The sequence below is a fragment of the Campylobacter sp. US50a genome (assembly GCF_004379015.1).
Lineage (GTDB): Bacteria > Campylobacterota > Campylobacteria > Campylobacterales > Campylobacteraceae > Campylobacter_D > Campylobacter_D jejuni.
The window spans coordinates 57,672-151,062 of sequence record NZ_RYYJ01000004.1; the positions used below are offsets into that span (position 1 = coordinate 57,672).

At 30.1% G+C, this 93,391-nt stretch carries 99 protein-coding genes and 3 pseudogenes (1 of these 102 running past the window's edge); 63 read left to right on the forward strand and 39 right to left on the reverse strand.

Annotation, left to right across the window (positions count from 1 at the left end; translation table 11 throughout):
• The 5 genes in view from ilvC to ELQ11_RS03765 are tightly spaced (at most 28 nt apart) and all read left to right on the forward strand, a layout consistent with a single transcriptional unit that may run on beyond the window.
• Window positions 1-447 carry the 3' end of a ketol-acid reductoisomerase gene (gene ilvC / locus ELQ11_RS03745; protein ID WP_134225149.1) on the forward strand. The gene continues 576 nt to the left of window position 1, outside the view, so the window shows 447 of its 1,023 coding nt (coding positions 577-1,023); the start codon falls outside the window, past its left edge; its stop codon occupies window positions 445-447.
• A gap of 3 nt (window positions 448-450) precedes the next feature.
• Window positions 451-1,533 carry a divergent polysaccharide deacetylase family protein gene (locus ELQ11_RS03750; RefSeq protein WP_134225150.1) on the forward strand — a complete coding sequence of 361 codons (1,083 nt, stop codon included), beginning with the start codon at window positions 451-453 and terminating at the stop codon, window positions 1,531-1,533.
• On the forward strand, window positions 1,523-2,296 hold the full coding sequence (locus ELQ11_RS03755) for a DNA-processing protein DprA (protein ID WP_134225151.1): 774 nt from the start codon (window positions 1,523-1,525) through the stop codon (window positions 2,294-2,296). The genes ELQ11_RS03750 and ELQ11_RS03755 overlap by 11 nt, the downstream gene beginning before the upstream one ends.
• Window positions 2,293-2,676, forward strand: coding sequence for a Holliday junction resolvase RuvX (gene ruvX / locus ELQ11_RS03760; protein WP_002852281.1), 384 nt, complete (start codon window positions 2,293-2,295; stop codon window positions 2,674-2,676). Before ELQ11_RS03755 ends, ruvX begins: the two co-directional genes overlap by 4 nt.
• A gap of 28 nt (window positions 2,677-2,704) precedes the next feature.
• Entirely contained in the window at window positions 2,705-3,544 is an 840-nt protein-coding gene (locus tag ELQ11_RS03765) for an RsmB/NOP family class I SAM-dependent RNA methyltransferase (RefSeq protein ID WP_079861682.1), read from the forward strand.
• A gap of 175 nt (window positions 3,545-3,719) precedes the next feature.
• On the opposite strand, the gene msrA is transcribed toward ELQ11_RS03765, so the two are convergent.
• From msrA to aspS, 4 genes are read right to left on the reverse strand one after another with little or no spacing between them, the layout of a single operon-like run.
• Window positions 3,720-4,217 (reverse strand): peptide-methionine (S)-S-oxide reductase MsrA, encoded by a 498-nt coding sequence (gene msrA, locus ELQ11_RS03770; RefSeq protein WP_002871350.1) that lies wholly within the window; start codon window positions 4,215-4,217, stop codon window positions 3,720-3,722.
• Between the two features lie 40 nt (window positions 4,218-4,257).
• Entirely contained in the window at window positions 4,258-4,776 is a 519-nt protein-coding gene (gene ppa / locus ELQ11_RS03775; protein ID WP_134225152.1) for an inorganic diphosphatase, read from the reverse strand.
• Window positions 4,777-4,785: 9 nt separating this feature from the next.
• Window positions 4,786-5,364, reverse strand: a complete 579-nt coding sequence (locus tag ELQ11_RS03780) for an adenylate kinase (RefSeq protein WP_002855137.1) — start codon at window positions 5,362-5,364, stop codon at window positions 4,786-4,788.
• On the reverse strand, window positions 5,361-7,112 hold the full coding sequence (gene aspS, locus ELQ11_RS03785; protein WP_134225153.1) for an aspartate--tRNA ligase: 1,752 nt from the start codon (window positions 7,110-7,112) through the stop codon (window positions 5,361-5,363). Before aspS ends, ELQ11_RS03780 begins: the two co-directional genes overlap by 4 nt.
• A gap of 90 nt (window positions 7,113-7,202) precedes the next feature.
• Here aspS and ELQ11_RS03790 point away from each other — a divergent pair, with 90 nt between their 5' ends.
• The 12 genes from ELQ11_RS03790 (at window position 7,203) to mrdA (ending at window position 17,980) form a co-directional block, all read left to right on the forward strand.
• On the forward strand, window positions 7,203-8,063 hold the full coding sequence (locus ELQ11_RS03790) for an NAD(+) kinase (protein ID WP_002871347.1): 861 nt from the start codon (window positions 7,203-7,205) through the stop codon (window positions 8,061-8,063).
• Window positions 8,063-9,586 carry an AAA family ATPase gene (locus ELQ11_RS03795; protein WP_070285350.1) on the forward strand — a complete coding sequence of 508 codons (1,524 nt, stop codon included), beginning with the start codon at window positions 8,063-8,065 and terminating at the stop codon, window positions 9,584-9,586. The genes ELQ11_RS03790 and ELQ11_RS03795 overlap by 1 nt, the downstream gene beginning before the upstream one ends.
• A 105-nt stretch (window positions 9,587-9,691) precedes the next feature.
• Window positions 9,692-10,936, forward strand: a complete 1,245-nt coding sequence (gene cbrR / locus ELQ11_RS03800; RefSeq protein WP_134225154.1) for a bile resistance response regulator CbrR — start codon at window positions 9,692-9,694, stop codon at window positions 10,934-10,936.
• Window positions 10,927-11,742, forward strand: a complete 816-nt coding sequence (locus ELQ11_RS03805; RefSeq protein WP_126235162.1) for a TatD family hydrolase — start codon at window positions 10,927-10,929, stop codon at window positions 11,740-11,742. The genes cbrR and ELQ11_RS03805 overlap by 10 nt, the downstream gene beginning before the upstream one ends.
• The gene (locus tag ELQ11_RS03810; RefSeq protein ID WP_058000809.1) at window positions 11,742-12,860 is read left to right on the forward strand and encodes a lytic transglycosylase domain-containing protein; all 1,119 of its coding nucleotides are present in this window, start codon (window positions 11,742-11,744) and stop codon (window positions 12,858-12,860) included. The genes ELQ11_RS03805 and ELQ11_RS03810 overlap by 1 nt, the downstream gene beginning before the upstream one ends.
• Complete coding sequence (locus tag ELQ11_RS03815) at window positions 12,820-13,647, forward strand: septal ring lytic transglycosylase RlpA family protein (RefSeq protein ID WP_002852227.1); 828 nt, start codon at window positions 12,820-12,822, stop codon at window positions 13,645-13,647. The genes ELQ11_RS03810 and ELQ11_RS03815 overlap by 41 nt, the downstream gene beginning before the upstream one ends.
• 5 nt (window positions 13,648-13,652) lie before the next feature.
• Window positions 13,653-14,141, forward strand: a complete 489-nt coding sequence (locus tag ELQ11_RS03820) for an HAD-IIIA family hydrolase (RefSeq protein ID WP_134225155.1) — start codon at window positions 13,653-13,655, stop codon at window positions 14,139-14,141.
• The gene (locus tag ELQ11_RS03825; RefSeq protein WP_070243504.1) at window positions 14,132-14,647 is read left to right on the forward strand and encodes a hypothetical protein; all 516 of its coding nucleotides are present in this window, start codon (window positions 14,132-14,134) and stop codon (window positions 14,645-14,647) included. Before ELQ11_RS03820 ends, ELQ11_RS03825 begins: the two co-directional genes overlap by 10 nt.
• Entirely contained in the window at window positions 14,629-15,090 is a 462-nt protein-coding gene (locus ELQ11_RS03830) for an LptA/OstA family protein (protein WP_002871339.1), read from the forward strand. The genes ELQ11_RS03825 and ELQ11_RS03830 overlap by 19 nt, the downstream gene beginning before the upstream one ends.
• Complete coding sequence (gene yihA / locus ELQ11_RS03835) at window positions 15,087-15,683, forward strand: ribosome biogenesis GTP-binding protein YihA/YsxC (protein ID WP_070243505.1); 597 nt, start codon at window positions 15,087-15,089, stop codon at window positions 15,681-15,683. Before ELQ11_RS03830 ends, yihA begins: the two co-directional genes overlap by 4 nt.
• Window positions 15,680-16,174 (forward strand): membrane protein, encoded by a 495-nt coding sequence (locus ELQ11_RS03840; RefSeq protein WP_002855248.1) that lies wholly within the window; start codon window positions 15,680-15,682, stop codon window positions 16,172-16,174. The genes yihA and ELQ11_RS03840 overlap by 4 nt, the downstream gene beginning before the upstream one ends.
• A complete protein-coding gene (gene mrdA, locus ELQ11_RS03845) occupies window positions 16,175-17,980 on the forward strand; it encodes a penicillin-binding protein 2 (RefSeq protein WP_126231700.1) in 1,806 nt (601 codons plus the stop codon). It begins immediately after the preceding gene.
• Window positions 17,981-18,099: 119 nt separating this feature from the next.
• On the opposite strand, the gene ELQ11_RS03850 is transcribed toward mrdA, so the two are convergent.
• The 11 genes from ELQ11_RS03850 to ELQ11_RS03915 form a co-directional block, all read right to left on the reverse strand.
• Window positions 18,100-19,890, reverse strand: a complete 1,791-nt coding sequence (locus ELQ11_RS03850; protein WP_002871335.1) for an aminopeptidase P family protein — start codon at window positions 19,888-19,890, stop codon at window positions 18,100-18,102.
• 15 nt (window positions 19,891-19,905) lie between these two features.
• Window positions 19,906-21,459, reverse strand: coding sequence for a peptide MFS transporter (locus ELQ11_RS03855; RefSeq protein ID WP_053872603.1), 1,554 nt, complete (start codon window positions 21,457-21,459; stop codon window positions 19,906-19,908).
• A 594-nt stretch (window positions 21,460-22,053) separates the two neighbouring features.
• Window positions 22,054-22,236 (reverse strand): hypothetical protein, encoded by a 183-nt coding sequence (locus ELQ11_RS03865; RefSeq protein WP_171824244.1) that lies wholly within the window; start codon window positions 22,234-22,236, stop codon window positions 22,054-22,056.
• Window positions 22,237-22,698: 462 nt separating this feature from the next.
• Entirely contained in the window at window positions 22,699-22,974 is a 276-nt protein-coding gene (locus ELQ11_RS10055; protein WP_243833534.1) for an amino acid transporter, read from the reverse strand.
• A 218-nt stretch (window positions 22,975-23,192) separates the two neighbouring features.
• A complete protein-coding gene (locus tag ELQ11_RS03885; RefSeq protein WP_126211050.1) occupies window positions 23,193-23,741 on the reverse strand; it encodes a hypothetical protein in 549 nt (182 codons plus the stop codon).
• Entirely contained in the window at window positions 23,734-24,840 is a 1,107-nt protein-coding gene (locus ELQ11_RS03890) for a hypothetical protein (RefSeq protein WP_126236820.1), read from the reverse strand. Before ELQ11_RS03890 ends, ELQ11_RS03885 begins: the two co-directional genes overlap by 8 nt.
• Window positions 24,827-25,702: a GTPase Era gene (gene era, locus ELQ11_RS03895; protein WP_070243509.1), complete on the reverse strand. Its 876-nt coding sequence runs from the start codon at window positions 25,700-25,702 to the stop codon at window positions 24,827-24,829. The genes ELQ11_RS03890 and era overlap by 14 nt, the downstream gene beginning before the upstream one ends.
• Window positions 25,699-27,018: an ATP-dependent protease ATPase subunit HslU gene (gene hslU / locus ELQ11_RS03900; protein ID WP_052949649.1), complete on the reverse strand. Its 1,320-nt coding sequence runs from the start codon at window positions 27,016-27,018 to the stop codon at window positions 25,699-25,701. Before hslU ends, era begins: the two co-directional genes overlap by 4 nt.
• The gene (gene hslV / locus ELQ11_RS03905) at window positions 27,015-27,557 is read right to left on the reverse strand and encodes an ATP-dependent protease subunit HslV (protein ID WP_002776411.1); all 543 of its coding nucleotides are present in this window, start codon (window positions 27,555-27,557) and stop codon (window positions 27,015-27,017) included. Before hslV ends, hslU begins: the two co-directional genes overlap by 4 nt.
• A complete protein-coding gene (gene rplI, locus ELQ11_RS03910) occupies window positions 27,557-28,000 on the reverse strand; it encodes a 50S ribosomal protein L9 (RefSeq protein WP_002871329.1) in 444 nt (147 codons plus the stop codon). The genes hslV and rplI overlap by 1 nt, the downstream gene beginning before the upstream one ends.
• A 12-nt stretch (window positions 28,001-28,012) precedes the next feature.
• Window positions 28,013-29,233, reverse strand: coding sequence for an argininosuccinate synthase (locus ELQ11_RS03915; RefSeq protein ID WP_002871328.1), 1,221 nt, complete (start codon window positions 29,231-29,233; stop codon window positions 28,013-28,015).
• 155 nt (window positions 29,234-29,388) lie between these two features.
• On the opposite strand from ELQ11_RS03915, the gene ELQ11_RS03920 reads away from it, so the two are divergent.
• From ELQ11_RS03920 to ELQ11_RS03965, 10 genes and pseudogenes are all read left to right on the forward strand, one after another.
• Window positions 29,389-29,634: an RNA-binding S4 domain-containing protein gene (locus tag ELQ11_RS03920; RefSeq protein WP_002864726.1), complete on the forward strand. Its 246-nt coding sequence runs from the start codon at window positions 29,389-29,391 to the stop codon at window positions 29,632-29,634.
• Window positions 29,631-30,038, forward strand: coding sequence for a tRNA (adenosine(37)-N6)-threonylcarbamoyltransferase complex ATPase subunit type 1 TsaE (gene tsaE / locus ELQ11_RS03925; protein ID WP_002854905.1), 408 nt, complete (start codon window positions 29,631-29,633; stop codon window positions 30,036-30,038). The genes ELQ11_RS03920 and tsaE overlap by 4 nt, the downstream gene beginning before the upstream one ends.
• Window positions 30,031-30,759 carry an LPS export ABC transporter ATP-binding protein gene (lptB, locus tag ELQ11_RS03930; protein ID WP_002855252.1) on the forward strand — a complete coding sequence of 243 codons (729 nt, stop codon included), beginning with the start codon at window positions 30,031-30,033 and terminating at the stop codon, window positions 30,757-30,759. The genes tsaE and lptB overlap by 8 nt, the downstream gene beginning before the upstream one ends.
• On the forward strand, window positions 30,759-32,009 hold the full coding sequence (locus ELQ11_RS03935) for an RNA polymerase factor sigma-54 (RefSeq protein WP_126211043.1): 1,251 nt from the start codon (window positions 30,759-30,761) through the stop codon (window positions 32,007-32,009). Before lptB ends, ELQ11_RS03935 begins: the two co-directional genes overlap by 1 nt.
• A gap of 164 nt (window positions 32,010-32,173) precedes the next feature.
• On the forward strand, window positions 32,174-33,598 hold the full coding sequence (locus ELQ11_RS03940) for an anaerobic C4-dicarboxylate transporter (protein WP_002871326.1): 1,425 nt from the start codon (window positions 32,174-32,176) through the stop codon (window positions 33,596-33,598).
• Window positions 33,599-33,739: 141 nt separating this feature from the next.
• Window positions 33,740-33,927 (forward strand): annotated as a pseudogene (gene kdpF, locus ELQ11_RS03945) (K(+)-transporting ATPase subunit F).
• A gap of 9 nt (window positions 33,928-33,936) precedes the next feature.
• Window positions 33,937-35,628: a potassium-transporting ATPase subunit KdpA gene (kdpA, locus tag ELQ11_RS03950; RefSeq protein WP_070210739.1), complete on the forward strand. Its 1,692-nt coding sequence runs from the start codon at window positions 33,937-33,939 to the stop codon at window positions 35,626-35,628.
• Window positions 35,629-35,637: 9 nt separating this feature from the next.
• On the forward strand, window positions 35,638-37,683 hold the full coding sequence (kdpB, locus tag ELQ11_RS03955; protein WP_053872371.1) for a potassium-transporting ATPase subunit KdpB: 2,046 nt from the start codon (window positions 35,638-35,640) through the stop codon (window positions 37,681-37,683).
• Window position 37,684: 1 nt separating this feature from the next.
• Window positions 37,685-38,293, forward strand: a complete 609-nt coding sequence (gene kdpC / locus ELQ11_RS03960) for a potassium-transporting ATPase subunit KdpC (protein ID WP_002871323.1) — start codon at window positions 37,685-37,687, stop codon at window positions 38,291-38,293.
• 2 nt (window positions 38,294-38,295) lie between these two features.
• Entirely contained in the window at window positions 38,296-40,227 is a 1,932-nt protein-coding gene (locus ELQ11_RS03965) for a sensor histidine kinase KdpD (RefSeq protein ID WP_070282744.1), read from the forward strand.
• On the opposite strand, the gene uvrB is transcribed toward ELQ11_RS03965, so the two are convergent.
• A complete protein-coding gene (gene uvrB / locus ELQ11_RS03970; RefSeq protein WP_126253875.1) occupies window positions 40,222-42,195 on the reverse strand; it encodes an excinuclease ABC subunit UvrB in 1,974 nt (657 codons plus the stop codon). The two genes, ELQ11_RS03965 and uvrB, sit on opposite strands and share 6 nt — an antisense overlap.
• A 153-nt stretch (window positions 42,196-42,348) precedes the next feature.
• Here uvrB and ELQ11_RS03975 point away from each other — a divergent pair, with 153 nt between their 5' ends.
• The 4 genes from ELQ11_RS03975 to ELQ11_RS03990 are packed head-to-tail and all read left to right on the forward strand — an operon-like array spanning window position 42,349 to window position 45,080.
• A complete protein-coding gene (locus ELQ11_RS03975; protein ID WP_002852327.1) occupies window positions 42,349-42,579 on the forward strand; it encodes a hypothetical protein in 231 nt (76 codons plus the stop codon).
• The gene (locus tag ELQ11_RS03980) at window positions 42,569-42,811 is read left to right on the forward strand and encodes a hypothetical protein (RefSeq protein ID WP_002854947.1); all 243 of its coding nucleotides are present in this window, start codon (window positions 42,569-42,571) and stop codon (window positions 42,809-42,811) included. The genes ELQ11_RS03975 and ELQ11_RS03980 overlap by 11 nt, the downstream gene beginning before the upstream one ends.
• Entirely contained in the window at window positions 42,808-43,245 is a 438-nt protein-coding gene (locus tag ELQ11_RS03985) for a prepilin-type N-terminal cleavage/methylation domain-containing protein (protein ID WP_002852324.1), read from the forward strand. Before ELQ11_RS03980 ends, ELQ11_RS03985 begins: the two co-directional genes overlap by 4 nt.
• Complete coding sequence (locus ELQ11_RS03990) at window positions 43,227-45,080, forward strand: primosomal protein N' (RefSeq protein WP_079463284.1); 1,854 nt, start codon at window positions 43,227-43,229, stop codon at window positions 45,078-45,080. Before ELQ11_RS03985 ends, ELQ11_RS03990 begins: the two co-directional genes overlap by 19 nt.
• On the opposite strand, the gene ELQ11_RS03995 is transcribed toward ELQ11_RS03990, so the two are convergent.
• The 8 genes from ELQ11_RS03995 to ELQ11_RS04030 form a co-directional block, all read right to left on the reverse strand.
• A complete protein-coding gene (locus ELQ11_RS03995; protein WP_134225156.1) occupies window positions 45,073-45,831 on the reverse strand; it encodes a CTP:phosphoglutamine cytidylyltransferase in 759 nt (252 codons plus the stop codon). The two genes, ELQ11_RS03990 and ELQ11_RS03995, sit on opposite strands and share 8 nt — an antisense overlap.
• Window position 45,832: 1 nt before the next feature.
• Window positions 45,833-46,435 (reverse strand): gamma-glutamyl-CDP-amidate hydrolase, encoded by a 603-nt coding sequence (locus tag ELQ11_RS04000; RefSeq protein WP_052804305.1) that lies wholly within the window; start codon window positions 46,433-46,435, stop codon window positions 45,833-45,835.
• On the reverse strand, window positions 46,426-48,765 hold the full coding sequence (locus ELQ11_RS04005; protein ID WP_070282748.1) for a PEP-utilizing enzyme: 2,340 nt from the start codon (window positions 48,763-48,765) through the stop codon (window positions 46,426-46,428). Before ELQ11_RS04005 ends, ELQ11_RS04000 begins: the two co-directional genes overlap by 10 nt.
• Window positions 48,766-48,779: 14 nt before the next feature.
• Window positions 48,780-49,541, reverse strand: coding sequence for a class I SAM-dependent methyltransferase (locus ELQ11_RS04010; protein WP_072223823.1), 762 nt, complete (start codon window positions 49,539-49,541; stop codon window positions 48,780-48,782).
• Between the two features lie 52 nt (window positions 49,542-49,593).
• Window positions 49,594-50,367, reverse strand: a complete 774-nt coding sequence (locus ELQ11_RS04015) for a class I SAM-dependent methyltransferase (RefSeq protein WP_052794818.1) — start codon at window positions 50,365-50,367, stop codon at window positions 49,594-49,596.
• Window positions 50,368-50,649: 282 nt separating this feature from the next.
• Window positions 50,650-50,817, reverse strand: a complete 168-nt coding sequence (locus ELQ11_RS10060; RefSeq protein WP_002877668.1) for a hypothetical protein — start codon at window positions 50,815-50,817, stop codon at window positions 50,650-50,652.
• A 195-nt stretch (window positions 50,818-51,012) separates the two neighbouring features.
• Window positions 51,013-51,357, reverse strand: a complete 345-nt coding sequence (locus tag ELQ11_RS10065) for a hypothetical protein (protein ID WP_171824254.1) — start codon at window positions 51,355-51,357, stop codon at window positions 51,013-51,015.
• 161 nt (window positions 51,358-51,518) lie between these two features.
• On the reverse strand, window positions 51,519-51,839 hold the full coding sequence (locus ELQ11_RS04030; protein WP_072223822.1) for a S24 family peptidase: 321 nt from the start codon (window positions 51,837-51,839) through the stop codon (window positions 51,519-51,521).
• A 106-nt stretch (window positions 51,840-51,945) separates the two neighbouring features.
• On the opposite strand from ELQ11_RS04030, the pseudogene ELQ11_RS04035 reads away from it, so the two are divergent.
• From ELQ11_RS04035 to ELQ11_RS04040, 3 genes and pseudogenes are all read left to right on the forward strand, one after another.
• Window positions 51,946-52,110 (forward strand): annotated as a pseudogene (locus tag ELQ11_RS04035) (DNA adenine methylase); the annotation flags it as partial.
• A gap of 207 nt (window positions 52,111-52,317) precedes the next feature.
• A complete protein-coding gene (locus ELQ11_RS09915) occupies window positions 52,318-52,485 on the forward strand; it encodes a hypothetical protein (protein WP_162298020.1) in 168 nt (55 codons plus the stop codon).
• Between the two features lie 60 nt (window positions 52,486-52,545).
• Window positions 52,546-52,824, forward strand: a complete 279-nt coding sequence (locus ELQ11_RS04040; protein WP_180371133.1) for an ImmA/IrrE family metallo-endopeptidase — start codon at window positions 52,546-52,548, stop codon at window positions 52,822-52,824.
• On the opposite strand, the gene ELQ11_RS04045 is transcribed toward ELQ11_RS04040, so the two are convergent.
• From ELQ11_RS04045 to ELQ11_RS04060, 3 genes and pseudogenes are all read right to left on the reverse strand, one after another.
• The gene (locus tag ELQ11_RS04045) at window positions 52,821-53,105 is read right to left on the reverse strand and encodes a hypothetical protein (RefSeq protein WP_070261443.1); all 285 of its coding nucleotides are present in this window, start codon (window positions 53,103-53,105) and stop codon (window positions 52,821-52,823) included. The genes ELQ11_RS04040 and ELQ11_RS04045 overlap by 4 nt on opposite strands.
• Before the next feature lie 59 nt (window positions 53,106-53,164).
• A pseudogene (locus ELQ11_RS04050) lies at window positions 53,165-53,636 on the reverse strand (S24 family peptidase).
• A gap of 601 nt (window positions 53,637-54,237) precedes the next feature.
• Window positions 54,238-55,629, reverse strand: coding sequence for a DUF2972 domain-containing protein (locus tag ELQ11_RS04060; protein ID WP_126230230.1), 1,392 nt, complete (start codon window positions 55,627-55,629; stop codon window positions 54,238-54,240).
• Window positions 55,630-55,774: 145 nt separating this feature from the next.
• On the opposite strand from ELQ11_RS04060, the gene ispG reads away from it, so the two are divergent.
• Complete coding sequence (ispG, locus tag ELQ11_RS04065; protein ID WP_134225157.1) at window positions 55,775-56,848, forward strand: flavodoxin-dependent (E)-4-hydroxy-3-methylbut-2-enyl-diphosphate synthase; 1,074 nt, start codon at window positions 55,775-55,777, stop codon at window positions 56,846-56,848.
• Window positions 56,849-56,877: 29 nt separating this feature from the next.
• Here the strand turns inward: ispG and flgH are convergent, their stop codons facing one another.
• Window positions 56,878-57,576 (reverse strand): flagellar basal body L-ring protein FlgH, encoded by a 699-nt coding sequence (gene flgH, locus ELQ11_RS04070; protein ID WP_002864738.1) that lies wholly within the window; start codon window positions 57,574-57,576, stop codon window positions 56,878-56,880.
• 91 nt (window positions 57,577-57,667) lie between these two features.
• Between flgH and pta the strand changes: the two genes are divergently transcribed.
• The 3 genes from pta (at window position 57,668) to ELQ11_RS04085 (ending at window position 60,936) form a co-directional block, all read left to right on the forward strand.
• Window positions 57,668-59,173: a phosphate acetyltransferase gene (gene pta, locus ELQ11_RS04075; RefSeq protein ID WP_074487064.1), complete on the forward strand. Its 1,506-nt coding sequence runs from the start codon at window positions 57,668-57,670 to the stop codon at window positions 59,171-59,173.
• A 13-nt stretch (window positions 59,174-59,186) separates the two neighbouring features.
• On the forward strand, window positions 59,187-60,374 hold the full coding sequence (locus ELQ11_RS04080) for an acetate kinase (RefSeq protein WP_126264584.1): 1,188 nt from the start codon (window positions 59,187-59,189) through the stop codon (window positions 60,372-60,374).
• 70 nt (window positions 60,375-60,444) lie between these two features.
• Entirely contained in the window at window positions 60,445-60,936 is a 492-nt protein-coding gene (locus tag ELQ11_RS04085) for a hypothetical protein (protein ID WP_002855147.1), read from the forward strand.
• On the opposite strand, the gene ELQ11_RS04090 is transcribed toward ELQ11_RS04085, so the two are convergent.
• Both ELQ11_RS04090 and rsmH read right to left on the reverse strand, forming a co-directional pair.
• Window positions 60,924-61,844 (reverse strand): hypothetical protein, encoded by a 921-nt coding sequence (locus ELQ11_RS04090; RefSeq protein WP_070243515.1) that lies wholly within the window; start codon window positions 61,842-61,844, stop codon window positions 60,924-60,926. The two genes, ELQ11_RS04085 and ELQ11_RS04090, sit on opposite strands and share 13 nt — an antisense overlap.
• The gene (rsmH, locus tag ELQ11_RS04095) at window positions 61,844-62,782 is read right to left on the reverse strand and encodes a 16S rRNA (cytosine(1402)-N(4))-methyltransferase RsmH (protein WP_126264583.1); all 939 of its coding nucleotides are present in this window, start codon (window positions 62,780-62,782) and stop codon (window positions 61,844-61,846) included. Before rsmH ends, ELQ11_RS04090 begins: the two co-directional genes overlap by 1 nt.
• A 158-nt stretch (window positions 62,783-62,940) precedes the next feature.
• Between rsmH and ELQ11_RS04100 the strand changes: the two genes are divergently transcribed.
• The 5 genes from ELQ11_RS04100 (at window position 62,941) to flgG (ending at window position 68,733) form a co-directional block, all read left to right on the forward strand.
• A complete protein-coding gene (locus tag ELQ11_RS04100; protein ID WP_002871314.1) occupies window positions 62,941-64,431 on the forward strand; it encodes a peptidylprolyl isomerase in 1,491 nt (496 codons plus the stop codon).
• A complete protein-coding gene (gene ftsA / locus ELQ11_RS04105) occupies window positions 64,428-65,816 on the forward strand; it encodes a cell division protein FtsA (protein WP_074487068.1) in 1,389 nt (462 codons plus the stop codon). Before ELQ11_RS04100 ends, ftsA begins: the two co-directional genes overlap by 4 nt.
• A gap of 15 nt (window positions 65,817-65,831) precedes the next feature.
• Window positions 65,832-66,944 carry a cell division protein FtsZ gene (gene ftsZ / locus ELQ11_RS04110; RefSeq protein WP_002921956.1) on the forward strand — a complete coding sequence of 371 codons (1,113 nt, stop codon included), beginning with the start codon at window positions 65,832-65,834 and terminating at the stop codon, window positions 66,942-66,944.
• Window positions 66,945-67,099: 155 nt separating this feature from the next.
• Window positions 67,100-67,912 (forward strand): flagellar hook-basal body protein, encoded by an 813-nt coding sequence (locus tag ELQ11_RS04115; protein WP_002854829.1) that lies wholly within the window; start codon window positions 67,100-67,102, stop codon window positions 67,910-67,912.
• Window positions 67,913-67,941: 29 nt separating this feature from the next.
• Window positions 67,942-68,733: a flagellar basal-body rod protein FlgG gene (gene flgG / locus ELQ11_RS04120; protein WP_002852142.1), complete on the forward strand. Its 792-nt coding sequence runs from the start codon at window positions 67,942-67,944 to the stop codon at window positions 68,731-68,733.
• Window positions 68,734-68,798: 65 nt separating this feature from the next.
• Here the strand turns inward: flgG and glnA are convergent, their stop codons facing one another.
• Window positions 68,799-70,229, reverse strand: coding sequence for a type I glutamate--ammonia ligase (gene glnA / locus ELQ11_RS04125; protein WP_002854995.1), 1,431 nt, complete (start codon window positions 70,227-70,229; stop codon window positions 68,799-68,801).
• Window positions 70,230-70,431: 202 nt separating this feature from the next.
• Here glnA and ELQ11_RS04130 point away from each other — a divergent pair, with 202 nt between their 5' ends.
• The 18 genes from ELQ11_RS04130 to ELQ11_RS04215 all read left to right on the forward strand — a co-directional run bounded on the left by ELQ11_RS04130 (window position 70,432) and on the right by ELQ11_RS04215 (window position 83,386).
• Window positions 70,432-71,127, forward strand: a complete 696-nt coding sequence (locus ELQ11_RS04130) for a hypothetical protein (protein WP_002871312.1) — start codon at window positions 70,432-70,434, stop codon at window positions 71,125-71,127.
• A complete protein-coding gene (locus ELQ11_RS04135) occupies window positions 71,124-72,377 on the forward strand; it encodes a peptidase U32 family protein (protein WP_002871311.1) in 1,254 nt (417 codons plus the stop codon). The genes ELQ11_RS04130 and ELQ11_RS04135 overlap by 4 nt, the downstream gene beginning before the upstream one ends.
• A complete protein-coding gene (gene purE, locus ELQ11_RS04140) occupies window positions 72,378-72,872 on the forward strand; it encodes a 5-(carboxyamino)imidazole ribonucleotide mutase (protein WP_002871310.1) in 495 nt (164 codons plus the stop codon).
• 9 nt (window positions 72,873-72,881) lie between these two features.
• Window positions 72,882-73,418, forward strand: coding sequence for a DUF3972 domain-containing protein (locus ELQ11_RS04145; RefSeq protein WP_002861385.1), 537 nt, complete (start codon window positions 72,882-72,884; stop codon window positions 73,416-73,418).
• Window positions 73,419-73,429: 11 nt separating this feature from the next.
• Window positions 73,430-74,293 carry a glycine--tRNA ligase subunit alpha gene (glyQ, locus tag ELQ11_RS04150; protein WP_002852069.1) on the forward strand — a complete coding sequence of 288 codons (864 nt, stop codon included), beginning with the start codon at window positions 73,430-73,432 and terminating at the stop codon, window positions 74,291-74,293.
• The gene (locus ELQ11_RS04155) at window positions 74,280-75,005 is read left to right on the forward strand and encodes a Nif3-like dinuclear metal center hexameric protein (RefSeq protein WP_002860024.1); all 726 of its coding nucleotides are present in this window, start codon (window positions 74,280-74,282) and stop codon (window positions 75,003-75,005) included. Before glyQ ends, ELQ11_RS04155 begins: the two co-directional genes overlap by 14 nt.
• Window positions 75,006-75,014: 9 nt before the next feature.
• Window positions 75,015-75,731: a zinc ribbon domain-containing protein gene (locus tag ELQ11_RS04160; RefSeq protein WP_002871309.1), complete on the forward strand. Its 717-nt coding sequence runs from the start codon at window positions 75,015-75,017 to the stop codon at window positions 75,729-75,731.
• A complete protein-coding gene (gene waaA / locus ELQ11_RS04165) occupies window positions 75,728-76,885 on the forward strand; it encodes a lipid IV(A) 3-deoxy-D-manno-octulosonic acid transferase (RefSeq protein WP_126211031.1) in 1,158 nt (385 codons plus the stop codon). Before ELQ11_RS04160 ends, waaA begins: the two co-directional genes overlap by 4 nt.
• Entirely contained in the window at window positions 76,866-77,618 is a 753-nt protein-coding gene (locus tag ELQ11_RS04170) for an RluA family pseudouridine synthase (protein ID WP_126211030.1), read from the forward strand. Before waaA ends, ELQ11_RS04170 begins: the two co-directional genes overlap by 20 nt.
• Before the next feature lie 67 nt (window positions 77,619-77,685).
• Window positions 77,686-79,023: a signal recognition particle protein gene (gene ffh, locus ELQ11_RS04175; RefSeq protein ID WP_134225158.1), complete on the forward strand. Its 1,338-nt coding sequence runs from the start codon at window positions 77,686-77,688 to the stop codon at window positions 79,021-79,023.
• Window positions 79,024-79,088: 65 nt separating this feature from the next.
• Window positions 79,089-79,316 (forward strand): 30S ribosomal protein S16, encoded by a 228-nt coding sequence (gene rpsP, locus ELQ11_RS04180; protein WP_002852274.1) that lies wholly within the window; start codon window positions 79,089-79,091, stop codon window positions 79,314-79,316.
• Window positions 79,317-79,318: 2 nt separating this feature from the next.
• Window positions 79,319-79,561 carry a KH domain-containing protein gene (locus ELQ11_RS04185; RefSeq protein ID WP_002852144.1) on the forward strand — a complete coding sequence of 81 codons (243 nt, stop codon included), beginning with the start codon at window positions 79,319-79,321 and terminating at the stop codon, window positions 79,559-79,561.
• Window positions 79,554-80,093, forward strand: coding sequence for a ribosome maturation factor RimM (gene rimM, locus ELQ11_RS04190; protein ID WP_002855099.1), 540 nt, complete (start codon window positions 79,554-79,556; stop codon window positions 80,091-80,093). Before ELQ11_RS04185 ends, rimM begins: the two co-directional genes overlap by 8 nt.
• Complete coding sequence (trmD, locus tag ELQ11_RS04195; protein ID WP_052949682.1) at window positions 80,090-80,794, forward strand: tRNA (guanosine(37)-N1)-methyltransferase TrmD; 705 nt, start codon at window positions 80,090-80,092, stop codon at window positions 80,792-80,794. Before rimM ends, trmD begins: the two co-directional genes overlap by 4 nt.
• A gap of 9 nt (window positions 80,795-80,803) precedes the next feature.
• On the forward strand, window positions 80,804-81,160 hold the full coding sequence (gene rplS, locus ELQ11_RS04200) for a 50S ribosomal protein L19 (protein WP_002854824.1): 357 nt from the start codon (window positions 80,804-80,806) through the stop codon (window positions 81,158-81,160).
• 122 nt (window positions 81,161-81,282) lie between these two features.
• Entirely contained in the window at window positions 81,283-81,696 is a 414-nt protein-coding gene (gene uraH, locus ELQ11_RS04205) for a hydroxyisourate hydrolase (RefSeq protein ID WP_002852246.1), read from the forward strand.
• Window positions 81,697-81,719: 23 nt separating this feature from the next.
• On the forward strand, window positions 81,720-83,060 hold the full coding sequence (locus ELQ11_RS04210; RefSeq protein WP_070295614.1) for a 3-deoxy-7-phosphoheptulonate synthase class II: 1,341 nt from the start codon (window positions 81,720-81,722) through the stop codon (window positions 83,058-83,060).
• Complete coding sequence (locus ELQ11_RS04215; protein WP_002861397.1) at window positions 83,057-83,386, forward strand: ArsC/Spx/MgsR family protein; 330 nt, start codon at window positions 83,057-83,059, stop codon at window positions 83,384-83,386. Before ELQ11_RS04210 ends, ELQ11_RS04215 begins: the two co-directional genes overlap by 4 nt.
• A gap of 12 nt (window positions 83,387-83,398) precedes the next feature.
• On the opposite strand, the gene ELQ11_RS10450 is transcribed toward ELQ11_RS04215, so the two are convergent.
• Window positions 83,399-83,641, reverse strand: a complete 243-nt coding sequence (locus tag ELQ11_RS10450; protein WP_268258782.1) for a SelT/SelW/SelH family (seleno)protein — start codon at window positions 83,639-83,641, stop codon at window positions 83,399-83,401.
• A gap of 194 nt (window positions 83,642-83,835) precedes the next feature.
• Here ELQ11_RS10450 and dnaE point away from each other — a divergent pair, with 194 nt between their 5' ends.
• The gene (gene dnaE / locus ELQ11_RS04225) at window positions 83,836-87,438 is read left to right on the forward strand and encodes a DNA polymerase III subunit alpha (RefSeq protein ID WP_126264580.1); all 3,603 of its coding nucleotides are present in this window, start codon (window positions 83,836-83,838) and stop codon (window positions 87,436-87,438) included.
• Window positions 87,439-87,450: 12 nt separating this feature from the next.
• On the opposite strand, the gene ELQ11_RS04230 is transcribed toward dnaE, so the two are convergent.
• From ELQ11_RS04230 to ELQ11_RS04250, 5 genes are read right to left on the reverse strand one after another with little or no spacing between them, the layout of a single operon-like run.
• The gene (locus ELQ11_RS04230; protein ID WP_052949692.1) at window positions 87,451-88,083 is read right to left on the reverse strand and encodes a YggS family pyridoxal phosphate-dependent enzyme; all 633 of its coding nucleotides are present in this window, start codon (window positions 88,081-88,083) and stop codon (window positions 87,451-87,453) included.
• A gap of 36 nt (window positions 88,084-88,119) precedes the next feature.
• Complete coding sequence (flaC, locus tag ELQ11_RS04235; RefSeq protein WP_070287780.1) at window positions 88,120-88,869, reverse strand: flagellin C; 750 nt, start codon at window positions 88,867-88,869, stop codon at window positions 88,120-88,122.
• A 37-nt stretch (window positions 88,870-88,906) separates the two neighbouring features.
• On the reverse strand, window positions 88,907-89,377 hold the full coding sequence (locus ELQ11_RS04240; protein WP_002871299.1) for a DUF4149 domain-containing protein: 471 nt from the start codon (window positions 89,375-89,377) through the stop codon (window positions 88,907-88,909).
• Complete coding sequence (locus tag ELQ11_RS04245; protein WP_134225159.1) at window positions 89,374-90,204, reverse strand: HemK/PrmC family methyltransferase; 831 nt, start codon at window positions 90,202-90,204, stop codon at window positions 89,374-89,376. Before ELQ11_RS04245 ends, ELQ11_RS04240 begins: the two co-directional genes overlap by 4 nt.
• A complete protein-coding gene (locus ELQ11_RS04250; RefSeq protein ID WP_070210737.1) occupies window positions 90,201-91,388 on the reverse strand; it encodes a M48 family metallopeptidase in 1,188 nt (395 codons plus the stop codon). Before ELQ11_RS04250 ends, ELQ11_RS04245 begins: the two co-directional genes overlap by 4 nt.
• A gap of 126 nt (window positions 91,389-91,514) precedes the next feature.
• Between ELQ11_RS04250 and ELQ11_RS04255 the strand changes: the two genes are divergently transcribed.
• The gene (locus ELQ11_RS04255; RefSeq protein ID WP_002861403.1) at window positions 91,515-91,700 is read left to right on the forward strand and encodes a hypothetical protein; all 186 of its coding nucleotides are present in this window, start codon (window positions 91,515-91,517) and stop codon (window positions 91,698-91,700) included.
• Here the strand turns inward: ELQ11_RS04255 and mog are convergent.
• Together mog and corA are read right to left on the reverse strand one after the other, a co-directional pair.
• Window positions 91,697-92,239, reverse strand: a complete 543-nt coding sequence (gene mog, locus ELQ11_RS04260) for a molybdopterin adenylyltransferase (RefSeq protein WP_002861404.1) — start codon at window positions 92,237-92,239, stop codon at window positions 91,697-91,699. The genes ELQ11_RS04255 and mog overlap by 4 nt on opposite strands.
• Before the next feature lie 20 nt (window positions 92,240-92,259).
• Window positions 92,260-93,243 carry a magnesium/cobalt transporter CorA gene (gene corA / locus ELQ11_RS04265; protein ID WP_002861405.1) on the reverse strand — a complete coding sequence of 328 codons (984 nt, stop codon included), beginning with the start codon at window positions 93,241-93,243 and terminating at the stop codon, window positions 92,260-92,262.
• Window positions 93,244-93,391: the final 148 nt, after the last annotated feature.

The following is a 93,391-nucleotide window of genomic DNA, read 5'->3' on the forward strand; positions in this document are numbered from 1 at the left end:
CTTTTTGGTGAACAAGCCGTGCTTTGTGGTGGACTTAGTGCTTTGATTCAAGCAGGTTTTGAGACTTTGGTTGAAGCAGGTTATGAACCTGAAATGGCTTATTTTGAGTGTTTGCATGAAATGAAACTCATTGTGGATTTGATTTATCAAGGTGGTATTGCAGATATGCGTTATTCTATCTCAAATACTGCAGAATATGGCGATTATATTACAGGGCCAAAGATTATCACTGAAGAGACTAAAAAAGCGATGAAAGGTGTTTTAAAAGATATACAAAATGGTGTTTTTGCAAAAGATTTTATCTTAGAACGCCGTGCAGGTTTTGCTAGAATGCATGCAGAACGCAAAAATATGAATGATTCTTTGATAGAAAAAACAGGACGCAATTTGCGTGCTATGATGCCTTGGATCAGTGCTAAAAAATTAGTAGATAAAGATAAGAACTAAACATTGTCAAAGAAAAAATTAGTTCAAATTCAGCGTTATTTAATCATAGCTATACTTTTTTTACTTTGTATAGCTTTAGCTTTGGGAATTTTAGTAAAATATCAAAATTCCCAAGATGTTTCTTCTGTTAAGCCGGATTATTTTGTTGATAAACAAGAAGATTTAATTTCATCAAACAAAGAACATTATGAAATTGGTATTTTTCAAGAGAATGAGTTTGATAATAATAAATCTGTAAGTATTTTAGAGCAAAAAATTCAAGAAATTGATGATTTAAACACAAGTTTAAATGAGCAAAATTTAAGTAATGTAGAGCAGAATTTAAGTTTAGAGCAAAATCAGAGTTTAGAACAAAATTTTATTCCAAAAGATACAAATTTAACCCAAGATCAAAATTTAACTTTTGATGAAGATATTCATTTAAATAAAATTTCTAAAAAACCAAAACTTGCAATTATTATCGACGATATGGCAAATGCAAGTCAGGTTAGAGGTTTAAAAGCTTTAAATTTAAAGTTAAATCCTTCTTTTTTTCCGCCAGATAAAAACCATAGTGAAACGCCAAAACTTGCTTTAAAATTTGATTTTTATATGGTGCATTTACCTTTAGCAGCAATTAATTACAATAAACCCGAGCTTGATACTTTAAATCCAAATGATAGCAAAGAAAGAATTTTTAAAAAAATCAAGCAAATTAAAAAAGATTTTAAGGATTTAAGATATATCAATAATCACACAGGAAGTTTATTTACAAGCAATGAAGAATCTATGAGAAAGCTTTACGAGGCTTTAAAAAATCAAAATATATTTTTTGTAGATTCTAAAACTATAGGAAATTCTAAGGCAAATAAAATCGCTAAAGAACTCAGTATCCCTTATATACAAAGAGATGTGTTTTTGGATAATGAAGATGATGTTAATTATGTTAAAAAACAACTCGAAAGCGCTGTAAAACTTGCACAAAAAAAAGGTTTTGTTATAGCCATAGGACATCCTAGGAAAAATACTTTTAAAGCCTTAGAGCAAAGTAAGGATTTGTTAAAAGGCGTTGATCTTGTGTATTTGAGTGAAATTTATGGCAAGTGAAATTTTGCCTGATGAATTTTTGAAACTTTTTAAAGATTTAAAAAAGCCTCCTAAAAAATTACACTACAAAGGAAATTTATCTTTATTAAAACAAGACAAAATCGCTATTATAGGTTCAAGGCGTATGAGTGTTTATACGAAAAATTGTGTTTTTTCTTTAGCGAGTATGCTTAAAAATGCTCATCTTTGTGTGGTAAGTGGCGGTGCTTTGGGTGTGGATATCACTGCAAGTATGGCAGCTATGCCAAATACTATAGGTATTTTTGCTAATGGTTTAGATCAAATTTATCCAAGAACTAATGAAAAAATCATTAAACAAATTTATGAAAACGCTTTAGCTTTAAGCGAATACGAAGATGATTATTTGCCAAAAAATTATGACTTTTTACTAAGAAACCGTTTGGTTATTGCTTTAAGTAAAGCTGTTGTGGTTGCACAAGCAGATATAAAAAGTGGTTCTATGCAAAGTACAAGGCTTGCTTTAGAGCTTAATAAACCTTTATATGTTTTACCGCAAAGACTAGGAGAAAGCACAGGGACTAATTTGCTTTTAAAGGAAAATAAAGCAAAGTTAATCTGTGATTTTAAAGAATTTGTAAGTGAGTTTGCAAGTATAGATACAAATCAAGATGAGTTTTTAGAGTTTTGTAAAAAAGGTGTGAGTGTTGATGAGGCTTTAAAATTTTATGGACAAAAAGTTTATGAATACGAACTTGAGGGAAAAATTTCCATAGAAGGGCTTTTTATAAGGGTTTTAGTATGAGAGCTTTGGCTTTAGATGTAGGTTTAAAACGCATAGGTGTAGCGCTTTGCATAGATAAAAAGATCGCTTTGCCTTTAGATGCAGTTTTAAGAAAAAATCGCAATCAAGCCGCTAATGAAATCAAAAATTTACTTAAAATACATGAAATTTCTTTACTCATTGTAGGTATTCCTAAGGGTGGGTCAAGTGAAGAAGAAATGACAAGACGCATTAAGCATTTTGTTTCTTTGCTTGAATTTGATAAAGAAATTTGCTTTGTAGATGAAAGTGGAACAAGTAAAGAAGCTTTAGGATACGGTGTAGCCAATACACGCAAAAAAGATGGTAAATTAGACTCTTTATCCGCTTTTATCATGATAAAGGATTATTTTGCTCTCTAGAATAGAAAAACTTTATACCAAAGATGAAATGCAAAATATTTTATCTTCTTTTACTCAAGAAAAAAATGTTTGTGTATTTGCAAATACTTTAAAAATTAGCATTGAAGAATTAGAAAAAGAATTTTTAAAACAAAATTTAAAATTTAAAAAGATCAATGCTTATTGTTATTTGTTTGAGGCTAAAGATAAAGCCATCTTAAGCTCTATGAAAGCTTTTAATGAGGCGCACTTTTATATACAAAATTATTCTTCTTATTTGTGTGCTTTAAATTTAGAGGTCAAAGCAGGGCAAAGTGTTCTTGATATGTGTGCAGCTCCGGGTGGCAAAAGTATCAATCTTGCAAATTTTATGCAAAATACAGGTTATTTAGCTTGCAATGAGATGAGCAGGGATAGATTTTTTATTTTGCAAAAAAATCTTAAAAATTACGGCGTGAATGCTAAAGTTTTTATGAAAGATGGTAAAAATATAGGCAATTTATGTCCTTTAAAATTTGATAAAATTTTACTTGATGCACCTTGTTCAACTTTTGCTAAAATAGGTTTTGATTTGGAAAAAAGTTATAAAGAAATCAAAAATATTGCAAAAACTCAAAAAAAACTTCTACATTCTGCTTTAAAGGCATTAAAAATAGGTGGAGAGCTTGTATATAGTACTTGCACCTTTACCAAGGAAGAAAATGAAGAAGTGATAGAGAATGCTTTAAAAAGCGAGTTTAAATTAGAGCTTTTAGATATTGATTTGGAAAATGTTGAGGCTAAAGCAGGGCAAAGTGAAGAATTTGCTGAAATTTCAAAATGCAGACGGATTTTACCAAGCTTAAACTATGATGGATTTTTTATAGCTAAACTTAGGAAATTATGTTAATTAATAAAATTATTCACATTTAAATACAAATTCATAAAAAAACTTAAAAAACAATAAATAATTTTTTCTTTATTTTAAAGCTTAAAGTTCTATTTTTAAGCACTTTGAAAAGAAAATCACAGCGTGAAAAGGCTGTGAATAAAGTTGAAATTTTTTTAACCTTAAAAAGATGAAATTAGTCTGATTGTATTTTTTGCAGTTTTGGAGCTATTACAGCTTGACAATATCCTTGATTGGGATTATTTATAAAATAATGTTGATGATAGTTTTCAGCTTTGTAGTAAGTTTGCAATCTTGAAATTTTAGTAACTATTTTTTTGCTAAATATTTTTTGCTGTTCTTCGATAAAATTTTGAGCTAAAATTTTATCTTCTTCATTTTCGTAAAAGATTATTGAGCGATATTGCATACCAATATCTCCACCTTGTTTATCTATACTTGTTGGATCATGAATTTTAAAAAAGAGCGTTAAGATTTCAAGAAGAGAGATTTGTTTTTCATCGTAATTTATTTTGACAACTTCTATGTTACCATCACCATTACACACGCTTTCATAGCTAGGATTTGGATTTCCTCCGCTATATCCAACTTCAGTATCAATTACACCTTTTAGGCGTTCAAATACAGCTTCAACACACCAAAAACAACCACCACCTAAAACGATATTTTTCATTGTGAGTTTTCCTTGAGTTTAGCCCTTTGAAGGGCTAGGACTATTTGTAGTTTTTGATTGCTTTTTCTAAAATTTCAATTGCAGCTTTTTCATCTTTGAAATCTTGTACTTTAACCCATTTGTTTGGCTCTAAAATTTTATAAGTTTCAAAGAAATTTTTGATTTTATTTAAAATTGCTTGTGGTAAATCTGTGTAAGTTTTTATATTATCATATCTTGCATCTATTTTTGAATTTGGAACCGCAAGAAGTTTTTCATCCATTCCGCTTTCATCTTCCATGATTAAAACACCGATTAAGCGGCAAGGAATCACAGCTCCAGCTTGGATAGGATATTCATTAAGTACTAAAATATCCACAGGATCACCATCATCAGCCAAAGTATTGGCAATAAAACCATAGTTTGCTGGGTAAAACATCGCGCTAGCCATAACGCGATCTACCATGATAGCACCACTATCTTTATCGATTTCATATTTTATGTTTGAGCCGTATGGAATTTCGATTACGGCATTGACTTTATTTGGAATATCTCCGATTTTGATTTTGCTTAAATCCATTTTTTCTCCTTATATACTTTGAATTTTTTTAATCAGTTCTTTCATATCTGCAACGATAGGTTCGATAGTGCGCTCTCCATCGATAATAAAATGAAGTTTTTTCTTTTGATAAAAATCTAAAATTTCATTTAAAGGTTCTGTATAAACTTTCATTCTATTGTAAAACACTTCTTCATTATCATCTGCACCACGATTTCTGCCTAGAACTCTTTCTTTGGCAACTTCTTCGCTTACTCTTACTTCTATGACGCCTTTAAGACAAATTTCATTTTGCTCACTTAAAACCTTGTCAAATTCCATCATTTGTTCTACGCTTCTTGGATAGCCATCGATGATGATAGTTTTAGTTGGAGCAGCTTTTAGTGCGCAAACTATAGTATTTACAACAACATCTAAAGGAACAAGATTGCCTTTGGAGATAAAACTATCTATAGTTTTTCCAAGCTCACTCCCACTTGCTACTTCAGCTCTTAAAAGATCTCCTGTTGAATAGTGTGTAATATTTGTCGCATCTGCTTGTGCGATTAAACTAGCATCGGTAGTTTTTCCACTACCTGGTGCACCTATGATTAAAAACAATTCTTTCATTTTATATTCTCCCTTAATTTGATTCCTAATTCTCTCATTGCTTCATTACTAGCAGGCGATGGTGCATCTGTCATTAAGCATTGTGCTCTTTGGGTTTTTGGAAAGGCTATAACCTCTCTTATGCTGTTTGCTCCTGTAACTAGCATGATGAGTCTGTCAAGTCCTATAGCGATACCTCCATGTGGTGGAGCACCAAAACTTAAAGCATCAAGCAAGAAACCAAATTTTTCTTTTTGTTGTTTTTCATCGATATTTAAAAGTTTAAATACTTTTTGTTGAATATCGTTTTTATGGATTCTTATGCTACCTCCACCTAGCTCAACGCCGTTTAGTACTACATCATAAGCAATAGATGAAATTTCTTCTAAATCAGTCTCATCGATATTTTTTGGCATGGTAAAAGGATGGTGCATTGCAGAATAACTTCCATCATCATTTTGCTCAAACATAGGAAAATCAACAACCCATAAGAATTCTAAGGCATTTGGATTTATAAGATTTAACTCGTTGGCTAAGAAAATTCTAAATCTTCCCATATAATCAAGCACGGTTTTTTTAGCTCCTGCACCGAAAAATACCACATCTCCTATTTCAAGCTCACAGCGTTTGCTGAGTTCATTTAAATCTTCTTCGCTAAAGAATTTGCAAAGTGGACCTTTAAGTCCATCTTCTTTAACTTGTATGAAAGCTAAGCCCTGAGCGCCAAATTTACGCACAAATTCTTCAAATCTTTGCATTTGTCTTTTTGAAAAAATAGTATCGCCTTTTGGAACGCGTATGGCTTTGATGCGATTTTTCTTTGTATCTTTGGCGATATTTGCAAAAATTTCATTATTTGACTTAGCGAAAATATCAATAACATCAATAAATTTAAGATCAAATCTTAAATCCGGCTTATCAGAGCCATAATTCTCCATAGCGTCTTTGTATTGCATTTGTCTAAAAGGGGTTTGAATTTCTTTGCCGCAAGCTTTGAAAATATCTTTTAAAAAAGTTTCGGCTACATTGATCACATCTTTTTGTTCGCAAAAACTCATTTCAACATCAATTTGTGTGAATTCAGGTTGGCGATCAGCTCTTAAATCTTCATCTCTAAAACATTTTGCGATTTGAAAATAACGATCAAAACCGCTGCACATTAAAAGTTGTTTGAAAAGCTGAGGGCTTTGTGGAAGAGCGTAAAATTCACCCTGATGCACACGAGAAGGTACGAGATAATCTCTTGCGCCTTCAGGAGTAGCTTTGGTAAGAATAGGGGTTTCAACTTCTAAAAATCCCATATTTGCCAAAGAATTTCTAGCTGCTATACAAGCTTTAGAACGCAGGGCAAAATTTTCATAAAGTTTAGGATTTCTTAAATCTAAAAAGCGATATTTTAAACGTAATTCTTCATTTACACTTTCATCAGCGATAGCAAAAGGAGGCACGGCACTTTCATTTTCTATGGTAAGTTTAGAAACAACTACTTCGATTTCTCCTGTTTTTAATTTAGGATTTACAAGTCCTTCGCCACGCGGACGAATAGCACCTTCTGCAATAAGTACAAATTCATTTCTTGCATTGGAAGCGATTTTATGAGCTTCTTTACTATCATTTGGATCGCAAACAAGTTGGATAATACCACTTCTATCTCTTAAATCTATAAAAATAACTCCACCATGATCGCGGTAGCTATTTACCCAACCGCAAAGTTTAACGCTTTGACCAACATGGGAAATTCCCAAGTCTGTATTATAATGACTTCGCAAATTTATTCCTTGAAAAAGATTTTTTAAGATAATGAGCAAAATTATAGTATTTTTATTCTTTTGCTTTGCTAAGATTTGATATAATTTTTTATGCAAAATAAAATAGATCATAAAAATATTAAAAAAATTGGACTTGTTACACGACCCAATGTGAGTTTAGATAAGGAAATTTTAAAACTTCAATCGATTTTATCTATATATAAAGTTGAACTTGTATTGTTTAAAGAAAGTTCTGAAATTTTAGATTTGCCAAAGTATGGATTGGATGATTTGTTTAAAATATCTGATTTTGTTATTTCTTTAGGTGGAGATGGGACTTTGATTTCTTTATGCCGTAAAGCTTGTGAATACGATAAAGCAGTTTTAGGAATTCATGCTGGACATTTAGGTTTTTTAACAGATTTTAAAGTTGATGAAGCTGAAAATTTTTTTCAAGCTTTTTTTCAAGGAGAATTTAGAATAGAAAAGCCTTATTTGTTAAGTGTTTTTTTAGAAGATAAGCAAGGAAAAATTTTAGAAAAATTGGCTTTTAATGATGTGGTTATCAGTAAAAATAATCAAGCTTCTATGGCTCATATAGAAGTTTTTAGAAAAGAAAAGAAATTTAATGAATATTTTGGAGATGGGCTTATTGTTGCAACTCCTGCGGGTTCAACAGCTTATAATTTAAGTGCAAATGGGCCCATAGTTTACACTTTAGCTCAAGCTTTTATCTTAACTCCTGTTTGTTCTCATTCTTTAACACAACGCCCTATTGTCTTGCCAAAAGGTTTTGAAATAGAGATTATGGCAAAGGATTGCATACTTTGCATTGATGGGCAAGAAAATTATAAAGTGAATAATTTTAAAAGTATAAAAGTGGGTTTAAGTGATAAAAATGTGGCTTTAATTCACCCAAAAAATAGAGATTATTTTCAAATTTTAAAAGAAAAATTACACTGGGGAAATTGATGATAAATAGAATTTTTATGAAAGAAAATCTTGGTTTTAAAAAGGCTGAGCTTGAAATTTCTAAAGGACTTACCGTTTTTACAGGGTTAAGTGGAGCTGGAAAATCGGTCTTGTTTAAAGGAATTTTATCCGCATTTTCTTTGAGTGAAAGTGAGGCTAAAATTGTCGAAATAGAACTAGATGATAAGTTAGATTTAGAAAGTTTTGGCATAGAAAGTGAAGAGGAGAATGTTTTCAAGCTTTTAAAAGAAAAAAACACAAAATATTTTATTAACAATCAAAGCATAGCGAAAAAAAGTTTGCAAAATTTAAGTAAAACTTTTATTAAGTATTTAAGCGCAAAGGAAAATAACGAATTTGGAAATGAAAAATTTTTAAATCTCTTAGATGCCTTGGAAATGCAAGAAAATACAAATTTTGTTTCCTTTTTGGAAGATTTTAAAAAAGATTTTAATGCTTATAGTCAAATTTCTAATGAGCTTAATGCAATTTTAGAAGAAGAAAAAAAAGTAGAAGAATTAAAAGAATTAGCTAGAGTACAAATTGAAAAAATTTCAAGCATTAATCCTAAAATAGGCGAGTATGAAGAGCTTTTAATACTTAAAAAGAAGCTTTCTAAAAAAGATAAATTAGAAGAAGCTTGGAGTAAGGCAGAGCGTATTTTTGAGCTTGAAAAAGTTGTTATTGAAGCTTTAAATTTAAGCGAAGTTGATGCGAGTTTTTTTAGTGAATGTTTAAATGAATTGCGTGTGATTTGTGAAAATCAAAAAATGGAAGATTTGGATTTTGATGTGGAGACACTTTTAGATCGCATTGAAAATTTATCCTATCTCATCAAGCGTTATGAAAGCATAGAAAATGCTTTAGAAGTTTTAAAACAAAAAAAACATGAACTAGAACATTATGAAAATTTAAGTTTTGAAAAAAAAGAACTTGAAAAAAAAATTCAAGAATTAAAACAAAAATTAGAAGAAAAAGCACAAATTTTAACTCAAACAAGAAAGAAAAACCTTAAAAAATTAGAAAAATGTTTAAATAATTATCTTAAAGAACTTTATATGAAAGATGCAAGTTTGACGCTTAAAGAAAGTGGAAAAATTTCAATTTTAGGCAAAGATGAGATAATGCTAGATATTAATTTAGCTCATTTAAAAAATTTAAGTTCAGGTGAATTAAATCGCTTAAGACTTGCTTTTATAGCCACAGAATGTAAAATTTTAAATGCAGGTAAAGGGATATTATTTTTAGATGAAATCGATGCAAATTTAAGCGGAAAAGAGGCTATGAGTATAGCCAAGGTTTTAGAGGAGCTTTCTAAGTTTTATCAAATTTTTGCTATTTCTCATTTGCCTCAACTTTCCTCTAAGGCACATAATCATTTTTTAGTTGAAAAAAATGGCGAAGAAAGTAAGGTAAAAAAGCTCGATCAAGAAGAAAGAATTAAAGAGCTTGCTAGGATGGTAAGTGGAGAGCTTGTTAGTGATGAAGCAATCGAATTTGCTAAGACCTTGTTTAAGAATTAAGCGGATTTTTTATTTTACTATGTTAGAATATATAACTATAAGATTTCCTTTCTTTTGAAATAAATATATTAAAAAATTTTTAGATATAAAGGTATTTTACACACTATGAATAAGAAAATTTTAATTATTGATGATAATAAAATGCTCGGCAAACTTTTGGCTAAAAAAATTCAAATGACTTTAAATTATGAGGTAGATATTGCTTTTGGTTTTGCTGAAGCTAAGGAGTTAATGAATAATAATTATTTTTTAGCTTTTGTGGATTTATGTTTGCCAGATGCCCCAAATGGTGAAGTTGTGGATTATGTTATAGAAAAGAAAATTCCTGCTATTGTTCTTACGGCTAGTGGTGATAAGGCTACTAAAGAAAAATTTATGAATAAAGATATATTAGATTATATTTTTAAAGAAAGTGAAACTTGCATTGATGAGATTATTAGTTCTATTATAAAACTTAATCAATATGCAAAAACTAAAGTGATTTTAGCTATGAGCAAGCTACCTGAACGTAATGAAATTAAAAAAATACTTACTCAAAGACAATTTAATGTTTTAGCTGCAGCTCATGGTGAAGAAGCAATGAGTTATTTAAATGATAATAATGATGTTAAGCTTATTATAGCAGATGTCAATATGCCAGTAATTAGTGGTTTTGAGCTTTTAACTCAAGTAAGAGAGCGTTTTAGTGATGATGAATTAGGTGTGATTCTTTTGGGGGATCATAATGATTCATTTGAAGCGAATTCTTTTAAAAATGGAGTTAATGAGTATTTGTTCAAGCCTTTAAGCAAAGAAAGCTTTAATTGTCGCTTAGATCGTTGTTTATCTTATATGGATGATAAAAAATTTTTAAGCACTTATAATGTTTTAGATCCTGTATCTGGGGTTAAAAATTATAATGCCTTAATCGATGGAATAGATGATTATTTTAATGAAATAGCGACAAAAGACGAGGAATTTGCTTTTGCTTTCTTAGATATAGATAATCTTCAAATGATTAACGATGAATACGGCCGTGAAGTTGGTGATGAAGTAATTAAAATCTGTGCTAATGAAATAGTTAATGAAACTAAAGGAAGAGATCTTGTAGGTAGATATAGTGCAGAAAAAATTTGTATTTTACTTAAAAATATATCCCAAGAAAGAGCGATTAAAATCTTTTCTCGTATACGAGTAAATATAAAAAAGGCTGGTGTTTTGGTTAATTTAGATGAAATCTTTTTTACAGCTTCTATAGGCGTGGTTTTTGGAAAAAGTGGAGATAAGATTGATTCTTTGGTTAATAAAGCGAGTAAAATATTGTCTCAAGCAAAAGATAATGGCAAGGATAGAGTTGAAGTATGTTCTTAAATCTTGATTTTCAAGATGGTTTAAGGATTGTTGATACGCATTGCCATCTAGACAGTGAAGCATTTAAAGATGATTTAGATGAAACTTTAAATCGTGCTTTTAAAAATGGTATAGAGAAAATCATCATACCTGGTGCTGATATAAAAGACTTGCCTTATGCAGCTACAATTGCTCATAAATATAAAAATATTTTTTTTGCAGCAGGGGTGCATCCTTATGAAATTGATAATTATGATGAGAAAATTTTAAGGCAATATTTATGCGATGAAAAGTGTGTAGCTGTAGGTGAATGTGGGCTTGATTATTTTCGTTTTAAAAGTGATCTTGCTGAAGAAATTCAAAAAGAAAAAGGAAATCAAAAAAAGATTTTTATCGCACAGCTTGAACTTGCTATTGAATTTAAAAAACCTGTCATCATCCACTCAAGAGAAGCAAATCATGATACTTATGAGATTTTACATGGGTATTCTAAGGATCTTGTAGGAGGAGTTTTACACTGCTTTAATGCAAGCGAACATTTGCTAACTCTTTTTAAAGAGGGATTTTATTTTGGTATCGGGGGAGTTTTAACTTTTAAAAATGCTAAGAAATTAGTTGAAATTTTACCTAAAATTCCAAAAGATAGATTGTTGCTTGAAACTGATGCTCCATATCTTACTCCAGAGCCTTATCGTGGTAAAAGAAATGAACCTTTGTTAACTCAATTTGTAGCAAATAAAATGTGTGAAGTATTGAATTTATCAAGAAAAGAGCTTCTAGAAATTTGTTTTAATAATTCTGAAAAATTATTTTTTAAAGGTTATTAATGAAAAAAATTTTATTGTGTTTTTTAATATGTTTTAATTTTCTTTTTGCACAAATTAATACTCCTGAATTTTATGAAAGACAAATGAATGTTTTAAGAAATTTAGATATTAATCCAAGTTTTATTAGTGATTTGATTTTCGTGCAAACTCAACAAGATATAAAATCAAAACACGCTCAAACTTTAATAGATAGTATGCAAAATTTTTCAAAAGTTACTCCTATGATAAGAAAAATTTTAGCCCAGCAGGAAGTTCCTGATGAGATTTTGTATCTAGCTATGGTTGAATCAGGCTTGAAAACTCATAGCGTTTCTAATGCTAAGGCTGTAGGGGTTTGGCAATTTATGCAACCAACAGCTAGAAATTTGGGTTTAAGAATTGATGCTTATGTTGATGAAAGGCGTGATCCGGTCAAGTCAACTTATGCCGCTACAAATTATTTAAAAGAGTTAAAAGAAGAATTTGGCAAATGGTATTTAGCGCTTTTAGCTTATAATTGCGGAAATGGTAAACTAAGACAAGCTATCAAACAAGCAGGAAGTGATGATTTAAGCGTTTTATTGAACCCTGATAAGAAATATCTTTCTTTAGAAACTAGAAATTTTATAAGAAAGATTTTAACGCTTGCTTTTTTAGCCAATGATAGGGATTTTTTACTAGATAAAGATGCGTCTTTAATGAATTATGCCTTAAGCAACGAATTTGCAAAAGTTGATGTGCCTTCTTCTGCATCTTTAAAAGAAATAGCTAAAAATTTAAACATGGATCTTGCAACTTTTAAGAAATATAATCCACAATTTAAACATAATTTTACGCCTCCTGGTAAAGGGTATTATATGTATATACCACTTAATAAAGTAGCATTTTTTGATAAAAATTTTAAAGCAGAAAAACTTGCGAAGGTTGATACAACTATACCTATGACAAAAACTTATACTGTTAAGCCTGGTGACTCTTTGTATAAAATAGCAAAAAATTATAATATAAGTGTTGATGAAATTCGAGAATTAAATAAAATAGCAAAAAATCATCTTAGCATTAATCAAAAATTAATTATACCAATCAAGGAGAATAAAAATGCAAATAAAAACAATTACACTAAAGTTGTCAGCCGTTAGTCTAGGGGCTTTATTTTTTAGTGGTTGTTTAGGCACTAGTTTTTTTTCTAGCTTGGATAATGCTCAAGTGTATTATCCTTCAAATGATTTTAAAAGCAGTCCTAGTTCTTCAGGGACTAAAGGAACGATGAAGCCTTATACTATTAACGGTAAAACTTATTATCCTACTGTTGTAGCAGTAGGCGAAACTGCTGATGGTATTGCGAGTTGGTATGGGCCAGGCTTTCACGGCAAGAAAACTTCTAATGGTGAAACCTATAATCAAAATGCTTTAACCGCAGCTCATAAAACTTTACCTATGAATACTATCTTAAAAGTAACCAATCTAAATAACAATCGTCAAGTTACCGTTCGTGTAAATGATAGAGGTCCTTTTGTGAATAATCGTATTATAGATTTATCAAAAGGAGCTGCCAGTCAAATTGATATGATTGCTTCAGGAACAGCTCCAGTAAGGCTTGAGGTTATAGGGTTTGGATCAAGTAATTCGGGTAATAATATTGTACATTCTAATGTAAACTATGGAAATAGTGGAGAGATTGCAAATAATGGACAAATTTATGAAGGTGGAAATTTCATGGTTCAAATTGGAGCCTTTAAAAACCCAGCTGGAGCACAAACGATAGCAGCAAGATATAAAACTTATAGAACTTATAGCTCTACTATACGCACAAGCTCAGTGGATGGATTAAATCGCGTTTTCTTAACAGGCTTTAGAAGTGAAGATGAAGCAAGGGATTTTGCTGCAAGTGGTGCATTTGCAGGTGCATTTGTTGTAAGAGAGTAGAAATTATGACAGAATTGATTTTTTTGGATGTAGATGGCTGTTTAACTGATGGGAAGATTATTTATACTTCTAATGGAGAATTTATTAAAGAATTTGATGTAAAAGATGGAGCGGCTATCGAGGCTTGGCTAAAGCTTGGTAAAAAAATTGCTATTATTACAGGTAGAAATTGTTCTTGTGTTGAAAAAAGAGCTAAAGATTTAAAAATAGAAATTTTATATCAAGGCATCAAGGATAAGTTAGCTTGTGCAAAAGAAATTTTACAAAAACTTAATTTAGATTTTTCTCAGTGTGCGGCTATTGGGGATTATTTTAACGATAAGGCTTTGCTTGAAAGCGTAGGACTTAGTTTTAAGCCAAAAGATGGTCATAAAGATTTAAATGTAGACATAGTGCTTAGCAAAAAAGGTGGTAAGGCTGCTGTAGCACAGATGATAGAAATTTTAGTAGAAAAAAATCATCTAAAAGAAGAATGGAATAGGCTTTGGCTATAAAAATTTTTGGAATTTTAATTGCTCTTTTTACAATTACTTTTACGATTTTAAGTTTGCAAGATCCGTATTCTTTAAATTTGCAAACTAATGCTTTAAATTTTAAAAATATTGAGGCTAAAAATTTGAAAGCTTATGAGAGTAATGCTAGTACAATTAAGGCATATTATAAGGCAAATTCTTGGGTGAGATATGCAGATAGAGATGAATTTAATGATTTTATTACTTTAAATTTAGATTTTAATCTTAGTGCGAATCGTTTAGAGTTTTTCAATAAAGATATGAGCAAGGTTTTGTTTGAAGGAAATGTTACTTATATAGGTGCTAATAATGTCAAAATTATTTCTCAAGAGGTAGAATACCAACCTAAGGATAAAATTTTACACACAAATACTAATTTTAAAGCTCTGATCAATGGAAGTATTATTAATGGAAATACTTTAAACTATGATACAAAAAACAAAATTTTAAATATCCAAGGAGTAAATGCGTGGTTGCAAGACAAATAATTTTATTGTTAGCTTGTGTAAGTGTAACTTGGGCAACTCAAATTGAAGTAAAAGCTTTAAATTTTTACTCAGATGAAAATAAGGGTGAAAGTATTCTTAGTGGAAATGTAGAAGTAATTAGGGGTGATGATATTTTAAATTCTGAAAAATTGATTATTTATACGGATAAAAATCGCAAACCTATTCGTTATGAAGCAATGCAAAATGCTACGTTTAAGATTGTTTTAAAGGGTAAAACTTATAAAGGTAGTGGAGATAAATTTATTTATAATGTTATTAAAGATACTTACGAGATTAATGGTCATGCTTATATAAATGAGCTTGGAAGCAATCAAAAACTTTTTGGTGATAAAATAATAGTCGATAGAAAAGCTAATATTTATCGAGTGGAGAGTAAGGATCAAAAACCTGCTCGTTTTGTGTTTGATCTTAAAGACAAATGATAATTAGTGCTAAATTTATCACTTCTTTAGTGAAATTTGATGAGAATTTGAGCTCAAATTTTAGTGAAGTAGCATTTTTGGGGCGTTCCAATGTCGGAAAAAGTTCTTTAATCAATTCTTTGTGTAAACAAAAAAATTTAGCCAAAAGTTCGGCAACTCCTGGAAAAACTCAGCTTATAAATTTTTTCGAAGTAACTTGCAAAAGAAATGAAGAAAAATTTAATATCAATTTTATCGATTTGCCAGGGTTTGGTTATGCAAAGGTTTCTAAAAATTTAAAAGAAATATGGAATCAAAACTTAGATGAATTTTTAAAATTAAGAACCTCGATAAAGTTATTTATACATTTAATCGATTCAAGACATACTCATTTAGAGATCGATGTAAATTTAAATGACTATTTGAAAAGATTTTTACGATCTGATCAAAAAATTTTAAAAGTTTTTACCAAATGCGATAAATTAAATCAAAGTGAAAAAGCTAAGTTAAAAAATGAATTTAAAGACTCTATTTTAGTTTCAAATTTGAATAAATTTGGCCTTGATTCTTTAGAAGATATTATTATCAATCAAACTTTAGGTCTTGATAAATGAGAAGAAATTTAAGTGCTTATAAAGCAAAATTTAATGGAGCTTATGTCTTTTTAGGATTTTTTTTTCTAATCTATCAGATTCTTGGTTCGACTTTTATATATGCTCCGTTACTTTATGGGATTTTTTTCTGTTATATGTTTTGCTTACTAGAAGAGAGAGAAAGAACTTTTTCAAAGCTTGATTTTAGATGGTATTTTTCTTTATTTTTTTTATTTTTTACTGATATAACTTATAATTTTTTTATTTTTTCATCTTGGTTGGCATTTTTTATTTTTTATTATCTTTGTGCAGATTGGATTAAGACAAATTTAAAAATTGGTAAATTTATCCCTGTTGTTTTTGTGCTTTGTGCTTACGGCATTATTTTGTTTTTGGATATGATATTGTCTTATATTGGAGATGAAAAAATTAAAATTTTAGGATGGGCGTATATTGTTTCAGTTTTTATAGAATGTTGTTTAGCTTATGTGTTTTTTAAAGGTAAAATTTAAATGAGAATGCGTTTAGTTGTTGGATTTATACTATTGTTTTTTATATTTTTATTAAGTCGTGTGTATTATTTGAGTATAAAATCAAATGTATATTATGAAGAACTTGCTAAACAAAATGCCATAAAAACTGAATTTTTAGCACCTGTTAGGGGTCAAATTACAGATAGAAATGGAACTTTATTGGCTATTAATGATTTGGGTTTTAGTATTTCTATTAAACCTTATTTAAGTATTAAAAAGTCAAATAAAGGAATTCTAGATAAAGAACTATCTGAACTTGCAAATTTATTTCCTGATTTAAATGCTAGTAAATTAGCAGAAATTTATAAGAGAAATGATTCTTACTATAATCAAGATTTTATTAAAGTTGTAGATTTTATACCCTACGATGAGATTATTCCGCATTATTCAGAGTTAAATCTTAATAAAACAATAAAAATAGATCCTGTTGTAAAAAGAAAATATCCTTTTGGAAAATTGGCTTCGCATATTATTGGGTATGTAGGTAAGGCAAATTTGCAAGATGTTCAAGAAAATGAAATAGCAAAACTTTCTAACTATACGGGAAAAAGCGGTATAGAACGCTATTATAATGATATTTTACAAGGAGAAAAAGGAACTAGGGTTTATAAGGTTAATGCCTTAAATCAAGAAATAGAACAGCTTTCTTACACTCCTGCTATGTCTAATGATATAGAACTTACGATAGATATAGAGCTTCAGTCTTATTTAACTTCATTGTTTGAAGGGAATGCTGGAGCTGCTATAATTATGAATGTAAATGATGGATCTATTTTAGCTGCAGGGAGTTTCCCTGAATATGATCTTAATCCTTTTGTAACAGGGATTTCTTTTAAGGATTGGGATGAGCTTTCAAATAGTCTTGATCATCCTTTTACAAATAAACTTATAAATGGATATTATCCTCCAGGTTCTGTTGTAAAAATGGGAGTAGGGCTTTCTTTTTTAAATTCTAAAAATATTAGCCCGACGACTCAATATGTTTGCAATGGAAGCATTGAGCTTGGAGGCAGGTTTTTTAGATGTTGGAATCGATCGGGCCATGGACCTGTGGATTTAAAACATGCGATAAAATATAGTTGTGATGTTTATTTTTATAATGGCAGTTTGCAAGTTGGAATCGATCAAATAAGTGAAACTTTATCTCGCATTGGCTTTGGAGCGAAAACAGGGGTAGATTTACCTAGTGAATTTGTAGGGACTTTACCAAGCAAAGAATGGAAGATGCAAAGATATAGACAATCTTGGTTTCAAGGTGATACTTTAAATACAGCTATAGGTCAAGGTAATTTTCTTGCAACACCTATGCAAATTGCTAGATATACAGCTCAAATCGCAAAAGGTGGAGAGGTTATACCTCATTTTTTAAAAAGTATAGAAAATAATAATACAACTATAGAAAATCAAATGGATGAAAATAAAAAAGAAATTTTTACTTTATTTGAAAAGAGTCAATTGCCTTATATAAGAGATGCAATGTATGCTGTTGCTAATGAGCAAGGAGGAACCTCTTATCGTTATTTGCATAATCTTGATGTGAAAGTTGCAGCAAAAACAGGAACTGCTCAGGTTGTGGGATTTTCACAGACAGATAAAAATAGGGTCGATGAAAAACAATTTGAGTATTATACTAGATCTCATGCGTGGCTTACTTCTTATGCTCCTTATTCTAAGCCAAAATATGTAGTTACCGTTCTTTTGGAACATGGTGGGAGAAATATTACTTCAGGGGTAACTGTAGCTAAAATTTATCAAAAAATGATTGAACTTGGATATTTTAAATAATTTTTAGTTGTAAATTGAGTTTTTCAAAAAAACTTTTTTAGCAATTGGTTTAAAAATCTTGTATTAAACAAATTATAAGTTTAATACAAGGAAAATTTATCTATGTTAACAAAAGTATCTTAAAAGATGGCTTTTGTTCTTTTTTCAAGCCAAACTAGAGCTTTTGGATAATCATCTAGCTTAGGAGAAAGTTTTTCAAATACTTCTTTGTGATAATTGTTTAACCATTCTTTTTCTTTTTCATCTAACATTTTTATATCAATACAAGATATTTCAAAAGGACAAAGAGTAACAGGTTTAAAGTATAAAAACTCTCCAAAATCTTTATTTTTAGGATTTTCTACTTTGGTATGAATAACTAAATTTTCAAGTCTTATACCCCATTTACCTACTTTATAAATACCTGGCTCTATGGAGGTTAGCATACCTTCTTTGGCTTTTGTTTTTTCAAGCACAGGGGATAGATAAGATAAAACTTGTGGACCTTCATGGACATTTAAAAAATATCCCACGCCATGTCCTGTGCCGTGTATATAGTCAATTTGTTCTTTCCATAAAGGTACGCGTGTGATTGCATCAAGTAGTGGCATAGCTATATCTTTTGGAAAAATTGCACTGGAAATGGCAATATGTGCTTTTAAAACCAAGGTATAGTCATGAATTTGTTCTGCATTAGCCTTTCCTATAGGTACAACGCGTGTAATATCTGTTGTGCCATTTTTATATTGTCCACCAGAATCAATAAGTAAAAGCCCATCTTTTTTAAGATAAGCAAAACTCTCTTTTGTGGCTTTATAATGTGGATATGCTGCGTTTTCGTTAAAGCCTGCTATAGTGGCAAAACTATCACTTATGTAGTACTTGCTTTGTGCTCTAAATTCGCTTGCTTTAGCATCTATGTCTAATTCGCTTATTAATTCTTTATTTTCTATCGCTTCTTCAAGCCAGGCAAAAAATTTACATAAAGCCACTCCATCTTCTATCATAGCATCTTGTATATGCGCTATTTCTTTTGTATTTTTAGCTGCTTTTAAGTGAGTGCTTGGATTAATTTCTTGAATGATTTTTACGCTTTTATCTAAAGAATTTATGAGTAAAGCGGTCATTTTTGAAGGCTCAATAAGCAAATTTGTATTTGCAAGTTTTTCAAGCTCCATGATGATTTCATCATAATTTTTAAGCCAAAACCCATCTAAATTTAATTTTTTTTCAAGTTCTGAATTTACTTTTTTCTGATCAACAAAAAGCAAAGCTTTGTCTTCCAAGATTAGCAAATGACTTAAAAATACAGGATTATAATTTACATCATTCCCTCTTAAATTTGTAAGCCAAGCTATATCATCAAGGCTGGAGATTAAATGAGAGGTAGCATTTAAATTTTTCATTTTTTGACGCACTAATGCTAATTTTTCTTTTCTTGAGTAAGAGCAGTATTCTAGTTCGTGTTCATAAATTTTTTCTTGTGGTAAAGTGGGACGATCTTTCCAAAGTGGACTTATCAAATCTATATGTTTTAAATTTGCCTTGCAATTAATCTGTAAATCTTTTTGTAAAGATAAAGGTAAAAGTGCAAAATCGATGCCTAAAATTTGATCTTCGCTTAAATTTTTTTCCAACCATTTGGTAAAAGTATTTTTAGCATCTTGTTTTTGTAAAAGTATGCCGCTACCTTCTAATTCCTTTTGTGCTTGAAGCCAATATCTTCCATCTACCCACAAAAAGCCCTCTTCTTGTGTGATAAGAACTGTTCCAACAGAACCCTTAAAGCCACTGATAAAGACTCTGTTTTTGTAATATTCTGGTAAATATTCGCTCAAATGCGGATCCGCGCTTAAGATGAGATAGGCGTCAATATTATTTTCTTTCATTAATCTTCTAAGTTCTAATACTCTTTGTTTGTAAATACTCATATTTTCTCCTTAATATTAATTTTTTAGTATTTTATTGATAGGTTTTTTGAGTATAAGTAAAATTATAACAGCACCAAGTAATATCCACATACATTGGTAAAATAAATTTGGCAAATAAGCTATATTTTCTTCACTTGCTTTACCACCTATGAATCCAGCTAAAGCATTGCCTAATGCACTTGCTACAAACCAAAGTCCCATGACTTGAGATTTAATTAAATTAGGTGCAATTTTTGTCATTATAGAAAGTCCCACAGGGGAAAGGCAAAGCTCTCCTAAAACCATAAGCAAAAAGCTACTGACAAGCCACCAAGGTGAAACTAAAATAATTTGTGATGAATTTTCTAAATTTTCTCTTAATGTATTAGCATCGCCATTTAAACTAATTGCATGATTTGAAGCTAAAGCCATTATTAAAAATGCCAAAGCTGCACCCAAAAGTCCTAATGCAAATTTAATAATAGATGAAATTTCTTTATTATTTTTGGCACATATAGTCCATATAAAAGCACTAAAAGGTGCAAAAAGTATAACAAATAAACCTCCAAGAGATTGAAACCATATTGTAGGAATTTCATAATTTAATATGGTTTTATCTGTTAATTTTTCTGCAAAAAAATTAAAAGAAGTGTATTGTTGCTCATATACTGACCAAAATAACGCAGCCGCTAAAAATAAAACAATAAAAATAATTAAATTTCTTTTTTCTTCTATTTTTAAAGAAGTAAAAGCGAAAAGATATAAAAAATAAATTCCAGCACAAGCTAAGATAGTTAGAATAATATTTTTATTAATAACTTGTGCATCTAATTTTATAAAACCACCAAGGATTAAAAATATTGCTCCAAGCAAAACAATACCTGATACAATGATGATGTAAAATGCGTTTTTGCTTTTTTTGCTTGGTCTATCCCAAGTAGAGTCTATGCCAACTTTTTCATCAAATTCTTTTAAATCAGGCATAGTTTTTAGGTAGAAAATAATTACCGCTAAAAGCATACCAATCCCACCTGCACCAAAACCAAAATGCCATCCGTATTCTTTTTGTAAAAAGCCGCAAATTAAAGGAGCTACAAAAGCACCAAAATTAAAACACATATAAAAAAGAGTAAAACCAGAATCACGCCTTGTATCATTTTTTTTATAAAGCATTCCAACCATTACAGAAACGCAAGTTTTAAAAAGTCCTGAACCTATAACCAAAAAAACCATACCAACAAAAATCATTTTATTGTTAAAATAAGAAAAGGCTATGCACAAATGTCCAAATGCTATAGTTAAAGCACCTAGTAAAATTGCTCTTTTTTGTCCTAAGTAATTATCCGCAAGCCACCCACCTGGCAAAGCAGCAAGATATAAACAACTTGCAAAAATTCCCATAATTGCACTTGCTTCTTCAGGTTTTAAGTTCATTCCACTTTTTTCAAAACTTGCTATCATAAAAAGGTAAAGCAAGGGACGAATTCCGTAAAAAGAAAATCTTTCCCAAAGCTCGGTAAGCGAAAGAGATAAAAGTGGTTTTGGATGTCCAAAAAATGAAGTATCTAAATTTTTTACATTTTTACTCAATTTATATCCTTTATGTATTTTTATTTATAAATTATAGACAAGAAATTAAAAAATATGTATAACTTTGTAATATTTTTAAATAATTTATATCATAATGTTACTTTTTTGCAAATATAAAAAAAGAAATATTAAGATCAATTTTCAACTTTGGTGTATTTTGTATTTTAAGTTTAATTAGATAATTGCTTATTTTTTCGTTAAGAATTTTATAAATTGGTTTTTTAGCAATAAAAAGCATCCACATGCATTGTCCAAAAATACTGGGAAGTTGATCGATGTTTTTAATATTAACATAAATCCTGCAACAAAATTTCCAAGCGCACTTGCTACAAACTAAAGTCCCATGATTTGATTTTTGATTAAATCAGGGGCAATCTCAGCCATTATAGAGAGTCCAATAGGAGACACGCATAGTTCCACAAGTGTTAAAAGAATATACTTATAATAATCCAAGCCATGGATATTGGTAAACCATTGTTGTTTATTAGACTTTGTGAAGCAAAGGTCATTATCATAAAACCAATACCGGCAAATAATATTTCTAAAGTAAATTTTCCAATGGAAGAAAAATATATATTTTTTCTCTAAAAATATCTAAATATAACTTGCTATAGGAGTAAGTATGATGATAAAAATTGGATTAAAAGATTGAAACCAGTTTGTTGGAATTTTCCAATCAAAAATATTTCTATTTGTAAAATCTTGCGTAAAAAGATTATAAGTAGTAGGTTTTTGTTCAAAAGTACTCCAAAAAAGTGGCTGCAAAGAATAAAACAATTAAAATTATTAATTGTTATTTTAAGGCTTTAAAAACAAAAAGATATATGAAATAATTTTACCAAACATAGCAAAATTACAATTAGAAGTTTTTTTGATAGTATCATGAGATTAATATCTACAAGATTAATAAAAATTAGAAAAAATCCAATAATACTTAACAGGCTTATACTTAGTATAAGAGTTAAATTTTTTACTTTTTTAAATGATTGTTCCCAGTTTTGCTTTAAGGTGTAATTTTTATGAAATTCTTCAAGCTCAGAGGCAGTTTTAAAATATAAAATAAGCAAAGAGATTAGTATACCTAAACCTCCTCCAAATCCTAAATGATAATTCTATTTTGCTTGAACAAAACCACATATAAGAGGAGCAATGAATGCTCCAATGTTAATTCCTATATAAAAAATTGTATAGCTAGTACTGCAACTTGTATCATTTTGTTTTTATGTAACATTCCAACCATTACAGAAGCGCTGGTTTTAAAAATCCAGCACCAATAACGATAAAAGTAAACCCTAGGAAAAATATAGATGTGCTCAAAATAGATAATATCCTAAAGCTATAATAAAAGAACCTAGAAATAAAGCCTTTTTTTTGCCCTAAATAATTATCAGTAATCCAGCCTTTAGGAAGTGCTACTAAATACAAGCATCCTACAAAAATGCCATAAATTGCCAAGGCGCATTCAGTGCCTATTCCAAGTCCACCTTTGTTTATGGTTGTTGCAATAAAAAGCAAATCTTTCCCAAAGTTCTACTATTGATAGAGAGAATAAAGGCTTGGGATGACCTAGGAAATTTGTATCGAGTTTTTGTATTTCTTGCTTAGTCACTTCTCAATACCTTTCTTTTTTATGCTTAAAATATTTTAACTCATAGTAATAGAAAAATAATTAAATTACAATATTTTTAAATATTTTTTATAGTAATATTTAAAAATATAACATTTTAATATTATTATAAATTAATAAATTTAAACATTAAATCAAGCTTTAATTTTAAACCCTGTGTATTGTATAGTTTTATTTTATCAATTTTTAAAGCTATAGGAAGATTTTCTAAATTTTGTATAAAATTGAGTAAGTCTTTAAAGTTGCCATTTAAACTTAGAGAAACATAATTATAGTGGATAAAATTTTTGTTTTCTTGGGAAAATTTTATTTCATTAATGGTTAAATTTTTGGATAAATTATTGATTTTTTTATTGAAAAAATCTTTATCATAAGAAAATAAATGCAATTTTTCTTTATAGTATTTTAATTTTTCTTCCTCTGTTTTTATCTGTTTTGTTAGCTTTGTCTCTATTTCTTTAAGATGTGAATTTTCTATTTTTGCTTCATTTAATGCAAGGTAATTATGTTCTATTAATGTTTTTTGAAAAATATCTTCCAAAAAGTGATCGTGAATTTTAAAAGCTAAAAACAAAGCACAAAGGCAGATAAAAGAAATAAAAAGAAATTTTTCCCTAGGATTTAAATTTTGCAAAAATACTTCTATTTTATTCATGTATGACTTCTAATATGATATTAAATGTTTCTTCATTTTTATCAAGAATTTTAAAAGCAGAATTTGGATTTTCTAATGCTCTTTTAAAGTGGTTTTCATCGATAAAAGAAAGAATGATTTTTGTTTGTTCAAATTCAAGATTTGTGACTTTAAGGTCATTGGAGTTAAGCCATGATATGATTTGATTTAGAATGATTGCTTTATTTTTATCTAAATTGATTTCTTTTGTTATGGTGGATAAAATATGAAATTGTTGTTGTGTAGATGATATTTTATTGGAAAGAGTAAAGTTTAAATCTTGTATGTTTGTTAATAATTTTTGCTTATCTTGTTTTAGTTTAGAAATTTCTTCTTGTATGATAAAATTTTTATTTTGAATTTCCTTATTTTGTTTGTACTCTATAAAATCTTTAAATAATAAAATCATCATGCTAAGACTAAAGCTAAAAATAAATATTAATATAATTTTAAAAGAAATAGATATTTTTATTTTATTATGCTTGATAAAATTACAATTTTGATCTAGATTTTTTATACTATATGAACTTAATTTCAATAAACTATTTTTATCAAGAATATCATTTAGATTTAAACATTTTATTTGAGATGAGAAGTAATGTTTGATTGTATCCAAATCCTGATAAAGTAGCAATTTGCTTTCATAGTGTTTTAAAAGTTCTGTAAATCGATTTTGTTTAAAAAATAAATCCATATTACCTGGGTTGAAATTTTCGATTTTTTTAAGATTGATAAATTTTCCTTCTTGGTAAAAATATAAATATAAAGTTTGATCATATAAATTTAAAACACAATAATCACTTTCTTCAATCAATCTTTCATCAAATAAAGCTTGAAAAATTAAAGGTTCAGGAAAGCAAAAACGACTTTTTCTCAATTTGCAAACAGGTGTTAAAAAACAATGATAAATTTCACTATGTTTAAAAAAAGCTATTTGATAGTCAAAGGGTTTGCTTAGCTTAAAATCTGCGGTTAAATTGTTAAAAAGTTCGTCTTCTTTGGATATTCCCGTTCTTTGAGCATAAAGTAAATCTGTAGATTTTATAAAATTTATTTTATTTAATGAATTAATTTTCATCATTTAGAAGTTTTTTTAAAAATTCTTCATCTTTTTGCCAGTTTTTTTTCACTGTTACAAAAAGCTTTAAAAGTACCTTTTTTTGGGCAAGTTTTGAAATTTTAAAGCGTGCATCTTTGCCTATTCTTTTTAAAGTTACCCCTTCTTTTCCTATAAACATACCCTTGTGAGAGTTTGTATCTGTGATGATATTGGCTTCTAGGATTAAAAGATTAGGTGTGTCTTTGGTGCGATTGATAAGCACTTCGCTACTATAAGGAAGCTCATCGCTTAAATTTTCATAAATACTTTCAAGTATGAAATCTCTATAAAGTTCTTTTTCGCTACTCGCACTTAAAAATTCAGGATCATAAAAATATTCATGTTCGTCAAGATATTTGACTATCTCATCTAACAAGCCTTTTTTATAGCTTTTTTTCTTAGAGGAATAAGGAATGATAGCCTTAAAATGTTGGCTAAATTTTGCATATTCGCTAAGTTTTTTTAAGAGCGTAGCATTGTCGGTTAAATCTACTTTATTTAAAACGATGATATGTGGTACTTGTGGGTTTAGACTAAGAAAATTTTCATAGTCTTTTGTACTATCAAAAACACTTGCCACAAATAAAATCACATCACAATCCCCCATGGATTTAATAGCACTTTGGATAAGCAGTTGATTAAGCGTAGCACCGCTTTCGTGAAGTCCTGGGGTATCGATAAAAATGATTTGATTTTTTTCATGCATCATTATGGCTTTGATTTTGCGCCTTGTGGCATTTTGTTTGTGAGAAACTAGGGCGATTTTTTCTTCTAATAAGGAATTGATTAAAGTACTTTTTCCTGCATTAGTACGCCCTATGATGCTAACAAAGCCACTTTTCACAAAATATACCTTGCAAGATCTTTATTTTCTATGATATCTCCGAGTTTTTCTTCTACCATTTTTTTATCCACTACGAATTTTTTACCCGCATACTCATCAGCTTCAAAGCTTAAATCTTCAAGTAATTTTTCTATCACAGTATGTAAGCGTCTAGCACCTATATCTTGCATTTCTTCATTGGCTCTTGAAGCTATTTTTGCTATTTCTTTGATTGCCTCATCATCAAATTCAAGTTCTAAATTTTCAGTTTTTAAAAGCTGAGAGTATTGTTTTAAAAGTGAATTTTTAGGGCGTGTTAAAATTTCATAAAGAGCTTTATCATCAAGACTATCTAATTCCACTCTTAAAGGAAAGCGTCCTTGTAGTTCAGGGATAAGATCACTTGGTTTGCTAAGATGAAAAGCCCCTGCAGCGATAAAAAGAATATGATCGGTTTTTAAAGTACCTATTTTTGTTTGTACATTTGATCCCTCGACTATAGGAAGTAAGTCTCTTTGTACCCCTTCTTTACTTGGATCTTGGCGGTTTGAATTTCCGCTTGAAACAGCGATTTTATCGATTTCATCAATAAAAATAATCCCTTCATTTTCCGCCCTTTTTAAGGCTTCGCTTTTGATGCTTTCTTGGTCTAGGATTTTTTCTCCTGCCTCATTTTTTAAAGCATTTTTAGCGTCTTTGATTTTCATTTCTTTTTTGACTTTTTTACTGCCAACGCCTATAACCTTAACTATATCTTGCATTGCACCCATTTCAGGAGGTAGGTTGGGATTGGTATCAAACATATTTTGTGAAATTTCTATTTCTATAGTGCTTTCATCAAGATCGCCATTTTTTAGTTTAGTTCTCATTTTTTCAAGACTGTTTTTATATTCTTCTTGTTTTTCATCGCTGATACCCTTTGGTAAGGGTGGTAAAAGTTTTTCTAAAATTTTATTTTCTATAAATTCATCGATTTTATCTTTGTTTTTTTCTCTTTGCTCATTTTTTACCAAATTTAAAGCCGCATTGGCAAGATCTCTTACCATGCTTTCTACATCACGACCTACAAAACCTACTTCAGTATATTTACTTGCTTCGATTTTGATGAAAGGAAAGCCCATCATTTTAGCTAAACGCCTAGCGATTTCTGTTTTTCCTACACCTGTAGAACCTATCATTAAGATATTTTTTGGCACTATATCATCTTGCAACTCAGGGCTAAGTTGCATTCTGCGGTAGCGATTTCTTAAAGCTATGGCTATGATTTTTTTAGCTTTTTTTTGTCCTATAACATAATCATCTAAAAATTTAACAATTTCTTTTGGAGTTAGATTCATTTCTCATCCTCGATTACATAAGTTTTGATATTGGTATTAGTATAAATGCAAATTTCACCTGCGATTTGAAGACTTGATTTTACAAGTTCTTCTTCATCTAAATTGGCATGTTTTGCTAAGGCTCTAGCAGCTGAAAGTGCATAGTTTCCACCACTTCCTATGGCTGCGATTTGTCCATCTTCAGGTTCGACCACATCGCCTGTACCAGAAAGTAGAAAAATGTGATTTCTATCAAGTACGAGCATCATGGCTTCAAGTTTTCTTAAGTATTTGTCTTTTCTCCATTCTTTAGAAAAGTCAATCGCTGCTTTTAAAAGATCGCCTTTAGAACTTTGAAGGAGATTTTCAAACATATCAAAAAGATTAAAAGCATCAGCTGTTGATCCTGCAAAACCTGCTAAAACTTTGCCATTGTTGAGTTTTCTAATCTTTACAGCATTGCCTTTTAGCACCGTATTTCCAAAGCTTACTTGTCCATCTCCGCCAATTACGGATTTATTTTTACCTTTGTAAGCTAAAATCGTTGTTGCGTGAAACATTATTCTGCCTTTATATTTATGTTAAATTTAGCATGGATTGCGTGTCCAAGTTTTACGCTTACTTCGTGAATTCCTAAGCTTTTTAAGGTGTCGCATTCTAAACTTTTTTTATCGATTTCTATATGGCTTTGTTCTTTTAGGGCGTGAGCGATTTCATCTTTGGTTACGCCACCAAACAAACTTCCATTTGCACCTACGGGTTTTGAAATTTCAAGAGTGATTTTGCTAAGTTCTTCTTTGAGTTTTTCTAAATTTGCGATTTCAAAGCGTAAATTTTCAGCCTCTTTTTTCTTGTCGCTTTCATATTTTCTTAAAACTTCATTAGTAGCTGCTTTAGCAAAGCCTTTAGCGATTAAGAAATTTTGTCCGTAGCCGTCTTTTACTTCTTTTATTTCTCCTGCTTTTCCAAGTGTTTTTACATCTTTGATTAATAATACTTTCATTTTATTCCTTTATTAAAATTTTCTTCCATTTTTTCCTGCAATGATAAAACGCAAAGCATTAAGCTTGATAAAGCCTGCTGCGTCTTTTTGATTATACACTTCATCTTCTTCAAAAGTACAATAAGCTGCGTTAAACAAGCTATCGTTCGCACTTTCACGTCCTATAACCATCACATTGCCTTTATAAAGCTCGAGTTTTACTCTGCCATTGGCGTGAATTTGAGACTCATCGATTAAGGCTTGAAGCATCATTCTTTCAGGCGAGAACCAATAGCCATTATAAATTAAACTTGCGTATTTTGGCATGAGTTCATCTTTTAAGTGTGCTGCTTCTCTATCAAGCGTGATGCTTTCAAGCGCTCTGTGTGCTTTTAAAAGTATAGTACCGCCTGGAGTTTCGTAACAACCACGACTTTTCATTCCTACATAGCGATTTTCTACTATATCAAGGCGTCCTATACCGTGTTTGCAGCCTAGTTCGTTAAGTTTGGTTAAAAGTCCTGCAGGACTTAGTTTTTCTCCATTTATCGTTACTAAATCTCCCTTTTGGAAATCAAGTTCTATAATTTCACTTTCATTTGGAGCGTCTTTTGGGCTTTTACTCCATCTCCACATATCTTCTTGGGGTGCGTGTGCAGGATCTTCTAAAACAAGTCCTTCATAAGAAATATGAAGTAAATTTGCGTCCATAGAATAAGGAGATTTTCCTTTTTTCTTAGAAATATCAATACCGTGTTTTTGTGCATAAGCAAGGAGTTTTTCACGACTGTTTAAATCCCACTCACGCCATGGAGCGATGATTTTTAAATCGGGATTAAAAGCAAGATAACCAAGTTCAAAACGCACTTGATCATTTCCTTTGCCTGTGGCGCCATGACTTACCGCATCAGCACCTGTTTGCAGGGCAATTTGTGCTTGAGTTTTTGCTATAAGTGGTCTTGCTATACTTGTTCCTAAAAGATATTCTCCTTCATAAATCGCATTGGCTCTAAACATAGGAAATACATAATCTTTAACAAATTCATCTCTTAAATCTTTAATGAAAATATTTTCTTCTTTTATGCCTAAAGAAAGGGCTTTTTTTCTTGCAGGTTCAAGTTCTTCGCCTTGACCAATATCTGCTGTAAAAGTTACAACTTCGCAATTATACTCATCTTGAAGCCATTTTAAAATAATGCTCGTATCAAGCCCTCCAGAATACGCTAAAACTACTTTTTTTACTTCATTTTTCATAAGATATCCTTTGTTAAAATAGATTTTGAAAATTATGAAATTGTATCCAAATTTCATTAAAGAAAAGTTTTTACTTGCTATTTTCTTAAAAAATAAAGCAAAGGCGTAAGCAAATTTTGTTCCAAAAATTGATTTTTTTTGCTAAAATTGCTTTTATGAGAGTAGATAAATTTTTAAATGTAGTTAATATCACGAAAAGAAGAGCTATTTCTGAAGATATGTGTAAAAGTGGTGTAGTAGGGATTAATGGTGTTATTGTTAAAGCGAGTAAAGAGGTTAAGGTGGGTGATATTATCACTTTACATTTTACTGAATACACTCAAAAATATAAAGTGCTAGCTCTACCTAGTACGAAAAGTATTCCTAAAAACGCACAAAATGAATATGTGGTAAAATTATGAAAGAATTTATTTTAGCAAAAGATGAGATCAAAACGATGCTTCAAATAATGCCTAAAGAAGGTGTTGTTTTGCTTCAAGGAGATTTGGCTAGCGGAAAAACAAGCTTGGTGCAAGCTTGGGTTAAATTTCTTGGTCTTGATGCAAGGGTAGATTCTCCAACTTTTTCCACTATGCAAAAATATGAAAATCATGATATTTGCATTTATCATTATGATATTTATCAAGAAGGTTTAGAAGGACTTTTAGCGAATGGTTTATTTGAAAATTTTTTTGAAAAAGGTTTACATTTGGTTGAATGGGGCGGTGAAAATTTGAAAAAAACTTTAATGAAATTTGGAATTTCTACTATTCAGATTAAAATTAGCATTAAAGATGACAAAAGAAAGTATGAAATTTATGAGTAAATTAGAAATTGTAAATTTGGAAAAAATTATTAAAAAAACTAAGATTATACATGGAATTTCTTTAGAGGTTAATAGCGGAGAAGTTGTAGGACTTTTAGGGCCAAATGGTGCAGGAAAAACAACAACTTTTTATATGATATGTGGACTTATTTCTCCAAGTAGTGGAAAAGTTCTTTTAGATGGTTTGGATGTAACAAAAGATCCTTTAAATAAAAGAGCTAGATCAGGGATAGGTTATCTACCTCAAGAAAGTAGTATTTTTAAGGATTTAAGTGTAGAAGATAATTTGCTTTTAGCGGCTCAGATTTTTTATAAAGATAAAAAAATTTTACATGATAAAGTTGAGCAAATGCTTGAACTTTTAAGTATAGAACCTATTCGTTTAAGGAAAGGTTTAAGTTTAAGTGGAGGTGAAAGAAGGCGTTGTGAGATCGCTAGAAGCTTGATGTGCGAACCTAAGTTTTTGCTTCTTGATGAGCCTTTTGCAGGTGTTGATCCTATAGCAGTGGCTGAAATTCAAACTTTAATTAAAGAGCTTAAAAGATTAGGGATTGGGGTTTTAATTACCGATCATAATGTGCGTGAGACTTTGGCTATTTGTGATAGAGCTTATGTTATAAGATCAGGTTCTTTGCTTGCTAGTGGGAATGCTGATGAAATTGCAACCAATAAAGACGTGAAAAAGTATTATTTAGGAGCGGAGTTTAAACTCCTTGATTGATGTTAAAGCAAAAAATCACCCAAGCACCCAAGACTAAAATTTCTCAAACTTTACGCTCTTGGTTGCCGATTTTACAAGCAAACATAGAGGATTTAAAAGAAAATTTAGATAAATTTGCTGAGGATAATCCTTTCTTAAATGTTCAAGATTCGATACAAACTCATGATAAGGGTAAGAATTATTTTGATTCATTTTATAAACATAATGTAAATTCGGCTTTTGTGGATAGTAAAGGACTTGCCAAAAAAAGTGTTTATGAGCTTTTAAATGAACAGATTCTTCCTCCTTTGTTTCCTACAAACAAATCTCAAGAACTTGCAAAAAAAATTATAGAATGCTTAAATGAGGAAGGATATTTTGAATACGATGAAGAATTTTTAAAAGAGTATTCTTTGGAAGAAATTGAGCGAGTAAGAGCAAGATTTAAATTTTTAGATCCTGTAGGAGTGGGAGCTAAAGATTATAAAGAAGCATTTTTATTTGCTCTTGAAAATATGGAGTTAGATGAAGATATTGATGAGTTTTGTAGAATGTTGATTATGGATTTTGAAAATATGCAAAACTATACCAAAGAGCCTTTATATAAAGAAGCATTAGCTGTACTTAAGCGTTTTAGCACTCCTCCTTTTTTGGAATATTTTGAAGATTCTCGTATAATTGTTCCTGATATTTTTGTTTATAAAGAAAATGGTGAAATTAAAGTAAAAATCAATGATGATTATTATCCTGAAATTTCAATCCAAACTGATGGTTTAGAGCATGATTTTTTAAGTCATTACATCAAAGAAGCAAAAAATTTAGTCGATGCTCTAGCGATGAGAAAAGCTACTCTTTATAAAATAGGGCTTATGATAGTAGAATATCAATATGATTTTTTCATGGGAAAAGAGATAAAACCTATGACTTTTAAGGATTTAGCACTTGATTTAGAACGTAATGCTTCGACTATATCAAGAGCTGTGGCAAATAAATATTTAAGTTGTGAAAGAGGACTTATTCCCTTGCGTGATTTTTTTGCTTTTGCTCTTGATGAAGAGGGAGAGACTTCAAATGTAGGTGTTAAAGAATTTGTGGCAAATTTAGTAAAGAATGAAGATCGCAATAAACCTTTAAGTGATAGTAAAATTTTAGAATTAATCAAAGAAGAATTTAAGGTCGATATCGGACGAAGAACTATTACAAAATATCGCAAACATCTTAATATAGCAAGCTCTACAGATAGAAAAAAAATATATGAACTTGAAGGATAAAATTCTATCAATCTATCAAATCCATTACGCTTGTGTTTTATATTTAAATTTAATTTAAATAATTTAAAAAATTGTTATTTTTATTTTTATAAATATTATTCTTTAATTTAAAAATGTGATACAATAATAACTGTTTTTAAATATCAATTTTCAAAGGAGTTAAAATGGACTTTTTAACAAGCCTTAGTGAGGGAGGGCAATTTGCAGTCCAAATCATTATCGTTTTAATTTGTCTTTTTTACGGTGCAAAAAAAGGCGGTATAGCGCTTGGTTTGCTTGGTGGTATAGGTATTTTAATGCTTGTATTTGCTTTTCATATAAAGCCTGGAAAACCAGCCATAGATGTTATGCTTACAATTTTAGCGGTGGTGGTTGCGAGTGCAACTTTGCAAGCGAGTGGCGGTTTAGATGTTATGCTTCAAATAGCAGAAAGAATTTTAAGACGCAATCCTAAGTTTTTAACAATACTAGCACCTTTTGTAACCTGCTTTTTGACTATACTTTGTGGAACAGGACATGTGGTTTATACTATTATGCCTATTATTTATGATATAGCGATTAAAAATGGTATTCGCCCTGAGCGTCCAATGGCAGCAGCTTCTATATCATCACAAATGGGTATTATTGCATCTCCTGTATCTGTGGCTGTTGTGAGTTTGACTGCTTTGCTTTTAAATGCTAATCATAAATTAGCAGGTTTTGATGGTTATATCAATCTTCTTCAAATTACTATACCTAGTACATTATTTGGTGTATTGTGTATAGGAATTTTTTCTTGGTTTAGAGGAAAAGATTTGGATAAAGATGAAGTATTTCAAGAAAAACTTAAAGATCCTGAATTTAAAAAATATGTTTATGGGGATTCTAAAACACTTTTAGGTGTTAAACTTCCAAAAAGCAATTGGGTTGCAATGTGGATTTTCTTAGGAGCTATTGCTTTAGTAGCTTTATTGGGTGTATTTGATTTCTTGCGTCCAAACTGGGGACAAGTTGTAAAAAATGGCATTCCTCAAGTAGATGCTTTAGGCAATCCTAAAATGGATGTTTTATCCATGGTTTCAGTTATTCAGATGTTTATGCTTTTAGCAGGTTCTTTGATTATCATCTTTACTAAAACAGATGCAAAGAAAATCGGCTCTAATGAAATTTTTAAATCAGGTATGATAGCACTTGTTGCGGTTTTTGGAATTTCTTGGATGGCTGATACTATGTTTGCAGTTCACACTCCTATGATGAAAGCAGCACTTGGAGATATAGTAAAAGAGCATCCTTGGACTTATGCTGTAATGCTTCTTTTAATTTCAAAATTTGTAAACTCTCAAGCAGCAGCTATTTCGGCTTTTGTTCCTTTGGCTTTAGGAATTGGTGTTGAACCTGGTGTAATTGTTGCCTTCGCGGCTGCTTGTTATGGATATTATATTTTACCAACTTATCCAAGCGATTTAGCTACTATACAATTTGACAGATCAGGTACTACTCACATCGGTAAATTTGTTATCAATCATAGTTTTATTTTACCAGGTCTTATAGGTGTAATCACTTCTTGTATAGCAGGATATTTTATTGCTATGGCAGCGGGTTATCTTTAACAATTTTTAGCAGGATTTTTCCTGCTAAATTTTTCATTTGTCTTTTTATTTAATATAGATAAAAATTATAAATAAATCATAAAATTAGTATTAATCAAAATATAAGCTTAACAAGGATAGAATAAATCCTATTTTGAATCAATGAGAAAGGGCTATCCTATGGATGTTATCTTTGCTTTGCTTCTGCTTTTAGCTTTTGGTAGTTTATGGTTTTTTATCCGTTTTTGTGAAATTCAAACTAGGACACGCGGATGATATTTTTACTAGTTTTAAGCTTAATACTTGCTCTTTATTTATTTTATGCTCTATTATATCCTGAAAAATTTTAAAGGAAAAATATGCTAGAAATTTTAATAACACTGATTATAGCTTTTATATTGGCTTTAATTTTTGGAAATTATCTTTATAAAATTGCAAGCTGTAAAAAAACTATTTTTGATTTTATTTTTAATCCAATTGATAACTTAATTTATAAAATTTGTGCGATTGATAGAAAAAATATGACTTGGCAAAAATATTCTTTGCATTTAATTGCTTTTAATGCTTTAGTAGCTATTTTTTCTTTCGTGATTTTTTATTTACAAGATAAACTTTTTTTAAATCCCAATTCGATAAATTCTATGAAAGGGGATTTGAATTTAAATACTGTAATTAGTTTTATTACAAATACAAACCTTCAGCATTATAGTGGAGAGAGTGCTTTAAGTTTGCTTTCCCAAAATACAGGCATTTTACTTGCTATGTTTGTTTCAAGTGCAAGTGGATATTCTGCTTGTATGGCTTTTTGTCGTGCTTTATGTGGTATGCAAATGGGAAATTTTTATGAAGATTTTACGCGTATTATTACGCGTTTGATGTTGCCTTTAAGTTTTATTTTGGCTGTAATTTTTATCTCTGAAGGCGTGGTGCAAAACTATCACGCAAATTTTAGCGTGCTTACTTTAGAAAATAAATTTCAAAGTATTGCCACAGGTCCTGTTGCAGCTCTTGAGTCTATAAAACATTTAGGGACAAATGGGGGTGGTTTTTTTGGTGCTAATTCAAGTATGCCTTTTGAAAATCCTACTTCACTTACAAATTTTTTACAAATTTTATCCATGATGCTTATTCCTAGCGCCTGTGTTGTAGCTTTTGGATTGATGGTTTATCATAGAAAAGAAAGACAAGGTTTTGCTCTTATGGGAAAAGAAGGGGGAGTTATTTTTGGTGCAATGGGGATTATTTTTATCATTTCTTTGCTTTTAATTTATTTTAGCGAAAAAATGTCAAATCCAAATTTGGATTCTTTGGGTTTAAATGCAAATTTGGGAAATTTAGAAGGTAAAGAAATAAGATTTGGCACAGATGGTTCGAGTTTATTTAGTGCTGTAACTACTGCTTTTACTACAGGAAGCGTCAATAATATGCACGATAGTTTAAATCCTTTAAGCATCAGTGCTACTTTGTTAAATATGATGTTAAATGTAGCTTTTGGTGGCGAAGGAGTAGGGCTTATGAATATGATTATTTATGTGCTTTTAACCGTGTTTATTTGTGCATTAATGATAGGCAGAACTCCAGAATTCTTGGGTAAAAAAATAGAAAGCGCACAAATGAAGCTTATAGCTTTGGTAATTCTTATCCATCCTTTATTAATCCTTGTTTTAAGTGCATTAGCTGTTGTTTTTGCAAAAGATAGTATAAGCAATCCTAGCTTTCATGGCTTGGCTCAAATTTTGTATGAATTTAGTTCTTCGGCAGCAAATAATGGTTCAGGACTTGAAGGTTTAAAAGATGATAATTTATTTTGGAATTTAAGTACAGCTTTTGCTATGTTTTGTGGGCGTTATTTGGTTTTAATAGCTCAGCTTGCTATAGCTGGATCGCTTTTGGCTAAAAATACACAAGAAAATACTGCAAATTCTTTAAAAACGGATAATTTAACTTTTATGTTTGTGCTTGTTTGTATTATATATATTTTTGCTGCACTTACTTTTTTTCCGGTGCTTACTTTATCAAGCATTGCAGAATATTTATCTTTATGGCATTAAGGAGAGTCAATGTCTAAAAAACAAAATAAACTCATTACAAAAGAAATTTTAAATAATGCCATAAAAGGAGCATTTTTAAAATTTGATCCACGCTTTATGATAAAAAATCCTGTTATGTTTATGGTGGAAGTTGGATTGATTCTTACTTTGATTTTAAGTATTTTTCCTACTTTGTTTAATGGAAATTCTGATGAAAGAATTTATAACATCTTAATCACTTTTATTTTATTTGTAACCTTGCTTTTTGCAAATTTTGCAGAAAGTATTGCAGAAGGAAGGGGTAAAGCCCAAGCAGCTACCTTAAGACAAAGTAAAAAGGATTCTAAAGCTAGACGCATAAAAAGTGATGGCAGTGAAGAAATGCTTAATTCTAGCGAGTTAAAAATAGGTGATATAGTTTTAGTTAAAGCAGGTGAACTTATACCTAATGATGGAGAAATTATAGAAGGTGCTGCAAGTGTTGATGAATCAGCTATTACAGGTGAAAGTGCTCCTGTTATGCGTGAAGCGGGCGGTGATTTTTCTTCTGTTACAGGTGGGACTACGGTTTTAACTGATTTTTTAAAGATTAAAATTTTAGTTGGATCTGGGGAAAGTTTTTTAGATAAAATGATCAATCTTGTAGAAGGTGCTGCGCGTCAAAAAACTCCAAATGAAATTGCTCTTAATACTCTTTTAATTGTGCTTAGTTTGAGTTTTCTAGTAGTGGTTGTAAGTTTATATCCTTTTATGCAATTTTTAGGCGTGAGTTTGCCTATTTCGTGGTTAGTAGCATTGCTTGTATGTCTTATTCCTACAACTATAGGGGGGCTTTTATCAGCTATAGGAATAGCAGGTATGGACAGGGTAACGCGTTTTAATGTGATCGCACTTTCAGGCAAGGCTGTTGAAAGTTGTGGTGATGTTGATACTATGATTTTAGATAAAACGGGAACGATTACTTTTGGAAACCGTTTGGCAAATGAATTTTATGAAGTTCAAGGTATAAGCAAAGACGAAATGATTAAAGCTTGTGTTTTATCCTCTTTAAAAGATGAAACTCCAGAAGGTAAAAGTATAGTTGCATTGGCTCAAAAAATGGGTTATGAATTAGAAGGTAATGATATTAAAGAATTTATCGAATTTAGCGCTCAAAATAGAATGAGCGGTGTGGATTTGCAAGATAATACAAAAATTCGCAAAGGTGCTTTTGATGCTATAAGAGCTTATATAAGCGAAATGAATGGAAAAATTCCTAGCGATTTAGAAACTAAGGTAATGGAAATTTCAAATCTTGGTGGCACTCCTTTGGTAGTGTGTAAAAATGAAAAAATTTTAGGAGTGATTTATCTAAAGGATACAGTAAAACCAGGACTTAAAGAGCGTTTTGATGAGCTTAGAAAAATGGGCATAAAAACTTTAATGTGTACTGGAGATAATCCTTTAACAGCAGCTACTATAGCTAAAGAAGCAGGGCTTGATGGATTTATAGCAGAATGCAAGCCTGAAGATAAAATAGAAGCCATTAAAAAAGAACAAGCCCAAGGTAAGATAGTAGCCATGACAGGAGATGGAACCAATGATGCTCCAGCTCTTGCACAAGCTGATGTAGGTATAGCTATGAACTCAGGAACTCAAGCAGCCAAAGAAGCAGCCAATATGATAGATCTTGATTCTAATCCTACTAAAATTTTAGAAGTAGTTGAAATAGGAAAAGGTTTGCTTATTACTAGGGGTAGTCTTACAACTTTTAGCATGGCAAATGATATTGCTAAGTATTTTGCTATTTTACCTGCTATGTTTAGTGTGGTTTTACCTCAAATGCAAATTTTAAATATTATGCATTTGGCTACCCCGCAAAGTGCTATTTTATCAGCACTTATTTTTAATGCTATTATTATACCTTTGCTCATACCTATTGCTATGCGTGGAGTTAAATTTAAGCCTATGAAAAGCGAGCATTTGCTTTTAAGAAATTTGAGTATTTATGGTTTAGGCGGTATGATCGCACCTTTTATAGGGATAAAAATAATTGATATTCCTACAGCTTGGATACTTAGAATTTTAGGAGTGTGATATGCTTAGAACTTTGCTTAGTTTTTTTGTGGTAATGCTAATATTGTGTACTCTTATTTATCCTTTTGCTTTAAATACAGTTGCAAAATTTATTTTTCCTTATCAATCAAGTGGAAGTTTAGTGGATAAAGAAGGTCGTCCAACTTTGGATATAAGTAAAGCGGTAGGTTCAAAGCTTTTGGGTCAAGATTTTAATAAGCCTTATTTTCTACATTCAAGAGCATCTGTATTAAATTACAATACAAGTGATGCAAATGAAAGCAGTGTAAGTTCAGGTGGATTTAATTATGCTATGTCAAATCCTGCTTTAAAAGAGCGTGTGCAAAAAGATTTGCAAAAATTTTTAGATGAAAATCCGCAAATTACAAAAGAACAAATTCCTTTGGATTTATTAAGCGCTTCAGGATCAGGTCTTGATCCTCATATTAGTCTTCAAGCAGCCCTAGTGCAAATTCCTAGGATAAGTCAATCTTCAAAAATCACCAAAGAAGAATTAGAAAAAATCATTCAAGAAAATACCGAGTCTAAATTTTTAGGGATTTTTGGGGAAGAAAAAGTTAATGTTTTAGCCGTTAATATAGCTATTGCTAAAGCCATGAAAAAAGAATAAACATGCAAAGACAAAGTCCTGAACAAATTCTTAAAAAACTTGAGGTTAAAGCCAAGGAAGAAGAAAAAAACAAACTTGCAAAATTAAAAATCTTCTTAGGTTATGCTGCAGGTTCTGGAAAAACTTATGCTATGTTAAGTGAAGCTAGAACTTTAAGGGATAATGGAGTTGATGTTATTTTAGGCTATATAGAGCCTCACGATAGACCTGAAACAATGGCTTTAACACAAGGTTTTGAAAGTATAGCTAATCTTGAAATTCCTTATAAAAATATAGTATTAAAAGAATTTGATTTAGACGCTACCCTTAAGAGAAAACCTGCTTTGGTTTTAGTAGATGAGCTTGCACACACTAATGCTAAAGGTTTGCGTAATGAAAAGCGTTTTCAAGATATAGAAGAACTTCTAAAAGCAGGTATTGATGTTTATACTACTTTAAATATACAACATTTAGAAAGTTTAAATGATTTAGTCGCTAATATCAGTAAGATAGAAGTTAAAGAGCGTATTCCTGATCGTATTTTTGATGAGGCTGATCAGGTTGAACTTGTTGATATTGAACCCAATAAGCTTTTAAAAAGAATGCAAGATGGCAAAATTTATAAGGAAAAACAAGCTAAACTAGCACTTGAAAATTTCTTTCGCCAAGAAAGACTTATAGCTTTGCGTGAGATTGCCTTAAGAAGACTTGCTTCAAGAGTGAATTTAAGAGCAAGTGAACAAAGGCTTATTAATGATGATTTAGCTTATCATACTGGAGAGCATATTTTAGTTTGTATTAATGCTTCAAATGCAAAGGTTATTCGTGCAGCTGCAAGACTTGCTTTAGCTTTTCATGCTAAATTGAGTGCGCTTTATATAAAAAATCCCAATATTAAAGAAGAAAAAGCCTTAGAAGAAAATATAGAACTAGCTAAAAGTTTTGATGCTGAAATCATTAGCGTATATGATGATGATATAGCAAGACAAATTGCAGAGTATTCAAGCCTTAGCAATGTTTCTAAAATTGTTTTAGGTAAAAATAAAGATAAAAAAAAGTTTAAAGAAGAGATTTTTGAAGCTGTTGCTAAAAAAGCACCCAATATTGATTTATATCTTGTTAATGAAAATCAAATTTCTACTCCTAAAATACGAAGTAAAAAAGGTTTTGATTTTTTAGGTTTTTTAAAAATCACAGGAGTTTTGCTTTTAGCAACTTTTATAGCTTTTGTATTTCATAAATTTAATACTCAGCCAAGTAATATAGTTATGATTTTTATTTTAGCAGTTTTTGCTTCTTCTTTTATTTCTGATAATAAAATTTTCGCCTTTTATTCTTCTTTGGTAAGTGTCTTGATTTATAATTTTTTCTTTTTAGAACCTATTTTTAGTCTTAAAGTTCATGATAGTGGAAATATTATTACTTTTACAACTATGTTTATAGTTGGATTTTTAACAGCTGTTTTTACTAGAAGATTAAAATTGCAATCTAAAGAACTCACTAAAAGAGCTTATAGAACAGCTATTTTGCTTGAAAATAGTGAAAAGTTAGCAAGAGTAAAAAGCAAACAAGAGCTTTGGGAACAACTTGGAAATCAAGCTTTAAAATTATTAAATTTACCTATTATTATTTATCCTATAAATAAAAACAATATTTTATCGAAACCTTTGTTGTTTTTTAACGATGATAAGCAAATGTTAAAAAATTGTTTTAGTGCCGATGAGATTGCTATTGCTCAATGGGTTGCAACAAATAAAGAAAGAGCAGGTGTTTGCACAAATACCCTGCCTAATGCCAATGCTATGTATTTACCTATAGAAGATGGGGAAAAAACTAAAGGGGTCATAGGTATAGTTTTAAAAGAAAAACGTCCCTTACAAGACTTTCAGTATGAAATTTTAAGTGCTTTACTTAATGAGGCGGGAGTTAGAACAAGGGATATATTTTTATTATAAATCCCTTAATTTATTAATCTCATCTCTAATTGCAGCAGCTTTTTCAAACTCAAGTGCTTTTGCTGCTTCAAGCATTTGCTTTCTTAATTCCTTGACAAGTTTTGCTCTTTCGCTAGCAGGCATTTTTTCTAGTTTTTTACCTTTGCGATAAATTTCGCCTAAATCCTCTTCATTTTTCAAGCTTTCTTCAATATGGCGTTTGACTGAAGCTGGCATGATATTATATTTTTTATTATAAGCCATTTGAAGTTTGCGACGTTCATTGGTGGTATCCATAGCTTCTTGCATGGATTTTGTAATCTTTTTGCAAAAAAGCAAAACCTTACCATTAACATTTCTAGCTGCTCTTCCCATGGTTTGGATTAAACTTGTTGTACTTCTTAAAAAGCCTTCCTTATCTGCATCCATAATGGCAATGAGTGAAACTTCAGGTAGGTCTAGTCCTTCTCTAAGTAAGTTAATGCCAATTAGCATATCAAAAGCACCGCTTCTTAAACCTCTTATGATTTCATTGCGTTCTATAGCATCGATATCTGAGTGCATGTATTTGACTTTTATACCAAGTTCTAAATAATACCTTGTAAGTTCTTCAGCGAGTTTTTTAGTCAGCACGGTTACTAAAACCCGTTCGTTTCTTTGTATGACTTTTTTAGCCTCATCAAATAAAATTTCAACCTGATTATCACTATCTTTTAATTCTATTAAAGGATCAAGCAGTCCTGTAGGACGCATGATTTGATGAAAGATATTTTCTTTACTAAGTTCAAGTTCTAAAGGTGCGGGTGTGGCTGAAACAAAAAGAAATTGACAATTTTTATGGATAAATTCATCAAACATTAAAGGACGGTTATCCAAGGCTGAAGGCAAACGAAAACCATAATCAACCAAGGTTTGTTTTCTGCTTCTATCTCCTGCAAACATACCCCTAAATTGTGGTAAAGATACATGGCTTTCATCGACTATAACAAGAAATTTTCTATCTTTAATCGCAAAATAATCAAAAAGCGTATAAGGAGTATCACCTTCTTTAAGTCCTGTTAAATGCCTTGCATAATTTTCAACACCTTTACACATTCCTGTGCTTGTAAGCATTTCAAGATCAAATTCAACCCTTTGTTTAAGGCGTTGATATTCTACGAGTTTATTTTCATGTTCAAAATAAGCAAGGCGTTCGTTAAGTTCTGTTTTTATGTCTTTTATTGCTTGTTTTAATCTTGTTTCGCCCACGCTAAACTGGCTTGTAGGATAGAGTATGAAGCGTTTTAAATCTTTGCCTTTTTTATTTTCTAAAACATTGTAATGATACATAGTATCAAGCTCATCGCCAAAAAATTCAAGCCTTACTACTTCATCTTCATAATAAGCTGGATAAATGTCTATAATATCTCCTTGAACTCTAAAATCTGCACGATCAAAAAAATTATCATTTCTTTTATAACCCATATCTACAAGTTTTTTTAAAAGTTCTTTTTGTGAAATTTGCATACCTAGTTCAAAGATTAAAACCATGCCTATGTATTCATTTGGATTACCAAGTCCATAATTTGCCGAAACACTAGCTATGCAAACTACATCTTCATAACTTAAAAGAGAAGCAGTAGCACTCAGTCTTAAACGTTCTAAGTCTTCGTTAGTAGAGCTGTCTTTTTCTATGAAAACATCAGTGCGTGGGATATAGGCTTCAGGTTGATAATAATCATAATAAGATATAAAATATTCCACATGATTTTTAGAAAAAAAGCCTTTAAATTCGCTATAAAGTTGAGTGCAAAGGCTTTTGTTGTGACTCATGATAAGAGTAGGTATATTAAGTTCTTTAATGACATTTGCCATGGTAAAGGTTTTTCCACTTCCTGTAACGCCTAGTAAGGTTTGATATTTGTTGCCTTTTTTTATACTTTTTACTATGCCTTTTATGGCTTCTTGTTGATCGGGACTGGGTTTAAATTCGCTGGTAAGTTCTAACATTTTTCTACTTTATTTTTATTTTTGAAAAAATTTTAAAAGAAAATGCTTTAATTAAAAATTAATTGACAATAAAAACCTAAATTTAAATTTTTTTCTGCTACAATATCAAATAATATTTTCCATAAATTACAAATTTCTTAAGAAGGCAAAAATATGTTTGATGAAAAAATAATCAATACTATGACAGATAAAGTAAATGAATTAATTGAAAAGTATAACGAAGTTTGCGAAGCCAATGAGGCTTTAAGAAATGAGCTTGTAAGCGTTAAAGCACAAAATGAAGCAAAAAGTAATCAAATCATGCGTTTAGAAGAAGAACTTAAATCTCGCAATATAGAAAGCGAAGATATTTATAAGAAAATAGAGGCTGTTCTTGGCAGATAATCTAAAACAAGTCATTGTTAATGTTAATGCAAAAGATTTCATTGTTAAGTGCAGTGAAGAATTTGCAAATTTTTTAGAAGATGATATCGCTTTGATTTCTGGCGGTACTAAAAAAATAGAACTTAAACGCTTTGTAGATGCGTTTGTTAAAAAAAGTTATGAAAATTATATTTTAGAAAGAGAACTTAAGAAACTAATAAAAGCAATCAATGAAGAACTCCCGACAAAATGAATAAAGCTTTTACTCTGCTTGAGCTTGTTTTTGTGATTTTGATTTTGGGAATTTTATCAAGCTTATCTTTATCTTTTATCAATACTACAAAAGATGAGGTTAAAATTTTAAAATTAAAAATGGACTATGAAATGCTAAGCTCAGCTCTTGCTTTAATGCGTAGTCAAATGAGACTTAAAAATTTAAATTTTCCAGAAATTTTAGATAATGCGCAAAACAATCAAGCCAAAGAAAAACTCTTTTATTGTTTAAATGATTGTGATTATTCTTTGCTTGATACACCTATTTATTCTGATTTTAAATCTTGGATAAAAATAGGTAAAAATCACTATAGATTTGCATTAAACGCCAAAGAGATGGTTGAATTTATTTATGATTCTAAAGAAGGTTTGTTAAAGTGTATAGGAAGTTCTAGATGCAAAGATCTGATATAAGATATTATGAACTTGCAATTTGTGGTTTGTATTTGGATAATTTAACTTTTCATAGTTTTGATGAAATCAAACCTTTAACACAAGTATTAGTGGATTTAAAAACTAAAAAAAACCTTAAAGCCATCGTGCTTAAAGAATGTCAAAAACCTGATTTTAAAACCGTAGAAATTAAAGAAATTGCAGGGTATTTTCTAACTCCTTTGCAGTTTGAATTGGCAAATTTTATTGTTTATTATTATGCTTCAAAACTTGGTTTTGTTTTGGGATTTTTTGAAACTAGTCCTAAGTATGAATGTCAAAAAATGTTTTTTAAAGATACCCCTAAGCTAAGCAATCAACAACAAAATGCCTTAAGTTTTCTTCAAAAAGAAAATAATTCCTTGCTTTTTGCTGATACGGGTAGTGGCAAGACTGAAATTTATATTTCTTTGATAAAAGAGTGTTTAGAACAGGGTAAGCAAGCTTTGCTTTTGATGCCAGAAATCGCACTTACTCCACAAATGAAAAAGCGTTTGGAAGTGTATTTTAAGGATAATTTTTTCCTGTGGCATTCTAAAATTTCAAAGAAAAAAAAGCAAGAATATTTAGAGCGTTTTTGCAAGGGAGAAGTGCTTTTAGTAGCGGGTGCAAGATCGGCTTTGTTTTTGCCTTTTAGAAATTTAGGACTTATTGTAGTAGATGAAGAACATGATAATTCTTACAAGGCTTCTAATCAGCCTTTTATCAATGCAAGAGATTTAGCACTTTTTTTGGGTCAAAAAAATAATATTAAAGTGGTTTTAGGTTCTGCAACCCCATCTTTAACGAGTTTTTACAAACAAAAAAGTTTTAGACTAAAAGGAACTTTTTTTGAGAGTAAAAAGCATTTTTTATATGATGAAAATGAGCTTGGTATAACGCCTATGCTTTTAAGTGAATTAGAAAAAAGTTTAAAACATCAAAAACAAGCTATAGTGTTTTTACCTACAAGGGCAAATTTTAGGCAAATCATTTGCAAGGATTGTGGGGAAACGATAAAATGTCCTTTTTGTTCTATTGCTATGAGTATGCATAAAAAGAAAAATGTTTTAAAATGTCATTATTGTAATTATACTTCTTTAATAGAGCAAAATTGTCCAAGTTGCAAAGGAGAAATGTTAGAAGCTAGAAAAATGGGGACTGCTGAACTTTTAGAGCTTTTGCAAAATGCTTTGCCTTTAGCAAAAATAGCAAAATTTGATAGCGATGAAATCACAAGCGTTAAAAAGCTTAATACTATTTTAAAAGACTTTAATGAAAATAAGATCGATATACTTATTGGCACCTCTATGCTTGCCAAAGGACATGATTATCATAGTGTGGATTTGAGTGTGATTTTAGGGCTTGATGAGTATTTGTTGCGTCCTAGTTTTAGAGCGAGTGAAGAAACTTTAGCTTTAGCTATGCAAGTTGCTGGTAGGGCAGGGCGTAAAGGTGAAGCAAGAGTGCTTTTGCAAACAAAAAATAGAGCTTTTTTTGAAAGGTATATAGAGGATTATGATGCTTTTTTAAAAGATGAGTTAGAAAATAGAAAAGATCTTTATCCTCCATTTAAACGCCTTTTAAGAGTTCTTATAGAAGATAAAGATCAAAAAAATGCACAAAAACTTTGTGAAAAATTTGTTTCTCAATTTAGAAATATCAAACAAGTAGAATTGATAGGCTATGGAATTTGTGGAGTTGAAATGCTGCATGGAAAATATCGTTTTTATTTATTACTTAGAAGTGAAAATTATAAAGCTTTAGTGGCAATTGAAAATTATATTTTGCAATTTAAAAATGTAAGCGCGGATATTGACCCTATTGATTTTATATGAAATCAATTTTTAAATCACTCATAAAATCAATTTCACACCAATTGCCATCAATTTCCACTGCTTTTGCGTTGTTGTATTTTTCAATTAAAGCCTGCAAAAAACTTGTCATATACATATTTTCGAAATTTTTATTATCATATAAAATATCTCGGTCAAGCATTTCATAAAAAGTAATAACTTCAGAAAGAAATTGATAAGAAAATTTAAAAAGTCCTATATATTGAGCTTCTATCTCATCATAGGCATTAGCTTTTTTTCCAAGTTCTATAATATAACCATTTGTCATCTTTAATGTTTCAGCATCTTCTAAAGGATTTATAAAGCGTTTGCTCCAAAGCTTACGCCAAGACTTATCAACTATTATAGCAAGTTCTTCTTTGGCATTTATAAGCTTTTGCACGCAATCTTGAAAATAAACAATATCCGCATAAGAAATAATCAAATCTTGTTTTTCTTCGATGCATTTTAACATAAAATCTTTAGCGCAAAAAAAAGTATGAACCATATTGGTTTTATCATATTTTGAATTAATAAAAAAATGCTCAATATCATATTTATTAAGATAATTTTTTAGCACATCGTTTAAATATCCACCCACAACAGCTATTTCATTTATACCTGCTGATTTTAAAGCTTCGATTTCATAATCTATTATTTTTTTATTCTTATACTCAACCATACACTTTGGTTGATCTTTTGTTAAAGGCATCAGCCTTGATCCAAAACCTGCTGCTAAGATAATTGCATTCATATTATTCCTTGATTAAACTAAACCACTCTTTTAAAATTTGAATATTATTAAGCCCATTTTCTCTTTCAATATGCCACATTATACCAAAAATATTTTCATACTTATGTTTAAAAGCTTCTATAGTATTATCTTTTGCTAAGCAAAGTTCTACAAGATCTTCACCTAATTTTTCAATAGCAAAATTATGAAAAGAATTACTTATAAATTTTTCTTTTGAGAAAAATACTTCATGTTTGCCTATATGATTTTCACAAGGACTTATATGACTGTTAAAATAATGAGCTATCATCTGAGCTCCTCTGCAAATTCCTAAAAGTGGTATTTTTTCTTTTAAACAAATTTCTATAACTTGCTTTTCGTATAAATCTCTCTTTTTAGATAAAACATTAGGACTATAAAAACTTAAATCATTACCACCGCTTAATATCACAGCTTTTATTAGATGTTTATAATGAGAAAAATCTATTTCATAGCTAAGAGGAAGAGGAGTAAAATTTTTAAATAAATCTTTATTAAATAATTTCCCCCAATCCAAAGCCAAACATTCTCTTTCTTCATGATAACTTTCGTTGCAAATAAGCCTTTGAGTAATACCTATAAACAAAATATTTGCTCACTTTCACATTCTATATTTATTTTTTTAGCTTTTAAATATTTTTCAAAATTTTCTTCTCCAACTCCTATAACAGCAGGCATTCCAAGTTCTGAGGCACGAATGGCCATATGTGAATTAGCACCCCCATAACATGTAATAAGTCCTGCTATATTTTTTGTAAATAAATAATCATATCCAGGATCTGCTGCATAAATTAAAACAATCTTTCCTTCTAAATCTTTATCATTTTCCTTCGCCGTAAATGCAGTAATGCTCTTTTGTGTAATAAAATTTGGAATAATACTATGATTATAAAAAGAAAAAATTTCATCGGCATTGCAAAGTAAAGAAGGAAGTTTTATAGCTTGTGTAAGTTCATATTCTTTTTTATTGCGATTAATTTCTTTTACAAACTGCTCTTTTGGATTTATAGAATAAAGACTAGAATAAAGATTTAAAATGCTTTTTATATCAAGATGAGCCAAATCTTCTTTTTCAATACCATAATATTTGCCTAATTCTTCTATATAAACTATAGCCTTAGAAAGCAATCTAGTGAATTCAAATTTAACAAGCTCTCTACCCTCAATAGCCTGCTTTAAAAAATCAAAAAATTCACAAGCATTAATCTCTAATCCATGTTCTCTAAGTAAAGCATTTAAAGCTTTTGTCTTTTCTTCTGAAAAAACAAAAGCTTTATCTTGTAAATAAACTTTACTATCTTTTTGATCCACATCAAAATAAAGTTCAAAATCTTCATCATATCTTGGAGATAAAATATTATAAGTTCCTGCTCTTAAGTGTCCAAAATCTTTCAAAAATTGATCTTTGTTGTGAAAATTAAGATGGTTTGTTTGTTTGCTTAAATTTTTACTCACTGTATTGAGTGAATTTAAAAAATCATCTTTTTCCTCTTTAGTTATAAAATCAATCTCAACTAAAGAATTTAAAAGTTGCATTGCTGCAAATGCAGCCCTAGCCACCCCAGCAAAAGGCAATGTTCCATAACGCTTGCATTCTTCAATAAGCCAATAAATTTTATCAATTAAAGAAAAATTAGAATTAATAATGCCATCATATCTTTCTTTTAGCTTATAAGCTTTTTGTATGTCTTTTAAATAAAGCCCTGATCTAGGATTAATAATCTTATTTGTAAGTTCCAATAATGAAAATTCTAATCTTTTGATTTCATTTTCATTAAAACCATGATTTAAAAGTTCCTCTAATTTTTTAGAACTATTAAAGTCATAACAAGAATAAACTATATTAAATTCAATCTTATCGTGCAATTCATGATTTTTATTAAGCTTATCTAAGTAAAAATTGACAAGTTTTTGCGCGATATTTTCATCTAATTTTTTTGGTATAAAAGAATTAAAAGATAATCTTACATCCACATAAGGAATGCCTAAAAAAGAATGGATTAAAGGATGGGATCTTAAATCTCTATAACCATAATTATCTCTTTGATATGCCCAGATATTATCTGTAATGATTTCTTTATATAAACTAAAAGCTAAACGCTTAGGTCTTAACCCTATGATTTCAGCTGGATTCCAATCAGGCATTACCCCAAAAATGGCTTTATCTCCCAAAACCCTAGATCTTGATTCTTTTAAAGACTCAAAACGTTTATAAAATCTATATAAAGCTTCTTTTGGTAAAGAGTGAAATAAATTATTTTTTTCATGCATAACCAAAGGACGCACTTGCAAGCAAAAAAGTTCTTCCTCATCATCTTGAATAGCAAATGCAAATTCAACATCTAAAAAACAACAGTCATATAAAACTTCTAATTCTTTTATAAGTTCTATAATTTTTTGAAGTCTAATATCTTTAAATTCTAAATAATCTCTGTAATGATAGTAAGTTTTTGCACTCTTACTACTTCCATCTGTAATAGAGCTATTTGAACCATTTTCATCATATTGAAGACAAAAATAAGGGGAAAAATTATCCTTATCAACACTAAAACCAACACCGCAAAGAGTAATGTTTTCAAGCATAGGTTGAACTAAAATTTCATCGCTTTTTGATGGCATAGAATTGGCAACTTCATATAAAGCTTTTAATAATTCATCTTTAGAATCAGCTTTAATATTTGCCAAAGAAAGAAAAGCGCCTGCATTGGAGTTTTTCATACTATCTTCACTTAAAGAAGAACTTCTTATAATGAGTCTATTAGCCTTTAAAGTTTGAATGCCCTGTAAAACTTTATCTTCATTTGATATTAATTCTTCAAGCGAAGTTAAAACCAAAGGTAGAACTTTTGCTTTTTTTAATTTTGTTTGTAAATTTTTTAAATTTTGTGCTTTGGTTTTAAATTTTAACTCCGCCATATTTTTCCTTAGTTTTATATTTTTTTAGCACTCCAACAACGAGTGGTATATTTTATGCTAAATTCCTTAGGAAGTCTTTGTGAAATTTTATCACTAATTTTATTAAAAAGTTCATTTCCTTCATCAGTCTCCAAATCCCAGTAAGGATTTTTAACACTCTTCCATGCATTAATATAATTTTCAATGCTTTGATGAAAATAAAAATCCTCTTCAATATAAACAATATTATCAAAAAGATCCTTTCGACTCTCTATAATTGGTCTTTGATCTTCTCTTCTTGTTCCCCTTGTATAATTTGGTACAAATTCTACAATAGTATCTTCAGCTATTTTTTGCACAGGATCGTTTAAATCCCTGTGATTCCACATACAAGAAAAATATCCCTCTGATTTTAATAAGCGATGCGCCTCTTCTAAGGCTTCATTTCTATCCATTACATTAAAACTGCTACCAAAAGTCACCCAATCAAATTCACTATTTTGAAGTGTTGAGTTTAAGCCTGTTGCCCTAACCCAATCAATCTTCTCACCTTTGGTTCTTTCTATCCCAATCTCACGCATCGCATCATTTGGTTCTACAGATACTACCCTACATCCTCTTTCTAAAAGCATAATGCTTAAATTTCCAGTTCCTGCACCGATATCAGCCACCTTGATATCTCTTTTTCCAATAAGACTAATTAGCATATCTATAGTTTTTGGAGCATAATTTGGTCTATAGCTATAAAATTTAGCATGCTTGGTATAATCCCACACTTGTTCTACTAGTTTTTGCATTTTGTTTCCTTTTTTTCATCTTTGACAAGCTTGATGAAAAAAAGGAGGTATTTTATGCTTTTCTAGCTGTCCATGCTCTTATTTTATAAGGAATCTCTATACTTTGCATATGAGAAATTTTAGCTTCTATCATCTCTAAAATTTCCTTCCATCTTTTTTCACCTGCTTGTGCTTGTATATCATTTACAGAATGCCAAGCTCCAAGATAACGCTCTTTATCCCAAAACTCTTTATAGTCGCACTCCATAAAAAAGCAGTCTGTGAAATCTCCTGTTGAAACAAGAATTTCTTCCCATTTTTTAACATTTTGAGTGCCACTGCTTACACGAGCAAGCTCTGGAACAATATGTTTAATCTCCTTTTCGATTTCATCAAAAACCGAACCCTCTACAATGTGGCGAGGATTCCAAATCGCAGTGAAATACCCCCCCCCTGTCAATATACGATTAAATTCTGGGAGAGATTTTTTAGGATCTGTCCAATGAAAAGAACTAGCCATGATGACCCAATCAGCTTGATTATTGCTCATGCAGGTTTCTTCACCACTTCCTTTGTGCCAAGAAATATTTGATAAATTTTGTGTAAATTTTTGCCCTTCTTTACGCATATTATCATTTGGCTCCACAGCACTAATTTGGCATCCAAACATTTCTCCCAGCATCTTAGTAAGTTTTCCAGTTCCAGCTCCTACTTCAACAATATTTAAATCTTTTAAATTTTTATTTTTATCATTGATACAAGCTACGAGTTTTTCAAGTAAAAATGGACTATAGGCAGGTCTGTTATGATAATGCTTTGCAACCTCTGTAAAATCTCCTTGTTTCATATTAATTCCTTTCTCTAATTTTAAACACAATTATATCTTTTTTTATTAATTTACAAATCTTTTGTCGGCGGAAAAATAAAATTTCCATTTGGAAAAATAAAACTTCCATAAAAGTGGAAATTTTATTTTTCTACAAACCTTAAACTTAAAATATAACTTTATTAAAATAAAACTAACAAAAAATTCGTTTATGATGTTCATCTTCTTTAACAATAGTTTTCATATCCAAATAATGCTTTACTATATATTTTGGAATGTTAAAGTCGTAATCAGAGTGCGGCTTTAAATCAAAACGATTAAAAGTTTGTAATTTTTATAATATTCCCTACTGTTAAAAAAACTATGTTCTACTATATTAAAAATTGATGTATCTTCATAAAAATTTGGCGGATAATATATATCTATACTTTCATCATCTTTTAAAAAAGTAAGTATTATATAAAGCTTCATTCAACTCATCACTCCTATGCATTGTTTGCATAGGAAAATAGCTTCCTTCTGGTATTTCATTAAAAAGAAGTCGATATAGTAGCGATAAGCTCTTAAACTTAATTTGCTTTTTATTTGAACGGGGTCCGAAAATTCGTGCAAATATCTCTTCCTAGATCGTATATATTTTTTAAAATATTCAGGAAGTTCACTTTGTCATTTTAAATATTTGAATATTTGCTCATAAACCTCTTTTAACAATCCAATATCATCACAATCTTTAACTGTATATGCCAATATTTTTTCATACTTGTTAAGCTTTAAAAAATCATTCCAAGTTACTGGAAAACATTTGTATAAAAATTCTTTTCTAGCAATCTCTTCATAATTAATTTGGCTAGTTTGAATTAATCCAGCTGTACAAGTTAATTCAACCTCAACATCTTTATTCTCTGGAGTTTTTATGGTAAAAATTTCGCGTGAGGTTATTTGAAATTTATTAAGTTCCAAGTCCTTATTTTGCTCTTTTTCTTTTTTAAAATTTTCATCAATTTTCTGCATTTTTTACCTATGCTCTTCGTTGATTTTTTGCATTTCCTGCTTATATTCATTCCAAATTTCTTTTAGCGGCTTATTTGGTGTTCCTTTTATTTTTCTATATAAATAATTACATAAAAGATTATTAATATTAGCAACACAATATTCACTTTAATTCCTTTAAATTATATAATAAAACGCAAAACTTTGCCTTGTATAATCAGCTCAACTTGCGAGTCTTTTAAGTCCAAACTATAGCTTTTATAATCCTTATTTACACTAATAATATCTAAAACTTTACTTATTGGATCTAATTGCATAAGTTTAACCATTAATTGGTTATCAAAATTTAAAATATACAATCCATCTCCTTGATACTTATGCGTTTCTTCAAAAACAACCCAGCTATCAGGTAAAAGCATTGGAACCATAGAATAACCATCAACTTTAATAGCTTTCACATTTTTAGGCGTTGTTTTAAAAAAGGCTTTACTAAGCTCAAGCATTTCACCTGTTTCATATCCTTCGAGCCCAATTAACTCATTGTCACCACTGGTAGAAGCGGAAACATTAAGTTTTGGTATTGAATAAAAATTAGCATCTCGCTGCAAGTTGTTAAAAAATATCAAAGGTAAATTTATGCTTTCTTATAATGATTGTGAGCTTATAAGAAAGCTTTATAAAGATTTTAATTTTAAGGAGTTGAAAGTAAGGTATTCTTTAAATAATAATGTTTTAAAAAGAAAAGAAAGCAAAGAGCTTTTGTTTAAAAGCTAAGAGAGTAAAAATGCTCTCTTTAATATTTAATTTTGTAAAAAATATGGTAAAGTACCTTTAAAATTAAAAGTAATTTAAGGATTTATTATAGAAAACAATTACACCAATTCTGATATTATTGCTATTGCAAATTCTTATTTAACCCATGCGACTGCAATTGTTACTATTGCTACTTTATTGACAGCTATTGTTGCCATAGGACTTACTATGTACTATAATCGAGATAGAAAAAAATTATTAAAAGAAGCAATTGATGTATTTTTGGATAAAATTATAGAAGATGAGGAATTACGCAATGATTTTATAAATAAAATTTTAAAAAATAGTGAATTTATGGAAGAATTTGAAAAAATGGTCGATTTATATAATAAATGATAAAATATCTATGTTAACAGATATCGAACAAGAAAAATCAACAAGAATAGGAGGTTTGGAATGACTTATAAAGAAATAAAAGATAAAACCCCTTATGAGATTTTAGATTTATTAGAAATGAAAGAACCGCCATTCAATCCGTTTGAAATTGCTCAAAAGTTAGGTATAAATGTAGTTAAAGATCTTGACCTTGATAAAATTGACACTGAGGGTCAAATTAGTATAGATGTAAAAGGTAAGCCTGTTATCTGGATAAATCCACTTAAAAATGAAAATAGACAGCGTTTTACATTGGCACATGAATTGGGGTATTTAACCAATGATATTTTACCTATTTAAAGCAAAGACGCTAAAAATTCTAAAGCTTCTTTGCTAAAATCTTTATTGCTTTCTTCTAGATACTCTTTATCTAAAATAGCTCCGTATTTTAATAAAAGTAAAATCGCTCCAAAATTATTATGAGTAATAGCATAAAATATAGGTTTATCTCCTATACATTCTTTAGTAGCACTCATGCCATTTTTAAGATATTCTAAAACAAGTTCGTTGTTATGATTGCTAATTGCGTTTATAAATCTTTTGCTAACACCATGTCTTATGTCTGCTGATACTCTATCCATCTTTATATCCTTTTGTATTGATGAGACAAGATTAGCTTCGTTTGACTGAATATGTGCTGTTACATCTTAGAAAGTTCTCCAATTACCACACCAATTAGCAAAAAATCTCCATTTTTATAAAATATATCTTTATATAAAGGATGTAAAGAGTGTAAAATCACTCCATCAACTTGTTTTAAAACTTGTTTTATAAAAAGTCCATCTCTAGTATTAATCACACAAATGCTTTTATTCTTAAAAGTTTTATTTCTATCTATTACACAAATACTTCCATCTTTTATAGATGGCTCCATGCTTTCTCCATAGCAAGTGATAAACTCACACTCTTTACTACCAATTGATCTTTGGGAGAGCTTCCGTAAAAGAAATAATTTATACTTATATTTCTTTCTTGTAAAAAATTGAGTATTTGTGGATAAGGAATGGGGTTTCTAAACTTCATTCTTTAGCTATATTTTTTGTTTTTAAATATCTTTTACCTTCACTAGCAAGTATGTCTTTTAATTTTTCGATTACTTCTTGCATTTGCATTTTAAATCCTTTAATTTTAATTTCAAAGAATTTAAACATAAAATTACAAAAAGTAATTAAAATATTTTATTTTGAAAAGTTGATTTTTTAAGTTAAAATTATAAGTTTATAAATAAAAATATATTTAATTTTGCATTAGAAATCAAAGTTAAAAAATAAAATCAAAAATAAAAATAATTTTTAAATAAATTAAAGTAATCTTAGTCTATTATAAGCTTACAAAAACCAACTAAATGTTTAAGTTTTATATGTAACTATCCTCCAAACCTTAAAGCTATAGATAGTTACATGGTTAAAAAACATAAGAATACTTTAAGTAAAAATGCAACTATCTTATAGGGTTAAAAACATTTTTGGGATATAAAATTAAAATCAAAACTCGTGTTTATCTGCCTTTTAAACAGCATTTAATCACTTTTTTTGGGACAAAACGGATATTTTGGGATATTTGGGATTTTTTACACTTTAAATTAGGAAAGATAAAAAGTTATTTTTATGAGCTTTAAAATCCTATTATTTGGTGGTTTTGCTAAAATTATTTAGGGATAGTTACATGTTCTTTTTAAAATACCCCTTACATCTTTTCCCTGAATATTGTCATCTAACTCTTGACGCATTTTTCAAATTCTTTATAGTATGTCCAAGAGTTAATTATATTGGGAAATTTTTGCTTTAAATGATTTAGATCATTTTCAAAAATATTAAAAAAAGTGTGAATAAGTGATTTATTTTTTATAAAATAATCTATTACATCTTTTTCTTTCATCATTTTTGATTCTGTTTCATCTATGGTTATTTTAATTTGATATAAAAAATCATACAAATAATGTTTAATTGTTGAAAATAAAAGATTGTTTTGTTCTAATTGCTTAAAATCATTTTTATTAATATATACACCCATATCATTACATAGGTCGTTTTTTATAATTTCTTGTATTATGTCTATTTTTTCATGATTGATATGTTTTCTGTCTAAAATTATGGGAATGCTAGAAGTTTTATCAATATTGAAATTTTTATTATTTTTAGGAGTATTAATATAAAAGGTGTTATTAATATCTTTAGAATTTGCATAGAGTGTGATAGGAAAAAGATAGCGAATATAACCTCTAAATTCTTTAATTTTAAATAAATCTAATTTATCTTTATGGGGGGGGGTAAAATTAAAATTTATAGCAAGCAAATTCATAGTATCAAAGGCCTTTGATTGACGGATTTCTTCCATATCAAGATAGTATACTTTGTCTTTGTTAAAATATTTTAATAAATAAGAGATGATAAAAACTTCTTGTTGTAGTTTGTTTATATCGATTTTAATTTTATGATTTTGATGAGTAAGATAGTCAATATAATAACGCCAATCATAAGTTAGATTAAATTCAGAGGGATAGTTTCTTAAAACTTTACTCCAATCTCTTCCCCAGTTATGCTTTAAAATTCCTATTGGATCGCGAACTCCGCAAATAATTTTAGAGTTAAAATCCAATAAAGATAGATATTTATCAAAATAAGGTAGATTAATTTCTGATATATTAATAGCATATTGAGTAATCGTATTGTCATTTAGACACATGTAATTAAGACAATATCTTTCTTTGGCATCAGGTGGTAAAACCCAGGAGGCAAAACAAGTTACATCGCAACATTGATTAAGATATCTTAAAAATGCTGCTGCTCCAACGCCATGTGGAGAAATATAGATAAATTTATAGTGTTTGGGTAGGGGTAAATTTAAATCCCAAGCTAATTCTGCACAATGTCGACTAGCATCTATTTCTATAAAATTAGGATTGATTAAAGGTGGATAAGGATGTTTTATTGATAAATATCTATTCTTAAATTCGCTAGAATTGAGCCAAGTGCAAATTGTTTCAATATTTTCCAAAACAAAGGTAAAAAATTTTTCATTATTCGAATTTTTTAAAGCTTGTAAAAGAATTTGGGCTAGGGTTGGAGTTAGGTTATTTTTTATATAGAGTAAAAGATTTTGCATATAACCTCTTTTAATTGTATTTAATTTATATATAATTCATAAATATTTAAATATCATGAAATTTAAATATATTATCAAAAATAAACTTTAATTAAAGCAATAAAAAGTTAAAATTTGATATTAAAATTTTTCAAAGAGTGAAGTTATGGAGTATAAAAGATTTAAAACCAGACAAATCAAAGTAGGAGATGTTTTAATAGGCGGTGATGCACCCATTTCAGTTCAATCTATGCTTTTTGCTAAGACAAGAGATATAGAAGGTTCTTTAGAGCAAATCAATCGTCTTTATTTTGCAGGAGCAAATATAGTGCGTTTGGCGTGCTTGGATATGGCTGATGCAAGGGCTTTAAAAGAAATTAAAGCTAAAAGTCCTTTGCCTTTAATCGTAGATATTCATTTTAATCATAATTTGGCTGTATATTGTGCTGAATTTATCGATGGAGTGCGTATAAATCCTGGCAATATAGGCTCTAAAGAAAATATCAAAGAAGTGGTAAAAGCATGTAAAGAACGGGGTATCCCTATACGTATCGGTGTGAATCACGGCTCCATAGAAAAACAATTTAGCGATAAATTTGGCTATGGTGTCGATGCTATGCTAGAAAGTGCGATGTATAATATCAAGCTTTTAGAGGATTTAGACTTTTTTGATATTAAAATTTCCATGAAGACTTCAGATGCTCAAAAAACTATAGAAGCTTATGAGAGATTAAGACCGCTTTGTGATTATCCTTTTCACTTAGGGGTAACTGAAGCAGGAACTAAATTTCATAGCACCGTAAAAAGTTCTATAGCTTTAGGAAATTTACTTCTTAAAGGTATAGGCGATACTATGCGTGTTTCTATGACGGGTGAGCTTGAAGAAGAAATTCGTGTAGCAAGAGCGATTTTGCAAGATAGTGGAGTGCAAAAAAGCGGAGTAAATATCATCTCATGTCCAACTTGCGGTAGGATTCAAAGTGATTTGTTAAGCGCGATTAAAATCGTAGAAGAAAAAACCAAGCATATAAAAGAACCTTTAAATATCAGTGTCATGGGTTGTGTAGTAAATGCTTTAGGTGAAGCTAAGGGCGCTGATGTGGCTATAGCCTTTGGGAAAAATCAAGGACTTGTTATAAGACATGGTGAAGTTGTAGCTAAATTAAAAGAAAGTGAACTTGTAGATAGATTTTTAGCTGAAGTTGAAGATGAGGTTAAAAGTAGGGCTGTAAAAGAATAAAAGCCAAGAAGCAAGGTTTAACCTTGCTTTTAGAATGGCCATATCGCTTCTATAACTTTGCTACCCCAAGGTTTTCTTGTGCTTCTATCCACTTCACCTTCTGTTTTATAGAGAATTTTAGCATCTGCTATATATTTACTATCTATAGTATTGTCTTGACCGATGTCATAAGGACGAATAACACCGCTTAATTGTATGATTTGTTTCTCTCCGTTGATTAAAAGCTCTCTTGAACCTTCGATAAAATAATTACCATTTGATAAAATTTTAATTACACGCGTTGAAATTGTAGTATTGAAACTTTCATTTCTGCTTTGTGAGCCTGTTCCTGTGTAGTTGTTTGAACTATTGGTTTGAAAGCCTATATTAGAATAAGCATTGACTTTATTAAGAGCATTAGCTACCACTCCTGAACTTCCTGTTAAAGCACCTCCGCCTAAATTTGAGGTATTAGTTCTGCTTGTTGCTTTATTGGCTTGTGTGCTTTGAGTGGTACTTTCTTGTATAACAACTGTAACTAAATCATTTACATTCATAGCTTTTTTATCTGAAAATAAAGGATTATCCCCTTTGCCAAAAAGCGATCCTGGTGCACTTTCTACATTATTGCTTTGTTTTGGTGCAAGTTCTTCTACATAAGCAGGTGGTTTCATTGAAATTTGTGGATCAACCGTTGCAGAACAACCAAAAAATGCAAACGGTAACACATAAAATAAAACTTTTTTCATTTTCGTCCTTTAAAATATAAATTTTTTATTTTTCTTTTGTTAAAATTAGAAAAAGCAAAGAGTGTTCCACATTTATAAATTTAAGGAGAAAATGATGGCAAATCTTTATTTGATGAGATCTAGAAGTGATGAGTTAAATACTATTATTAGTACAAATTTGCTTAAAAATTATAGCAAAATTTACAAAAATATCGCAATTTATTGCCCTGTAATATACATACATCGCGTCCCTGTTTTGCAAGGTTGGTTGGAAGAATTTAATATCAATCAAACTGTAAAAAGCGCTTATGGTTTTACCTTTAGAGAGGCAATGGAGGAATTTAGTAAAGATCCTCATAATTTTTTTAATGTTATTTTAGAAGAATACGAAGAGTTAAAACGCAAATACGATTTTGTGCTTGTAAATAGTTTTTGCGAATTTGGAATACTTGATGGATTTGATCTTAGTATAAAATTGGCTAAAAATCTTAATACCCCTATCGCTGCTATTATTAACGATGAAGATAAACTTATAGCTCAAAAATATTTCGATCATGCCCTAGATGGTCGTAATTATGTTTTGATTAATGAAAAATTTAATTTTGAAGAAGTGCAAAAGCTTGAAGAGTATGATTTTATAACTCCGCATCGTTTTAAATATGAATTGATTAAACAAAGCGTAAAAAATAAAAAAACTGTTGTTTTGCCAGAAAGTAATGATGAGAGAATTTTAAAAGCTGCTGAAATTTTATTAAAAAGTAAAGTTGTTGATCTTATTTTATTGGGTGATGAGGAAAAAATCAAACAAGATGCTGCTAGATTAAGTCTTGATTTAAGCACTATAAAAATTATAAATCCGCTCAATTCAGAATATAATCAAGAATTTACTTCCATTCTTTACGAGGCAAGAAAATCTAAAGGAATGAGTTTAGAAGAGGCTAAGATGCTAGTTCAGGATAAAACTTATTTTGGAACTTTGCTTATACATACTGGAAAAGCTGATGCTATGGTTAGTGGAGCATCAACTACTACAGCTGAAACGATTCGCCCTGCATTGCAGCTTATTAAAACCAAAGAAGGTATTAGTTCTGTTTCGGGAATTTTCTTTATGGGGCTTGAAGATCAAGTTTTAGCTTTTGCGGATTGTGCTGTAAATCCAAGTCCAACTGCTGAACAGCTTGCAACTAGTGCTTATGTAAGTGCTATGACTGCTAAGTCTTTTGGACTTGAACCAAAAATAGCTTTGCTTTCTTATTCTAGTGGCGATAGTGGTAAGGGAGAAAGCGTAGATCTTGTAAAAGAAGCATTAAAGATTGCCAAAGAAAAATACCCTGAGTTAAATATAGATGGTCCTATGCAGTTTGATTGTGCTTATGACCTAAAGACTGCAGCAAAGAAAATGCCAAATTCTAAGATAGCAGGCCATGCAAATGTATATATTTTTCCTGATCTTAATGCAGCAAATATTTGTTATAAAGCAGTTCAAAGAACCGCTAATGCTTTAGCAATCGGTCCTATTTTACAAGGTCTTAAAAAACCTGTTAATGATTTAAGTCGCGGATGTTTGGTGGATGATATTGTAGATACTGTTATTTTAAGTGCTATACAAGCTCAATAGAAAGGAATAATAAATGAAAATTTTAGTTTTAAATTCAGGTTCTTCATCGATTAAATTTAAATTTTTTGATAATAAAATCGTTAAAGCGAGTGGTTTAGTAGAGAAAATCGGAGAGCAAAATTCAAAAGTTATATTAAAAAATGTTTTAAATAATGAAAGTTTTGAAAGAGAATTAACGATAAATAATCACGAAGAAGGGCTTAGTATAGTCAATGAGCTTTTTAAAGAATCAGGAATTTTAGCGGATTTAAATGCTCTTGATGGCTGTGGTCATCGTATAGTTCATGGGGGAAGAAATTTAAGTGAGCATTGTTTAGTAGATGACTATGTTCTTAAAGAAATAGATAGGGTTAGTATTTTTGCTCCTTTACATAATCCTGCCCATTTAGCAGGTATAAAAACAATGATTAAAGCTGCACCTAGTGTTGCAAATGTGGCTATTTTTGATACAGCTTTTCATCGTACTATGCCTGATTTTGCTTATACGTATGCTTTGCCTTATGATTTTTATGATAAGCATAATATTAGAAGATATGGTTTTCATGGGACTTCCCATGCTTATGTTAGTTCTAGAGCGGCAAAATTTCTTCAAAAAGATCAAGATGAATTAAATGTTATCTCTGCTCATCTTGGAAATGGTGCAAGTGTATGTGCTATAGAAAAAGGTAAGAGTGTGGATACTTCTATGGGATTTACTCCGCTTGAAGGACTTATTATGGGAACGCGTTGTGGGGATATAGATCCTGCTATTTTACCTTTTATAAGTCATATCAAAGGTTTAACTATAGAAGAAATAGATACGCTGATGAATAAAAAAAGTGGAGTATATGGAATTTGTGGTTATAATGATTTTAGAGATATAGAAAGAGAGATAGAACAAGGTAACGATAAAGCACGTTTGGCTCTTGATATGTTTTGCTATCGTCTTGTAAAATACATAGGAGCCTACTTTGCCGTGTTGCCAAAAACCGATGCTATTATTTTTACAGGTGGTATAGGAGAAAATGATAGTTTGGTTCGACAAAAAGTATGTGAGAGATTAGCTCATCTTGGTATCGAGTTAGATTTTGAACTTAACAAACAAAGGATTTTGGGCGAAAGAATGATAAATCATGCCAATTCTAAAGTTAAAGTGCTTGTTATTCCTACAGATGAAGAATTAGAAATCGCTAGAATCACAGAAGAATTAATAAGCAATTGAAAGAGGTTTATATTTAGTAAAAATTAATTTTCTTTAGATAAAATTTTAATTAAAAAATAAAGCATGGATTATGAAAAAATTTAAAGAATTTAGCCTTCGTTTTTTATTTAAAGTATCAGAACAACCTGTTTTAGTGAAGGATTTATTAGAAGCAAATGCACTTTTTAATGACGGTATGCTTGTAGATCCTTCTAAGCTAAATTTTAATTTCAAAATTCTAAATTCTTATATTTATTTTGGTGTTTTTTGTGCTGTGGTTTTGTTACCATTGCTTTTAATTACTCATTATTTTTTAACAAAACTTGACTTTCATATAAGCATAGTGAGTGCTGTTATGGTTACTGCTTGTGTATTTATAGGATATGATATTTTTAAAGTTTATACTCGCAAAATAATCTCAAAAAAAATAATACAAAAAGCCTGGGCTTTGCATTTCCCTTATTTTGCTTATGAAAAATACTCTATAATGGCAGGTGAAATTTATAAGGAAGCCTTAAAAGAAGAAATTCCAAAAGCAAATTTAGAGCAGTATGTTTTAGATAAGATTATTCATTCTAAATAATCTAAAATTTGATTTTGGAATCGCATATTTTCAAGTCTTCTTTTTAAATCTTTATTTTCTTCGTTTAAAACGCTTTCTTCTGTTCTTAATGTAGCAATTTCTCTACTAAGATAATAAATTTGATTTCTAATATAAATTTGTGGAGCAAATAAAAATAACGCAAAACTAACAAGTAAAGCCGCAAAAAGAAGATGATTGAAATTTAGGTTTCTATCTTCTTTGGTGGCATTAGAGAAGCCTTCTAGTAAAACATTTTTTGCCTTTTGAGTATCTTCATCATTTTGTTGTTTTTCTTGAGCTTGATTAGATGGTTTTGGAAGTTCTTGTTTATTTTCTTGTGGTGTTATTTTTTTTTGTAAATTTTCCAAACTTTGTTTAATATCGGGTTGTTTTTCTATAGTTTGAGAATTTTGTATCTTAGGTTCAGTTTTTTGAATTTTTTCTATAGGTTTTATAGATTCTTTTTTTTCTTTTTTATCTTGGATAGGGTTTTGATCATTTTTTGTTTGAATTTTTGGTTTGGTTTGAATATTTTTTATCTCGTTTATTTTTTTTCTTCCAAACGAAAAAATCTTTTTAGTTTTTTTATTTTCTTCTTTTTTTCTTTCTTTCATTTTGGAAAAAATTTTTTTAGCAAGAGATTGCTTTTCTTCTAATTTAACATTGATCAGATCTTCTTTTAAATATATATTTGATTTTTTAGTATGTTTTGACTCATACTCTTCATCGAGTTCTTCTAAGAATTTATTAGGAGTCTTTTTTTTAAAACGACGTCTTAAAATATCATCGCTGGAAATTTCATCTCTTAAATCATCATCAAGCGGTTTGCCTTGATTTATGGCGCGAGAAAATTTCAGCATTTTTTGGCGTATGTTTTGGCGTTCTTTTATAAAATCATCTTCTAGCATTATTTATTATCCAAATTATTAAAATAAAAAGCCCGCATTTTAGCGCAACTAGAGCGAGAATTTTTTAAAAGTTCTTCCTTGCTTGCGCTTATGGCTTTTTTGGTTATTATTTGCCCTAGGCTATGGTTATTTCCACATTCGCAACGCATTATTTTTTCATGACAAATGCAGTTTTTTGACCATTTTTTGAAAAAATTTTTTACTATTCTATCTTCTAAAGAATGAAAACTAATGATTGCTAAAATGCAATTTTTTGGTTTTAAATTTTCTAAATGCTCAAGAAAATCTTTAAGCACTTTAAGTTCTTGATTTACTTCTATTCTAATGGCTTGAAATGCTAAAGTAGCTTTGGAAATTTTTCTATGATTTTGCTTGCCTTTTCCTATGATTTGATAAAGTTCTTTGGCGCTTTTGATTGGATTTTTACTTCTTTCTAGGCAAATTTTTTCAGCAATAAAATGTGCATCGTGCAATTCTCCATAATCTTTAAAAATGGAAGTTAATTGCTCTTTTGTATAAGTATTAACAACCTCATAAGCCGATATTTTGGAGTTTTGATTCATTCTCATATCTAAAAAGTCAGAATTTACACTAAAACCTCTTTCGTTACTATCAAGTTGAAATGAAGAAACTCCAATGTCTGCTAAAATACCTCTTAATTCTTCTTTATGTGAAATTTTTTCTAAAACTTCACTAAAATTACTTTGTATAAAAGTTATCCTATTGTGAAAATCTTTAAGACGTTTTTTAGAAAATTCTAAAGCTTGTTGATCTTGATCGCAAGCAATGATTTCAAGATCAGGATGATTTTTAAGCAAAGCTTCACTGTGTCCGCCAAATCCTAAAGTGCAGTCTAAAAAATAACCTGTTTTAAGATTTTTAAAAATCTCTTGAACTTCATTAAGTAAAACTGGGATATGAGGAATTTCCAAAATCAATCCTAATAAATTTTTATAAACTATAATTATAACTAAATTTCATTGTAAAAATCATAAAATTTAAAGAACAAATATTTTTTGGTAAAAATTTTATAATTAAACTCCACTTAAACACTTCTACGATACAATATCTAGTTTAAATTTAATCAAGGAATGATATGCTTACTTGGATGCAACATCACAAAAAATATCTCGTTGTTACTATATGGGTTAGTACTATAGCTTTTGTTGGCGCCGGCTTTTTAGGTTGGGGTGCTTATGATTTTAATCTCAATAGAAGTTCGAGTGTTGCAACTGTAGGAAATGAAAAGATAGGTTTTAGCGAATTTGATACTAGATATAGACAGATTTTAAGTTATTATAATCAAATTAGCAATGGTGCTTTAACTCCAGAAAATGCTGAGCAACTAGGCATTAAAAATATAGCTTTAAGTTCTCTTGTTGAAGATAAGCTTTTGTTAAATTTTGCTAAAGATTTGGGTATTGGCATAAACGAGAATGAAATTTTACAAAAACTTGCAAATACTAGAGAATTTCAAGATTCTACAGGGGATTTTAACAAAACAATTTATTATGAACTTTTAAATGCCAATAATTTAACTCCAAAAGATTATGAAACACAACTTGCAAATGAAGTAATTACCGATAAACTTAATCAAATTTTTAATATTCCTAGCAAAGATGAGGAATTAAAAATGTTAGCTTCTAGTTATTTTATGCAAGATGCTTTAAGTATTGCAAAAATTGATTATGACAAAAAAAATATTAAGATTAATGAAGAGGATTTAAAAAAGCTTTGGAATGAACATAAAGAAGATTATAAAACTAAAAAAATATATGAAATTTCAACTTATTTTTTGCCAGTTAGCAATGAGAAAATTGACGACAAAGAATTAGAAAAATTTTACAATCAAGATGAAAATAAACTAAAATATAAAGATTTTGCAGGTAAAGTGATGGATTTTCAGTCTGCTAAAAATGAAGTTGCTAAAGATTACGCCTTAATGCAACTAAAGAATGTGGCTAATGCTAAATTTTTAGATTTAAAAAATGGGAAAGATAATTTTCAAAAAGATCAAAATATTAGTGAATCTGATGTTTATTATCCAATTGATCTTTTGAATAAAGCTAAAAATGGAGATGTTTTACGACCAGCACCTTATAATAACGGATATATCATAGTTAAACTAAATAAAGTAGATCCTATAAGAAATAAAACTTTTGAAGAAGCTAGAGAAGAAGTTTTACCTATGTATTTAAGCGAACAAGCTAGAAAAAATTTAGAAGAAAAAGCCAAAAATAGTTTAGTAAATTTTAAAGGCGATGATATAGGCTTTGTAAGTCGAGATAGTTCTCGCGAGAGTGTAAAGCTTAGTGATAAGATATTAAATGATTCTGAATTTGCTTATTTTTTAATGAATGTATTTAATGCTGATCAAAATACTTCTTATGTGGTCATTAACGACAATAAAGCAATATTATATAAAATAAATAAACAAAAATTAGATATGAACTCCGATAAATTTAAACAATACAAAACTATGCTTGAGCAAAATTTGCAAAATTTAAAAGCAAATGAGCTTAAGCAAGAACTTATTGATGAACTTAAAAAGATATATCCAATAAAAATTTATTATAAAGGGAATTGATTTTGAATATATTAGGAATTGACTTAGGCTCAACCCAGACTTGTGCCATTATTGCTCAAAAAGATGAAGATGGATTAAAAATTATTGGTTTTTCCAAGTCAAAAACCAACGGGGTTAAAAAAGGTGCCATTACCAATATAGAGCTTGCTTCTAAATCTATTGAAGAAGCTGTTAGAAGTGCTGAGATGATGAGCGGAGTTCATTATGATAAGGTTGTGGTGTCTATATCAGGTGCTTATACTAAAAGCGTTGATAGTGTAGGTGTTGTTAATATTCCAAATCATGAAATAGGCATTAAAGAAATCCATCGTGCTGTAAGTACAGCTAAGCATACTGCCAATCTACCAAGTGGTTATGAAATTATCCATGTTTTGCCTTATAATTTTAAGGTTAATGATCTTGAACATGTTGATGATCCTTTGGGAATGAGTGGCAATCGTTTAGAAGTTTCAACCCATATAGTGATTTCACAAGAATCTCATATTAAAAATCTTAAGAAAGCGGTTGAATTAGCTGATTTAAGAGTGGATAATATAGTTCTTTCAGGATATGCTTCAGCTATAGCTTGTTTAGATGATAGCGAAAAGGAATTAGGCGCTGTTTTGATTGATATGGGTGGAGCGATTTGTGATATGGTTGTTCATACTGGAAATTCAATTAGATACAATGATTGTTTGCAAATTGGCTCGATTAATATCACCCAAGATTTATCAATGGCATTGCATACACCTTTAAAAGAAGCAGAAAAAATCAAGCTTAATTATGCAGCTCTTTCGCAACAGCCTAACACCCTTATACAAATTCCTTCAATGGGCGATGAAAGAAAGGTTAATGAAGTTTCTTTGGATATTATTTCAAACGTAATTTATGCAAGAGCGGAAGAAACTTTGATGATTTTGGCAAAAATCTTAAGTGATAATCGTTATGCCAATGCTATAGGCGGTGGAGTTGTTTTAACAGGTGGAATGACTAAGTTAGCAGGTATTGATGAGCTAGCTCCTGCAACATTTGATAATCGCTCAGTTAGACTGGCTACTGCAAGAAAAGATTTGATTACTGGTTTTAGTGAAATTTTTAATGATCCTGAAAATACTTGCGCTATAGGACTTTGTTTATATGGAGCAGGGTATTTTACGCCTTATGAACTTGATTCTAATGAAAAATTAAGATATAAAGGGGAAATTGAAAATTTTAATCGTCAAATTAAACAAGATATTGTTTTGCAAAAAGATGCAGAAAGTGAAATAAAATCTGATTTTTTTGATGAAAATTTGCAAGAAAATGATACAATTGCAATACAAGAACAATTAGATTTTAAAGAGCCAAAAGAAAAAAAACCTAGCGTTTTTTCAAATATCTGGCATAAAATTATGAATCAATTTTAACAAGGAGAAATTTTTATGAGTGAATTTTTAGTAGAAGAAATGCAACATAATAAAGGTGCAAAAATTAAGGTTATAGGCTGCGGTGGCGGTGGCGGTAATATGATCAACCATATGGTTAAAATGGGATTAAATGATCTTGATTTAATTGCAGCAAATACTGATGCACAAGCTATTTCAATTTCATTAGCAAAAACTAAAATTCAACTTGGCGAGAAAAAAACTAAAGGTTTAGGCGCTGGTATGCTTCCTGAAGTAGGCGCAGAAAGTGCTAGAGAAAGTTTTGAAGAAATAAAAGCAAGTCTTAGTCAAAGTGATATTGTATTTATTGCTTCAGGTTTTGGTGGAGGTACTGGAACGGGTGCCACTCCAGTTATTGCACAAGCAGCTAAAGAGATTGGAGCTTTAACTGTTTCTGTTGTAACTATGCCTTTTGCATTCGAAGGAAAACAAAGAAAAAAACTTGCTGAAAGCGGTCTCCTTGAGCTTAAAAAAGAAAGTGATTCTATTCTTGTAATTCAAAATGAAAAATTATTGAGCATTATTGATAAAAAAGCAGGCATTAAAGATGCTTTTAGATTGGTTGATGATATTTTAGCTCGTGCTGTAAAAGGTATGGTGTCTATCTTGCTTGATAATGGAGATATTAATGTTGACTTTGCGGATGTAAGAACCATCATGAGTCATCGCGGACTCGCGCTTATGGGTGTTGGTAGTGCTAGTGGTGAAAATGCTATAGAAGAGGCCCTTTCAAACGCTATAGAATCTCCTTTGCTTGATGGAATGGATATTAAGGGTGCCAAGGGAGTTATTTTACATTTTAAAACAAGTTCTAATTGCTCTTTGTTTGAAATTTCGGCAGCAGCAAATAGTATACAAGAAATTGTTGATGAAAATGCTAAGATTATTTTTGGTTCTACCACAGATGATAGCATGGAAGATAGAGTTGAAGTAACTATTATTGCGACAGGATTTGAAGATAAAGATACAGTAGCTAAAAAATCTACCGAAGAAGCTCAAGCTTCTAGGAAAAATCCTTATTTAAGTCTTAAAAAGGTAAGCGGTGGTTACGATGAAGAGATAATGGCGCAAATTGAAACACCAACTTTCTTGCGTCGTCAAATGGATTAAAATTGATTTTTAAAGCAAGATTGAGTCAAATCTTGCTTTTTATAGTTTAAAATTCTCTCCTAATAATCTTTCAAATATTTATTTTTCTTTGTTTTTAAAAGTTGGAACACTCTTTGCTTTTATAGCTATAAAATCTTAATTTTATAGGTGAAAATATGCAAAATGGATATTATCAAGCAACTGGTGGAATGGTAACTCAGTTTAATAAACTTGATGTGATTACTAATAATCTTGCCAATATTAATACAAGTGGATACAAAAGAGATGATGTGGTTATTGCAGATTTTAAAAGGATTTTTAAAGAAACTCAGGATGAGTTGCCTATAGAAAATCACACAAGAGATGCATCTCGTTTTGTAAATACTACAATAGATGGAATCCCGCAAGTTTCTCAAGAATATACGGATTTTAGCCTAGGTTCTTTAAAGGCCACAAACAATCCTTTGGATTTGGCAATGACTAGAGAAGATGCTTTTTATTTGGTTCAAACCAAAGATGGAGAAGTAAGATTAACTAAAGATGGAAATTTTCAACTTGATGATGAGGGTTATTTGGTAAATAAGCAAGGATACAAGGTATTAAGTAGTGATTATTTTAATAATCCTCAGAATGCTGGCATACGCATTCCTAATGGTGCTGTTCAAATTAGCGTTGATAAAAACGGAAGCATTGAGGTTGATGGAGCTCAAAATGCAAGATTATTTGTAGCACAAGTAGATGATATAAGAGCTTTGCAAAAAGATGGGGATAATGTCTATAAAATAGATGATCTAACCCGCATTAGAGATTTGGAAAACTCCAATGCTATTCGCCAAGGTTTTTCTCAGGGATCAAATGTTAATCCAGTTACTGAAATGGTAGGACTGATTGAAGCAAACAGAATGGTAGAAATGTATCAAAAAGTTATGACAGCTCATATGGATGACTTAAATCAAGAAGCTATCAATAAGCTTGCAGCTGTTAAATAATTTAAAATAAAATAAAAAAAGGATTAAAAATGATGAGATCACTTCATACTGCTGCTACGGGAATGGTAGCGCAGCAAACACAAATTGATGTTACTTCAAATAACATCGCCAATGTTAATACAGCAGGTTTTAAGAAAAGTCGCGCAGAATTTGCTGATCTTATGTATCAAGTTATGAAGTATGCAGGAACTTCAACTTCAGCTACTACTCTTTCTCCTTCGGGTATAGAAGTGGGTGTGGGTGTGCGTCCAACAGCGGTAACTAAAGTTTTTACTGAAGGAAATTTAAAATCAACAAGTACTGATGGTCTTGATATGGCTATTGCAGGTAATGGGTTTTTTCAAATACAACTTCCTGATGGCACTATAGGATATACTAGAAATGGGCAATTTACAAAAGATAATGAAGGCAATATTGTAAATTCAGATGGTTATAGACTTTTACCTGAAATGACAATACCTGAAGGCGCAACAGCAATTAATGTTGCTACAGATGGAACCGTTTCTGTAATGCTACCAGGGGAGCAACAAGAAACTCAAATTGGCCAAGTGGAGCTAGTTCAGTTTATAAATCCAGCGGGTCTTCATTCTATGGGTGATAATCTTTATCTTGAAACAGGAGCAAGTGGTGCACCTGTTGCGGGTATAGCAGGACAAGATGGACTTGGAACAATAAGACATGGATTTATAGAACTTAGTAATGTTCAGCTTGTTGAAGAAATGACAGATCTTATCACAGGACAAAGGGCTTATGAAGCGGGTTCTAAGGCAATTACAACAAGTGATGATATGCTAGGAATTGTAAATCAACTTAAGCGATAGTTGATATAAAATAAATATTTTTAATTCTTTTTTAGTTTAATGGCGTGTTAAACGCCATTAAATTTTTAGCAAGAGTAGCAAGTTTTAAATTCATAAGCAGTTGGACGAGCTTCTACTGGCCAAACTTGTGTTTCAAATTTTAAATGCTGATAGTCATCGATAAAAATATCGCTCATTACAGGTTTTAAATAAGAATTATGTCGGATTAAAGCTTCTAAACTTCCTCTTAGAGTATGTGGTAATTGCTCTATCCCTTTTTCACGTATTTCATCCAAAGTAAGATCAAATAAATTTTCATCCATAGGACCTACAGGAATGGTTTTATTTTTGATTCCATCAAGCCCTGCCATTAAAAGACTAACAAAAGCTAAATAAGGATTAGCAGTACTATCAGGGAAGCGAATTTCTATACGAGCTGAATTTTTACCTATGCCATAAGGAACGCGACAACTTGCTGATCTGTTTTGACAAGAATAAGTTAAAATACAAGGAGCTTCAAAGCCAGGAACTATTCTTTTGTAAGAGTTGGAACTTGGATTTGTAAAAGCTGCGACACTTCTAGCATTTTTTAAAATTCCACCTATATAATTTATAGCAGTTTGACTAAGTCCACTGTATCCATCTTTATCGTAAAATAAATTTACCCCATCTTTCCATAAGCTCATATGAACATGCATACCATTGCCATTATCTCCGTATAAAGGTTTTGGCATAAAAGTGGCAGTTTTGCCATTTAAATGAGCTACCATTTTTACAACATATTTATAAATTTGAACATTGTCAGCTGCTTCTACAAGCGTGCCAAAATTTACTCCTATTTCAGCTTGTCCTTGTGCAACTTCATGATGATGAACAAAAGTTTTAAGACCTACTTTTTCAAGGGTTTGAACCATTTCAGAACGAATATCTACTAAAGAATCAATTGGCTGAACTGGAAAATATCCACCTTTGTTTCTTGGCCTGTGTCCAGTATTATAGCTATCAGTAAATTCTCTATCATCATTCCACTCTCCTTCTTCGGTATCAACTTCATACTTAGAACAATGAGTAGTATCAACTATTTTTACACTATCAAAAACAAAGAATTCATTTTCTGGTCCAAAGTAAGCAGTATCAGCTATGCCACTATTTTTAAGGTGTTCCATTGCTTTTTTTGCTATGCTTCTTGGACATTTTTCATACATTTGTCCTTTGTAAATATCATACACATCACAAAATACTATGATAGTAGGATCAGCTGTAAAAGGATCTAAAAAAGCACTTTGAGCATCAGGTTTTAAAATCATATCTGATTTTTCTATAGGTTGCCATCCATGGATTGAGCTTCCATCAAATGGAATGCCAGTTTGAAATGTTTCTTCATTGATTGCATGAAGATTATAGGTAATATGATGCCAAGTTCCTATCATATCTGTAAAACGAAAATCAACAAAAAGCACTTCATTTTGTTTGCAAAATTTGAAAAAATCATCTATATTATTAACAAATTTTCCCATATTTTTACTCCTTTATGTAATTAAATTTATAAAATTATATCATAAAATTTTTAATTAAGATTTAATTAATATATTTTTTTTAATAAATTTAAAAATTTAATTTAAAAAGATTAAAAAATAAAAATTTATATTTTTGTTTTAGATAAAATTGATTATAATTTTAAGCAATTATTGAAAATCTAGATTTAAAAAAGGGAAAAAAATGACTCAAGAAGAGCTTGATGCTTTGATGAATGGTGATGTTGATCTTGATTCAGAGACAGAAGCAGAGGTAAAAACCGAAGAATCGAATACCGAAGAAGATGCTTTGATGTTAGAAGATGTCAAAATAGCTGATTACAAACCTAATCCTAGTGTAGTATGGCCACCACCCCCACCAAATCAGGAGCATAAAGTTGTACATCAGTTAGATGATGTTACAAAAGATAGCGAGCTTAAAGCAACGGAAATGATGGATAAGCTTGAAAGTATTAATAATTTTTTTGCGGATTCTGAAAGTTTATTCAAAGAAATAAATAAAGCAATAGAAAAAAATATTGATATTTTTTCTAAACTTAATGAAAAATTTCCTAATGTGGAAAGTTTCAGTGAAGCTTTAGAATTAAACAATCAAGCTAAAAAAAGTTCTAAGGAGATTGTCGGAAATCTTCAAAGCGGACAAGATGAAGTGATGATGGCAATGGATGCAATGCAGTATCAAGATATACATCGTCAAAAAATCGAACGTGTTATTAATGTAATGCGTGCTTTAAGCCGTTATATGAGTTCTTTATTTGAAGGTAAAATTGATGATAAAAAACGTGTAAGTTCTGCAGTGCATATTGAAGGTGATAGTACTGCTGATGTTGTAAGTAATGATGATATAGAAGCTTTAATTGCAAGTTTAGGGCAAAAATGATCATTCCTGAAATAGTAGCTCCTGCAGGAAATTTCACAAAATTAAAAATTGCTTTAGCTTATGGCGCAGATGCGGTTTATGCGGGTGTGAATAATTTTTCTTTAAGATCACGCACTGCAAGAGAATTTAATTATGAAAGTTTTGAAGAAGCTATCAAATATACTCATGAGCGTGGTAAGAAAATTTATGTTACTTTAAATGGTTTTCATTTAAGCTCTCAAATTGAAGGTTTAAAAAGACATATATTAAAATTACGTGAGATGAAACCCGATGCTTTTATTGTAGCTTCTGTTGGAGCTATGCGTCTTGTTAAAGAACTTGCACCTGAAATTTCTTTACATGTTTCTACTCAAGCAAATATTTTAAATTATTTAGATGCTCAAGTTTATAAGGATTTGGGTGCTAAAAGGGTTGTAATTGCCAGAGAATTAGGGCTTAAAGACGCTAAAGCTTTAAAGGAAAATTGCGATATTGAACTCGAAGCCTTTGTGCATGGTTCTATGTGTTTTGCTTATTCAGGGCGTTGTTTAATAAGCTCTGTGCAAAGTGGAAGAATGAGCAATCGTGGATCTTGTGCAAATGATTGTAGATTTAATTATGAGCTTTATGCTAAAAATCCAGAAAATGGCACTTTATTTCGCTTAGAAGAAGATGAAAATGGTACTCATATTTTTAATTCTAAAGATTTAAATCTTTGTTCTTATATAGAAAAAATCATGCAAGAAAATTGTATCAGTGCTTTTAAAATAGAAGGGCGTACTAAAAGCGAATATTATGTTGCGCTTACAACAAGGACTTATAAAATGGCCATACAAGATTCTTTAGAGGGTAAATTTGAGTCAAGTAAGTATGAAAAAGAGATTGCTACACTTAAAAATCGTGGTTTTACAGATGGCTATCTTGTTTCGCGTCCTTTGGAAAAAACCGACACGCAAAATCATAATACAAGCATAGAAGAAGGTTCTCATCAAGTGCATGCTATAAGCGAAGATGGAAGCTTTTTTAAATGTAAAGGGAAAATCGTTTTAAACACGCCTTATGAAATTTTAGCCCCTTTAGGCGATGTGATTCAAACTTGCGATAATGAACTAGGTAAAATTTATCAAAAAGAGGATAAATATTTTATAGAGTTTAAAAAACTCATTGCTAAAAACAATAAAGAATTTAGCGAAATTCATAGTGGCAATGAACATGAAATCCAATTACCAAATAAAATCAGTGCATTAAGTTTTTTAAGAAAGGAAATATAGATGAATTTTGTTTCTATTTTAATGGGAAGCAAGAGTGATTATGAGACTATGAAAGAGGCTGCTAAAACTTTAGAAAGTTTTGGGGTAAAGTATGAACTTATCATCTCATCAGCTCATCGTAGTCCAAAAAGAACAAAAGAGTATATTGTAAATGCCGAAGAAAAAGGTGCGAAGGTTTTTATAGCAGCAGCTGGAATGGCAGCGCATTTAGCTGGAGCTGTTGCAGCTTATACGACAAAACCTGTTTTAGGAGTGCCTATGTCGGGAAGCAATCTTGCAAGTATGGATTCTTTATTTTCTACGGTACAAATGCCTAGTGGAATTCCTGTGGGAACTCTAGCTATTGGTAAGGCTGGAGCAATCAATGCTGCTTATTTAGCTATGCAAATTTTAGCTATTTATGATGTTGATTTAGCGCAAAAGCTTAAAGAAGATCGTCTTGAAAAAGAAAAAAAACTTATATCTGATTCAAAAGAAGTAGAAGTTTTATTATAAGGGATAAAAATGCAAACCTATCTTGAACTTGAAGAATTTTGTAAACTTGTGCATTTAAATGAAGATGTGGTTAAAGGTATGATGGCTAATGGGGCTTTAAATTTTAAAGAAGAAGAGGGTAAAATTTATATTGAAGCTCATCAAGGTACTTTTAGCGTAGTACCTAGTGCTGCGAAATCTCAACCTGCAATGGTAAATTCAATGACTTTAGCAGGGGAAAGTTTTGTTGAAAAAACAATAGGAACTATTTTAAATTTACATGAAAAAGTTTTAGATGCTAAAGATGAAACACTTGAAGCATTAAAAAATGAGAATAAATTTTTAAAAGATGCTCTTTATTCTATGCAAGAACTTTATGATGAAGATAGAAAAACTATAGAAACCTTAAATAATGAGTTAAAGCATGCGCGTGAAGAGATAGAATTTCTCAAGCGTAAATATAAATTAATGTGGAGTAAAACTGCAGAAATTTTTGGAGCTAAGACAGAGCCTGATTTGGAAATGAATAAAAATTTAGAAAAACCTATTGAAAATATGGAACAATAAAGAGAGATACAATGACTTTTTCACAAATGATACTTAATTTACAAAATTATTGGCAAGAGCAAGGTTGTGCGATTATGCAACCTTATGATATGCCAGCAGGTGCAGGAACCTTTCATCCAGCAACTTTTTTAAGAAGTTTAGGAAAAAAACCTTGGGCAGCTGCTTATGTGGCTCCAAGTAGAAGGCCTACTGATGGACGTTATGGTGAAAATCCTAATCGCTTAGGTGCTTATTATCAATTTCAAGTTTTGATTAAACCTAGTCCTGATAATATCCAAGAATTATATCTTAAAAGTCTTGAAAATTTGGGTTTTGATTTAAAAAGTCATGATATTCGTTTTGTTGAAGATAATTGGGAGAGTCCAAGTTTGGGTGCTTGGGGTTTAGGCTGGGAAGTATGGCTTGATGGTATGGAAGTTACTCAATTTACTTATTTTCAGCAAGTTGGCGGTATAGCAGTAGATTTAGTAAGTGCTGAAATTACCTATGGTCTTGAAAGAATAGCCATGTATCTTCAAAATGTTGATAATGTTTATGATATAGTTTGGAGTGAATTTAATGGAGAAAAAATTAAATACGCAGATGTGCATAAGCAAAGTGAATATGAATTTAGTAAATACAATTTTGAAGTAAGTGATGTTAAAATCTTAAATGAGCAGTTTGAAAATTCTTATAAGGAATGTAAAAATATTTTAGAACAAGGACTAGCTTTACCTGCTTATGATTATTGTATGCTTGCTGCACATACTTTTAATCTTTTAGATGCAAGAGGAGCAATTTCTGTAGCACAAAGACAAGATTATATGTTAAAAATTCGTGAACTTTCAAAAAATTGTGCTGAAATTTATAAGAAAAATTTAAATGAAGCTGAGTGAAATTTATAATTTTTTAGATCAATTAAGTCCCTTTGATATCCAAGAATCATGGGATAATAGTGGAATTTTGCTTGGAGATAGGGATAGTGAAATTTCAACTGTTTATTTAAGCTTAGATATTGATGAAAATATCATTAAAGAAGCGAGTGAAAATTCTTTAATTATCACACACCATCCTTTGATATTTAAAGGTTTAAAAGATTTATATGACAAGACTTATCCTAGGGCTTTTATCAAAGAAATGATTTATAAAAATATTTCTTTAATCAGCATGCATACAAATTACGATTTAAGTCATTTAAATACTTATTTTACGGAAGAAATTTTAGGTTTTAAAATTTCTTTTAAAGATGAATTTTTAATTTATGTGGAAAATTCTATGTCTTTTGAAGCTTTGTGTGACTGGGTGAAAAAAAAGTTAAATTTGCAAATTTTACGTGTAAGTGATTGTGGCAAAAAAGACATTAAGCGCATTGCTATATGTACTGGAAGTGGCGGGGATTTAATTTCTAAAGTAGATGCGGATTGTTTTTTAAGTGGAGATTTTAAATATCATCAAGCTTTAGAGGCGCTTAGTAATCAAATCAGTCTTATTGATTTGGGTCATTTTGAAAGTGAGAGATATTTTTCTCAATGTTTAGCAAAAGACTTGAAAAATTTGCCGCTACAAGTTATAATAACAGTTTCAAAAAATCCATTTCAATATTTTTAAGGAAAATAAATGAATAAATATCTCGAACAATTAGTGCTTTTATCAAAAATAGATCAAGAAATTGATAGTTATGAACCAAAAATAGACAGTATTAATAAGACTTTAAAAGATGCTGAGTTAAAAATAGGAAAAATCAACACAGATTTAGAAAAAATTGATGAAGAAATCAAAGATATAGAAAATCAAAAAGTACAAAATAATGCTCATATTTCTGAGTTTTCGGCAAAAATTAAAGAGCTTTCTAAAAAAAGTGGTGCAGTAAAAACAGAAAAAGAAGCTAATGCTTTAAAAATTGAAGAAGATATTGCAAAAGAGCAATTAGACGCTGCAAATGATGAAATTGTAAGACTGGATAAAATTTTAGAGAATAAAGAAACTTATAAAAAAGAACTTGAAGAAGAAAAAATCAAACAAGAGCAAAATATTAATGAGATTAGAGCAAGCATTAAATCTGAAATGGAAATTCTTGAAAAAGATAGAATGAGTGTTTATGATAAAAAAACCAAACTTGTGGGCGAGATGAATCAAAAAGTTTTAAGTTTTTATGAAAAAATTCGCAAATGGGCGAAAAATACTGCTGTAGTTCCTGTTAAAAAACAAGCATGCTATGGATGTTTTATGAAAATTTACGATAAGACTTATCTGTCTGTTGTAAAAGGTGAAGAGATTGTAACTTGTCCTCATTGTGGAAGAATTCTTTATAAAGAGCAAGAAGAACAAAATTGATCTTTTTTTATTATTTTTTAACTTGGACGGCATTTTTATTTTGCGCCGTCTTTATTCTTTTGCTTTCTTTTTTAAAATCCAAATACAAAACTAGTTTAAAATCCCGATTTTTTCTTTATAAAAATTTACATCAAGAAAAAGCTGATGTACATTTTCATGCTTGTTCTTACGGGGAGGTAAGAAGTATTAAAACTTTGGTTTTGAAATTTGATTCAAGAATAACTACTATTACTCAAACAGGTTTTGAATATGCAAAAGAATTTTGTAAAAAGGTAAATTATCTTGCTTTTGAAAATTTTTTGCCTTTTTGGTTTAAGCCTTGTAAGGTTTTGGTAATTTTTGAAGCAGAATATTGGCTTATGCTTGTTTTCATGGCACACATTTATAAAACTAAGATTATTTTGCTTAATGCAAGAATATCTGATAAATCTTATCATTCTTATCAAAGATTTTCTTTTTTTTATAAAAAAATTTTTTCTTATATTGATGAAGTTTTTGCTCAAAGTGAATTAGATAAAGTAAGACTTGAAAGTTTGGGAGCTAAAAATGTTAAAATTTTTAAAAATATTAAGGCAAATTTAGAAATTAAAAAAAATAAAATTTATGCCAAACCTAAGGAAAAGCTTATCATTTTTGCTAGTACGCATAAAGATGAAGAAGAGCTTTTGCTTGATCATTTTAAACTAGAAGAAAATGAAAAACTAATTATCGCCCCACGACACCCTGAGCGTTTTAAAGAAGTTGAAAATTTGCTTTTAAACAAAGGTTTGGAATTTGAAAAATTTAGTTCTTTAAAAGATGAAAATAAGAAATTTGCTAAAAAAATTTTGCTTTTAGATGCTTTAGGAGAGCTTGTAAATTTTTATGCAATTTCTGATGTTGTTGTACTTGGAGGTTCTTTCATAGAAGGTATAGGAGGACATAATCCTATAGAAGTGGCATATTTTGACAATGTATTAATCAGCGGGAAATTTATTCACAATCAAAAGGCTTTGTTTGAAGAAGTGGAAAATGTATATTTTTGTGAAAATTTAAAAGATTTAAATGATAAAATCCATTATTTAAATTTAAAAGCTAAAATTTCCAAAAAAGAAAATTTAGATCTTATCATGCAAACTATACAAAAGGGAATTGATGCAAGAAAAAGCTTATAAACTCTTAGCTTTGCAAGAAAAAATTTCAAATCGTGAAGCTAAAGATTTGATTGATAAGGGTTGTGTTTTTTCACATGGAAAAAAAGTTGTGGTTGCTAGAGCTTTGATGAGCAATAAGGCAAGATTTAATGTGATAAAAACCAAAAATCCTCAAATTATTTTTGAAGATGATAAGATTATTGCTATTAATAAACCTTATGCTTATGTGAGTGAAGACTTGGAGAAAAAATTTAATGCCAAGCTTTTAAATCGTTTAGACAAAGAAACAAGCGGTGTGATTTTGCTTTGCAAAGATGAAGATTTTAGAAAGCTTTGTATAGAAGAATTTAAAAAAAACAGAGTTTATAAAAGTTATATTGCGGTTTTAGATGGGGTTTTGGCTGAAGAGGTTGAAGTGAATGAGCCTATTTTTACCATAAAAGCAAAATGTGGAGCATTAAGTAAAGTTTCAAAAGATGGTTTAAGTGCCTTAAGTATCATTACTCCTATTATGTTGCAGTCAAAAAAAACCTTAGCAAAAATAGTCATTCAAACAGGTAGAACTCATCAAATCAGAGTGCATGCTAAATTTATAAAACATGGCGTTGTAGGTGATGAAAAATATGCTAAAATTTCAAGCGATAGAATGTATTTACATAGTTATGAAATTAAAATTTTTGATTATCATTTTAAGGCTAATTTAGATAGTGGTTTTGCAAAATTTGGCTTTGAGATAAAAAATTTAGATTTTTAAAGCCATTTAAGAAAAAATTTTGTATAATGCAAGGTTTAATTTAAAAATTTTATAGAAAGGTGATAAAGTGTTTGAGTTAGTTAGCGAATCTTTTAAATCAGCGATTAATAAATTACGTTTTGTTGATGATGAAAAAGCACTTAAGAACGCTTTAGAAACCTTAAAAAAAGCTCTTTTAAAAGCAGATGTTCACCATAAGGTAACTAAAGAGCTTTTGACTTTGATAGAAGAAGATGTAAAGCAAAACGGAATAGGTCAAAAACAATTTTTAAATGCCATTAAAGTAAATTTAGAAAATATTTTAAGTGTCAATGGCAAAAATCAAGGTTTTGTTTTTGCTTCTAAACCCCCAACAGTAGTTCTAATGGCAGGTTTGCAAGGGGGCGGTAAGACTACAAGCACTATCAAACTTGCAAATTATTTAAAATTACGCAATAAAAAAGTTTTAGTTGCAGCTTGTGATTTACAGCGTTTAGCGGCAGTGGAGCAGCTAAGACAACTTTGTGAAGCTAATGAAATTGAACTTTTCTTCATAGAAAATGAAAAAGATCCTATTAGGGTTGCTAAAGAGGCTTTAAGAAAGGCTGAAAGTTCTATGGTGGATGTTTTGCTTGTGGATACTGCTGGGCGTTTGGCTATAGATGAGACTTTGATGAATGAATTAAAAGCAGTTAAGGATGTTTTAAATCCTGATGAGATTTTCTATGTTGCTGATGCAATGAGTGGTCAAGATGGGGTTAAGACTGCGGCTAGTTTTAATGAAGTTTTAGGTATCAGCGGGGTAATTTTATCAAAATTTGATGCAGATACTAAAGGTGGAGTAGCCTTAGGTATAGCAAAACAAATCGGTATTCCTTTAAGATTTATTGGTGTAGGTGAAAAAGTAGCAGATTTAGAAGTTTTTATACCAGATCGCATAGTAAGTCGTATCATGGGCGAGGGTGATTTGGCTACTTTAGCTGAAAAAACTGCTGCAGTGATTGATGAAAAAGAAGCTAAAAAACTCAATCAAAAAATTAAAAAAGGTGAATTTAATTTTAATGATTTTCTTAACCAAATGGAAAGTATTAAAAAATTAGGAAGTATGAAGTCTTTAATCGGTATGATACCAGGACTTGGCGGAATGGCAAATGCGGTAAAAGATATAGATTTGGATAATTCTAAAGAGATTATACATATTAAGGCAATGATTTCTTCAATGACTCCAAAAGAAAGAGAAAATCCTGATTTGTTAAATAATGCTAGAAAACGTCGTATAGCAGAGGGAGCAGGTCTTTCTCAGGTAGAAGTCAATCGTTTTTTAAAACAATTTAGTAATGTAGCAAAACTTGCAAAAAGATTTTCAGGCAAAAAAGGAATGGAGAATTTGACACAAATGATGAGCCAAGCTAGAAGGCAATTTTAAATTTTATTTATAAATACTTTTTATAGTATCTATAAATAAAATTTTTAATTTTTTAAGGAGTATAAATGACAGTTATTAGACTTACAAGAATGGGTAGAACTAAAAGACCATTTTATCGTATTGTAGTTACAGACAGTAGAAAACGTCGTGATGGTGGTTGGATAGAAAGTATTGGGTATTATAATCCTATGGTAGAACCTGAGGTAATTAAAGTTGATGCAGAGCGTTTAGCTTATTGGAAAAGTGTTGGTGCAAAACTTAGCGATAAAGTTGCTTCTATCACTAGCAAATAATCATGGTAGAGAATTTTCTTAGAGAATACGCAAAATTAATTGCAGATTATCCTGAACAGATTGATACTCAAAAAATTGAATTAAGTGAAAATTTTTTTGAGATTGTTCTTTTTGCACATAAGGTTGATACAGGTAAGCTTATAGGTAAAAATGGAAAAATGATCAATGCTATAAAAACCGTAATCTCTGCTTATAAGAGTAAGGATGCAAGTTCTTATAGAGTAACGGTAAAAGCACTTGAGTGAAAAAGATTTTGTTCAAGTTGCAAAACTTGGTAAAACTGTGGGTCTTAAGGGTTATGTAAAATTGCATAACCTGAGCGACTTTTCTTCTCAATTTAAAAAAGATGCTACTTTTTTTATAAAAAACACCAAAGAAATGTTAAAGATTAAGCATTATAATGCAAGCAATTCTACTGTTTTATTTGAAAATTATGAAGATATAGAAAAGGCCAAAGAATTAATTAATCTTATTCTTTTTCAGAGTATCGAGAAAAGCAGACAAACTTGTAAATTAAAAAAAGATGAGTTTTTTTATTTTGATATTTTAGAGTGTGAAGTTTTTGAAGAAGATAAAAGATTAGGTAAAGTGATTGATATCTTGGAAACTGGAGCTTCTTATTTATTTGAAATTCAAAGTGATGAAAAATGGGTTGAAAAAAAATATCCTAAAATATTTTTTATTCCGTATCTAGATAAATTTGTTAAAAATATAGATATAGAAAAACGACAGATTTTTTGCACGCAAGATGCTTTTTTAATTTTAGAAAATTCATGAAATTTAGTTTCGTTTCTTTATTCCCTAATCTTATGGAATTTTACTTCCAGGATTCTATACTTGCAAGAGCAAAAGAAAAAAAACTTTTCAAACTTAATTTTTATAACCCAAGAGATTTTTCTAAAAATTCTTATCATAAAGTCGATGATTATAAAATAGGTGGTGGAGCTGGACTTTTGATGCAAGCTGAACCTATGTATGAGGTGTTAAAAAGTATTCAAGAAAAAAAAGAAAATCCCTATTTTATTTTTTTAAATCCAAGTGGTAAAACTTTTAATCAAAAAGACGCCAAACGCTTAAGTAAAAAAGAACACATAGTTTTTGTATGTGGGCGCTATGAAGGTATAGATGAAAGAGTGCTTGAAATTTTTGCGAATGAAGTTTTTAGCATAGGGGATTTTATTTTAACAGGAGGAGAATTACCTGCGCTTGCAATGTGTGATGCGATTTTAAGAAATGTTAACGGGGTTTTAGGGAATATGGAAAGTTTGGAAGAAGAAAGCTTTGAAAATAATTTACTCGAAGCACCTGCTTTTTCAAAACCTTTTATTTTTGAGAAAAAAAATCAAAAATTTTATACTCCTTCAGAGTTTTTAAAGGGTAATCACGCTAGAATTGCAAGTTTAAAAACTACTTTGGCGTCTTGCAAAACGAAATTTTTTCGTCCAGATTTATTTTTAGAGCATGAACGCAAAAAATAAGGGATTTTTATGAAAAATAAATATATAGAACAATTTGAAGCAAAACAAATTGAAGGTAAAAATGTTCCAGATTTTCGTGCTGGTGATACTTTAAAGCTTGCAATTCGTATCAAAGAAGGAGATAAAACAAGAATCCAAAATTTTGAGGGTATTTGTATTGCTAGAAGAGGTAATGGCGTAAGCGAAACTTTTATCGTACGTAAAATGGGTGCTAATAATGTTGGCGTTGAGAGAATTTTCCCTATTTATAGTGAGAGTTTGGAAAGTATTACTGTTTTGCGTCGTGGTCGTGTACGCCGTGCAAGATTATTCTACTTAAGAGATAGACGCGGTAAAGCAGCACGTATTAAAGAGCTTAAAAAATAATTTATAATTATTTTTTATTATAAGTCTAACAATTAAATAATTATAATTAATTTATAATTTTTATTGTTTATTAATAATACTCTTGTATGATATTCCTTGTAAATATTATACAAGGAGAGAAAATGTTTTCTATTAAAAAAACTTTATTAATACTAGCAAGCGTGCCAATGTTTTTGAGTGCTACTGAATATCAATTAAGCACTCATGTTTTGGATATTACTTCTGGACAACCTGCTCCTAAAGTAAAAGTTGAGCTTTATAAGTTGGAAGCAAATCAACAGTGGAAAAAAGTAAGTGAAGAATTTACCGAAGAAAATGGTAGAATAGGAGATTTGTTACCATATGAAAAAGCTGAAAATAGGGCTTTTGGAATTTATAAGCTTAAATTTTTCACAAAAGACTATTACACATCACACAAAATAAATACTTTTTATCCTTTTGTAGAGGTAAGTTTTGAGCTTTCTAAAGATCAAAAACATTATCATGTTCCAATAACCCTTTCTCCTTTTGGTTATTCAACTTATAGAGGAAGCTGATCAATAAAACGAAAGAAAAAACCATGTGGACTAAGAATTCTTGGAAAAACTATCCCATAAAACAGCAACCTATCTATCCAGACCAAGAGGAGATGAATAGAGTTTTAGCAAGACTTGAGAAACTTCCTCCTTTGGTTTTTGCTGGAGAAGTGAGAAATCTTCAAAAGTCTTTAGCAAGAGTTTGTAAAAAAGAAGCTTTTTTACTTCAAGGTGGAGATTGTGCTGAAAGCTTTGAAAATTTTGGTGCTGTAAATATCCGTGATATGTTTAAAATTTTACTTCAAATGGCTATAGTGCTTACATTTGCCGGTGGATGTCCTGTTGTAAAAATTGGTCGTATTGCAGGGCAGTTTGCCAAGCCAAGAAGTAGTGATTTTGAAGAGTTAAATGGTATAAGTCTTCCTAGTTATCGTGGTGATATTATTAATGGTTTTGAATTTAGCGAACAAGCGCGCATTCCTGATCCACGTAGAATGCTTGAAGCTTATTATCAAAGTGCAACAACGCTAAATTTGTTGCGCGGATTTGCTAAGGGTGGTTTAGCAGATTTGCATGAAGTGCATCGTTGGAATTTGAGGTTTTTAAAAAAGAGTGAACTCCATAAGCAATATACTGATATCAGTGAAAAAATTTCACAAGCTTTGGCTTTTATGGAAGCTTGTGGGATTAATACAAGTAATACTCCGAGTCTAAGAGAAGTTAGTGTTTATACTTCACATGAAGCTTTGCTTTTGCCTTATGAAGAAGCTTTAACTAGAGTGGATAGTTTAAGTGGAGAAATTTACGATTGTTCAGCTCACATGCTTTGGATAGGTGAAAGAACAAGGGCGCTTGATGAAGCTCATGTACATTTTTTAAGAGGAGTAAAAAATCCTTTAGGGGTTAAAATAGGACCTAGTGCAAGTGCTGATGATATCATAGCTTTAGCAAATGTTTTAAATCCAAATAATGAAGAAGGAAGATTAAATATTATTATCCGCATGGGTGCAGATAAAATTATCAATAATTTGCCAAAAATTTTCTCCAAACTTAAAAGTGAAGGTTTAAATTTAGTATACAGCATAGATCCTATGCATGGAAATACAGTAAAAGCAGGTAATTTTAAAACACGTGAGTTTGACAAAATCATGCAAGAAGTGGGATCTTTTTTTGAGATTGCAATAAGCGAAGGGATTTATCCAGGTGGAGTGCATCTTGAAATGACCGGAAAAGATGTAACAGAATGCACAGGTGGTGCAAGCAATGTTACTGCTCAAAGCTTAGAAGATCGTTATGAGACTCAATGCGATCCAAGGCTTAATGCGGATCAAGCATTAGAGCTTGCTTTTTTAATTGCAGATTTAGTAAAAAAGGCTAGAAAATGAAACTTTATGGTATTAAAAATTGCAATTCTGTAAAGAAAGCTATGGATGCTTTAACACAAAAAGGTGTTGTATTTGATTTTATGGATATTAAAAAGATTAATCAAGATATTTTATACACATGGTTAAAACAAAAATCTTTTGAAGATCTTATCAATACTGCTGGATTAACTTCTAAAAAACTTGGTTTAAACAAAGAAAAAGTTAAAAGTTTAAATGAAAAAGAACTTGAGAAAATTGTATTAGAAAATCCAAGCTGCATTAAGCGTCCTATTATCGAGTATGAGCAAAACATATATATTGGCAAGGAATATGAGAAAATATTATGATAGAGTGTTTGATTACACTCTATTTTTTATTAATTGATTAATTTCATTTTGATATGGAAATCTTTCACTTTCGCAATTAATAAGTTGTGTTTTAGAGAAGATAACTTTTCCGTCTACTTCAACGATAAAATCACCTCTGTCGCCAATTTCAAATTCTACTTCAACATCTTTGAAATCGCTTTGTAGTTCTTCTGCAACCCTTGCAGCTTGTGGGCGATAATTTCAAAGATTGCAATAAGTAATTTTTACTTTCATCATTTCATCCTTTGAAAAGTTCTTTTTATTAAGATTAAAATCTTAGATTTTTATTATAGTTTATTTTGGCTGAATTTTTGCCTTTTTTGTAAAATTTAAGTTGAAATTTAGGGTCAATTTCTTTCAAATTCAGCGAGAAAAATTTATAATTTTTATCAAAATTAAAATAAGCCTTAAAAAACTAAAGGAAGAAAATGAGTCAATTTACACACTTGCATTTACATACAGAATATTCTTTGCTTGATGGAGCTAATAAGCTTAAAGAATTAGCTTTGACTTTAAAAGAGCAGGGTGCTACAAGTGTTGCTATGACAGATCATGGAAATATGTTTGGGGCAATTGATTTTTATCAAACAATGAAAGCACAAGGTTTAAAACCTATCATTGGTATGGAAGCGTATTTGCATAATCACGATGAATTAGATGATAAAAGTTCTCGCCAGCGTTTCCACCTTTGTTTGTATGCAAAAAATGAGATTGGATATCAAAATTTAATGTATTTAAGCTCTCAAAGTTATATTAAAGGTTTGTATTATTATCCACGTATCAATAAAAAGCTTTTAGAAAAACATAGCGAAGGTCTTATTTGTTCTTCTGCTTGCTTGCAAGGTGAAGTAAATTGGCACTTAAATACTTATAGTGAAAGAAATGTACGTTTTGGTGCAAAAGGCTATGAGGCAGCAAAAGAAGCGGCATTATGGTATAAAAAAGTTTTTAAAGATGATTTTTATTTTGAAATCATGCGTCATGGTATAAGTGATCAAAGAATGATAGATGATGATATTATCAGACTCTCTAAAGAATTAAATATAAAAATTATTGCTACAAATGATACGCATTATACTTTTAAAGAAAGAGCGGCTGCCCATGAGGTTTTTATGTGTATAGCTATGGGAAAAAAACTTAATGATCCTGATAGAATACGTCATAGTGTGCATGAATTTTATGTTAAAAGTCCTGAGCAAATGAGTGAGCTTTTTGCAGATATTCCAGAAGCTATAGAAAATACACAAGAAATTGCACAAAAATGTAATTTAGAGCTTAATCTTGGCAATCCCACTCCACCGAATTTCAAATTTACAAGAGAATATGCTAAAAATCATAATATTACCTTGCCTGAAGAAACAAAAGAATTTAGCTTTGATAATGATGACATAGTTTTTGAAGAGCTTTGTAAAAAAGGACTTGAAGAGAGATTAAAATTTATCGATGAAAGTAAGCATGAAGAATACAAACAAAGGCTTGAAGTAGAAATTAACATCATTAAAAATATGAAATTTTCAGGTTATATGCTTATTGTTCATGATTTTATTAAAGTGGCTAAGGATAAAGGTATTCCAGTAGGCCCTGGAAGAGGATCAGCTGCAGGAAGTTTGGTTTCTTATTGTTTAAGGATTACGGATTTAGATCCTATTCCTTATAGTCTACTTTTTGAGCGTTTTTTAAATCCTGAGCGTGTGAGCATGCCTGATATTGATGTGGATTTTTGTCAAGACAGACGTGCTGAAGTGATTGATTATGTGATTGATAAATATGGAGCGGATAAGGTTGCACAGGTTATTACCTTTGGTAAGCTTTTAGCTAAAGGGGTGATTCGTGATGTGGCTAGAGTTTGTGATATGAGTATTCAAGATGCTGATGAGCTTGCTAAACTTGTGCCTGAAGAGCTTAAAATCACTCTTGATGCTGCTTATGAAAAAGAACCTAAAATCAAAGAATTTATCGATCGTCATCCTAAAGGTCCTGAAGTTTGGGAGTATGCAAGAGCTTTAGAAGGATTAAATCGCAATGCGGGTATGCACGCAGCAGGTGTTGTAATTTCTAATGAAAGTTTATGGAAGAAAACTCCGCTTTTTAGACAAAGTAAAAATGATGAAAGACATTTGGTAACGCAGTATTCTAAAGATCATTTAGAAGATGTGGATTTGATAAAATTTGACTTTTTAGGTCTTAAAACCTTAACAGTAATCAACAATGCAATCAAGCTTATTAAAAAGCGTTACAATAAAGACATTATTTGGGAAACTATAGATGTAAATGATAGCAAAGTTTATAAAACCATACAAAGTGGAAATACTTTAGGGATTTTTCAAATCGAATCAGGCGGTATGCAAAGCTTAAATGCACGCTTAAAACCAGAGCGTTTTGAAGATATCATTGCGGTTCTTGCGCTTTATCGTCCAGGCCCTATGGAATCAGGAATGCTTGATGATTTTATCGACAGAAAGCATGGTTTAAAAAGTATAGAATATCCTTTTGACAGTTTAGAAAAGGTTTTAGAGCCTACTTATGGGGTTATCGTTTATCAAGAACAGGTTATGCAAATTGTTCAAATTATAGGTGGCTTTTCTTTAGGAGGTGCTGATGTAGTACGTCGTGCTATGGGTAAAAAAGATCCTGAGAAGATGAAAAAGCTTAAAACTGATTTTGCAGATGGAGCAGAAAAACAAGGATATGATAGAGCAAAAGCTGAGGATTTATGGGAGCTTATCGTAAAATTTGCAGGATATGGTTTTAATAAATCTCACTCTGCGGCTTATGCGTTGATTACTTTTCAAACAGCTTATTTAAAAACTTATTATCCTAGTGAATTTATGGCAGCGCTTTTAACAAGCGAAGAAAACAATGTGGATAAAATTGCTGTTTATATTGATGAGATGAAAAAAATGAATATTAAACTTTTACCTCCATCGATTAACAAAGCGATCCGTGAATTTAGTGCTTTAGAGCAAGATGGTAAGGATGCTATTATATACGGACTTGGGGCTATAAAAAGTGTGGGTATTCCTGCAGTTGAAAATTTACTTGAAGCAAGACAAGATGGAGAATTTAAAGATATTAATGATTTCTTAGGTAAGATAGATCCTACCAAAATAAACCGTAGAACATTAGAAAGTCTTATTAAGGCAGGGGCTTTTGATGAGTTTGGTTTTACTAGAAAAGCTTTGTTTGATAATATGGAAAATCTTAGCGAAGCATCGCGTAAAATGGCTGAAGTAAGAAAAAATGCTGCAAGTTCTCTTTTTGGTGAAGAGGAATTAACTTCAGGTGTTCAAGTAAATTTTACTCCCAAAAATGAAGAATTTGAAGTGATGGAAAAATTAGGATATGAAAAAGAAATTTTAGGAATTTATGTTTCAGGCCATCCTTTAGATCGATTTTATGAACAAATTAATGCCATAGATTATGTTAAAAGTTTAGATTTTGAAAGTTTAAAAAACAATGGAGAAATTTTAAGTATAGGTAAAATTGAAGATTTCAAATCCATGATGAGTAAAAATAATAAGCGTTATGGTAGAATTGAAATTTTGGATTATTATTCTTCGTTTGATGCTACTGTATTTGAAAGCAATGTAGAAGAAATAGAAAACATCATCAAAGATGAAAATTTAAAAAATAATGCCTATGGTTTTGTATTGGGATTTAAAGCTGAGGGAGGGGAGAAGCCTAGCTTTTTTTTAAAAGCAATTAAAGATTTACAAAGTCTTGAAGATGGCGAGATTAAAGCTATAAAAAAATTTGGAGCAAAAAAAGATTTCAAAAATAAAGAAGAAAATCATTTTACCGCAGAACCTAAGGAATTTGAAAAAAATATCATAGAGCTAGATTTGACAAGATTAAATAGAGAATTAATCTATGAAATTCATGAAATTGCTAGAAATGCACATAATCCTAATGAAAAAAATAATAAAAAACTTGTTTTAAAAGTTATTAGCGCGGGATCTTGCTTGCTTTATCATACAGATTTTATTATCTCTGATAGTATAGTAGAGGAAATTTCTAATAAATATGCTTAAGTAAGATTGTTCTTACTTGAGATTTTTAAATAAAATGCTCCCAAGTCTTACCAAGTTGGATCCGCATTTTATAGCAATTTCAAAATCATTACTCATTCCCATAGAGCAAATTTTAGCTCCATGTTTTTGAAGAATTTCATAAATTTTAAATGTAGTTTCAAAGCTTTTTATAATACTTTCTTTATCTTGGCTGTGTGAGCCTATGCTCATTACACCACAAAGATTTAGATTAGGGCATTCTTCTTGTATTTGTAAATATTCTTCTACAGCTTGATTTGGATCTAGACCACTTTTACTATTTTCATTTGCACTATTGATTTCTAATAAAGTATTTAATTTATAATCAAGTCTTTTGTCCATAGCTTTAGCTATTTTAATACCATTGCAAGAGTGCCATAATATAGGTTTTTGTTTGATTAAGAGATTGATTTTGTTGCTTTGTAGCGTTCCTATAAAATGCCATTTTATATCTAGTTTTTTTTCATCAAGATTTTCTTTTTTTTGTGCTAGAGCTTGGACTTGATTTTCTCCAAATTCTACTATACCTTGATCAAAAAGCTTTTCAATTATACTTGCATCGACATACTTGCTTGCAGCTACAAGGCGAATGTTTTTGGTTTTTTCTAAAATTTGTTCTAAAGTCATTTTGATAAAGAAATAAGCCCTATTTTAGGGCTTATATTATTGTAGTAAATTAGCAATTTTGCTTTGAAGCTGCATGTTAGATTGTGCAGCAACAAAAGCAGCAGCATTTTCTTTTAGATAATTGGCATTAAAATCATTAACATTTTTTGCCATGTCATTATTTAGTAAATTATTTTCAGCTGCTTTTGAGTTGATGCTGTTTTGAACACTTGCATTAATATTTGATGTAATGGCATTGATACCTGAGCCTATTTCACTTCTTAAACTTCCAAGTTGATCCATAAAATTTGTAATACTATCTTGATTATCTATGCTTAATCCACCTGTTGCCAATGGATTTAAATTTGTAGTTTCAGTTCCGCTACCTACTACAAAATTCATAGTTTGAAAGACATTTTTTCCATTATAAGTTGCATTATTAAAAGAATCATTGATGGATTCTTGTATGCGTGTTGCTTCTGTTCTTAGCATTCCTTTTTGAGAATCATTAAGTGCAGCATTGTTCATTTTTACTGAAAGTTCATTAAGTCTATCTGCGCTTTGAGAGATATTGGTAAGGCTAGCATCTGCAATTTGTAAAACCCCTATAGCATCATAAGCATTTGCGACACCTTGATCTATAGTACTTGATTGAGATCTTAAAGAATCAGCAATAGCTAAATTAGCACTATCAACTCCACTTATTGCGCGAACAGCTGCAATATTTTCTAAAGCTTTATCGCTAGCTTTTTGTGCATTATTTAAATAATAATTTTGTTGCATCATAGTTGCTTCAGAGATCATCATGGCCTACTCCTTCTCTTTCAGATTTATTTATATTTTATCATTTTTTTGCTATTTTAAAGCTTAAGAAATATAAAAAAACTTGCATTATCAAGATGATTTTAATCACCACTTCACTTGCATTATGGATACTGATAAATTCTTGAGTTTTTGTAGCGTTTTCTCCTAAGTTTTGGAGTTCAATTATGGTATTAGTAAAATAAAAAACAAATATTAAGCTTAAAATCAAAATAAGCAAACTCAGCATAAATTTTGAAAATTTTATTTGAAATTTTATTTCATCTTTTATAAGAGAATAAATTTCATATAAAAAATTAACCACTGAAACAAAAATCAGTAAATATCCCATTTTAATAAAAATTTGCGTCATCATTAAGCCACTTTGAAAATGGCTCAATACTCCTTCCCCTATAAGATTCTGAGGAAAAAAAATTGTTGGTGCAACAACTATTCCTAGTATGAGTTCAACCCCTATGATGGAGGCAAGTAAAAATAAATTAACAGCTTTCAAAAGTTTCTCCTTTTATTTTTATCATAACGCATATTTGTAAATTTAGCTATAAAAGCACGATTATAACCTTGTTCATCTTTGAAAAAATCAACAATGAAATTATTTTGATATAAGATTTTTTCCAAAATTTCTTTTTGATCATAGCCAAATTCACAAGCTAAAAATTTAACTTTTTTATCGAGGGAAAAATGTATGATTTCTTCTAGAATTTCATATCCTTTTTCTCCGCCAAATAAAGCTTCTTTGGGTTCTTTTTGTACCCAAATATCTATAGGATATGAATTTTTAATATAAGGTGGATTTGAAAAAATAAAATCATAATTTTCTTTAATTTGCTTAAAATTACAAAGTTTAAAGTCAATCAAGTGATCGACTTTGTGTAATTTGGCATTCTCTAAAGCTAATTCTAAGGCTTTAGGATTGATATCACAGGCTGTGATTTTTAACCCAAGTTCTTTGGCTAAAACAATGCTTAAAATTCCGCTTCCAAATCCTATTTCTAAAATCTTATTAAAAGTATTTTTTTTGCATAAATTTAAAATTTGAAAAAGTAAAATTTCACTATCGTAACGAGGGATTAGAACACCTTTTTTTATCTTAAATTCTAAGCCCCAAAAATCCACTTTTTCAAATATATATTCAAAAGGTTCTCCAGATTTAAAACGTCTTATAAGCTCAAAATAAGGTTTGTGATCTATTTCTATATCTTGGTTTAAAAATAACCAAGCTTTATCTTTTTTTAGATATTCACAGAGTATAAATACTGCTTCATTTTCATAACCTTTTAACCTAGATTTAGCTTCTATAAGAGCATTTTTTATAGTCAAGAAAGAGCCTTGATTCTATCGCTAATACTTGGATGACTGAGATAAAAAAATGTATATATTTTACTTGTTTTGATAAAAGCTTTATTTTCTCTTGCTAGAGCTATCAACGCATTTTTCATATCTTCTTTGCTTGTAACTTTAGCTCCGTGTTGATCAGCTGCAAATTCATTTTTTCTACTTAAGGCATTAAGTATAGGAGAGATTAAAAAGCTAAAAATATTTGCAAAGATAAATAAAAGAGCAAATACACCGCCATTTACTCCTTCTAGATGACTTTCTAAGTAAACAAATTCAGGTAAATTTGCAAAAACAAAAAAAAGTAAAAACATAGTTATAGCACCGTTAAATAAAGCTTTGATAATATCTTTATGAACAAAATGTCCAAGCTCGTGTCCTAAAACAGCTAAAAGTTCTCTTTCATTTAAAGCTTTTAATAATGTATCAAAAAGAACCACTCTTTTGCTTTTAAAAAGTCCACCAAAATAAGCATTTAAACGTTTATCTCTTTTGCTTGCATCAATAACATAAACCCCATTTGCATTAAACCCACATTGTTTCATTAAAGAGCTGATTTTTTTCAGCAAATTTTCATCGTTTAGTTTTTCCATTTTATTAAAAATAGGTGCTATCAAGGTAGGGTAAATGAGATTTATAATTACTATAATACAAAAGGCAAAAATAAAGGCCGCAATCCACCAAAAAGTTCCAAAAAAATCATAGCAAAAAAGCAAAGCATAAAGGATTAAAAATCCAAATATTAAAGTTAAAATAAGACTTTTTACAGTGTCTTTGATAAAAAGTTTTGCAGTCATATTTGAAAAACCATGGGCTTTATCTTTGATAAAACTTTCATAAATACTTAAAGGTAGATTTAAAATGCTTGTGATTATTAAAAAAGATAATAAAAATAAAGTATTTTCAAAACGAGTGTTATTTGAGATAAGTAATTCTTTAAGATATAAAAATCCAAAACCTATCCATGCAACATTGATGATTAAATTATAAAAATTGGAAAATAGTTTAAATTTTTCATTTTCGATGGCAATGTCTGCTGCATTTTGATAGTCTTTTTCGCTTAAAATTTGAGCTTGTTTGTCTTTTTCTCTTTCTAAGAAACGAATTTGAGTATAGGAAATCCAAGATAAAAGTGCTGTGTAAAGACATAAAATTGCAATTAAAGTCATTATTTTTCCTTGATTGGTTTTTTGCGAATTCTAGCTTAAAATAATGAAATAAAGTTAATAGCTTAAAATCTAAAATAATATTCTTTTCAACTAAGTTGATGTATATTTATAAAAAAGGATTAAAGAATGTTTTTTAAGAAAAAGATTTCACAAAAGCAAAAAGAAAAGCCTAAAATTCCAATCAATGATATGATTTTAGATGACAGACTTTGTAAGTTTAAAAATAAAGTGCAAAAGATAAGTAAAGATGAAGCTTCGGCAAGTCTGCTTGCTAGACAATTAAGCAGACTTATCAGAGCTAATAAATTTTAATTTTGACATTTTTTCTTAGGGCGAAAAACCTTAATAACTTCATCATTTGCTTCTATATAAGCACCTTCTATTAAATCAATACAATAAGGTATAGCTGGAAAAACAGGCTCTAGACATTCTTTTATAGCTTTAGGATTTCCTGGTAAATTAATAATAAAAGATTTATTGCGAATTCCTGCATTCTGTCTTGAAAGTATAGCTGTTGGGACATATTTTAAACTTTCTAAGCGCATAAGCTCTCCAAAACCTGGCATCATTTTATCACACACGGCTTCCGTGGCTTCTGGGGTTACATCACGAAGCGCTGGACCTGTACCTCCGCTTGTAACAATCAAATCGCATTTTTTTTCATCTGCTAGATAAAGTAATTTTTTAATGATCAAATCATAATCATCAGGGATTAATTCTTTATGATAAATAATATCATTTTTTATATATGAATTTAACACTCTTTCAATTTCAGCAGTAGCTTTATCTTCGTATATGCCACTACTTGCTCTATCGCTTAGGGTTAAAATTCCTATGTTTATCGTATCCATTGTTCCTCCTTAATAAATTTTTATAACCATCCTTTTTTCTTGAAAACAACCAAAGGTAAAATGATAGAAATTACCATCACGCCAAGCACTATGGGATAAGCATAGTGAAGTTCAAGTTCTGGCATGAATTTAAAATTCATACCATAAACAGTTCCTATTAAAGTAGGAGGCATCATGGCAACAGTTGCAACGGTAAAAATTTTAATGATTTTGTTTTGTTCTATGTTGATTTGGCTGGCTAAAATGGTTTGAATATTGTCTAAGATATTAAGTTGTGAAACACTAAATTCAACCAAAGAATTTAAGTCTTTTAAAACTATAGTAAGATTTTGTTTTATATCTTTATCAATTTTATCGCTTTTTAGCAAAGAAGTCATAGCACGACGTTTATCAAATAAAGAATCTCTTACACGCATATTAAGCTCTTGTAAGCTTGAAATATCCTTTAGCATTTCATCATAACTATATTCATCTTTTTTTTCTAAAACACTTGTTCTTAAGCGTCTTGCTTCTTTATCTATCCATTCTAGTAAATCCGCATCTTTTTCAACGCGCACTTCAAACATTTTATCAATAATATCAAAACCATCTTCAAAATTCTTCGGACTAGCTAAAATTCTTGCTTGAATTTCTTCAAAAGTACTAAATTCGTTATATCTTATAGTAAATAAGATATTTTTAGCTGTAGCAAAAGTAACAATTTCTGTGCGAAGCTTGATTAAATTCCTATCTTCTTCATCGCTTTTAAGATCTCTTACTAAAAAATGAGCATTGATGGTTATTGTCGCATTGTCTTCCCAATATTTTGCGCTAAGTTCTATTTCTTCTCTTTCTTCTTTTGTAGGAAACTCAAGATTAAATTCACTTGATATAAAAGCAATTTCTGCTGCACTTGGATGAAGTAAATCAATCCATAAAATATTTTGTGGTAGTTCTTGACTATCGAGATTAAAGTTGATTCTTTGAACTAAAGCATTTTGAGTTTTAATATAAACATAGAGCATAGTTATTCCTTATTTTTAACTTTAAAATTATACCTTGATTAGTTTAAAAATCAATTTTTTAATTTTTGCAAATCAAAAACCAAATTTTCCACCTAAAGCTCTTAAACTAAGCTTTAGTTTAAGATATCTTTAATCAGTTTTTGCAAAT

Coding starts and splice junctions, on each gene's coding strand:
- glyQ (WP_002852069.1), top strand. CDS start 73,430: ATGACTTTTTCACAAATGATACTTAATTTACAAAATTATTGGCAAGAG.
- ELQ11_RS04085 (WP_002855147.1), top strand. CDS start 60,445: ATGAAAAAATTTAAAGAATTTAGCCTTCGTTTTTTATTTAAAGTATCA.
- ELQ11_RS04080 (WP_126264584.1), top strand. CDS start 59,187: ATGAAAATTTTAGTTTTAAATTCAGGTTCTTCATCGATTAAATTTAAA.
- ELQ11_RS09915 (WP_162298020.1), top strand. CDS start 52,318: ATGTACTATAATCGAGATAGAAAAAAATTATTAAAAGAAGCAATTGAT.
- ELQ11_RS03990 (WP_079463284.1), top strand. CDS start 43,227: ATGCAAAGATCTGATATAAGATATTATGAACTTGCAATTTGTGGTTTG.
- hslU (WP_052949649.1), bottom strand. CDS start 27,018: ATGAATCTAACTCCAAAAGAAATTGTTAAATTTTTAGATGATTATGTT.
- mog (WP_002861404.1), bottom strand. CDS start 92,239: ATGGATACGATAAACATAGGAATTTTAACCCTAAGCGATAGAGCAAGT.
- trmD (WP_052949682.1), top strand. CDS start 80,090: ATGAAATTTAGTTTCGTTTCTTTATTCCCTAATCTTATGGAATTTTAC.
- ELQ11_RS03920 (WP_002864726.1), top strand. CDS start 29,389: ATGAGAGTAGATAAATTTTTAAATGTAGTTAATATCACGAAAAGAAGA.
- uraH (WP_002852246.1), top strand. CDS start 81,283: ATGTTTTCTATTAAAAAAACTTTATTAATACTAGCAAGCGTGCCAATG.
- ELQ11_RS03840 (WP_002855248.1), top strand. CDS start 15,680: ATGAGAAGAAATTTAAGTGCTTATAAAGCAAAATTTAATGGAGCTTAT.
- ELQ11_RS04130 (WP_002871312.1), top strand. CDS start 70,432: ATGACTCAAGAAGAGCTTGATGCTTTGATGAATGGTGATGTTGATCTT.
- ELQ11_RS03975 (WP_002852327.1), top strand. CDS start 42,349: ATGTTTGATGAAAAAATAATCAATACTATGACAGATAAAGTAAATGAA.
- kdpA (WP_070210739.1), top strand. CDS start 33,937: ATGCTAGAAATTTTAATAACACTGATTATAGCTTTTATATTGGCTTTA.
- ELQ11_RS04210 (WP_070295614.1), top strand. CDS start 81,720: ATGTGGACTAAGAATTCTTGGAAAAACTATCCCATAAAACAGCAACCT.
- ELQ11_RS04060 (WP_126230230.1), bottom strand. CDS start 55,629: ATGCAAAATCTTTTACTCTATATAAAAAATAACCTAACTCCAACCCTA.
- ELQ11_RS04100 (WP_002871314.1), top strand. CDS start 62,941: ATGCTTACTTGGATGCAACATCACAAAAAATATCTCGTTGTTACTATA.
- ELQ11_RS03780 (WP_002855137.1), bottom strand. CDS start 5,364: ATGAAAGAATTGTTTTTAATCATAGGTGCACCAGGTAGTGGAAAAACT.
- ELQ11_RS04185 (WP_002852144.1), top strand. CDS start 79,319: ATGGTAGAGAATTTTCTTAGAGAATACGCAAAATTAATTGCAGATTAT.
- ELQ11_RS03765 (WP_079861682.1), top strand. CDS start 2,705: ATGCAAAATATTTTATCTTCTTTTACTCAAGAAAAAAATGTTTGTGTA.
- tsaE (WP_002854905.1), top strand. CDS start 29,631: ATGAAAGAATTTATTTTAGCAAAAGATGAGATCAAAACGATGCTTCAA.
- ELQ11_RS04135 (WP_002871311.1), top strand. CDS start 71,124: ATGATCATTCCTGAAATAGTAGCTCCTGCAGGAAATTTCACAAAATTA.
- flaC (WP_070287780.1), bottom strand. CDS start 88,869: ATGATGATCTCTGAAGCAACTATGATGCAACAAAATTATTATTTAAAT.
- corA (WP_002861405.1), bottom strand. CDS start 93,243: ATGCTCTATGTTTATATTAAAACTCAAAATGCTTTAGTTCAAAGAATC.
- ELQ11_RS04005 (WP_070282748.1), bottom strand. CDS start 48,765: ATGGCGGAGTTAAAATTTAAAACCAAAGCACAAAATTTAAAAAATTTA.
- purE (WP_002871310.1), top strand. CDS start 72,378: ATGAATTTTGTTTCTATTTTAATGGGAAGCAAGAGTGATTATGAGACT.
- ppa (WP_134225152.1), bottom strand. CDS start 4,776: ATGGATTTAAGCAAAATCAAAATCGGAGATATTCCAAATAAAGTCAAT.
- kdpB (WP_053872371.1), top strand. CDS start 35,638: ATGTCTAAAAAACAAAATAAACTCATTACAAAAGAAATTTTAAATAAT.
- ELQ11_RS03805 (WP_126235162.1), top strand. CDS start 10,927: ATGTTCTTAAATCTTGATTTTCAAGATGGTTTAAGGATTGTTGATACG.
- ELQ11_RS04010 (WP_072223823.1), bottom strand. CDS start 49,541: ATGCAAAAACTAGTAGAACAAGTGTGGGATTATACCAAGCATGCTAAA.
- ELQ11_RS03890 (WP_126236820.1), bottom strand. CDS start 24,840: ATGATGAAAATTAATTCATTAAATAAAATAAATTTTATAAAATCTACA.
- ELQ11_RS04015 (WP_052794818.1), bottom strand. CDS start 50,367: ATGAAACAAGGAGATTTTACAGAGGTTGCAAAGCATTATCATAACAGA.
- pta (WP_074487064.1), top strand. CDS start 57,668: ATGATGGCAAATCTTTATTTGATGAGATCTAGAAGTGATGAGTTAAAT.
- ELQ11_RS03915 (WP_002871328.1), bottom strand. CDS start 29,233: ATGAAAAATGAAGTAAAAAAAGTAGTTTTAGCGTATTCTGGAGGGCTT.
- ELQ11_RS03820 (WP_134225155.1), top strand. CDS start 13,653: ATGACAGAATTGATTTTTTTGGATGTAGATGGCTGTTTAACTGATGGG.
- yihA (WP_070243505.1), top strand. CDS start 15,087: ATGATAATTAGTGCTAAATTTATCACTTCTTTAGTGAAATTTGATGAG.
- msrA (WP_002871350.1), bottom strand. CDS start 4,217: ATGAAAAATATCGTTTTAGGTGGTGGTTGTTTTTGGTGTGTTGAAGCT.
- ELQ11_RS04115 (WP_002854829.1), top strand. CDS start 67,100: ATGCAAAATGGATATTATCAAGCAACTGGTGGAATGGTAACTCAGTTT.
- ispG (WP_134225157.1), top strand. CDS start 55,775: ATGGAGTATAAAAGATTTAAAACCAGACAAATCAAAGTAGGAGATGTT.
- glnA (WP_002854995.1), bottom strand. CDS start 70,229: ATGGGAAAATTTGTTAATAATATAGATGATTTTTTCAAATTTTGCAAA.
- uvrB (WP_126253875.1), bottom strand. CDS start 42,195: ATGTTAGAACTTACCAGCGAATTTAAACCCAGTCCCGATCAACAAGAA.
- ELQ11_RS03795 (WP_070285350.1), top strand. CDS start 8,063: ATGATAAATAGAATTTTTATGAAAGAAAATCTTGGTTTTAAAAAGGCT.
- kdpC (WP_002871323.1), top strand. CDS start 37,685: ATGCTTAGAACTTTGCTTAGTTTTTTTGTGGTAATGCTAATATTGTGT.
- ELQ11_RS04170 (WP_126211030.1), top strand. CDS start 76,866: ATGCAAGAAAAAGCTTATAAACTCTTAGCTTTGCAAGAAAAAATTTCA.
- rplS (WP_002854824.1), top strand. CDS start 80,804: ATGAAAAATAAATATATAGAACAATTTGAAGCAAAACAAATTGAAGGT.
- ELQ11_RS03995 (WP_134225156.1), bottom strand. CDS start 45,831: ATGAATGCAATTATCTTAGCAGCAGGTTTTGGATCAAGGCTGATGCCT.
- ELQ11_RS04160 (WP_002871309.1), top strand. CDS start 75,015: ATGAATAAATATCTCGAACAATTAGTGCTTTTATCAAAAATAGATCAA.
- hslV (WP_002776411.1), bottom strand. CDS start 27,557: ATGTTTCACGCAACAACGATTTTAGCTTACAAAGGTAAAAATAAATCC.
- ELQ11_RS04215 (WP_002861397.1), top strand. CDS start 83,057: ATGAAACTTTATGGTATTAAAAATTGCAATTCTGTAAAGAAAGCTATG.
- ELQ11_RS04045 (WP_070261443.1), bottom strand. CDS start 53,105: ATGGATAGAGTATCAGCAGACATAAGACATGGTGTTAGCAAAAGATTT.
- rpsP (WP_002852274.1), top strand. CDS start 79,089: ATGACAGTTATTAGACTTACAAGAATGGGTAGAACTAAAAGACCATTT.
- ELQ11_RS10060 (WP_002877668.1), bottom strand. CDS start 50,817: ATGAAGCTTTATATAATACTTACTTTTTTAAAAGATGATGAAAGTATA.
- ELQ11_RS03935 (WP_126211043.1), top strand. CDS start 30,759: ATGTTAAAGCAAAAAATCACCCAAGCACCCAAGACTAAAATTTCTCAA.
- ELQ11_RS03885 (WP_126211050.1), bottom strand. CDS start 23,741: ATGAATAAAATAGAAGTATTTTTGCAAAATTTAAATCCTAGGGAAAAA.
- ELQ11_RS03810 (WP_058000809.1), top strand. CDS start 11,742: ATGAAAAAAATTTTATTGTGTTTTTTAATATGTTTTAATTTTCTTTTT.
- ELQ11_RS03940 (WP_002871326.1), top strand. CDS start 32,174: ATGGACTTTTTAACAAGCCTTAGTGAGGGAGGGCAATTTGCAGTCCAA.
- dnaE (WP_126264580.1), top strand. CDS start 83,836: ATGAGTCAATTTACACACTTGCATTTACATACAGAATATTCTTTGCTT.
- ELQ11_RS03815 (WP_002852227.1), top strand. CDS start 12,820: ATGCAAATAAAAACAATTACACTAAAGTTGTCAGCCGTTAGTCTAGGG.
- cbrR (WP_134225154.1), top strand. CDS start 9,692: ATGAATAAGAAAATTTTAATTATTGATGATAATAAAATGCTCGGCAAA.
- ELQ11_RS04255 (WP_002861403.1), top strand. CDS start 91,515: ATGTTTTTTAAGAAAAAGATTTCACAAAAGCAAAAAGAAAAGCCTAAA.
- ELQ11_RS04030 (WP_072223822.1), bottom strand. CDS start 51,839: ATGCTTGAGCTTAGTAAAGCCTTTTTTAAAACAACGCCTAAAAATGTG.
- ELQ11_RS04155 (WP_002860024.1), top strand. CDS start 74,280: ATGAAGCTGAGTGAAATTTATAATTTTTTAGATCAATTAAGTCCCTTT.
- flgG (WP_002852142.1), top strand. CDS start 67,942: ATGATGAGATCACTTCATACTGCTGCTACGGGAATGGTAGCGCAGCAA.
- ELQ11_RS04040 (WP_180371133.1), top strand. CDS start 52,546: ATGACTTATAAAGAAATAAAAGATAAAACCCCTTATGAGATTTTAGAT.
- ELQ11_RS03985 (WP_002852324.1), top strand. CDS start 42,808: ATGAATAAAGCTTTTACTCTGCTTGAGCTTGTTTTTGTGATTTTGATT.
- lptB (WP_002855252.1), top strand. CDS start 30,031: ATGAGTAAATTAGAAATTGTAAATTTGGAAAAAATTATTAAAAAAACT.
- ruvX (WP_002852281.1), top strand. CDS start 2,293: ATGAGAGCTTTGGCTTTAGATGTAGGTTTAAAACGCATAGGTGTAGCG.
- ELQ11_RS04090 (WP_070243515.1), bottom strand. CDS start 61,844: ATGCTAGAAGATGATTTTATAAAAGAACGCCAAAACATACGCCAAAAA.
- rplI (WP_002871329.1), bottom strand. CDS start 28,000: ATGAAAGTATTATTAATCAAAGATGTAAAAACACTTGGAAAAGCAGGA.
- ELQ11_RS03850 (WP_002871335.1), bottom strand. CDS start 19,890: ATGAGTATTTACAAACAAAGAGTATTAGAACTTAGAAGATTAATGAAA.
- ELQ11_RS04230 (WP_052949692.1), bottom strand. CDS start 88,083: ATGACTTTAGAACAAATTTTAGAAAAAACCAAAAACATTCGCCTTGTA.
- ELQ11_RS03755 (WP_134225151.1), top strand. CDS start 1,523: ATGGCAAGTGAAATTTTGCCTGATGAATTTTTGAAACTTTTTAAAGAT.
- ELQ11_RS03965 (WP_070282744.1), top strand. CDS start 38,296: ATGCAAAGACAAAGTCCTGAACAAATTCTTAAAAAACTTGAGGTTAAA.
- mrdA (WP_126231700.1), top strand. CDS start 16,175: ATGAGAATGCGTTTAGTTGTTGGATTTATACTATTGTTTTTTATATTT.
- ELQ11_RS04145 (WP_002861385.1), top strand. CDS start 72,882: ATGCAAACCTATCTTGAACTTGAAGAATTTTGTAAACTTGTGCATTTA.
- ftsZ (WP_002921956.1), top strand. CDS start 65,832: ATGAGTGAATTTTTAGTAGAAGAAATGCAACATAATAAAGGTGCAAAA.
- ELQ11_RS04250 (WP_070210737.1), bottom strand. CDS start 91,388: ATGACTTTAATTGCAATTTTATGTCTTTACACAGCACTTTTATCTTGG.
- ELQ11_RS10065 (WP_171824254.1), bottom strand. CDS start 51,357: ATGCAGAAAATTGATGAAAATTTTAAAAAAGAAAAAGAGCAAAATAAG.
- flgH (WP_002864738.1), bottom strand. CDS start 57,576: ATGAAAAAAGTTTTATTTTATGTGTTACCGTTTGCATTTTTTGGTTGT.
- ELQ11_RS03790 (WP_002871347.1), top strand. CDS start 7,203: ATGCAAAATAAAATAGATCATAAAAATATTAAAAAAATTGGACTTGTT.